Source organism: Acinetobacter sp. MYb191 (genome assembly GCF_037572605.1).
GTDB lineage: Bacteria > Pseudomonadota > Gammaproteobacteria > Pseudomonadales > Moraxellaceae > Acinetobacter > Acinetobacter johnsonii.
In genome coordinates this window covers 230687-346029 of record NZ_JBBGZP010000008.1, presented here as the reverse complement: position 1 = coordinate 346029, position 115343 = coordinate 230687, and the positions used below count along the sequence as shown (strand labels likewise).

The 115343-nt window shown below is 40.9% G+C and carries 102 protein-coding genes, 5 tRNA genes and 3 pseudogenes (1 of these 110 cut by a window edge); 56 read left to right on the top strand and 54 right to left on the bottom strand.

What is annotated here, in order from left to right; genetic code table 11:
• Together WH214_RS04845 and WH214_RS04840 are read left to right on the top strand one after the other, a co-directional pair.
• On the top strand, positions 1 to 1639 hold the 3' portion of the coding sequence (locus WH214_RS04845; protein WP_339422899.1) for a TonB-dependent receptor. Its footprint begins 551 nt before the window's first position; the window shows 1639 of its 2190 coding nt (coding positions 552–2190); its start codon lies beyond the left edge, outside the window; the stop codon is at positions 1637 to 1639.
• Positions 1640 to 2069: 430 nt separating this feature from the next.
• Entirely contained in the window at positions 2070 to 4271 is a 2202-nt protein-coding gene (locus WH214_RS04840) for a TonB-dependent siderophore receptor (RefSeq protein ID WP_339422898.1), read from the top strand.
• A 122-nt stretch (positions 4272 to 4393) separates the two neighbouring features.
• Here the strand turns inward: WH214_RS04840 and WH214_RS04835 are convergent, their stop codons facing one another.
• Positions 4394 to 5656 (bottom strand): sensor domain-containing diguanylate cyclase, encoded by a 1263-nt coding sequence (locus WH214_RS04835; RefSeq protein ID WP_339422897.1) that lies wholly within the window; start codon positions 5654 to 5656, stop codon positions 4394 to 4396.
• A 518-nt stretch (positions 5657 to 6174) separates the two neighbouring features.
• On the opposite strand from WH214_RS04835, the gene WH214_RS04830 reads away from it, so the two are divergent.
• Positions 6175 to 6681: a cytochrome b gene (locus WH214_RS04830; protein WP_159128257.1), complete on the top strand. Its 507-nt coding sequence runs from the start codon at positions 6175 to 6177 to the stop codon at positions 6679 to 6681.
• Positions 6682 to 6829: 148 nt separating this feature from the next.
• Positions 6830 to 7855, top strand: coding sequence for a tRNA dihydrouridine synthase DusB (gene dusB, locus WH214_RS04825; protein WP_159128258.1), 1026 nt, complete (start codon positions 6830 to 6832; stop codon positions 7853 to 7855).
• 40 nt (positions 7856 to 7895) lie between these two features.
• On the opposite strand, the gene WH214_RS04820 is transcribed toward dusB, so the two are convergent.
• The gene (locus WH214_RS04820) at positions 7896 to 8948 is read right to left on the bottom strand and encodes an NAD(P)H-dependent flavin oxidoreductase (protein WP_159128259.1); all 1053 of its coding nucleotides are present in this window, start codon (positions 8946 to 8948) and stop codon (positions 7896 to 7898) included.
• Between the two features lie 206 nt (positions 8949 to 9154).
• Here WH214_RS04820 and WH214_RS04815 point away from each other — a divergent pair, with 206 nt between their 5' ends.
• A complete protein-coding gene (locus tag WH214_RS04815) occupies positions 9155 to 10414 on the top strand; it encodes a putative DNA modification/repair radical SAM protein (RefSeq protein WP_339992942.1) in 1260 nt (419 codons plus the stop codon).
• Between the two features lies 1 nt (position 10415).
• The gene (locus WH214_RS04810; RefSeq protein ID WP_159128261.1) at positions 10416 to 11192 is read left to right on the top strand and encodes a TIGR03915 family putative DNA repair protein; all 777 of its coding nucleotides are present in this window, start codon (positions 10416 to 10418) and stop codon (positions 11190 to 11192) included.
• A gap of 286 nt (positions 11193 to 11478) precedes the next feature.
• On the opposite strand, the gene WH214_RS04805 is transcribed toward WH214_RS04810, so the two are convergent.
• From WH214_RS04805 to WH214_RS04765, 9 genes and pseudogenes are all read right to left on the bottom strand, one after another.
• Complete coding sequence (locus WH214_RS04805) at positions 11479 to 12177, bottom strand: VIT1/CCC1 transporter family protein (RefSeq protein WP_004693487.1); 699 nt, start codon at positions 12175 to 12177, stop codon at positions 11479 to 11481.
• A 119-nt stretch (positions 12178 to 12296) separates the two neighbouring features.
• On the bottom strand, positions 12297 to 12638 hold the full coding sequence (locus WH214_RS04800) for a hypothetical protein (protein WP_058869489.1): 342 nt from the start codon (positions 12636 to 12638) through the stop codon (positions 12297 to 12299).
• 180 nt (positions 12639 to 12818) lie between these two features.
• Positions 12819 to 14384 carry an alkyl hydroperoxide reductase subunit F gene (gene ahpF / locus WH214_RS04795; RefSeq protein ID WP_339422896.1) on the bottom strand — a complete coding sequence of 522 codons (1566 nt, stop codon included), beginning with the start codon at positions 14382 to 14384 and terminating at the stop codon, positions 12819 to 12821.
• A 168-nt stretch (positions 14385 to 14552) separates the two neighbouring features.
• Complete coding sequence (locus WH214_RS04790; protein ID WP_339422418.1) at positions 14553 to 15479, bottom strand: hypothetical protein; 927 nt, start codon at positions 15477 to 15479, stop codon at positions 14553 to 14555.
• A 33-nt stretch (positions 15480 to 15512) separates the two neighbouring features.
• A pseudogene (locus WH214_RS04785) lies at positions 15513 to 16646 on the bottom strand (toxic anion resistance protein).
• A 19-nt stretch (positions 16647 to 16665) separates the two neighbouring features.
• Entirely contained in the window at positions 16666 to 17454 is a 789-nt protein-coding gene (locus WH214_RS04780) for a tellurium resistance protein (protein ID WP_339422416.1), read from the bottom strand.
• 312 nt (positions 17455 to 17766) lie between these two features.
• Positions 17767 to 18171 carry a nucleoside diphosphate kinase regulator gene (gene rnk / locus WH214_RS04775; RefSeq protein ID WP_004696044.1) on the bottom strand — a complete coding sequence of 135 codons (405 nt, stop codon included), beginning with the start codon at positions 18169 to 18171 and terminating at the stop codon, positions 17767 to 17769.
• Positions 18172 to 18341: 170 nt separating this feature from the next.
• Positions 18342 to 19595: a serine hydroxymethyltransferase gene (glyA, locus tag WH214_RS04770; protein ID WP_004982454.1), complete on the bottom strand. Its 1254-nt coding sequence runs from the start codon at positions 19593 to 19595 to the stop codon at positions 18342 to 18344.
• A gap of 156 nt (positions 19596 to 19751) precedes the next feature.
• Positions 19752 to 20987, bottom strand: coding sequence for an alpha/beta hydrolase (locus tag WH214_RS04765; protein ID WP_339422415.1), 1236 nt, complete (start codon positions 20985 to 20987; stop codon positions 19752 to 19754).
• Between the two features lie 492 nt (positions 20988 to 21479).
• On the opposite strand from WH214_RS04765, the gene WH214_RS04760 reads away from it, so the two are divergent.
• Complete coding sequence (locus WH214_RS04760; protein ID WP_339422414.1) at positions 21480 to 22178, top strand: exonuclease domain-containing protein; 699 nt, start codon at positions 21480 to 21482, stop codon at positions 22176 to 22178.
• A gap of 89 nt (positions 22179 to 22267) precedes the next feature.
• On the top strand, positions 22268 to 22864 hold the full coding sequence (locus tag WH214_RS04755) for a hypothetical protein (protein ID WP_339422413.1): 597 nt from the start codon (positions 22268 to 22270) through the stop codon (positions 22862 to 22864).
• Positions 22865 to 23207: 343 nt separating this feature from the next.
• Here the strand turns inward: WH214_RS04755 and WH214_RS04750 are convergent, their stop codons facing one another.
• Positions 23208 to 23426 (bottom strand): hypothetical protein, encoded by a 219-nt coding sequence (locus WH214_RS04750; RefSeq protein ID WP_004696033.1) that lies wholly within the window; start codon positions 23424 to 23426, stop codon positions 23208 to 23210.
• 528 nt (positions 23427 to 23954) lie between these two features.
• On the opposite strand from WH214_RS04750, the gene WH214_RS04745 reads away from it, so the two are divergent.
• Positions 23955 to 24482 carry a serine O-acetyltransferase gene (locus tag WH214_RS04745; RefSeq protein ID WP_339422980.1) on the top strand — a complete coding sequence of 176 codons (528 nt, stop codon included), beginning with the start codon at positions 23955 to 23957 and terminating at the stop codon, positions 24480 to 24482.
• A gap of 183 nt (positions 24483 to 24665) precedes the next feature.
• Entirely contained in the window at positions 24666 to 24896 is a 231-nt protein-coding gene (locus WH214_RS04740; RefSeq protein WP_010327186.1) for a DUF2171 domain-containing protein, read from the top strand.
• 159 nt (positions 24897 to 25055) lie between these two features.
• Here WH214_RS04740 and WH214_RS04735 read toward each other — a convergent pair whose 3' ends face one another.
• Positions 25056 to 25235 (bottom strand): hypothetical protein, encoded by a 180-nt coding sequence (locus WH214_RS04735; RefSeq protein ID WP_339422412.1) that lies wholly within the window; start codon positions 25233 to 25235, stop codon positions 25056 to 25058.
• Between the two features lie 323 nt (positions 25236 to 25558).
• Between WH214_RS04735 and WH214_RS04730 the strand changes: the two genes are divergently transcribed.
• Complete coding sequence (locus WH214_RS04730; RefSeq protein WP_339422411.1) at positions 25559 to 27136, top strand: sensor domain-containing diguanylate cyclase; 1578 nt, start codon at positions 25559 to 25561, stop codon at positions 27134 to 27136.
• Positions 27137 to 27254: 118 nt separating this feature from the next.
• Here WH214_RS04730 and WH214_RS04725 read toward each other — a convergent pair whose 3' ends face one another.
• Complete coding sequence (locus tag WH214_RS04725; protein WP_339422410.1) at positions 27255 to 29096, bottom strand: monovalent cation:proton antiporter-2 (CPA2) family protein; 1842 nt, start codon at positions 29094 to 29096, stop codon at positions 27255 to 27257.
• 413 nt (positions 29097 to 29509) lie between these two features.
• Positions 29510 to 30370 (bottom strand): DMT family transporter, encoded by an 861-nt coding sequence (locus WH214_RS04720; RefSeq protein WP_339422409.1) that lies wholly within the window; start codon positions 30368 to 30370, stop codon positions 29510 to 29512.
• A gap of 127 nt (positions 30371 to 30497) precedes the next feature.
• Between WH214_RS04720 and WH214_RS04715 the strand changes: the two genes are divergently transcribed.
• Entirely contained in the window at positions 30498 to 31892 is a 1395-nt protein-coding gene (locus WH214_RS04715; RefSeq protein ID WP_339992936.1) for an aminotransferase-like domain-containing protein, read from the top strand.
• A 50-nt stretch (positions 31893 to 31942) separates the two neighbouring features.
• Here the strand turns inward: WH214_RS04715 and WH214_RS04710 are convergent, their stop codons facing one another.
• Positions 31943 to 32719, bottom strand: coding sequence for a class II aldolase/adducin family protein (locus WH214_RS04710; protein ID WP_339422407.1), 777 nt, complete (start codon positions 32717 to 32719; stop codon positions 31943 to 31945).
• Positions 32720 to 32885: 166 nt separating this feature from the next.
• The gene (locus WH214_RS04705; RefSeq protein WP_339422406.1) at positions 32886 to 33710 is read right to left on the bottom strand and encodes a helix-turn-helix transcriptional regulator; all 825 of its coding nucleotides are present in this window, start codon (positions 33708 to 33710) and stop codon (positions 32886 to 32888) included.
• A 103-nt stretch (positions 33711 to 33813) separates the two neighbouring features.
• On the opposite strand from WH214_RS04705, the gene WH214_RS04700 reads away from it, so the two are divergent.
• Together WH214_RS04700 and WH214_RS04695 are read left to right on the top strand one after the other, a co-directional pair.
• On the top strand, positions 33814 to 34191 hold the full coding sequence (locus WH214_RS04700; protein ID WP_445206351.1) for an Mpo1-like protein: 378 nt from the start codon (positions 33814 to 33816) through the stop codon (positions 34189 to 34191).
• A 455-nt stretch (positions 34192 to 34646) separates the two neighbouring features.
• The gene (locus WH214_RS04695) at positions 34647 to 35888 is read left to right on the top strand and encodes a transporter (RefSeq protein WP_339422404.1); all 1242 of its coding nucleotides are present in this window, start codon (positions 34647 to 34649) and stop codon (positions 35886 to 35888) included.
• Positions 35889 to 35931: 43 nt separating this feature from the next.
• On the opposite strand, the gene WH214_RS04690 is transcribed toward WH214_RS04695, so the two are convergent.
• Both WH214_RS04690 and WH214_RS04685 read right to left on the bottom strand, forming a co-directional pair.
• A complete protein-coding gene (locus WH214_RS04690) occupies positions 35932 to 37095 on the bottom strand; it encodes an alanine racemase (RefSeq protein ID WP_339422403.1) in 1164 nt (387 codons plus the stop codon).
• A 184-nt stretch (positions 37096 to 37279) separates the two neighbouring features.
• The gene (locus tag WH214_RS04685) at positions 37280 to 38560 is read right to left on the bottom strand and encodes a D-arabinono-1,4-lactone oxidase (RefSeq protein ID WP_339422402.1); all 1281 of its coding nucleotides are present in this window, start codon (positions 38558 to 38560) and stop codon (positions 37280 to 37282) included.
• 156 nt (positions 38561 to 38716) lie between these two features.
• On the opposite strand from WH214_RS04685, the gene WH214_RS04680 reads away from it, so the two are divergent.
• Positions 38717 to 39805 carry an AraC family transcriptional regulator gene (locus WH214_RS04680; protein ID WP_339422401.1) on the top strand — a complete coding sequence of 363 codons (1089 nt, stop codon included), beginning with the start codon at positions 38717 to 38719 and terminating at the stop codon, positions 39803 to 39805.
• Positions 39806 to 39881: 76 nt separating this feature from the next.
• On the opposite strand, the gene WH214_RS04675 is transcribed toward WH214_RS04680, so the two are convergent.
• The 6 genes from WH214_RS04675 to WH214_RS04650 all read right to left on the bottom strand — a co-directional run bounded on the left by WH214_RS04675 (position 39882) and on the right by WH214_RS04650 (position 45953).
• A complete protein-coding gene (locus WH214_RS04675; RefSeq protein WP_339422400.1) occupies positions 39882 to 40499 on the bottom strand; it encodes an ATP-binding cassette domain-containing protein in 618 nt (205 codons plus the stop codon).
• Between the two features lie 4 nt (positions 40500 to 40503).
• The gene (gene modB, locus WH214_RS04670; protein ID WP_339422399.1) at positions 40504 to 41196 is read right to left on the bottom strand and encodes a molybdate ABC transporter permease subunit; all 693 of its coding nucleotides are present in this window, start codon (positions 41194 to 41196) and stop codon (positions 40504 to 40506) included.
• Entirely contained in the window at positions 41196 to 41948 is a 753-nt protein-coding gene (modA, locus tag WH214_RS04665) for a molybdate ABC transporter substrate-binding protein (protein ID WP_339422398.1), read from the bottom strand. The genes modB and modA overlap by 1 nt, the downstream gene beginning before the upstream one ends.
• 267 nt (positions 41949 to 42215) lie before the next feature.
• On the bottom strand, positions 42216 to 42566 hold the full coding sequence (locus tag WH214_RS04660; protein ID WP_078389621.1) for a winged helix-turn-helix domain-containing protein: 351 nt from the start codon (positions 42564 to 42566) through the stop codon (positions 42216 to 42218).
• Between the two features lie 84 nt (positions 42567 to 42650).
• Positions 42651 to 43451, bottom strand: coding sequence for a formate dehydrogenase accessory sulfurtransferase FdhD (gene fdhD / locus WH214_RS04655; RefSeq protein ID WP_339422397.1), 801 nt, complete (start codon positions 43449 to 43451; stop codon positions 42651 to 42653).
• A gap of 87 nt (positions 43452 to 43538) precedes the next feature.
• Positions 43539 to 45953, bottom strand: coding sequence for an FdhF/YdeP family oxidoreductase (locus tag WH214_RS04650; RefSeq protein ID WP_339422396.1), 2415 nt, complete (start codon positions 45951 to 45953; stop codon positions 43539 to 43541).
• Positions 45954 to 46331: 378 nt separating this feature from the next.
• On the opposite strand from WH214_RS04650, the gene moaA reads away from it, so the two are divergent.
• From moaA to WH214_RS04620, 6 genes are all read left to right on the top strand, one after another.
• Positions 46332 to 47339 carry a GTP 3',8-cyclase MoaA gene (moaA, locus tag WH214_RS04645; protein WP_339422395.1) on the top strand — a complete coding sequence of 336 codons (1008 nt, stop codon included), beginning with the start codon at positions 46332 to 46334 and terminating at the stop codon, positions 47337 to 47339.
• Between the two features lie 139 nt (positions 47340 to 47478).
• Entirely contained in the window at positions 47479 to 48402 is a 924-nt protein-coding gene (gene moaCB, locus WH214_RS04640; RefSeq protein ID WP_339422394.1) for a bifunctional molybdenum cofactor biosynthesis protein MoaC/MoaB, read from the top strand.
• Positions 48399 to 49616 (top strand): molybdopterin molybdotransferase MoeA, encoded by a 1218-nt coding sequence (locus WH214_RS04635; RefSeq protein ID WP_339422393.1) that lies wholly within the window; start codon positions 48399 to 48401, stop codon positions 49614 to 49616. Before moaCB ends, WH214_RS04635 begins: the two co-directional genes overlap by 4 nt.
• Before the next feature lie 139 nt (positions 49617 to 49755).
• Positions 49756 to 50361, top strand: a complete 606-nt coding sequence (locus WH214_RS04630) for a molybdenum cofactor guanylyltransferase (RefSeq protein WP_339422392.1) — start codon at positions 49756 to 49758, stop codon at positions 50359 to 50361.
• A 195-nt stretch (positions 50362 to 50556) separates the two neighbouring features.
• The gene (locus tag WH214_RS04625; RefSeq protein ID WP_004695981.1) at positions 50557 to 50808 is read left to right on the top strand and encodes a MoaD/ThiS family protein; all 252 of its coding nucleotides are present in this window, start codon (positions 50557 to 50559) and stop codon (positions 50806 to 50808) included.
• Between the two features lies 1 nt (position 50809).
• The gene (locus WH214_RS04620; RefSeq protein WP_339422391.1) at positions 50810 to 51277 is read left to right on the top strand and encodes a molybdenum cofactor biosynthesis protein MoaE; all 468 of its coding nucleotides are present in this window, start codon (positions 50810 to 50812) and stop codon (positions 51275 to 51277) included.
• Between the two features lie 159 nt (positions 51278 to 51436).
• Here WH214_RS04620 and WH214_RS04615 read toward each other — a convergent pair whose 3' ends face one another.
• Both WH214_RS04615 and WH214_RS04610 read right to left on the bottom strand, forming a co-directional pair.
• Complete coding sequence (locus WH214_RS04615; protein WP_339422390.1) at positions 51437 to 52426, bottom strand: tyrosine-protein phosphatase; 990 nt, start codon at positions 52424 to 52426, stop codon at positions 51437 to 51439.
• A gap of 668 nt (positions 52427 to 53094) precedes the next feature.
• Positions 53095 to 53170, bottom strand: a tRNA-Arg gene (locus WH214_RS04610).
• Between the two features lie 178 nt (positions 53171 to 53348).
• Between WH214_RS04610 and WH214_RS04605 the strand changes: the two genes are divergently transcribed.
• The 6 genes from WH214_RS04605 to WH214_RS04580 all read left to right on the top strand — a co-directional run bounded on the left by WH214_RS04605 (position 53349) and on the right by WH214_RS04580 (position 58901).
• Positions 53349 to 54284 (top strand): ABC transporter ATP-binding protein, encoded by a 936-nt coding sequence (locus tag WH214_RS04605; protein WP_004695849.1) that lies wholly within the window; start codon positions 53349 to 53351, stop codon positions 54282 to 54284.
• The gene (locus tag WH214_RS04600; protein WP_004982514.1) at positions 54281 to 55054 is read left to right on the top strand and encodes an ABC transporter permease; all 774 of its coding nucleotides are present in this window, start codon (positions 54281 to 54283) and stop codon (positions 55052 to 55054) included. Before WH214_RS04605 ends, WH214_RS04600 begins: the two co-directional genes overlap by 4 nt.
• Entirely contained in the window at positions 55054 to 55866 is an 813-nt protein-coding gene (queF, locus tag WH214_RS04595; RefSeq protein WP_339422389.1) for an NADPH-dependent 7-cyano-7-deazaguanine reductase QueF, read from the top strand. The genes WH214_RS04600 and queF overlap by 1 nt, the downstream gene beginning before the upstream one ends.
• Before the next feature lie 27 nt (positions 55867 to 55893).
• Positions 55894 to 56544: a hypothetical protein gene (locus WH214_RS04590; protein ID WP_234304686.1), complete on the top strand. Its 651-nt coding sequence runs from the start codon at positions 55894 to 55896 to the stop codon at positions 56542 to 56544.
• 459 nt (positions 56545 to 57003) lie between these two features.
• Entirely contained in the window at positions 57004 to 58005 is a 1002-nt protein-coding gene (gene mltB, locus WH214_RS04585; RefSeq protein ID WP_339422388.1) for a lytic murein transglycosylase B, read from the top strand.
• A 287-nt stretch (positions 58006 to 58292) separates the two neighbouring features.
• A complete protein-coding gene (locus WH214_RS04580) occupies positions 58293 to 58901 on the top strand; it encodes a septal ring lytic transglycosylase RlpA family protein (protein ID WP_004695839.1) in 609 nt (202 codons plus the stop codon).
• Positions 58902 to 59548: 647 nt separating this feature from the next.
• Here the strand turns inward: WH214_RS04580 and WH214_RS04575 are convergent.
• The 6 genes and pseudogenes from WH214_RS04575 to rpsB form a co-directional block, all read right to left on the bottom strand.
• On the bottom strand, positions 59549 to 59866 hold the full coding sequence (locus WH214_RS04575) for an AzlD domain-containing protein (protein WP_005400515.1): 318 nt from the start codon (positions 59864 to 59866) through the stop codon (positions 59549 to 59551).
• 3 nt (positions 59867 to 59869) lie between these two features.
• A complete protein-coding gene (locus WH214_RS04570; protein WP_339422387.1) occupies positions 59870 to 60571 on the bottom strand; it encodes an AzlC family ABC transporter permease in 702 nt (233 codons plus the stop codon).
• 68 nt (positions 60572 to 60639) lie between these two features.
• Complete coding sequence (locus tag WH214_RS04565; protein WP_078426468.1) at positions 60640 to 61473, bottom strand: AraC family transcriptional regulator; 834 nt, start codon at positions 61471 to 61473, stop codon at positions 60640 to 60642.
• A 67-nt stretch (positions 61474 to 61540) separates the two neighbouring features.
• A pseudogene (locus tag WH214_RS04560) lies at positions 61541 to 62035 on the bottom strand (DUF3465 domain-containing protein).
• 82 nt (positions 62036 to 62117) lie between these two features.
• On the bottom strand, positions 62118 to 62993 hold the full coding sequence (gene tsf / locus WH214_RS04555) for a translation elongation factor Ts (protein ID WP_004695824.1): 876 nt from the start codon (positions 62991 to 62993) through the stop codon (positions 62118 to 62120).
• A gap of 141 nt (positions 62994 to 63134) precedes the next feature.
• Positions 63135 to 63884, bottom strand: a complete 750-nt coding sequence (rpsB, locus tag WH214_RS04550; protein ID WP_004982536.1) for a 30S ribosomal protein S2 — start codon at positions 63882 to 63884, stop codon at positions 63135 to 63137.
• A 207-nt stretch (positions 63885 to 64091) separates the two neighbouring features.
• Here rpsB and map point away from each other — a divergent pair, with 207 nt between their 5' ends.
• The 5 genes from map to WH214_RS04525 all read left to right on the top strand — a co-directional run bounded on the left by map (position 64092) and on the right by WH214_RS04525 (position 68931).
• Entirely contained in the window at positions 64092 to 64919 is an 828-nt protein-coding gene (map, locus tag WH214_RS04545) for a type I methionyl aminopeptidase (RefSeq protein ID WP_004695821.1), read from the top strand.
• A 327-nt stretch (positions 64920 to 65246) separates the two neighbouring features.
• The gene (locus WH214_RS04540) at positions 65247 to 66317 is read left to right on the top strand and encodes an OmpW/AlkL family protein (RefSeq protein ID WP_159127340.1); all 1071 of its coding nucleotides are present in this window, start codon (positions 65247 to 65249) and stop codon (positions 66315 to 66317) included.
• Between the two features lie 154 nt (positions 66318 to 66471).
• Positions 66472 to 67680 (top strand): MFS transporter, encoded by a 1209-nt coding sequence (locus WH214_RS04535; protein ID WP_339992929.1) that lies wholly within the window; start codon positions 66472 to 66474, stop codon positions 67678 to 67680.
• On the top strand, positions 67673 to 67807 hold the full coding sequence (locus WH214_RS04530) for a hypothetical protein (protein ID WP_004982541.1): 135 nt from the start codon (positions 67673 to 67675) through the stop codon (positions 67805 to 67807). Before WH214_RS04535 ends, WH214_RS04530 begins: the two co-directional genes overlap by 8 nt.
• Before the next feature lie 167 nt (positions 67808 to 67974).
• Complete coding sequence (locus tag WH214_RS04525; RefSeq protein WP_339422385.1) at positions 67975 to 68931, top strand: TauD/TfdA dioxygenase family protein; 957 nt, start codon at positions 67975 to 67977, stop codon at positions 68929 to 68931.
• A 121-nt stretch (positions 68932 to 69052) separates the two neighbouring features.
• Here the strand turns inward: WH214_RS04525 and serC are convergent, their stop codons facing one another.
• Positions 69053 to 70132, bottom strand: coding sequence for a 3-phosphoserine/phosphohydroxythreonine transaminase (gene serC / locus WH214_RS04520; protein WP_339422384.1), 1080 nt, complete (start codon positions 70130 to 70132; stop codon positions 69053 to 69055).
• Between the two features lie 340 nt (positions 70133 to 70472).
• Here serC and WH214_RS04515 point away from each other — a divergent pair, with 340 nt between their 5' ends.
• Genes WH214_RS04515 through WH214_RS04500 form a run of 4 tightly spaced genes read left to right on the top strand, consistent with a single transcriptional unit; the run spans position 70473 to position 75375 of the window.
• Positions 70473 to 71990 carry a TolC family protein gene (locus WH214_RS04515; protein WP_445206349.1) on the top strand — a complete coding sequence of 506 codons (1518 nt, stop codon included), beginning with the start codon at positions 70473 to 70475 and terminating at the stop codon, positions 71988 to 71990.
• A 21-nt stretch (positions 71991 to 72011) separates the two neighbouring features.
• Positions 72012 to 73160 (top strand): HlyD family secretion protein, encoded by a 1149-nt coding sequence (locus WH214_RS04510; protein WP_339422383.1) that lies wholly within the window; start codon positions 72012 to 72014, stop codon positions 73158 to 73160.
• A complete protein-coding gene (locus WH214_RS04505; protein WP_339422382.1) occupies positions 73160 to 74290 on the top strand; it encodes an ABC transporter permease in 1131 nt (376 codons plus the stop codon). The genes WH214_RS04510 and WH214_RS04505 overlap by 1 nt, the downstream gene beginning before the upstream one ends.
• Complete coding sequence (locus WH214_RS04500) at positions 74287 to 75375, top strand: ABC transporter permease (RefSeq protein ID WP_339422381.1); 1089 nt, start codon at positions 74287 to 74289, stop codon at positions 75373 to 75375. Before WH214_RS04505 ends, WH214_RS04500 begins: the two co-directional genes overlap by 4 nt.
• Positions 75376 to 75408: 33 nt before the next feature.
• Here the strand turns inward: WH214_RS04500 and WH214_RS04495 are convergent, their stop codons facing one another.
• The 6 genes from WH214_RS04495 to WH214_RS04470 all read right to left on the bottom strand — a co-directional run bounded on the left by WH214_RS04495 (position 75409) and on the right by WH214_RS04470 (position 82912).
• Positions 75409 to 75852 carry a DUF3887 domain-containing protein gene (locus tag WH214_RS04495; protein WP_184118058.1) on the bottom strand — a complete coding sequence of 148 codons (444 nt, stop codon included), beginning with the start codon at positions 75850 to 75852 and terminating at the stop codon, positions 75409 to 75411.
• A 73-nt stretch (positions 75853 to 75925) separates the two neighbouring features.
• On the bottom strand, positions 75926 to 78907 hold the full coding sequence (gyrA, locus tag WH214_RS04490) for a DNA gyrase subunit A (RefSeq protein ID WP_339422380.1): 2982 nt from the start codon (positions 78905 to 78907) through the stop codon (positions 75926 to 75928).
• Between the two features lie 306 nt (positions 78908 to 79213).
• Entirely contained in the window at positions 79214 to 79822 is a 609-nt protein-coding gene (locus WH214_RS04485; RefSeq protein ID WP_339992927.1) for a hypothetical protein, read from the bottom strand.
• A gap of 297 nt (positions 79823 to 80119) precedes the next feature.
• The gene (locus WH214_RS04480; protein ID WP_259233051.1) at positions 80120 to 81055 is read right to left on the bottom strand and encodes an FAD-binding protein; all 936 of its coding nucleotides are present in this window, start codon (positions 81053 to 81055) and stop codon (positions 80120 to 80122) included.
• A 17-nt stretch (positions 81056 to 81072) separates the two neighbouring features.
• Positions 81073 to 81825 (bottom strand): electron transfer flavoprotein subunit beta/FixA family protein, encoded by a 753-nt coding sequence (locus WH214_RS04475; protein WP_005400499.1) that lies wholly within the window; start codon positions 81823 to 81825, stop codon positions 81073 to 81075.
• Between the two features lie 481 nt (positions 81826 to 82306).
• Positions 82307 to 82912 carry a LysE family translocator gene (locus WH214_RS04470; RefSeq protein ID WP_125273272.1) on the bottom strand — a complete coding sequence of 202 codons (606 nt, stop codon included), beginning with the start codon at positions 82910 to 82912 and terminating at the stop codon, positions 82307 to 82309.
• Between the two features lie 114 nt (positions 82913 to 83026).
• Here WH214_RS04470 and WH214_RS04465 point away from each other — a divergent pair, with 114 nt between their 5' ends.
• Together WH214_RS04465 and WH214_RS04460 are read left to right on the top strand one after the other, a co-directional pair.
• The gene (locus WH214_RS04465) at positions 83027 to 83521 is read left to right on the top strand and encodes an Lrp/AsnC family transcriptional regulator (RefSeq protein ID WP_004695793.1); all 495 of its coding nucleotides are present in this window, start codon (positions 83027 to 83029) and stop codon (positions 83519 to 83521) included.
• Positions 83521 to 84126, top strand: a pseudogene (locus WH214_RS04460) (GNAT family N-acetyltransferase). The gene WH214_RS04465 and the pseudogene WH214_RS04460 overlap by 1 nt, the downstream one beginning before the upstream one ends.
• On the opposite strand, the gene WH214_RS04455 reads toward WH214_RS04460, so the two are convergent.
• The 6 genes from WH214_RS04455 to WH214_RS04430 form a co-directional block, all read right to left on the bottom strand.
• Positions 84053 to 84451, bottom strand: coding sequence for a hypothetical protein (locus WH214_RS04455; RefSeq protein WP_339422378.1), 399 nt, complete (start codon positions 84449 to 84451; stop codon positions 84053 to 84055). The pseudogene WH214_RS04460 and the gene WH214_RS04455 overlap by 74 nt on opposite strands.
• 345 nt (positions 84452 to 84796) lie before the next feature.
• A complete protein-coding gene (locus WH214_RS04450; RefSeq protein WP_339422377.1) occupies positions 84797 to 85708 on the bottom strand; it encodes a tyrosine recombinase XerC in 912 nt (303 codons plus the stop codon).
• Positions 85709 to 85861: 153 nt separating this feature from the next.
• Positions 85862 to 86707 (bottom strand): diaminopimelate epimerase, encoded by an 846-nt coding sequence (gene dapF, locus WH214_RS04445; RefSeq protein WP_004695783.1) that lies wholly within the window; start codon positions 86705 to 86707, stop codon positions 85862 to 85864.
• Positions 86708 to 86713: 6 nt separating this feature from the next.
• Positions 86714 to 87964: a diaminopimelate decarboxylase gene (gene lysA, locus WH214_RS04440; RefSeq protein ID WP_339422376.1), complete on the bottom strand. Its 1251-nt coding sequence runs from the start codon at positions 87962 to 87964 to the stop codon at positions 86714 to 86716.
• 32 nt (positions 87965 to 87996) lie between these two features.
• On the bottom strand, positions 87997 to 88221 hold the full coding sequence (locus WH214_RS04435; RefSeq protein WP_125273268.1) for a hypothetical protein: 225 nt from the start codon (positions 88219 to 88221) through the stop codon (positions 87997 to 87999).
• A gap of 133 nt (positions 88222 to 88354) precedes the next feature.
• Entirely contained in the window at positions 88355 to 89758 is a 1404-nt protein-coding gene (locus WH214_RS04430; RefSeq protein WP_004695775.1) for an amino acid permease, read from the bottom strand.
• Between the two features lie 331 nt (positions 89759 to 90089).
• Here WH214_RS04430 and WH214_RS04425 point away from each other — a divergent pair, with 331 nt between their 5' ends.
• The 3 genes from WH214_RS04425 to WH214_RS04415 all read left to right on the top strand — a co-directional run bounded on the left by WH214_RS04425 (position 90090) and on the right by WH214_RS04415 (position 94067).
• Positions 90090 to 91451 (top strand): alanine/glycine:cation symporter family protein, encoded by a 1362-nt coding sequence (locus tag WH214_RS04425; RefSeq protein ID WP_336955809.1) that lies wholly within the window; start codon positions 90090 to 90092, stop codon positions 91449 to 91451.
• Positions 91452 to 91594: 143 nt separating this feature from the next.
• Entirely contained in the window at positions 91595 to 92986 is a 1392-nt protein-coding gene (gene radA / locus WH214_RS04420) for a DNA repair protein RadA (RefSeq protein ID WP_339422375.1), read from the top strand.
• A gap of 118 nt (positions 92987 to 93104) precedes the next feature.
• Positions 93105 to 94067, top strand: coding sequence for a Tim44 domain-containing protein (locus tag WH214_RS04415; protein ID WP_339422374.1), 963 nt, complete (start codon positions 93105 to 93107; stop codon positions 94065 to 94067).
• A gap of 490 nt (positions 94068 to 94557) precedes the next feature.
• Here the strand turns inward: WH214_RS04415 and WH214_RS04410 are convergent, their stop codons facing one another.
• Positions 94558 to 95736 (bottom strand): S1C family serine protease, encoded by a 1179-nt coding sequence (locus WH214_RS04410; RefSeq protein ID WP_004982593.1) that lies wholly within the window; start codon positions 95734 to 95736, stop codon positions 94558 to 94560.
• A gap of 168 nt (positions 95737 to 95904) precedes the next feature.
• Here WH214_RS04410 and WH214_RS04405 point away from each other — a divergent pair, with 168 nt between their 5' ends.
• The 8 genes from WH214_RS04405 (at position 95905) to WH214_RS04370 (ending at position 99920) form a co-directional block, all read left to right on the top strand.
• Positions 95905 to 96663 carry a Nif3-like dinuclear metal center hexameric protein gene (locus WH214_RS04405; protein ID WP_336955813.1) on the top strand — a complete coding sequence of 253 codons (759 nt, stop codon included), beginning with the start codon at positions 95905 to 95907 and terminating at the stop codon, positions 96661 to 96663.
• A gap of 343 nt (positions 96664 to 97006) precedes the next feature.
• Complete coding sequence (locus WH214_RS04400; protein ID WP_339422373.1) at positions 97007 to 97627, top strand: superoxide dismutase; 621 nt, start codon at positions 97007 to 97009, stop codon at positions 97625 to 97627.
• A gap of 209 nt (positions 97628 to 97836) precedes the next feature.
• Positions 97837 to 98463, top strand: a complete 627-nt coding sequence (locus WH214_RS04395; protein WP_010327236.1) for a superoxide dismutase — start codon at positions 97837 to 97839, stop codon at positions 98461 to 98463.
• A gap of 144 nt (positions 98464 to 98607) precedes the next feature.
• Positions 98608 to 98683 (top strand) — tRNA-Asn (locus WH214_RS04390).
• A gap of 4 nt (positions 98684 to 98687) precedes the next feature.
• Positions 98688 to 98763, top strand: a tRNA-Asn gene (locus tag WH214_RS04385).
• Between the two features lie 195 nt (positions 98764 to 98958).
• Positions 98959 to 99034 (top strand) — tRNA-Asn (locus WH214_RS04380).
• Between the two features lie 289 nt (positions 99035 to 99323).
• Positions 99324 to 99399: transfer RNA gene (locus tag WH214_RS04375), tRNA-Asn, on the top strand.
• A gap of 122 nt (positions 99400 to 99521) precedes the next feature.
• Positions 99522 to 99920: a DUF2726 domain-containing protein gene (locus WH214_RS04370; protein WP_339992922.1), complete on the top strand. Its 399-nt coding sequence runs from the start codon at positions 99522 to 99524 to the stop codon at positions 99918 to 99920.
• Between the two features lies 1 nt (position 99921).
• Here the strand turns inward: WH214_RS04370 and WH214_RS04365 are convergent, their stop codons facing one another.
• The 6 genes from WH214_RS04365 to glnA all read right to left on the bottom strand — a co-directional run bounded on the left by WH214_RS04365 (position 99922) and on the right by glnA (position 104924).
• Positions 99922 to 100152, bottom strand: coding sequence for a hypothetical protein (locus tag WH214_RS04365; protein ID WP_039890041.1), 231 nt, complete (start codon positions 100150 to 100152; stop codon positions 99922 to 99924).
• 98 nt (positions 100153 to 100250) lie between these two features.
• The gene (locus WH214_RS04360; RefSeq protein ID WP_339422371.1) at positions 100251 to 101591 is read right to left on the bottom strand and encodes an alpha/beta hydrolase family protein; all 1341 of its coding nucleotides are present in this window, start codon (positions 101589 to 101591) and stop codon (positions 100251 to 100253) included.
• Positions 101592 to 101698: 107 nt separating this feature from the next.
• Positions 101699 to 102580 carry a 4-hydroxybenzoate octaprenyltransferase gene (ubiA, locus tag WH214_RS04355; protein WP_339422370.1) on the bottom strand — a complete coding sequence of 294 codons (882 nt, stop codon included), beginning with the start codon at positions 102578 to 102580 and terminating at the stop codon, positions 101699 to 101701.
• The gene (locus WH214_RS04350) at positions 102577 to 103062 is read right to left on the bottom strand and encodes a chorismate--pyruvate lyase family protein (protein WP_010327240.1); all 486 of its coding nucleotides are present in this window, start codon (positions 103060 to 103062) and stop codon (positions 102577 to 102579) included. The genes ubiA and WH214_RS04350 overlap by 4 nt, the downstream gene beginning before the upstream one ends.
• A gap of 82 nt (positions 103063 to 103144) precedes the next feature.
• Entirely contained in the window at positions 103145 to 103420 is a 276-nt protein-coding gene (locus WH214_RS04345) for a hypothetical protein (protein WP_339422369.1), read from the bottom strand.
• 88 nt (positions 103421 to 103508) lie between these two features.
• Complete coding sequence (gene glnA, locus WH214_RS04340) at positions 103509 to 104924, bottom strand: type I glutamate--ammonia ligase (RefSeq protein ID WP_005400480.1); 1416 nt, start codon at positions 104922 to 104924, stop codon at positions 103509 to 103511.
• 842 nt (positions 104925 to 105766) lie between these two features.
• Between glnA and WH214_RS04335 the strand changes: the two genes are divergently transcribed.
• Genes WH214_RS04335 through trpC form a run of 3 tightly spaced genes read left to right on the top strand, consistent with a single transcriptional unit; the run spans position 105767 to position 108237 of the window.
• Positions 105767 to 106351 (top strand): anthranilate synthase component II, encoded by a 585-nt coding sequence (locus WH214_RS04335; protein ID WP_005400479.1) that lies wholly within the window; start codon positions 105767 to 105769, stop codon positions 106349 to 106351.
• A gap of 16 nt (positions 106352 to 106367) precedes the next feature.
• Positions 106368 to 107414 carry an anthranilate phosphoribosyltransferase gene (trpD, locus tag WH214_RS04330; RefSeq protein WP_339422368.1) on the top strand — a complete coding sequence of 349 codons (1047 nt, stop codon included), beginning with the start codon at positions 106368 to 106370 and terminating at the stop codon, positions 107412 to 107414.
• Positions 107415 to 107430: 16 nt separating this feature from the next.
• Positions 107431 to 108237, top strand: coding sequence for an indole-3-glycerol phosphate synthase TrpC (gene trpC / locus WH214_RS04325; RefSeq protein WP_339422367.1), 807 nt, complete (start codon positions 107431 to 107433; stop codon positions 108235 to 108237).
• 115 nt (positions 108238 to 108352) lie between these two features.
• Here trpC and WH214_RS04320 read toward each other — a convergent pair whose 3' ends face one another.
• Positions 108353 to 111007: a LuxR C-terminal-related transcriptional regulator gene (locus tag WH214_RS04320; RefSeq protein WP_339422366.1), complete on the bottom strand. Its 2655-nt coding sequence runs from the start codon at positions 111005 to 111007 to the stop codon at positions 108353 to 108355.
• 346 nt (positions 111008 to 111353) lie between these two features.
• Between WH214_RS04320 and WH214_RS04315 the strand changes: the two genes are divergently transcribed.
• From WH214_RS04315 to WH214_RS04300, 4 genes are all read left to right on the top strand, one after another.
• Positions 111354 to 111848: a 2,4'-dihydroxyacetophenone dioxygenase family protein gene (locus WH214_RS04315; RefSeq protein WP_339422365.1), complete on the top strand. Its 495-nt coding sequence runs from the start codon at positions 111354 to 111356 to the stop codon at positions 111846 to 111848.
• 60 nt (positions 111849 to 111908) lie between these two features.
• On the top strand, positions 111909 to 113543 hold the full coding sequence (locus WH214_RS04310) for a long-chain fatty acid--CoA ligase (RefSeq protein ID WP_339422364.1): 1635 nt from the start codon (positions 111909 to 111911) through the stop codon (positions 113541 to 113543).
• Between the two features lie 41 nt (positions 113544 to 113584).
• Positions 113585 to 114394 carry an SDR family NAD(P)-dependent oxidoreductase gene (locus WH214_RS04305; protein ID WP_339422978.1) on the top strand — a complete coding sequence of 270 codons (810 nt, stop codon included), beginning with the start codon at positions 113585 to 113587 and terminating at the stop codon, positions 114392 to 114394.
• 251 nt (positions 114395 to 114645) lie between these two features.
• The gene (locus WH214_RS04300) at positions 114646 to 115332 is read left to right on the top strand and encodes a Smr/MutS family protein (RefSeq protein WP_004695682.1); all 687 of its coding nucleotides are present in this window, start codon (positions 114646 to 114648) and stop codon (positions 115330 to 115332) included.
• Positions 115333 to 115343: the final 11 nt, after the last annotated feature.

Genomic DNA, 115343 nt, shown 5'->3' with positions numbered 1-115343 from the left:
CGGTGACAGCCTAGCTTATCAAGTGGGCCAAACGGCTTCATTTGCAAATGATAAAGTCGATGGTTTTCTTGGCTTAGACTATACCAATCGTGGCTCACAATTTGATGGTAATGGGGATCGTATTTCATTAAGTCCTTGGCAGGGCAGCACCATGGATACCGATACTATTGATATGAATGGTCGTTTAAACTTTAATTTAACTGACAACCAAAGTTTAAGTTTTGGTGCTCAGTACTATAAAGATGAACAAGATACAGAATATGGGCCTGATTATTCTTATTTACTCACAAAAACAGATCCATCTTACAAAGCGGTCAAAGGTTGGAGCTTAGATAATCAGCCTTTTACTGAACGTTATGCTTTTAATACGCAGTACCAAAATCAGGATTTTTTAGGTCAAGTTCTGAATGTTGAGGCATACTATCGAAATGAGAAGTCACGCTTCGTACCTTATGGTTATTCAGCTGACGGTATTAGTGTAAAGCAAAGTCAATCCAATGTGGATTACGCAGGTATTCGTTCAACTTTACAGTCTGATCTTGTAGTTGCTGACCGTGATTTAAAACTAACTTATGGCTTAGACTATGATTGGGAAAAAGACCATCAGTGGGCAGACTACTACATGCCAAGCAATAATGGTTTAGTTTATACCCCAACTGGAGAAAAACAAGGCTCAGGACCAGATACTGAAATTCAGAATATTGGTACCTTTATACAAGGGGACTATGCCGTAACTGATCAGCTTAATATTCAAGCCGGTGTACGTTACCAATATGTTCAGGCAGACACAGACAGCTATTTAACTGCACGTAAGCCATATACATTAATGGCGGCAGACTCTACAGATTCAGACAAATTTCTGTTTAATCTAGGCACTGTCTATAAACTCACTGATACTCAACAAGTCTATGCCAATTTTTCTCAAGGCTATAGCTATCCAGATGTACAACGTGTATTGCGTGATGTTGCAGCATATACTTTAACCACGTCTGGTATCGCTCCAATCACTGTGAATAGCTATGAACTAGGCTGGCGCTTAAATCAAGACACAGGCTTAAATTTGGGCTTAACAGGTTTCTATAATAACTCTGATAAAGTCGTTCAATTTAACTCAGATCGATCTGTAAATGTTGTCGACACAGATCAGCGAGTTTATGGTGCGGAGGCAACAGTAAGTTACCCATTTATGGAAAATTATAAGGTGGGTGGCACTTTAGGTTACACAAGAGGCCAGTATAAGGATGGAGCCAATAATTGGCATGAGTTAAATGCTTTTGCAGTTTCACCAATGAAAGGCACATTGTTTGCAGAATGGAATAATGAAGATGGCTATGGTGTGCGTGCTCAAATGCTTGCAATCAAAGGAACTGACAAAGCCTATAAAGATGACCTAGAGTTAAAAGCAGCTGGACTGAGTGATAGTAACAGTGCAGCAAAGATTAAAGGTTATACGACTATGGATGTATTAGCACATTTTCCAGTAGCGAAAGGCCGTATGGACTTTGGTGTTTATAATCTATGGGGTAATCAATATAAAACTGTATTCGCCCAACAAGCAGCAGTGACCAATGCCAACTCATTGTTAGCGATCCCAGCGGAAGGTCGTACTTTTGCACTAAGTTATACCATTAATTACTAATGGTGCCTGAAGCATGTTATGTAGAACTTTTTAATTCTATCTAAAATAATCGGGATAACATTTTTAGTTAAATTCCTAAGATTTAACATATAGCATCATTATTTTATGCAAGGCCATTCTAGAGCTCATGGAACTAGAATGGCTTTCATGTAATTTTACTCATCTGAATTATTTTTATGATTAATACCTCAAACTAACTTCTCGTCGAATTACACGCGACGAGAAGGCAACTTACAAGACCTGATTGTAAACTTCGAATCTACACATTTTTAGGGGACTTGAGAGGATACGTATGATCTGTCCTCATAATCTATAAATACAGAATATACGCATAAACACTCAATCATTTTGAGTAAATATTCTATTTGTGTAGAAATGTAAATGATAATTAATATACAATGATTCTCATTTGCAAATGGTAGCTTGTCGTATGCAGTATTTCCCACCTAATAAAATTTGGCTTGTCGTTCTTTCAACTCCTTTATTTAGTTCATCTCTTTATGCAGCAGCATTTGAGCCAGTAGCAAGTTTAGCTCCTATTGTGGTACAGGCTGAAGACGAGGAGGATGCTACGGAAAACAGTAAAAAATATAAAAAGAGTAAGTCTTCTCAAGCAACCAAAATGAATATTGCATTGAAAGAAACACCTCAGACAGTGACTGTTGTGACACAGCAAAGAATGCAGGATCAAGGCTTAGCGACTGTTGCAGACGTGATGCAACAAGTAGCTGGTGTAAGTATTGGATATAACGATAGCGAACGCCCAAATTACAACGTTCGTGGGTTTGCGGTCGATAATATTCAAATCGATGGTATTGCATCATCTTATTCAGGTGTTAGTGGTTCCGTAATTGCTATGCCTGTGTTTGATACGGCAATTTATGATCACATTGAAGTTTTAAAGGGGGTAAACGGCCTAAACACTGGGTTAGGTGAGCCTTCTGCATCAATTAATATGGTCCATAAAAAACCAATACAAGAGCTTAATGCACAGCTTGGAGCAAGTTACGATACTTTCGATGGGCGAAGATTTACTGGAGATATTAGTGGCGGGCTGTTAGCTGATGATAAACTTAACGCACGTTTAATTGTTGCGACATCAGACGGTGGAACAGGGAAACATTATTATGAAAAGAATACAACAACGATTTCAGGATCATTAACGTCTAAACTCACTGATCAAACTCAACTTACTTTGGGTATTGATTACCAAGATGATGACCCTCACGGTCTTGGTGGAGGTGTACCAATTTTCTATAGCGATGGGAGTCAAACTAACTTTTCATCAGAAGATAACTTTGGTTCGATGAACTGGGTGAGATGGCAACGTGAATTACAAAATAGTTATGTGTATTTAGACCATAATTTTAATGACAGATGGAAGGCTAAACTTTCATTCAGTCGACAGGATCTGGATGCATTTGCTAAAACATCATATGCATACAATGGAAATTTAAACAAAGATGGCACGGGTTTAAGTTATTCACATTGGGCATCTGAAGGGGATTTGAATCAAAATACATATGATTTAACAGTTAATGGACTATTCGACTTATTTAACCGAGAACATCAAGTGGTCTTTGGTTTTAATGGTTGGGATAGAGAAGCTAATGAATATGGACTCACTTACCCTACTTACTCAGCAGGAAATACAATTAATGATATTGAATATTTCTACGGAAATGCATCTCCTGATTTCAAACCAGAAAGAACGGGTGTAGACAAAACAACAGACACCAAAATGTTTGGAACTTTTATTAATACACGATGGAACCTCGCAGACCAGTTCAAGATTTTCACCGGTGGACGTATGTCTGACTGGGAGACTAAAACCCATAACTTCAATCAAGGCCAACTCATCAGTACGACTTCAAAGCAAAAGCAATCTAGTATTTTTGTGCCTTATTTAGCTGCTACGTATAACATTTTTCCAACTAGCACTATTTATGCAAGTTATACCGAAATCTTTAAACCACAGTCGAGTTTAGATGCTAATGATAATTTCTTGGATCCTGTTACGGGCAGTAATACAGAGCTAGGTTTAAAAAACAGTTTCTTTGATGATCGGCTAGACGTCAATGCGGCAGTTTTCTATGCTCAAAAAGACAATGTCGCTGAACAAATCGCTGGGACTGGGTTAAATGGCATTGAAGCGCGTTATAGAGCTGTGAAAGGTGCTAAAACGAAAGGCTTTGAAGTTGAAGCATTAGGTCAACTTACGGATGCATGGACGCTTACATTTGGATATGCATACAATGACACAGAGGATGCGAAAGGCGAACAAATTAATACCGCAAATCCAAAGCAGACAGCTAAATTCAATACAAACTACCAGTTTAGTGGTGATCTTTCTGGATTGAGAGTTGGCGGGAGTTTAAATTGGTATGGTTCAAGCTATGATTATATCAATATGGGAACACGAGCTCAGCCTAACCTAATAAAAGCGGAACAAAAAGATTATGTTGTAGCAAGCTTGTATGGTGCTTATGATCTTAATGAGAAAACCCGCGTGTCGCTAAATATTAATAATTTATTTGATGAGCAGTACTACACCCGCATCATTGCAAACTACAAAACTGGCTATATGGGAGACGGCAGGTCTGCTGTAGTTGCGTTAAATTATAAATTTTAAAATGTATGAAGTCGCATTTTTTAATGAAAGTTAGAAAATGCGACTTTTTAGTATCTAGATTTCTAATATCGAGCTTAGAAAATTTTAACTGGGGTAACTTATCGCTTTAAATGGATTTTAGCTTAAGGTACTGAGTGTGGAAATATACAGTTACGTCCATTTGCTTTAGCAAGATATAATTGCTCGTCTGCTCTTCGTAGAACACTTGTTTTAAGCTCTTTCCTTTTCCAAGTCACTACTCCAAAGGACATAGTTACTTCTTCAATCATCGGAAACTTACAAGATTCAATGACTGTTCGTAGCCGATCAGCCATTTTCAAAGCTGAATCTAGTTTGATACTTGGTAATACGATTAATATTTCGTCTCCTCCCCAACGAATAAGAGTGTCCTTGCTACGCAAATTTTTGGAGAGCTCATGCATGACTTGTTGTAAGACCTTATCTCCTAATGCATGACCATGAGTATCATTAATGGTTTTAAAGTAATCGATATCAGCCAATAACACGCAGCAAGAGTTATCTTCATTGCACATGTCTTTTTGAATGGTATCTAGAAGATGTTCACCATAGCGACGATTAAAAATGCTCGTCAAACTGTCGTAATTGGCCCACTCTTCAAGTTGACTCTTGATCTCGATATGATGATTAATATTTCTACCGATACTCACATTGTGTGTAATTGTGCCATTACGGTCTTTTAGAGGGGATGAAACGAGCTCTAAGAAATGCTTTTCATATACGTGGTCTTTATTTTCAATATCCTGATTTTTTATTCTTTGTAGTTCTATCAGCTTTTGATCATGTGGATATAATTTTGTGATAGGTTCATCTTTTAAATCTGCTAGGGTGTAGCCCGAGAGTTCCTCTGCGGCATGATTCATAAATTTAATTCTAGCTTGATCATCCGTGATCACTATCGTATCAGGTGTTGTATTTATCGCTGCAACCAACATCGCTTGATATTTAAGACTTTCGTTTTTTTCCGTGATATCTCGTTGAACGGATACAAAATGGGTGATTTTACCTGTTTCAGTTTTAATCGGGGAGATGTTCCATTCTACAGCGTACGGTGTTTTATCTTTGCGATAATTAATCGTATTGTTATGGAAAAATAGTCCATTAGATATGCAATCTTTTAACTCCTGAATCACGGTTAGATCTGTCTCAGGCCCCTGCAAGATACGAGGCGATTGTCCAATTAACTCTTCTTCGCTATAACCTGTCATTTCACAAAATGCTGGATTGCAGAAAAGGATGTGTGGGCCATTATTCTCAAAGCAGGCATTTGTAATGACGATCGCATTAAATGATTGTTGAATAGCCATAGTCATTAAACTATTGAATTCAGTCGCTGTTAATTTTTTGTGTTCAGAATATTGAGGCATATTGGAGTGAATCACTATGTTTCTTTATTGTTTTCCCTGTTCTTATTAATATCATAAATTAGACTTTAAATTAATGAATAATGCTGATTTATAATTTATACAATATAATCAATAACCTAAATATTATTTATATGGTTACCCTTGTCATGTACTGAAAGATGCAATTATCGATGAATTTATAGAACCTTTTAAAGGGTATTACGTCTATTGTTATGGACGACATAATAAAGTCAAGATACCAGAATATTGTGATCAGAAAGTTGATGTAGCACAAATGTTCAACCAGAAGTTTTACAAAGGATGTAAGGAATACTTGAAGGGATGAAGGATGTTGTACTTAAAAGTACTTTAATCTACAAGATGTTGGAAATAGTGGGTAGGCAGGTAATTGATTTTTAATGTTTAAGTAAAGCCTAGCCTGAATGAAAAGCTGAGCATTCTATTTTTCTTTACATTTTTCGTTTAAGCTTTTTTTTAACAGCTCCGTTTTATAAAATATTTAAAACTTAGGAAAAGCGATGAAGGATAACTATCCAAAACCTATAATAATCATGCATTGGATTACCTTTGCTTTAGTTGCAATGGTGTATCTGACTGCAGGTGATCCCACAATAACAGACTGGAAAGGCCAGATTCATGTTGCAGGTGGGATTTTAATATTTATTTTATTTTTCTTGAGATTGAGTTTTGTTTTTCTGTATAGAAAAAGTATTCCTAAAACTGAAATAATTAATTCTTACCAGATAATGTTATTTAAAATGGTCAGATTTTTCCTTTACTTAAGCCTATGTATTGTTCCAATTGCGGGTTGGATGACATTATCGAGTTTTACTGATAATTTCCAAGTTTTATCGTTAAATTTACCGCTTTTGAGCACTGTTTGGGGGAGTGACTATATTGCAGATGCGCATCAATTTTTAGGGAATCTCTTTATCGCGCTCGTGGGTTTACATGCCTGTGCGGCATTGGTTCACCACTTCATTTTCAAAGATAACGTCTTAAAAAGTATGCTTTTTAAAAAATGATGTGATTTAGAGGCTATCTGATGGCTGCCTTTTAGATTCGTCTGGCTTTTTTATTATGAGTATTTCATAGTCACATAACACATGATAAAAGATGAGCCGAAAGTGTAGATGCAGTATACTGTGCCGGTCGAAAAAGTGATGAATTCATATGTATATTGGTCCGTATCAACTGTCAAATAATTTGATTGTGGCTCCGATGGCAGGCGTAACTGACCGTCCATTTAGGTCTCTGTGCAAATACTTTGGTGCAGGGCATGCTGTCAGTGAAATGATGACATCAGACCAAACGTTACGGATGAGTAAAAAAAGCTTATATCGTGCTAATTTTGATGGTGAATTGGCGCCTATTTCAGCGCAAATTGCAGGATCAGATCCCAAAGAGTTGGCGGAAGCTGCACGATATCAGGTCTCAAATGGTGCTCAAATTGTGGACATTAATATGGGGTGTCCAGCCAAGAAAGTCTGTAACAAACTGGCAGGTTCTGCACTTTTAAAAGATGAAGACTTGGTGGCTCGAATTTTGGATGAAGTTGTGGCTGCAGTTGATGTACCTGTAACACTTAAAACGCGTTTGGGTTTTTTGAATGGTCATGAAAATATCTTACGTGTAGCGAAACGTTCTGAAGAGGCGGGTATTGCGGCGTTGGCATTGCATGGGCGCACCCGTGAAGACATGTATTTGAACACGGCTCGTTATGATTTAATTAAAGAAGTAAAACAGCTCATTCGTATACCAGTGGTTGCCAATGGGGATATTGATAGTCCAGAAAAAGCCAAATATGTACTCGATTATACCGGTGCAGATGCAATTATGATTGGTCGCGCTGCGCAAGGGCGTCCGTGGATTTTTCGTGAAATCGCGCATTATCTGGAGACGGGTGAACATTTGGCAGCGCCAAGCATTCAAGAAGTAAAAGAAGTTCTACTTGGACATCTTGCCGAACTGTATGCATTTTATGGGGAATATTCTGGCTGCCGAATTGCACGTAAACATATTGCTTGGTACACCAAAGGTTTACGTTCAAGTAATGAGTTTCGTCAGAACATGTACAAAGTGGAAAGTACAACTGAACAATTTAAAGTGGTCGCTGACTACTTTGACCAGTTACTCATACATGGTGCAACCATGAATGACGTACAGGTTGAACAGGTCAATTTGTTAGAAACCAAATAAACAAAGCTCCACGTATGGAGCTTTGAGTGAATAATGAGACTTAATAACTGACTTGCTGCATTTCAACCAACAGTTGGTTAATTAAGTCAGGTGCTTCCATGGCACGAATTTGCGAAACATTCGTACCTGCCCAAAATGCACCAAAGCCTTGATCGCCTTGTTTACTTGCTACAGCATGTAATTGTTTTCCAAGATCATAACAGTACGGATAAGCAGCAACCGCAGGGCGGTTCGGTAGATCAATCTGGGTATGCCAGTGACCCAGTAAGCCGCGAGCAGGGCGACCTGAAATACTGGCACTTATTTGTGTGATGTGCTCATGGAAAAGTGCATGACGGTAGGCATCATTGGCATTCGACGTTTTACATTGTACGAAAGCTGTTCCCAACTGTACCGCACTCGCGCCGAGGCTTAACATCTGCTGAGCCTGTGTACCATTCATAATGCCACCCGCAGCAATAATAGGGCACCGACAGTGCTGCGTCAGAAGTTGTACGAGGTCGATCGTACGTATTGCACTATCAAAATGTTCATTAAAAATCCCGCGGTGTCCACCTGCTTCTATGCCTTGAGCAATAATAAAATCAATCCCTGCTGCTTCAATGGCCCGTGCTTCCGCTAAGTTGGTTGCAGAAACCATGGTTAAAATGCCAGCGTCTTTTAGCGCCTGTATTTGGTGCGGATGCGGAATACCGAAGTGAAAACTGACGGCTTTAGGGCGAGTTTCAAGTACGACATTTAAAAAGTCATCATTGTCCAAAAAGCTAGGATAAATACAGTGCAGTTGAGTAGGTGGTTCTGCATCGTATTGTTCAAAATGAGGTCTTACAAAATCAATCCATGTTTGTGCGATAGTTGGATCAAGTTCGACACTTTGATGACAGAAGAAATTAACTTGAAAAGGTTGTTCGGTCAGTGCTTGGGTTTTTAAAATTTGGCTACGTGCGGCTTCCGCGGTGTTTGCGCCTAATCCAAGTGAGCCTAGCCCGCCTTGATTTGAAACCTCCGCTGCAAGCTCTGGTGTAGAAACACCGGCCATTGGTGCAAGGAAGATAGGATGTTTAATTTCAAGACGTTCTAATAATAAAGACATGTACTTGCTCCTTTTACATATAGACACTTTGCCCAAGCGCTGCAAAATTGGCAAATAATATTCAGTATTTTCTCGAAAAATATCTAAAGCAATCACGTTTATTTCTCGGTTTTTGGCGACAAGCCATGTCGTTGGGTATGTGTATTGGCAATGCTTTTAGTCTGAAATTTTTTATACTTTTATTTTAGATTTTACCGAGGATCGTCATGACCGATCGTATCCGTGAAAAGCTACAGATTCTAGCTGATGCAGCTAAATATGACGTGTCCTGTTCGTCCAGTGGTAGCAATCGTAAAAACAACAATCAAGGTTTGGGAAATACAGGAAACGGTATCTGTCATAGTTATACAGAAGATGGTCGTTGTGTTTCATTGCTTAAAATTATATTTTCAAATGTCTGTATTTTTGATTGTTCGTACTGTGTTTCTAGACGCTCTAACGATGTCAAGCGAGCCGCTTTTACTGTACAAGAAGTGGTGGATTTAACCATCAACTTTTACCGACGCAATTATATTGAAGGGTTATTTTTAAGTTCAGGTATTTTTAAATCAGCTGATTTCACTATGGAGCGAATGCTACAAGTGGTGAAAAAGCTTCGCCTTGAAGAAAACTTTAATGGTTATATTCACCTAAAAACGATACCTGGTGCTTCCCAAGAAATTATTACTGAGGCCGGCTTATATGTAGACCGCATGAGTATTAACTTGGAAATGCCAACGGAAGTTGGTTTAAAACAGTTTGCACCTGAGAAATCACATGCAGAAGTACAAAAGGACTTAGGCATTGTACGCGATCGCTTAATTCAGTTGACGGATGAGCGGCGTGTGATTCAGCATGTACCGAAGTTTGTACCAGCGGGACAAACCACTCAGATGGTGGTGGGCGCACATCAAGAAACAGACAAAGATATTATTTTAATGGCAGATCATCATTACAAAGTGTATCAGCTCAAACGGGTGTATTTTTCAGGCTATATCCCGATCAATGAACAGGAAAAAATGCTTCCTGTCGTGGGTTCTGCACCGCCATTATTAAGAGAAAATCGGCTGTACCAGTCAGATTGGCTCATGCGTTTCTATGGTTTTGATGCGCAGGAAATTGTGAATGATCAGCATCCGAATTTAGATTTGGACATTGACCCGAAGCTAAGTTGGGCATTACGTAACCCTGAGCATTTTCCTGTTGATATTCAACATGCAGACTATCGTATGATTTTACGTGTTCCGGGTATAGGTGTTCAATCGGCTAAAAAAATTGTGCAAGCTCGTCGTTTTGGGCAGATTCATATCGATCAACTAAAGCGTATGGGCATTGCTTACAATCGGGCACAGTATTTTATTCGCTGTGCAGATACGCCAAAGTTTAAAAAAGAACAACCAGCGAACCAGATTCGGCAGCACATTTTGCAATCGGGGCAATCCAAATATCAAAAACAGCTTTCGCCTCAACTGGGCTTCGGTTTTTAGTATGTCGATATATCGCTTTGATCAAAGCATGACTGGACTACTGAGTTGTGTATATAGAAGCTTTCAGTTTAAAGATTTTGACGTCAAGCTTGCATCTAACAATTCCCAAGCCAGCTTGTTTGATGAGTGTATTGAGGTTGCTTCAAATGACGAACACGCAGAGCGAGTTTGGCGAGGGTTAAAGCAAAAAATTACGGCTGAAAGTCTACGATTTTTTTATTATTGCTTTCTGTCTGAGCAGGAGCAGGCACATCAACATCTTTTTAATTTCTGTATCTATGTATTTAGAAATACACATGCGGTAGATCATAACTATGCGCATACGGATGTGTTGGCTGTTTCGCAGTGGGCCAAACAAGTGGGCAGGGAAAAGCATCGTATGGAAGCTTTTGTCCGCTTTAAAAAATGTCAGGATGGATTGTTTCTAAGTTTGGTACAGCCGGATTTTAATGTTTTACCACTGATAGAACGGCATTTTAGAAACCGATATCAAGATCAAAGATGGTTGATTTATGATGAAAAAAGAAATTTTGGCATTTATTATGATTTGACAGCTGTGCATCAGGTGGAAATGGATATAGATCAAATTGATCATGCACACAAAGCCGGACACAGTCAGTTCTTTAGTGTTGAATTAGATGATGATGAGCTGCTGTATGACCAGTTATGGAAAGATTATTTTAAAAGTATCAACATCGAGGCAAGAAAAAATATCAAACTACATGTGCAATATGTTCCTAAACGCTACTGGCGTTATATGAATGAAAAAACAATCTAGCGAGAGCAAGTAAGGCGTTGACTCATCATTTTCTATAATGTTTTAGGCTGTTATGGGAATGAGAACAGACGTTAAGCAATTCATGCTAATTAAAAAATAAGCTGTTGCACCTGTAGAATGGAACTTCAGTCATCAGTAATAGTGCATCTGAGTAGTGGCTCAGAGAAAAATGTGCAAGCTTAAAGTTGATGATGAATGATGCTTTCAATAGTAAAAAGCCCATTCAATCCATGGGCTTTTTACATTTTTAATAGGTAGATTGTTAACGCTTATCCTGTTGTTAACGTTAAACATGCACATTAAATAGGGAACCAATCCAACTGGCAAACAGCATCGCAAAAATTCCCCATAGCGTCACACGAAATGCGCCTGTCCACATAGAAGTCCCAGAAAAGTAACTTGATAAAGCGCCTAAACCGAACAATGATAGTACCCCTGTAAGAGCAACTGACTGAGTCAGATAACCTTGAGGGCTTAATAGAATGGCTAGCATAGGAAACAGAGCACCTAGTGAAAAGGCGAGGGCAGAAGAACCCGCGGCTTCAAGTGGCTTGGCACTGGTATTTTCATGGATGCCTATTTCATCACGAGCATGTGCAGACAGTGCATCATGTGCGCTGAGTTGTACTGCGACTTCATGTGCCAGTTTGGGTTCTAGTCCACGTTGTATATAAATTTGAGTCAGTTCTTTAAGTTCTAAGTGAGGGTTTTTATCTAATTCTCTGGCTTCATGTTTTAAGTCGGCTTCTTCAATATCCGATTGAGACTTCACCGAAATATACTCGCCCGCAGCCATAGAGCTCGCACCTGAAATGAGCCCTGCAATACACGTGATGAGTAAGGTATGGCTGGTTGCGCCACTGGCCGCCATCCCCATAATTAAACTGGTCACTGAAATGATGCCGTCATTGGCACCCAATACCGCTGCACGTAGCCAACCAGTACGATGAATTAAATGAGGTTCAACATGGTGAGAATAGGACATGACGATAGATCATCCTCAAATTTTAAAGTTATGATTTATTTAATAATGCACGTTTCATCTACTATAGCACAGCCCATAAAAAAGCCTCCGAGTGGGAGGCTTTTTTGAGTTTAGAAATATTATTGCGCTTTTTCTTTCACATCAGCAGCACCTTGTTCTACTGCACCAGCAACATGAGCTGTTGCTTCTTTAGAGGCATTTTTAACATCTTCAGCAGCAGCTTCAGTTTTCGCAGCAGCTTCGTCAGCGGCAGCACCAATTTTTGCAGATGCTTCATCTGCAGCTTTTTGAGTGTCAGATACGGCTTCACTTGCAGCTTTATTAATATCATGACCTGCTTGTTCAGCAGCATTTTCAAGGTGTTCACCTGTCGTTGCACCTGTTTCAGGTGCTTTTTCTTTTGAACAACCCACTAAAACAACAGCAGCAGCAAGACCTAAAGCAATAAGTAATTTATTCATTTTCATATCCTTTTCGTTTTATACCCAAAAGTAGGGGTTGGGCAAAATATAATCTACTTTGAGTGTAAAGCAGACTGCATTATTGTTAAAAAAATGTAATTTTTTATAAAAAACAGCATGATAAAAAGGCTTATAAGCTGAGTTGCCTATAAGCCTTTAGCAGGGAAGCGTCTGAGAGGATTACACGCCAGAACGAATAATATAATCAAAAGCAGACAGAGATGCTTTTGCACCTTCACCTGTGGCAATGATGATTTGCTTGTAAGGCACTGTCGTACAGTCACCTGCGGCAAATACACCTTTGACATTGGTTTCGTTGCGATCATTAATCACAATCTCACCACGGTTTGAAAGCTCAACCGCTGTTTCTTTGAGGAAATCGGTGTTTGGCAATAAACCAATTTGCACAAAGATTCCTGCAAGCTCAACCGAATGTTCTACATCAGTTGCGCGATCTTTATATTTCAATGCTGTCACTTGCTTACCATCACCCACAACTTCGGTTGATAGGGCGTTCAGGATTACTGTGGTATTAGGCAAGCTATGCAATTTGTCTTGCAACACTTGGTCCGCACGTAGTTTGGTATCAAACTCAACCAAAGTCACATGTTCTACAATCCCAGCAAGATCAATCGCAGCTTCGACACCTGAGTTCCCTCCACCAATCACAGCAACACGTTTGCCTTTAAACAGTGGACCATCACAGTGTGGGCAGTAGGCAACACCACGAGTACGGTATTCTGCTTCACCAGGCACATTCATTTCTCTCCAACGTGCACCTGTTGAAAGGATTACCGTTTTAGATTCAAGCTTCGCACCATTTTCTAAAGTGACTTCAACTAAGCCATTCGCGGTCTCATCTGCACCTTTGATGTTAGAAACACGTTGTAAGTTCATGATGTCCACACCGTACTCACGGACATGTGCTTCCATTTCAGCAGCAAACTTCGGCCCTTGGGTCTTTTGAATCGAGGTATAGTTTTCAATGTCCATGGTATCCATGACTTGACCACCCATACGTTCAGCCACAATCCCCGTTTTAATGCCTTTACGTGCGGCATAAATGGCAGAGGTATTTCCTGCAGGGCCACCACCAATCACTAAAACATCAAAAGCATCTTTGGCATTGAGTTTTTCAGCTTCTTTGGCAGCAGAATTGGTATCCAGTTTGGCAATAATCTCTTCCAAAGTCATACGACCTTGACCGATATGGTTATTGTCTTGGAACACCATCGGTACAGCCATGATTTTGCGTTCTTCAACTTCGTCTTGGAAGAATGCACCATCAATCATAGTTGCTGTCGTGCCTGGATTGTAAATGGCAATCAGGTTCAACGCTTGCACCACGTCTGGACAGTTATGACAGCTTAAAGAGACAAATACGTCAAAGTCAGACTGGATGCCCAAAGCTTTGATTGAAGCCAAAACTTCATCAGATACTTTAGGTGCATAACCTGAGGTTTGTAACAATGCCAAAATCAAAGAGGTAAACTCATGTCCCATCGGTAACCCGGCAAAGAACACACGCGGCTGTTCGCCCGCCTTTGTCACACCAAAGCTGGGTGCACGTGAGTTTTGGCCATCAAAACGTGCAGTCACCAGTGGAGACAGTGCTGCAACCTCTTCAACCAATTCTTTGATTTTGTCTGATTTTTCAGAACCGTTCAAAGTCGCAACCAATTCAATCGGACCTTCTAGGCGTTCAAGAAGTGTTTTTAATTGAGCTGAAGTATTTTGATCTAACATTGTTAAGCTCTCCAAAGCAATCTATAAAATTATTTGATAGAAGAATCATAGAGTAAATCTAAAAATAGATAAAACAGTTTGTTTTTATTTTAATAATCGGTTTTATAGATTTAAAGATATTCATCATAAAAAGTCCCACTAAACGCAGGACTTTAAATGAAGTAAAACTTAGGATTCACTCTGCATCCGCTGTTCAATTCTTAAAGTTCTGGCTTTTAACTGACGTGTCAGACCAAACAACACAAGACTTAGCACTGCCATCAGTAGCATCAAGATAAGCGAAAAGAATTGCATGATCTTCGTGAACTGCGCTGCTTGCTGAACTTGCTTTTCTACACTTGCAGCCATCGGCGTGAGTGTTTTGCCATAGAGTTGATGCTGCATCGTCCATAACTGTTCAGGCTTAAATCCATATTCAATAAAATGTGAATCGTTTTTTTCTGCTTGGACCAGAGCAAGCACATGCGGAATTGCTGCATTTTTATCGACAGGTTGATGTAACAATGCCGTCTGCGCAAGCAAATAATGTTTTACGGGGAGCTGAATGTCTGATTCCTGCAAATACTGCGCTATTTCACTTTGCTGAATATTTTTATCGTAGTGTACGATTTGCTGAAAAGCCTCGCTTTCATCATCTTTTAAATCATATTGCACATAGGTCAGACCTGACCAAAGCAGAATAAAGGCAATCAACCATGCCACAAACTTCAGTATAAAAGACTGAAAACGTACATAGAAAAAATGAATTTTCCGTGCATAGTGCACCAGTATGAATGCCCCAATAAAAGACACCATGATCTTGAGTACAAGCCAACCAAACCACAACAGCAAATTCAGAAAATAATCTGGCTGATGTCCAAGTGATGCGAGATTTTCATCGACACTCATGGGCATATGTAGTTGCTGTATTTCAGTGCTCAGCCCAAAAAAGCTATAGACAAAATCAGGTTGTAGAAAATAACTAATGCTGGAGGCAATAAACAAGGCTGCACTCAACATACACCATAAACTCAGTTTACGTTGACGTTGTTTGAGTGCAACCACGCCTTGTTCAATGTGCTGAGGCTGAACAACATACTCATCTAAGGAAGGCAAGCGCTTCTCCTCTATTGACCATCCACCTCGGCATTAAGATGGTGTCGTACGATTAGAACTCGAGTCTAAAACCAATTGATTCAAACTGTCCTGCAAACTACGCAAACGTGTGGTTGCTTCCGCACGTTTCTGCATACCTTCTTTTTGTATTTGAATCACATCATTTACTGTTTTAATGAGGGTGTTTTGTACATGTTCAAGCGTCTCAATATCAATCACTGAACGTTGATTGGCTTTTGCTGTATCTACTGAGTTTTGATGTAACAAATCGGCATTGCGCTTCAATAAGTCATTGGTCGCATCGTCAATGGTATTGGCCAACTGCACACTATTCTTCTGCTCATTTAAAGAAATCGCCAGACTAATTTGGTTTTTCCATGCAGGCAATGTGATGTTTTTAATCGCATAAAACTTATCGACCAACATCAAATTATTAGACTGAATAATACGAATCATCGGTAGTGTTTGCATGGCTGATTGTTGTAAAACCTGCAAATCACTCACGCGTTTTTCCAAATTATTGGCTAAATGATTGAGGTCGTAAACTCTCTGCGTCGTGGTTTGATCTTGTGCCTGTGAAGTCAGCGTTGAGATTTACTGCTGAATTTCATCCTGTTTCAACTTACCTGCTGCGATATACACACCGAGCTGTTTATATTCACTTTGTACACCATTAAACATCCGATCTAAAGTATCAACACGTGCTTTTAAACCAGACTGTGATTTTTCAATTTCTTTCACCAAAGTATCAATCTGTTCTTTGGTGGTATTAAAGTGCATATCAATATTATTCTTTGCGCCTTTAATTTTGCTCATCAAGCCACCGAAGAAACCTGAATTTTTCTTTTTATTTAAGATACTTGAGGTATTCAGTTGTTGTGCAACTTGTACCACCTGATTTAGCTTTTGCCCAGTTTCATCAAGGTCCTTGTTTTGCACTAAATTTAACAACTCATCAGTATATCCTGAGGTTTGTGTCGCAATATTTTTACCATACTCCGCCACGGCGTTATGGTTGATTTCTGCCAACTCTTTCCGAGCTGCCAAGACCGCATTGAAGTCATCTTGTTGCAAGCCAATTTCTTGCAAATTTAACTGTTGAAACTTATGTTCAATCACTTCAGTGGTTGGCTCCACCACAAGACTGTTTTGTTCTGAGTTGGTCATAATTCACCTAATCTATTTCTTAAAGTGTTGGTTTCTGTAGTGATTTTTTTAAGGTATGAATCAATTTTTCACGGCTATTATCGAGCTTTTCTAGTTCAATTGTCGAGCTTGATTGCTGCGATTGTTTGACATGATATTGCCATGCTGGAATCAAGACCTGTTGTGCCTCTTTATATCGGTCCAACAAACTCAATGAAAGCTGCTGAGACAATTGCATTTGAGTGATCGCAATATCATTACTGCTTTGCAAAGTCTGCAAGCTGTTTATTTTCTTGGATAAACGTTCTGCAAAATTATCTAAAGGATGTGCATTCTTCACAAATTTAGGGTATTCCATTAAAAATGCTTCAGCCGCAGATATATATTTAGCCATTTGCTCACGTAAACCAGTAAGCTGCTGATAACGTGCTTGTGACTTTTGAATTTCAATTTGTAATTTTTGGCTGAGATGATTGGCTCGATCCAGCAGCTGATCCAGTTTTTTATAGTATTCAACTTGGGTTGAACCATATTCAATATCAATTCCCAGCCACTTTTGTAGCCCATTAAATTTACGCTTCTTCAGGTATTTTTTTGAGTCAGCCAATGACTGGATCAGTTGCTCAATGGTTTGGCTCAACTGTAAAGTGAGCTGCGGGTCTATTCCATTTAACAGCGCAGACTGCGCTTGAATGACACTATCTGCATAATGATTGAGACGATATTGATCGTTCAGCAACGGAACCAAATCATTACGCTGGATACTTAAAAGTTCATCTGAATTGACTGGTATATCCCTTAAAGGAACAAGAACGTCAATTTGTGCCATAGTGCTTTAACCCAATAAAGAAATTGAATAAAATCATTTTTATAGTACAGCTTTTATGTCAAATAACATGTAGATTTTTGCAAAAATGCTGTGACATCTTTTGTGCCGTAGAAATTATCACGAAGGTTATATCTGTTATTAAGTACTCTATTCGTACTAGACCCAAACCTATTGAGTAGAAATAAAAGATCCAATCAATACATACTCTGTTTTTATCTTCTATGGAGTTACAATCCTTTATGAAACAAAACGCATATTTGAAGTCATAAAAAAGCCATGATCAACATGGCTTTAAAATGGGGTGTTTCGATATTATAAATAATCGCCTTCACGCTCAGGTTGATAAACCACTTTTTCAATTTTGACTTTCATCATTTGACCATCTGGCTGCGGCCATTCAATTTCTTGACCTTCAGCTAAGCCAAGAATTGCTGCACCAATTGGAGCTACAACATTGACCTGTCCCTTCTCGCCTTTAAAATCATGCGGATAAACCAAGGTAATTTCAGATGCTTCTGTAGATGGCGCAATGGTCAGTAAAACTTTTGCATTCATCGTTACCACATTGGCAGGCATATCTTGTGGAGCAACAACATCGGCGCGTGCCAATTCTTCTTCAAGCAACTGCATAGTCGGTGTAAGTTTAGGCTGATGTTCTAACATCGTTTCTAAACGATGAAGATCCTGCTCAGAAATGATAATTGCTGGGTTTGCCATATGCTGCATTCCTATTTGAATACGGTATGAATAAAATTCTTATTAAAAATAATTTATTAGCCTATAACTTCTGTTATATCAGAAATGCAGTCTAAATTACATTTCAACTGATTTTGATTTTTTAATGCTATAAAAAAAGCCCCCTTGAGGGGGCTTTCTCAAGTCAGAACTTAGTTTGCGTAAACAGGAAATTTCGCACAAACAGCTTCAACTTTCGCTTTAACAGCGTTAATCACAGCTTCATCACCTTTGCTGTCTAGGATATCAGCGATCCAGCCAGCAAGTTCACGTACTTCAGCTTCGCCGAAACCACGAGTCGTCACAGCCGGTGTACCAATACGTATACCAGAAGTCACAAATGGTGAGCGTGGGTCATTTGGTACAGCATTTTTGTTCACAGTAATGTGAGCTGCACCTAACCATGCATCTGCTTCTTTACCTGTTACATCTTGCTTGATAAGAGATAACAAGAACAAGTGATTTTCTGTACCACCAGAAACGATGTCATAACCACGAGCAATAAGAACTTCAGCCATTGCTTGAGCGTTCTTCACCACCTGTTGTTGGTAAACTTTGTATTCAGGAGCCATTGCTTCTTTAAAGCAAATTGCTTTAGCCGCTACCGCATGAACCAATGGACCGCCTTGGTTACCAGGGAATACAGCTGATTGTAATTTTTTCTCAATTTCTTCGTTTGCTTTTGCAAGGATTAGACCTGAACGTGGGCCACGAAGTGTTTTGTGTGTAGTGGTTGTTGTTACGTCAGCAATCTGAACTGGGCTTGGGTAAACACCAGCAGCAACTAGACCAGCAACGTGAGCCATATCTACAAATAAGTAAGCGCCAACTTTATCCGCGATGTCACGGAAACGCTGCCAATCTACAATTTGGCTATAAGCAGAGAAACCAGCTACGATCATACGTGGCTTGTGCTCAACTGCTAAACGCTCAACTTCTTCGTAATCAATTTCGCCAGTTTCAGGGTTTAAACCGTACTGAATTGCGTTATATGTTTTACCAGAAAAACTTACTTTAGCACCGTGAGTCAAGTGACCACCGTGAGCCAAACTCATACCCAAAACAGTGTCGCCTGGGTTAAGAAGAGCTAAGTAAACAGCAGAGTTTGCTTGTGAACCTGCATGTGGTTGAACATTTGCGTAATCTGCACCGAAAAGCTCTTTAGCACGGTCAATCGCTAATTGTTCAATCACGTCTACATATTCACAACCGCCGTAGTAGCGTTTGCCTGGGTAGCCTTCAGCATATTTGTTTGTAAGTTTTGAACCTTGCGCTTCCATTACTGCTGGAGAGCAATAGTTTTCAGAAGCAATCAGTTCGATGTGCGCTTCTTGGCGAGCATCTTCATTTGTGATTGCTTGCGCGATTTCTGGATCAAATTCAGCAATTGAGATATTGGCAAACATTAGCGAGGTCCTATGAAATTAGGGCTTTTAAGCCGTGCTAAGATTGGCGCGTATTGTAGCATGAAGTTTATAAATTTCGAGAACGAACTTTACGCAGTTTTAAATAAAAAATCGCTCATAAAGTAGAACTTAATGAGCGATTTGGGTCAAAGCAAATTACTGAATTGGCATGAGAGTTTTGACATCGGTCAGAATATTAGGAATATTTAACGCATAAGCTGAACCATGATCCCATGTTGCCTCTGTTCTATATGAAATTGATGAGTTTTTTGCAGCCTCAGTACTCAGCAAAAGATCTGTTGCCTGAATTGGAACTGTAGCATCTGCAGCACCTTGATAAATAATGATAGGCGTGCTGATTTTAGTTTTTAAAGGTTGTGAACCATTGGCTAGAAAATCTTTGACTGTAGGAATACTGATCATAAAATCAGGTTGGGTACGAGGATAACCATTAATAGAATTATTATTTAAAAATGCATATTGACCCATTGCCAAGCCAAATTTATTCCCTAAAACAGTATAACAATCTGATTCAGCGTTTTCGGCAATTTGATTCGTAGGCGTTTTAAAAACTTGGAAATACTGTAAATTTGGATTCTGATTACGTAAACCTGCTGTAATCAGTGCGGTAAAGGTATCTAAAGAAGCAAGCGTTTCTATCTTATCATTTACGTCAGGCTGTGCTGCTGCTTTCAGTTCTCCTGCAGTTAAAATAAAAGATAAATTCGAAGCAGGTGCAACAGCGACTGTACCTTTATAGTCCAATTGAGCTCTAGACTGATATTGCGCAGCGCCCAGTGCCGCATGACCACCTTGTGAGTGACCAACCGTCATCCATTGATTAGAAGCCTTAGCGCCTAAATAGTTACGCGTAGCAACCACCGCATCCGTAATTGAAAAGGCCTCACTTTTGACATTTAAGAATGGATGTAATTGATCGGCTGTTGGTTCACCCAAGCCTTCATAATCAGGAGCAACAACCACATACCCAGACGCTAAGAAGCCATCTATCATCCCTTTAACATACGTATTCAATGGAATACGGCTTGGCGCACAGGCATCTGCAACACCCGTTGTACCATGTGCCCACACCACAATCGGCCAACCTTTGGCAGGTACTGCAGTTTTAGGAGTAAAAACCAAAGCTGTCGTTTGTACTTCCCGATTATGGACACCTAACATCTTATAAGTCATGACTACACTTTCACCAGCGGTAGCTGACATATCTGTAGCTGTATATGCTGTTGGCGTAGTTACGACTGGATTAACAATATTGTTTTTAGGAATCCCATCATCCACACCAACAGAAGTTGAATCGCCATCCCCTCCCCCGCAGGCTGTTAAAACAAGCACAGAACTACTGACGAACACGGCCAATATATATTTTTTCATCTTAAAATTCCTTAATGACATTTTTTCTTGTTGTAACGATTCAAATCACTTGAATACCTTAATGATTTACGCCTCAAAATGACGCATGGCAAGACCAGTTACGAGAATGATACAAAGTGAACATTGTCTGCAAATGCACACTCACCATTGTTATAAAAACTGGTAATTTCGAGTTCAAAATAAATCCTGCTCCTACAACTGAATTCAGGCAGTGAGCTCTTCTCTAGTCTTGGTTTGAACCGAATCCCAAAGAATTATTTTAATTTTAAGCAATCATTTTGCTTTTCAAGCTGCCTAAATAAATCGACAAGTAGCTTCCAACTTTTCCCTTGCTTAATAAATTCTGATCTCTAATCACCTAGGTTCACCAGATTATTTAAACAACATCACCGCACAAAATCAGCGAATAAACCACAAATCTGGCAGTCATAGGCTGTCTTGATAGTCTTGGAAATGATAAATTTATTCAGCTTTTAATTTTCGGATATGCACATGCAAGCCATTATTCTCGACACAGAAACCCATACCCTAAATGGTCAACCCATTGAGATTGCATATGCACCGATTGAAATTGCAAATGGCAAATTAAGCCTAGACAAAAGCCAAGTATTTGATCAGCTCTATACCGTCGATGAACCGATCTCATTCGCAGCGATGGCTGTGCATCATATTTTAGAGTCAGACCTCGTTGGGAAGCCTCACTATACGACCTTTAAACTCCCTGCCGAAACGCAGTACATCATTGGTCATAATATTGATTATGATATTCGTGCTATCGAAAAATGTGGTGTCGATACTTCTCATATTAAAGCGATTTGTACACTCGCACTTGCACGTTTGGTCTGGTCTGATGCTGAAGCCCACAATATTTCGGCACTCATTTATATGATTTCAAAAGGCAGTGAAAAAGCCCGTGAAATGATTAAAAAAGCCCATCGTGCCGATATGGATATTATTTTAACGGCCAATATTTTAATGCATGTGGTTCATCAATTAAAAATAAACAGCATGGAGCAATTATTTGCTGTCTCTGAAGATGCTCGTATTCCGCGAGTCATTAATTTTGGCAAACATCGCGGCACAGCGATTGCTGAACTCCCTGCTGACTATATTCAGTGGTTAATGCGTCAAGATGAACTCGATCCTTACTTACGCAAAGCTTTAGAAAATACGAGCATTAAAACGCTCTAAAATGTATTGTCATAAATTCTTAATATTGTTGTAATTTTCAGCCTGTATGTTCAGCCTTAATTTATTTGTTCGGGGGAGTAAATTAAGGTATGAATCATTATCAAAAAACAGCATTGGGTTTAGATGCTTTACAACAACGTCATATCCCACTCAATGCGCGTCAAAGACGACTATTGGTTTTAATTGGTACAGAAGATTTTGAACAATTGGCTGACCAGTTCAAACAACGCATCGCAACGCCTGAAATCCTCGGACAATTAATTGAATTAGGTTTAATTCATTCCACACAAACAGCTCACGTCTCTAGCCCAATAGAGCCTCTATCCGAATCTCAACCACCTGCCACACTACTAGAAAATAGTCAAAATAGCGTCAATCCAATAGATTTAGACAGTATAGCGCAAACTCCTACACCACCCGCTCCTACACAAAGCCCGGCCCCACCACTTAAAGCTTATAGCTTTGAAGAAACACGCGATTTGATGATGAACTTATTACAACGTTATTGTGGCTTAATGGCAAAACAACTCATTCTTCAAATTCAATCGGCGACAGACTTACACAGTCTCAAACGCTGCCAAATGCAATGGATTACGACGTTACAGGAAAGTCGAATAGAACCCACAGTACTCAACCAACACTTACAACAGATCAATCACTCACTGTTGCGTTTTCAGGCAGGTTAAATAAATAGATTCAAAGGATAATAATTGAGTCTTTTCGGTCTTAGTTAAGATTTAAAAGCTACAAGTTTTATTAAAAAACTCTTGTTTTACATTTTATTCAGGTAATGAATCTTAATGTCTTTAATCGATTTTTAAGACTTTGGCACAATGGTTACTCGAACCATTTATCAAACAGCTTGATAAATAGAAAATATGTGTGAAGTGATATCCTAATTTCACTTTATGACCCTCAATATAATCGCTCAAAAAAATTTATCTCTTATATACTGCAATGGGATCACGTAACTCGACGTAGATCGCCCATAAAAAAAGCCCATGTAAACATGGGCTTTCTTCAATAGGGTTAATCAACAACTCGGTATATATTTTCCGTTTGTCGACTTTCAAATAACAGTTCAATACTAGGCAGAATCACTTCACCATCAACAACGATATGTTCAATTCGTTTAAACAAATCCAAACGTTCTGCTTCGGAGTTTTCAGGTACTTGTCTTAACTGGGCCTTCACATTATAAGTTTGGCTGTATTGGTCCTTTACCTTTACATCTACAAGCTGAGTCATGGTCATTTTCCTTTTCTTTTTTTAGCTCTGCTTAATCTTATAGCACAAGTTTTTTCCAACACCGCCCTTAGAGTTGTTAGAATTTATCGCAATGTTAATTTATATAAATATTTTCAAAATCATAACTATAAATCATAAACTTAAATCAAATATGTTTAACAACCGAGATACATAGTCATATTTTTTCACATAAAAAAAGCTCGCATTGCTGCGAGCTTTTCTATGTTGGAAGGCTAGTGCTGATTTATTGTTTGAACATTTCGTTTCAAACTCAACGAGCTGTCATTGATCCGTCCAACTACATCGTAGCGTCTTAGTTATCGACCTACTGTAAGTACAATATAAAAGCATTTTTCACTATCGACAAGAGCCTATGACATTTCGAAACAACTGTACAAATAAAAGCCAATTGATATTTTTTAAAAATAAGAGACCATACTGAAAGCCAAAATCTAGTAACATCTCAGCGTCAAATCAAGTAAAATCGCGCATTCAACCTATAAGTTCTTTTCCATCTTAGTTCAATAGATTTTGAGTGATTTATATCGGTATTGTGGTTATACAAAACTAAGTTCATTTCTCAAAACTTATTTGTTTAATCGTGGTTTTAACTTTAGCGTTTGGTTACGTCTTTCGGCTTCAAAATCGTGGATCGGCAAACTGGCCTACCCTATTTGTTATTATAAGAAGAAGAAATACGGGATCGATATCCACTGCACCACAAAAATTGGCTATGGCTTGTTCATCGGTCATGGGGGACCTTTGATTGTCAACCCAACTACTGTGATTGGAAACAATGTCAACCTTTCTCAGTTTACAACGATTGGTGCCAATGGCGGTCGTCAGGCCGCTGTAATTGGCGACAATGTATATATTGGCCCAAATGTCTGTATTATCGATAATGTTAAAATTGGCGATAGTGCCACCATCGGTGCAGGTAGTGTGGTCACCAAAGATATTCCTGATAATGCAACAGCTGTAGGTAATTATGCAAAAGTCATTCACTATAATAATGCTGGAAATTCAGTAAATAAACGCTGGATGAATTGCAACTAAAACAACATCAGCATAATTTAACCAACTTAGCACTCTATAAATATAACACAGACTGACAATTTTTATACTCCGTAAATTTTAAGACATAATATGTTGCTGTTGTATTTCAAAAGCTCATGAATAGGAGAAATTAGGTTAGGGTAAATCTTCGTTTTTGTTCGATGAATAAGATAGAGGTACATTATGACCACGATTAATATTTCAGACATTAAAGAACATTCTAGTGTAATTGCCGTATGTGGAACGAAGATTGGAGATGTTGACCACATAGAAGGTAAAGAGATCAAACTCACCAAACATGGCGATGGGAAACACCATATTATCCCAAGTGCATGGGTAAGAGAAATTCGAGAGGATCAGGTCATGTTAAGCAAAGATGCCCAAGAAATTAAAGATAATTGGATTGAAGCATAGACTCAAAAAACTGCAAAGCTACCAGCCTTTGGGCTGGTACTGCATATGATATAGACATTAATTAGATGCAAAGTACCTAATCTACATCCATCTATCTAAGCTTGATCAATATTGATCTATAGATAGTAAAAGTATAAAAATTACTCAACCACAGCATTCTTAATCTTTAAAAGGGTTTGAAAGTTTATCTTTAATACTTAACCAAACCAAAAAAGCCATAATAAATAAAAGTAATCCAATCACGATAAAGAATGTTTCACCCACAACGAAACCGGTAATGAGCGCCCCTAACCCGATGAATGATAATAAAGTGATCAATGCGATGCCAAAGACATTCATGTTTGTTCTCCAATGATCGAAATAATAAAGAGCTCATTATTACGTTTAGGCATGTCAATTTAATGTTGTTTTCATTAAACTTTAATAGTGCTTTTGATTGATTATGCGCTATTGTGTACTATTCATATTATCTTAATGAAAACTAATGTAATTTTTATATAAAAATTACATATATATTAATATGAAGTTTCTCTATACTTAGAAAAATACCAGCAATCAAATTCGAGCAATTTTCACCCAGATTGATTTCAGTCATGAGAATTGAGCTTCTACAGGCGTCACAACAAAACTTTAAAAAATCTGTTCTTGTCTTGGGGGCATGAGTGATCAAGAAATCTGTTTTTCATAGTTTAGATTTACAAAAACTTATTTTGATTTTAATTATTGGCTGTGTCTCAAGCTTGTTTCTAATTTCAATTTTTGTTCTGAACTATGTCATCAAAGAGCAGTTAACCGAAAACTCTTTAGCTGCCAATCAACGCTATGCCTCAAAAATTGCATTTAGTACCGACAAATATTTTGAAAGTATGTTGAGTGAGCTGCGCTATAGTGCTCAAATTGTTGGTCAAGATTTCTCAAATCAACAGGTTTTAAAAGCTGAAGTTACGCGTCTTAAAGGTCAATCACAAAAATTTAACTCAATCACGATTATCGATAAAAATGCTTTTATTTTGGAATACTCACCCGAGACCTTACATGTTAATCAAAAAAAACAATATAAAACTCCAGGTATTACCGAAGCATTAAAGCTCAAGAAAACCTATATTTCCTCTCCATACAAAGGCTTGTCAAACAATTTAATTGTGCTGATTGCTCAGCCTATTTTTAATCGTAAAAATGAGTTCCTCGGTATCGTCACGGGCTCGATTTATTTGAATAAAGAAAACTTGGTGAGTGAGCTGTTAGCTACCACTTATTCTTATAAGAAAAGTTATACTTATGTTGTTGATAATAAAAATAAGATCATCTTCCATCCAGATAAAGCTCGCATTGGCGACTCATTAAAAAATAATACCGGAATGCAATATATTACCTCCCACCCCACTGGAAAGATTGCACTGGTCAATAGTAAAGGGATCGAAAACCTTGCGGGGTTTGCGGCAATTCCAAGTGTGAATTGGGTTGTGGTGTCACAACAACCGACGTTAGAGTTATTAAGCCAAGCCAACTCGATCATCGTTAAAGTAACACTGGCTATGCTCGGTTTCTATTTACTCTTGTTCATTTTTGTGTGGAAACTTTCTTACTGGATTTCGTCACCACTCAATAAGCTTGCACAAATGGCCAGCATGTTGACGCGCCCAAATATTGATCAAGACATTAAAAACATCGATCCTTGGTATTTTGAGGCTTTACGCTTTCGCACCGCTCTTTTGCTTAGCTCCAAACATTTTAAAGATGAAATTGCAGAGCTTAAACAACACGTGAATACCGATCCGCTGACGGGACTTTATAACCGCCGTGGTATGAAACTGTTTTTAAATGAATTAGAAGCAACCAATACACCTTTTTCGGTACTGACATTGGACATCGATCACTTTAAAGCAGTGAATGATAGCTACGGGCATGATCAAGGTGATCACGTATTGAAAAAGTTAGCGTCTCATATGAAAAGTAACTTTCGTCAACATGATGTGTGCTGCCGTGTCGGTGGAGAAGAATTTATTGTCTTTGTAGTACACGAAGATCCAAAGATTGCCTATATAGCAGCTGAACGACTTCGTAAAACAGTAGCACAAAGCTATATTGACCCAATTGGCACGATCACGGTTTCAATTGGTATCGCCTCGTGGCCTCAAGACTCAGACAATATTCAAGATGTAATTAAATTGGCAGATCAAAAACTCTATCAAGCCAAGAATGATGGTCGAAATTGTATCCGTTCGACATCATCGGACTGACATAGATTTCGTTCAATATAAAATTAGGCCAAATCATGCAGTGCTTTCAGATCCATCTGTTCAAAAATGAAAAGGCCTAAAATGGCCCTTTTCATGCAAGATGATTCAACTCATATTTTTAAGTTCTATCATCTAGTTCACTCTGTTTTTCTAGTTCTGCATCATTTAACAACTGCCCCGTATGTTGTGGCTTAATCAAGGGTGCAGTAGGTCGTGGGTTGCGCTGCGTATATTGTATACCTATGCCCGCTTTGACATCATCAGCTGCAACTTCGGTTTCAAAACGTTGATTATCTAAAGCTCGGATATCATCACTCACTTGCTGAATTTCATCCTGACTTGCACCCAGTTCCTGCAAGGCCATTTGACCTAGAGCTAATGCAGACTCAAAGGTTTCTCGAACCATCAAACTGACATTTTTCTTGGACAAATACAGCGCGTGTTCACGGTCATAGGAACGGACAATCAACTTAGCCAAAGGAAATTCAGCATTCACCAATTCTACAATTTTATTAATCGTTTCTTTGTGGTCGACACAGACTAAAATTGCTTCTGCGGTATCTGCCCCTGAGGCATGTAAAATATCTAAACGACATCCATCGCCATAATAGACATCAAAACCAAACTTTTCCGCGTTTTGGATCATGTTGACGTCATTATCAATAATGGTCACATCCACACTACGTGCCAATAACAGTTGACTGGCCACTTGACCAAAACGACCAAACCCAATCATTAATACTTTACCCGTTAAGCCATCGGCAACCCTGACCTGATCAAGAGAACTTTCATCCTGTTCAAGAGTAAAGCGTTTAAATAACACGCCGATGATTGGCGTCAAAACCATAGATAATACGACAATCGCGGTTAAATTGGACTTGATGGTGTTATCGATAATTTGGGCTGTCGTCGCAGCACTAAACAATACAAAGGCAAATTCTCCCCCCTGCGCCATCAGTAATGCACGATCTAAAGCTTCGGGATGATTACTCTTGGTGAAGCGCGCGACCACATAAATCATCAACGCTTTGGTAAACATCAACGCAATCACACCACTGACAATCAGCGGCCAATTTTGCCTGACCACTGCCAAGTCCAAAGACATCCCGACGCCTAAAAAGAATAATCCCAGTAATAGGCTGCGGAAGGGTTCAATATCGGCTTCAATTTGGTGGCGGAAAGTTGATTCGGACAGTAACACTCCCGCTAAAAATGCGCCCAGTGCCATGGATAAACCACTGAGTTGCATCAGCAATGCCGCACCCAATACCACCAACAACGCCGCCGCAGTCATCACTTCACGTGCTTTAGCAGCAGCTAAAATTTTAAATAATGGATTGAGTAACCAATGCCCTGCAACAATTAATCCAGCGATGGCCAACAGTCCGATGCCAATCCCTTGTAAATTGATAGATGAGCTTTCCGCCGCTTGATTGGGTGCCATAAATGCAACCAATGCCAATAAGGGAACGATCAATAAGTCTTCAAACAATAAGATCGCAACGATCTTTTGACCACGTCGTTGATGCAGCCCTCCGCGATCATTTAGCAATTGCATCACTATCGCAGTCGACGTCAGTACAAAACCCGCAGCACCAATGAACGCTATTTTCCAGCTAAAGCCAAACAATATGCCCATACCCGTTAAGGCAATGACCGAAATAAGGATTTGCAAACTGCCCAAGCCAAAAATCTCTTTCCGCAAACTCCATAAGTGCGAAGGCTGCATCTCCAATCCGATGATAAAGAGATACATCACGATACCGAGTTCAGCAATATGTAAGATGGCTGTAGGATTGTTAAAAAAGGCAAAACCAAATGGCCCAATAATCAATCCAGCAATTAAGTAGCCTAATATCGAACCTAGACCAATACGTTTAAAAATAGGGACAGCAATGACCGCTGCACTCAACAGTACAACAGGCCCAACCAGTCCTAGTGAATCTACTTCTGCACTCATCTTGTTCCCATCTTGGTTGTTGGCAATCCATGCCAATTTCACGCTATTTTAATTTTATTCACTAAGGTCTACGCCTGTACGGAGAGGACGTCTCATCGGTAATCTTTTCGTTCTCGATTTCTCAAGACTTATCATCAACGCTCAACATGCTGCGAATTAAGCATGGCTTGACCTGTCTATGTTTAAAACTATATACAGCATTGTTGCTATACAGCAAGATTTTATTCGAGGAATAAAAAAACACATCACTACTTATGAACAGAAGATAATCAAGAGCAGATTTTTATAACAGATAGATACTTAACAATAGTGTTTAGTAGAATTCTATCGTCAAAGATCAATTGTATCTTTGACGATATAGAGATGACATTCAGAATTTTTACTCCATCCAGATAAAATTGGACGCCGTATGTTCAAGCATATTTTCTCGCCCCAGCCACACAAACAATGGCTGCCAAAGTGACGACCAACATCGTCCAACTCACGCTTTCATGTAGTAATAGAGCGGCAAGTGCAAGTCCCATAAAGGGTTGGAATAATTGCAGTTGACCAACGGATGCAATACCACCTTGTGCTAATCCTCGATACCAGAACACGAAACCCAGTAACATGCTAAAGACAGAAACATAAGCCAGTCCTATCCATGCGACTGTACTGACATTCTGAAATGAAACAGGCATGCTCCATAATGCTATTGGCAACATCACTGGTAACGAGAGCAGTAAAGCCCAACTAATGACTTGCCAACCGCCCAATGTTCGCGAAAGTTTTGCTCCCTCTGCATAGCCTAGCCCACATAGAATAATTGCTGCCAGCATGTATAGATCGCCTTTCCATACGGTATTCGTCTCTCCAAGTGCAGCATAGCCTGCTACAAAAATAGCTCCTAGCACTGAAAACAACCAAAAAAGTGGCTTGGGCCGTTCACCTCCGCGTAGAACTGCAAAAATCGCAGTACTGATAGGTAATAATCCTAAGAACACGATGGAATGTGCAGAACTTACATGCTGTAGGGCCAAAGCAGTTAAGAGTGGAAATCCAATGACCACGCCCAATGCACTGACTGCAAGTGCAGGTATGTTTGAAGCGGTCGGGCGTGCTTGGCGAAGTAACACCAGAAAAAACAATCCTAATAGCGCTGCAATTGTGGCCCGTGCACTGGTTAAAAAGATGGGCGTAAAATCGGCAACGGCGACCCGTGTTGCAGGTAAAGAACCCGCAAAAATAGCGACACCGATTAATCCGTTTACCCAGCCGCTGTTTGCCTGTTTCATGGCGTGATTCTCTTATCGTTAATCGCTTAAGTTGAACATAGACCGCATGTTTGAATCGAGATACAATCCAGTACAATAAATAAAAACTGTTATGTATAAAAAGCCCATACAGTTGAGGAGAAATGGAATGCGCAGCCAAACTCGAATTGATGCAGTTATGGATGAAATTAAACTCAAAATTAGTTCACGCACCTATCTCCCCAGTCATCGCCTTCCCTCTGTGCGCCAACAAGCACGGACATTGCAGGTCTCTGTTTCAACCGTTGTCGAAGCCTATGAACGTTTAATGGCTGAAGGCATCATTCTGTCTAAACCCGGATCAGGCTTTTATGTGTCTGGCCCCGTCGCACCACTGGCTTTAGCCCAAATGGGGCCTAAGCTAGATCGAGAGGTCGATCCTTTATGGGTCTCTAGACAAGCCTTGGATACAGATCACAGCACACTCAAACCGGGTTGCGGCTGGTTACCACCCGAATGGTTATATGAGACTGGTGTTCGACGTGCTCTACGTAGCATGGCAAAGGCAGATAGCTTAGAACTGGTGGAATATGCAACAGCAGCAGGACATCCTGAACTGCGACAATTAATTTCTCGTCGTTTAACTCATATTGGCATTGAAGCTTCGCCTGAACACATCATGCTCACCGAATCTGGCACGCAAGCAATTGATTTGATCTGTCGTTTTTTATTGGAAGCTGGGGATACTGTTATTGTCGATGACCCTTGTTATTTTAATTTTCATGCTCTCCTCAAAGCTCATCGCATAAATATTGTGAGTGTGCCGTATACTCCCCATGGCCCAGATTTGGAGATCTTTCAGTCTGTTTTAGCTCAACACTCACCACGACTGTATATCACCAACTCAGGCATACACAACCCAACAGGTGCAGTACTTTCTCCCGTCACGGCGCATCGCTTACTTAAATTGGTCGATCAAACCAATTTAGTCATTGTGGAAGATGATATTTTTGCCGACTTTGAACATACCCCTGCCCCACGACTGGCTGCTTTTGATGGACTCAATCGTGTCATTCAAGTTAGTAGTTTTTCAAAAACGATTTCAGCCTCTTTGCGCTGTGGATATATTGTGGCCAAAAATGAGTGGATTGAAAATCTAACCGATTTAAAGATCGCCACCTCTTTTGGTGGTGGCCGACTTGCCGCCGATATGGTGCTGATTGCCTTAAAAGACAGTGGCTATCGTAAGCATATGGAAACAGTGCGCTTACGCCTAGCTCATGAAATGCAAAAAGTCATCGCTCAGCTCGAAGCTTTGAATATTCACCCGTGGCTAGTCCCGCAGGCGGGTATATTCCTCTGGTGTAAACTTCCCGACGGCTTCGATGCTGCGCTCATTGCGCGAGAGTGTTTAAAACACGGCGTTGTTTTAGCACCAGGAAATGCGTTTAGCCAATCCTTAAATGCACAGAATTTCTTACGCTTCAATGTCGCACAATCGGTAGATCCGCGTATTTTCGAAACGCTCAAAAATGTGTTAGCTCAACAGCAAAACTCAACATAATAAAAGCCTCTACTTAGAAATAGAGGCTTTTATTAAAATGGTTGAATGGCTTATGAACAATACTCGTCACGTTGATGCTCAATTAAAGACAGTGCGGCATTCCATGCTTTCAGCATCACCATTTCAATCAATTCACTTTCAAACTGTTGAGCTGTGTGTTGACGTACAGCTTCAGACGGAAGATGAAGCTCTGCTCCACCTGCCATCGCTTTAATCTGCGCTTGGCATGCGCGTTCAAGGAAATAAATCTCGTGGAAAGCACGTTGAATTGAATCCCCTGTCGATAGCAAACCATGATTACGTAAAATCATGACTCGGTTTTGCCCCAAGTCTTTCACAAGACGCTCACGTTCTTCGGTCAATAACGCCACCCCTTCATACTCGTGATAGCTAACTTTGTTATAAAACTTCAAAGCATGTTGAGACAAAGGCAATAAACCATGATTTTGTGCAGACACTGCAATGCCATCTGCGGTATGCGTATGAATCACGCAGTGCACATCTTTACGTGCATCATGGATCGCGGAGTGAATCACAAAACCTGCGGTATTGACCAATTTCCCCTGATCATAATCCGCAATAATATTGCCTGCATAATCAATTTTAACCAAATGCGAAGCCGTCATTTTTTCAAAGGGAATGCCATATTGATTAATCAGAAAATGACCGTCTTCGTCGGGGACACGTAGACTAATATGCGTATCAATTAAATCGGTCATGCGGAAATGCGCAATTAGACGGTACAACCCCGCAAGCTGACAACGCGCATCCCATTCTTTTTCTGACACGACATCTTTTAGACTTTTCATCGCATGTAAACTGGTCATTTGTTATCCCTATTATCTCTATCCATTAAAGTTGACATTGAGCTTGAAGGAAAAAGCTCAACCCTGCTTAAGTCCTTCTCTCAACATAAACTGATTCTTCGTAAAATAGCGAAACCTGTCTTGAATGATTCTGCTATTTCCGTGTGCTATCAAGCAACTTAACACGCTATGACGTCGATGATGTTTTAATGGAGTCATTCACGAAGATGGTTTTTCCTTTCAGCATAGAGGGGGCAAAATCAGCCATACTGCGTAGAGTCCGAGTAAAATGCGCCTGATCGGCAAAACCCGCTTCCAAGGCAATATCAATCAAACTCTGACCTGCTGCCCAGAGTTTGATGGCATAGCGAATACGCAACCAAAGAATATAGCGCCGCATTGAAATCCCCAGTTGCTGACTAAACAAATGCATCAACCTCGACTCAGACAGTCCCGTATGTGCCGCGACTTGAGCTACTGTGGGAATCTGTTGAGGTACAAGTTGTTGAATATAACGACAGGCTTGTAAAACGCGGGCATCCCATGGCAATACCTGCAACGGATTTGGGTTTAACGTTGACAGCAGTACTAAGACCAATTGTTTAGCTTCATCAGGACTGAATTGCCCAGCGATCAATTTTTGAAACTGTGAATGAAACGCAGCGAGACAAGAGGCAGGTAGAGAACGAATCTGTTCGCCATTCAGCAATGGATACAAGTATCCATAAAGTGCATGATCAGGATCAATCATGAGTGCAAGATAAGGCTGATTCTCTGAATCGGTACTGTGCATCACATTGGGTGCCATCACCACAATATCGTGATAACGACGTAGTTGGTCGTCTAAAGTGATTGCAAAAGGTGTGCCCAAGCCAATTTGTAAAAGTGCTGGAAAATGGGCATGGGCATTATTCAACTGCTCATGAGTCACATACAAAATGACGCCATCCCAAGTGTAAATTTTACTTTGATGCGCTAACCCTAAACTCGCGTCCTTGCTTTGCGATAGCATATTCGTTCAAGACCATCTTTGGTTTGCTGTTTAAAACTACGCCTTGTAAACACTAAAGGAGTAGGACATGTTACAGAATACCCAAACCCAAATTAAAAACAATATGCAAGATTTGGTGAATAACGCCCATCTTTCTGCTGCATTGGTTGCAAGCCCGACTGTGCAAATTAAGGGAAGTGATGGCCATTATAAAACCTTAAAAGAATTCTATCCCTTCTATCTTTCTCAGCATGAAGATCCCACTTGCCGACGTTTACACTTTGTGGGAACCACCTGTGTGATCGGGATTACCGCGGCTGCGGCGATGACCAAAAATGCAAAACTACTCTGGGCTTTGCCTGTAGTGGGTTATGGATTTGCTTGGATCGGTCATTTCTTTTTTGAACATAATAAACCAGCCACATTTACCTATCCGTTTTACAGTTTCGTTTGTGACTTTAAAATGTATAAAGACATTTTATTCAAACGCGTCGATTGGTAAATAAAAATGCGACTGTCTTATATATTTGTAGGGCAGTCATTTGATCAAAATCTGACGATTATTGCTAAGGTTACGCGCCAGAAATGTCCTATAAAAGTGATGCTCCTTAATCACATCCAATCAAGCCATCTACTTAGGCTGCATCAACGTCCACTATACACGGCGTCATCATCTGCTCTAATGAAGAGTGATCAATACTTACCAACAGCTCAATCAAGTCACTCATTTCTCACAGGCTCAATTTATACAATAAGTCCTTTCTTTTGACCGAAAATCCCCCCTTGATTGCTCATTTACAACCCTACTCTCCAATTCTTTTCAGTGATTAACTTGAGCTTGGACACCATGGTTTTCAATGTTGAGTGACCTTCATCAAGTCACCCAAAACTAAAACATAGTGCCAAGAAGACAAACAATAGCTATTACAAGTCAAAAAATTCTCAAGGACGATTTACATGAAACTCAGCCCATTGGTGATTGGAATATTTGGAATATCCTCTTGTAGCTTGATCCATGCATCTGCTCTGGATCAATCCGGCCAGTCGATTCTGCCCTTTTTAGAAACAGGACATTATGCTGAAGTCAGCATTGCCAGCGTAGATCCAGATATTTCGGGAAAAATTCGCAACCGACCAGATTTAGTCAGTGATGTGACGAATCTCAATACTGGTAATATGGGAAATAGCTTTCAATATTACAATGCTGCTTTAAAACTGCAGCTAACCGAAGACGTCAGTTTTGGCCTTTTGTACGATCAACCATTCGGTGCCGACATTCACTATCCGCTGCAATCCAATAATACATTTTCAGATAATGAGTTCAGCCAACAAGGCACTTCTGTAAACGTGGATACCCACAACATCAGTATGCTTCTCGGTATTAGTCCATTCACAAACTTTCAACTCTACGGCGGTGCCGTCTATCAATCGGTAGAGGGTGATGTCTCACTCCGAGGAAATGCCTATGGTCCCCTTTTTAATGGATATGATGCGAAATTTAAACAGGACCATGCAGTGGGTTGGTTAACAGGTTTAAGTTATCAAAGGCCAGAGATTGCCTTAAAAGCAGCCATCACCTATCGTTCTAAAATAGATCATAAACTGCAAGTCACGGAAACGGTCTTTGATGAACCTTTAGAAGCCACACTTCCACAGAAAACAAAAATTTCTACGCCTCAATCCGTCAATCTTGATATTCAAACAGGGATCGCTTCGAATACCCTCGCCTATGCCAATTTGCGCTGGGTCAACTGGAAGGAGTTTAAAATTCGCCCGACCCAGTTTGGTGCTTTGACCGAATACATCTCTTCAATCATCAGTGATGGTACTTATGTCGATGGCTTTGATTTAGACAGCTACCAGCACGATCAGTGGGCAACAACACTGGGAATTGGACATCAATTCACCCCAAAATGGAGTGCATCAACAGAAATCAGCTGGGACTCTGGCACAGGTGATCCTGCATCTAATTTAAACCCTACAAAAGGTTCATGGGGCCTTGGTTTCGGTGCACAATTTAACCCAGCACCCCATTACTTTATTGCAGGTGGAATCAAATATTTTTGGCTCGGTGATGTTGTTGCAGAAGATGGAACTTACCACCTACCGATATCTGGTATTCAATCCACAGCTGAGCAAGCAGATTTTAAGAATAACAGCGCCATCGCTTATGGTTTTAAAATGGGTTATCGCTTCTAAATTAAGTCCATAAAATAAAAGCCACTCGATTGAGTGGCTTTTATTATTCTCGAAAAGTTTGCCATGTTTCAAAAGCATGCTGTTGATACAGTTTTAATTCTGAAAACTGAGGAAGAATCGCTTCACTTTGTTTGGGTCTTAAAAACACAAAATCGTCCACTTGAATATCGCAATTTCTAGGAACATTGACCAACTCTTGATTACTACTCCGTCCATATAATAAATGCGGACGACACTGATTAGGATAAACATAATCCGCCAGCCAATAGCCACCATAAATAAACAATGCCTTCGATTTATGCGGTAATTTATTCAATAAAGACATTGCAGGTAATTGCGCAAAAGGCAGAACTTTCAGCACAGGAGTCGCAATCCATAACGCAGGCTGTAAAGGCTTCAATGATTCACTTTCAAAATCGCTGGGTTTGAGCAGCATCGAACCAAAAGACAGATCATTACAAACGCTCTCTGAGACATGAAAGTCAAAGGTCGGACTACCTCCACCATTAAAACAAAGATCACAGTTCCAAAGGGCTGGAAACTGCATTTGAATGACCTTTTGATAATTTAAATAAATCTGCTGCGACTCTTGATAGGCCTGATCTGGTTTTTTGATGATAGATGGTATTTTAGTGACATGCGCATCGTAGCCCATCAAGCCTGACAGTTTTAAATATTGTGGATATTGCTGGATCACGCTTAACATTTCAGCGAATTGCGTTTCAGACTTTACCCCACCACGATGTAAGCCCACATCAATTTCAATATTCACTTGCAGACTTATGGCATAGTCTTTGGCTATCTCTAAATATTGCAACAATCGTTCTTTGGTATCGATTAGCCATTGGATATTGGCCTTTGTCCAAGCTGAGTTTTGTGCATAAAAAGCACGAGCTGCTTGGGCAGGCATGGGCTTCCCCAACAAAAGATCAGCCTCTGAGAAATTTTCTAATATCAACTGGATATGAGGCAGGTGAAAGACCATAAAACGCTGTGTATTCAATTTCTCCGACAGCAGCTGGAGTAAATTTAAGCTGGCTAAAGATTTAACCACTAAACGTGGTCTTAGCTGTTCCGCCTGAACGAGTTTCGTTTGAATATATTGGAGGTTCTGTTGTAATGCAGCGTCATCTACAATCAGTTGGGGTGTCGCAATCCCTTGTGTTTTTAAGTCTGAATTGAGTGTTTTAAAATAATGATCCAACATTCTTTTTGTCCTGTTCTGAATAAAAGCGGCCAACTTAAACCAGCTTACTAAACATATGACCTATCGGCTAAAAGCCAAAGCCATCAACTTGAGCTTTAGTGTAGAGCTCATCGTCAGGTTTGTGCTTAGCTAACCATCCTTCACATACAGCCATACACTTTAGCCATATCCTGCTCACCACCAATCATCCCAAAAACAATTGCTCTAAATAAGGATTCAAAAATTTTCGCTCAGGGTCCAGCTGCTGACGTAACGTAAGAAAATCATCCCACTTCGGATATAAACTTCGAAGCTGCGTTGCCGTCATACTGTGCATTTTTCCCCAATGGGGTCGTCCCTTATATTTCTGAAAAATAGGCTCCACAATATCAAAAATTAACCGTGGGTCTTGCTTATGATATTGATGCACCGATATCGAAATGGAGTCTTGCTGATAAAATGGGCTGATCCAAATATCATCCCCTTTGACAAAACGAAACTCTAGCGGAAAAAAGGTCGCAACCTTATGTTGTTGCAATGCCGCTAATACCTCTTCTAAGCAATCCAAACCGTCATCAACAGGAATCTGATACTCCATTTCATTAAATTTGGTATTACGTACTGTTGGAAATATTTTACTCGACCAATCCACTGCTGTTGTTGGTTTAACAAAAGTGCCTAACAGTTTTTGCACATAAGGATTCAAGGACGGAAAGTTTTTAATTAATTCAGAGCAGACCGTTAACAACGTATCCTCAGACGGATAGCTTTCTTTACGAGGTTGTAGCTCTTCATCTGTCTCATCTAAGGTTTTCAGCATCAGTTTTTCAGCATGGCAAAAAACAAAACATTCAATATGTCGATGCTGATGTTTCCATTGCTGAATAAACTGCATCATGTCTGCTACTGTACAAAGCTGAATATGTTCCTTCAGTTTAAAGCGCGGACGATTTTGCATGGTAATTTTGGTCAAAATACCCAGACTACCTAATGAAACACGTCCTGCCGCAAAGATTTCTGGATTTTCGGTGCGACTACAGTTGAGAATTTCACCTGAAGCAGTTAATAACTCAAAATCTTCCACATAAGCTGAAATACAGTGCAAGTCTGCACCCGTACCATGCGTTCCAGTTGAAACGGCCCCCGCAAGGCTCTGTTGATCAATATCGCCTTGGTTCATCAAAGCTTGATTGATGGGTTCTAGATATTGATCCAAATTGTACAATCGAGTCCCTGCATAAAGACTGCACCGACTGTGGGCTGTATCTGATGAGGCCACACCAGAAATTTGGTTCAATGACACCAAAGTCGCATCGGTGCATACTAGGGGGGTAAACGAATGTCCTGCCCCCACAACCCGTATTTTCGGGTGACTTTGTACAATATGCTGTAACTCCAATACATTGTCAGGGTGCAAAATGTGTTGTGGATGAGCCTGTTGAAACCCTGACCAGTTCGACCACGTATATGTCTCTTGAATTTTCATGGACGACTCACTCCACATTCGCCCAGTACATACACTTTACTCAGCCGACTCATTTGATTTTCTTGCTTTGTCCAATCCTTTGGCTTCATTTGATTTCCCTTTCATCACTACGTTGAATTGATCTGCGCTTTGGCATATTGAAAGTTAAACAAAATTATGAGATACCAAAAAGGGTTGAATGATCGCTATTCAGGGGGGCAAAACGGACTTATGCCTAAACAGTCAAATTATACCGTTCATACACGGCAATATATCCCACCCACAATATTGGCGGGGCTGCTGCATTATGCAGAACAACAACATTGGGATTACAGCGCGTGGTTCCAGCATTCAGGCGTGAATATCAATCAAATCCAGCAAGCGCATGGCTATGTGAGTTTTACTCAGTTATGTCATGTGATTCAGAATGCCTTGGCTTCAAGCCAGCAACCTAGCTTAGGCTTAAAAATTGGCAGTAGTGAAGGCCTGATTTCCATGGGTATTTTAGGTTTTGCCATGCAATCCTGTAAAACTGTAGCGGATGCCTTAGAGATTGCCCTACGTTACCATCAAGTTTCGGGTAGTGTTTTAAACTTAAACGTTACAATTGCTGAGGAAAGCGTTGAATTAGAGTTCATCGAAAATATTACACCGACAAACCTCAAAATATTTTTCTGTGATGAACTGCTGAGCAGCAGCATGGCTTGTTTCAACGCTATGCTAGGCGATCATCAAGATATTATTCAGTTAGAGCTGAGTTATTCTCCGACCACGCATCTTGCCGAATATCAAAAAATTGTCTCCTGCCCGATTCGCTTTAATGCAGACAGAAATGTCATTCGCTTTAAACGAAGTATGTTAGAGCGTCCACTCAAGACTTATAGCCCTGCCAACTATTCAACTGCCATCCAGATTTGTGAACGTGCACAACAAGAAATTGATCAGCTCAATAATGCACAATATGCATATTTATTAGACCAGCTCATCGATCAGCACCTTCCTGTACGCTTTGATATGCAACTCGCATCAGACTATTTACAAATGAGCGAGCGTCATCTTCGACGTTCCTTATTGCTAGAAGGCATTAGTTTTCAGCAAATTCGACAAACCGTGCTAGAGCGAAAAGCGAAACAGATGCTTGAAAACAATCTCTCCATTGGGGACATTAGCCAAGCTTTAGGTTTTAGTGAAGTACGTGAATTTCGTCGGGCATTTAAACGTTGGACAGGTCAAGCCCCATCTGTTTATAAAAATAGCACCGAATGATCCTAAGCTGATACAGAGGCCTTTTTTCTGTTTTTATTCGTTCCCTCTTTAAAAGTTGAAGCTGAAATGTGTTCAATTAAAGCAACCAAACTGCTTCGGTCAGCTGCTTAATTTCATCCATATCATGGCTGACATATAGCATCGGGATATGGGTTTCATGTTGGACGGTTTGAAAAAAAGGAAGGATTTCCTGCTTATGTGCAGCGTCTAACGCAGACAATGGTTCATCTAATAATAATAAATTTGGCGAATACAACAGTGCCCGACCCAATGCAACACGCTGCTTTTCACCACCTGAAAGCTTCGTCGGCATACGACTGAGTAAATGGTCGAGTTTAAGCAGTTCAATAATATAATCGGGATCAAAACGTCGGCTTTCAGGCCGAATGCGCTTATAGCCAAACAATAAATTTTGCATCACCGTCATATGTGGAAACAGTTGTGCATCCTGAAAAACCAAACCTACATGACGTTGCTGTACGTTTAAATTGATCTTATTTTCAGCATCGAACCATGTCTGATGGTTGATTTTAATCCAGCCATTTGCTGGGGTATTAAGTCCTGCAATAGCATGCAAAATACTGGTTTTTCCTGATCCTGATGCTCCAAATAAACCAACGACAGGATGTTCAGATGAAAATGTCTGATCGAGTTTAAATCTGCCTAAATTTAACTGAATATAACAGTCAATCATCGTCTTAATGCCCTCGTTTGTTTTTCTGATAGCGATGGAACCATTGGGCAAACCATAACGCCAAAAATGCCACAGTTAATGACAGAATAATCAGTCGCCAAACCGCTTGTTCTGTGTCGGGTTGCTGCATCAAGCTATACATGGCCAAGGGCAAGGTTCTGGTCTCGCCTGCAATGTTACCGACAAAGGTAATGGTTGCACCAAACTCACCCAGACTGCGACAAAAACATAAAATCGCCCCTACCAATATGCCACTGCTGGCTAAAGGCAAAGTGACATAAAAAAAAGTACCCAAAGAGGAAGCACCGAGCGTTTTCGCTGCCATTTCTAGCCGTTGATCCACCAACTCTATGGCCAAACGAATCGATTGAACCAAGAGTGGAAAGCCCATCACGGCTGAAGCCAAAACTGCGCCTTTCCAATTAAATGCAAAATTGAGTCCCAAGGGATCAAGATACTTACCCAGTATTCCATTTCCTCCAAAAACCTGTAATAGCAAATATCCTGGCACCACAGGCGGCAGCACCAGAGGTAGAAAAATAAACGTTTCAAATAAGGATTTTCCAAAAAACTCTTTACGTGCCAAAACCCAACCCACTGCCAACGCAGGGATCAGGCTAAAGGCCAAACAGGTTGCAGCCACTTGGCAGGATAACTTGAGTACCTCTATTTCTTCAGCCGATAAAGAAAACATCATCACTTGGCAGCAGATAAAATGGTAAAGCCATATTTTTTAAAGACTGCATGTGCTTGTTTACTTTGTACAAACTGATAAAACGCTAGCGCATCGGGATTATTTTTGACAAGACCTAGGGGATAAACAATCGGGGTATGGGTATTGATAGGGAAAACGCCAACGACGGTGACATCTTTACTGATAGCAGCGTCGGTTGCATAGACAATGCCAAGCTGACATTCACCACGTGCTACAAAGTTGAGCGCAGCTCTGACATCTTCAGTTTCAACCAATCTTGGTTCAAGTTTTGACCACCACCCCAGTGCGGTCAGCGCCTGTTTCCCATATTTTCCTACAGGAACACTTTTGGTGTCACCTGTACAAAGCTTGCCCTGAAAGGCAGTAGAAGGATCAAAAATTTTATCCATTTTTATTTTGACGGGCTTAGCTTTTGGCGAAATTAGAACAAGACGATTGCCCAATAAATTCACATGTTTATTCGGCACAATTAACTTTTTATTTTGTAGATAATTCATCCACTGTTCATCTGCCGAAATAAAAACATCCGCAGGTGCACCCGCTTCAATTTGCTTGGCCAAGGTCGACGATCCTGCGTAAGAGGTTTTCACGCGTACTCTTTTTTGTTGTTCAAACATTGCATCGACATCTGCTATAGCATTGGTCAAGCTGGCCGCTGCATAAACGGTAATGGCTTGCTCTGCATGTACCTGTGCCCCAAGAGTCAAACCACAACACAACATCGCATATTGCATGCACTTATTCTTAAAATTAAGCAGCACCATATTCCCCTTAAGCGTTATAAATTGATCGATATGTTTTCAAAAATATATGGATACTCAAGCAACGTCAATTCCAGAAACAGATTATTTATCGCTCAAGTTAAAGTGTTTGTATCTTAATCACGTGACTGATACTGCTCTTGCTATCGAGTGAGTAGATAAGAGGTTTTATCAAATAGAGGAAGCTTATTCGTGTATGCAATGACTGACTACGAGAAGCATCTAGTTGAACTGAATAGATTATTGTTTCAGGTGTTGAGCTATTTCTTCAAAATCCTGCTCAATCGCAACGCGTGCTTTTATTTCCATCTGTCTAAATTGACTTAAAATACTTTCGCCCAAGTCTGTGAGTTTTGCCCCACCCCCATGCGTTCCACCTTTTTGAGTTTCGACCAATCCTGACTGAAAGCTATGATTCATGGTTTCAACCAACTGCCATGCACGGCGGTAGCTCATATTCATACTTTTTGCAGCTTGAGAAATTGAACCTGTACGGCGAATTTCTTCCAATAACTCGGCCTTACCTGGCCCAAAGGCAATGTCTTGATTGAGAAGTATTCTGAGCTGTAATTTTAATTTGACGTCCTGCATACATTCACTCAAATAAAGACCAGTCATCGACACAGATGACCTAAAGAAAAACCGTTTACTTTTTATACAGCAAAATTTTAAATATCAAGTATATAAAACAAAACCATCACCGCGGCAAAAACTCGCTAAGGTCAAACCTGACTGCTTTGCCATATTAATCGCCATACTGGTTGGAGCTGAAATACACGCCAGCAAGGCGATATTCAGTTGAGCACACTTACGAATTAACTCATAACTGGCGCGGCTGGTCATCACCACAAAACCTTGATTTACATCATAATGATGTTCTGCAATATAACCCAATAGTTTATCTAAAGCATTGTGTCGGCCTACATCCTCAAACAAAGCCACAATTTCCCCGGCTTCAACCCATGCAGCAGCATGTGCACCGCCCGTCATTTGGGTAATTTTCTGTCGAGTATTGAGTTGAGCAATGGCTTGCGGAATTTGAGCCAACCATCCCTCACAGACGGCTGTGGTAATTTGAGGTAAATCCAAATGAAGCTGCTGTAAACTTTCAATCCCACAGAGACCACAACCCGTGCGTCCAACCATCATCCGTCGATGTTGTTTGAGCGCCATAAAGGCTCTGGCAGAAATCGTCATTTCAACTTGAATCCCAAATTCAGTTTCGTATATGTCCAAAGAGTAAAGCTCTTTCAAACTCGTCAAAATACCTTCAGACAAGCTAAAACCTTTGGCAAAGACGTCAATATCGGCTGGCGTCGCCATCATTACAGCATGCGAAATCCCATTATAAACCAAGGCAATAGGGTATTCTTGCACCACAAAATCAGATTGTTCAACAGCTCTATTTTCACTTAAACGCTGAATATTAACAGTTTCATAGCCCAGAGAATTAAACGTCGACGCCCGAATATCCATAATAATTTTCCAATATTCCCTAAACACCAAACCCTTCAATCATGAAAAAAATGACACCTGCAAATCAGGCGTCATTTCAGCATTGAATCAACTAACCTCTCGATTCACGATCTGATTGGCATCTTCAGGATCAACCGCTTGTGCCAAGTTGAAATGTTCAGGCGCTTGGCCTGCATGCAAAATCACAGGCACGCTTTTCGAAGCTGGTATTTTGGCGTATTTATCATGGCTACTGAGTGCAACCAATGGATTGGTCTCCGGATAATAGGCTGCAAGGCTACCCCGTGGAATGTTATACGGGACGATACGGAAGCTTTGAACCACACGTTTAACACCATCCGAATAAATACTTTCGATATCCACCCATTGATCTGCAACAAAACCAGCCGCAGCGATATCTTCTGCATTCATAAACAAAACACGGCGCTGACCAAATACCCCACGATAACGGTCATCCAGTCCATACAAGGTTGTGTTGTATTGGTCATGAGAGCGTGTGGTCATTAGGGTATAAACTTTGGCCTCTGTATATTGTTCAGCGTATTTATTCTCTTTATCTGCATACACTTCAGCCAACGGCGTAATTAAAAACTGTGCCTTGCCTGCAGGCGTATTCCATACATGCTGATTGGCTGGATGCTCTAAGTGAAAACCACCCGGCTGATAGACACGTGTATTAAAATCATGGAATTCATCAAACACGTCTTCAATCGAATCTCGAATACGGTCATAACTTTCTACATACCATTTCCACTTGATATCACTGTCTGGTAAGACGGCTGCCGCCATACGCGCCACAATGTCAGGCTCTGAAAGTAGATTCTTAGAAGCAGGCTCATTACGCCCTGCTGAAAGATGCACATTACTCATAGAATCTTCAACACTCACTGCCTGTGGCCCATGCTGTTGCATATCAATTTCGGTACGCCCCAAACAGGGTAAAAGTAATGCCTCTTTACCACAAACTAAATGGCTACGATTCAACTTCGTTGCAATCTGTACTGTTAAATCACAACGACGTAAGCCTTCTTGTGTATACGGTGTATCTGGAGTGGCAACAGCAAAGTTACCACCTAAACCAATAAAAACTTTTACATCACCTTCATACATCGCCTGAATGGTATCCACCACGCCAAAACCATGTTCACGTGGCGACTTAATGCCGAATACTCGGTCCAGACTATCCAGCAATTTTGGGCTTGGTCGTTCATTGATCCCCATGGTTCGATCGCCCTGCACATTACTGTGCCCACGAATCGGTGCTAAGCCTGCCCCTGGACGACCAATATGCCCTCTTGCCAACATTAAGTTCGCGAGCATATGTACATTCGCAGTCCCGTGTCGATGCTGTGTAATCCCCATGCCCCAACAGAAAATGGCCGTTTTGGCATCCAAATACATTTTAGCTAAAGATTCTAAATGCTCAGGGCTAAGTCCCGTATGTACATGAATATCTGACCATGCAGTACGATCTATTTCTTCCATCATGGCATCGAAACCGACTGTATTCATTTCGATAAAAGATCGGTCAAAAACGCTCTTTTTCCCAGCTGCCAGTGCTTGAATGTCCCATTCACGTAAATGTTTCAGCATCCCAAACATGAGCGCATAGTCACCGCCTACGTTGGGTTGGAAATAATAACGACTAATAGGTGTACTGCCATTGGTCATCATCTCAACAGGTGCTTGCGGATCTTGGAAACGTTCTAAACCACGTTCTTTTAAGGGGTTAATGGCAACAATATTGCCTCCACGGCGCGACACTTCACGTAAAGTCCCCAACATCCGCGGATGGTTGGTGCCCGGATTATGCCCAAAACTGAAAATCGCATCGGCGATATCAAAATCTTCTAAAGTCACCGTTCCCTTACCCAAACCAATTGAGTCACGTAAGCCAACACTGGTGGTCTCATGGCACATATTTGAACAGTCTGGGAAATTATTGGTACCATAAGCACGGACAAAGAGTTGATATAGAAATGCCGCTTCATTACTTGCACGACCAGAAGTATAAAATGCCGCTTGATCTGGATGATCCAAGGCATGTAAATGTTTTGCAATTAAGGCAAAAGCATCATCCCATGAGATGGGCACATATTTATCGGTTGCGCTGTCATAGCGCATTGGGTCGGTTAAACGGCCTGAATCTTCAAGCAAGAAATCACTTTGCTCAGACAGCCAACTGACCGTATGGGTTGCAAAAAAATCAGGCGTAACACGTTTTGAAGTGGCTTCAAAGGCAACGGCTTTCGCACCGTTTTCACAAAAGTTAAAGGCATGTGCATCTTTTTTTTCAGGCCATGCACATCCTGGACAGTCGAAACCTGTGGGTTGGTTAATATTGAGGAGCGTAATCGCACCTTTTTTGAAAACTTCCTGTCTCTTTAAGTTTCTTGCAACACTTAACAACGCGCCCCATCCACCCGCAGGATTGGTATAAGGTTCTATTCGTGCATAGCTGGTTTCTTCATCGTCATGCTTTTTCTCTTCAGTGTTTTCCATCTCACCGCCCTCAATATTTATCTTCAGTAAAAAGTTCTGCAATGATCAATTCACTGTTCGCTTTGCTCATAGCATTTGCAAACGATTTGGATTGCTCATCCCTTTTTATTGCTCTTTTCTTATTCATCATGCCTACGTTTTTTGGCACAATTCCAAAATACTTCTGATCAAAAATATCACCCTTTTGGTATGCAATTTCAATAGATGAATTATTACAAAAGGCAAAGACTTGATGGATCGTGTTCAGGGAAAACCCTCTCAATTTTTGAAAATAAACGAACTAAACAGCTTCAAGACTCCGTTTGATCTTTGAAATAAAACATTTCATACTCTCGTTTATAAAAACTAAATCGTATGTAAATACGAAGTGGAGCGACTATGGACGGTTCGACTACTACAGGCTTAGAACATACGTCAGCGCAACTGATCGATCAATTTGGCCGTCATAAACATAAACTCCGAATCTCACTGACAGATCGTTGTAACTTTCGTTGTAGTTATTGCATGCCCGATACACCTGAATGGTTGGCCAAAAAAGACATCTTAAGCTTTGAAGAGCTGTTAACGTTTTGTGAAATGATGGTGGGGCTAGGCATTCGGCACATTCGCTTAACAGGTGGAGAGCCTTTGATGCGTCAAGGCGTGGTCAATTTTATTGATGCTTTGAATCGACTCAAGCCACACGGTTTAGAACGTATTTCCATGACCAGTAATGCTTTCTATTTAAAGAAGTATGCACTAGCGCTAAAAGAAGCGGGACTAGATGATCTCAATATCAGCCTCGATAGCATTCATGCAGACACGTTTATGAACATGACTAAACGTCCGATAGCACCAGTCCTCGAAGGCATTGCTGCAGCACAACAAGCCAATCTACCGATAAAATTGAACTGTGTTTTAGTCGCAGGACAAAATGATCATGAAGTGCTTGAACTGACCGAATGGGCTTATCAACAGAATATCGCATTACGTTTTATTGAATATATGCCTTTAGATCAACCTGAGCACTGGCAGCCTCAAAAAGTCATCACTGAAGATAACATTATCCGAATACTTGAACCCCATTTTCAGATTCAGAAACAAGCTAGACAACATGACCCTGCAACCATTTATCTGCTCAATGATCAGTACACATTAGGCATTATTTCCACCATCAGCAAACCTTTTTGTCAAAGCTGTGACCGTTTACGTATCACTGCAACGGGAGAGCTTTTTACCTGTTTATTTGCCAACAAGGGAACACCGCTACGTCATTTACTTCAACAAAAAGATCCCGCTTTATTACAAGCCCAGATTCTGAACGCGGTATGGCATAAAAAAGCAGGGTTTATTGAACATCAACATGCCCCAACACGCAAAATCAGTATGCATGCCATAGGGGGTTAATTCGCAGGTAAATTTTGAGTTTGTCAGTCATTCGACTGTATCCGCATTTATTTTTGTGTTATCTAAATACGTCATAAACTTTTTCTCTTGATCGAACAGTTTCATGTTAGATCAACACTTCAATGTTTCGGAATACTTTATGAAAAACGTTGGCATGAAGCCAGAAAGCTATCGCGTTGCAACTGCAAGCTCTGAACTGCTTGCCCCTGCACATTGTTTACAACTTCTTGCCGACGGCAATACCGAAAAAGGTGATGCTCTCAAAACAGCCCGCATTGCTGGGATTTTAGCCGCAAAACGTACCGATGAACTGATTCCGCTGTGCCATCCGCTACCTATTTATCGTGCCGATGTTGATTTTGAACTGCTTGTCGACCGTGTGATTATTCGTGCAACCGTTGAAACGATTGGGCCGACAGGTGTAGAAATGGAAGCGTTGACCGCTGCCAGTATTGCGGCCCTCACCATTTACGACATGCTCAAACCCCATTGCGAACCGCATGAGCTGATCATTCAGCAATGTAAACTCGATCTGAAAAAAGGCGGAAAATCACACTTTAAACGTCATTTGCGTCAGCCTGTTTCTGCGGCAGTATTGGTTCTGTCGGATACCGTTGCCACAGGTCGAAAACCCGATACTGCTGGCCGCTCCGTCGTCGAGACCTTAACCGAAGCTGGTTTTGATCCAATTCACTATCAAATTTTACCTGACGAAGCCGATCAGTTAAAAGCATTGGTCTTAGAGCTCACTCAATCTTATGCTTGCATTATTACTGTAGGCGGAACAGGCATCGGCAAACGTGACATTACAGTAGACACACTTGAGCCTTTACTTGAACGTGAGCTCAATGGCCTGATGGAAGCCGCACGTGCTTTCGGACAAAAACGTACCCCTTATGCTGCGATGTCACGTGGCGTTGCAGGTTTTATCGACCGTTCATTGGTGATTACCCTTCCGGGCAGCCGTGGTGGTGCAAGTGAATCTATGGCAGCCATTTTACCGGCTTTGGTTCATATTTTTGATGTCTGCCGTGATCTACCGCATCCAGGAGGTTATGAATGAGTTGCTCTGGCGTTGGTTTAATTACACTCGATCAAGCTCTTAGACACTATAGCGCCGTCCAAACATTGCCTGTCGTTACTTTGCCTTTAGTACAGGCGCATAGACATGTTTTAGCGGCAGATGTTTTATCAACAGTTGCTTTGCCTCTATTTACCCAAAGTGCGGTTGACGGCTATGCGCTGCGCTCTGAAGACTTGCAAGCTGGAATTACTAGCTTTGAATTAGTTGGTGAAATTCGTGCAGGTATTGAAGAACATATTGAGATTCAAGCAGGACAAACCGTTCGTATTTTTACTGGGGGTAAACTGCCAAACTCAGCAGATACTGTGGCTCGACAGGAAATTATCACGCGTAGCCATAAGCAAGCGACTCTAACTCAAGCTTTGGACAAAGGCGCAGACATTCGTTATCAAGGTGAGGAGTTATCCATCGGGACAACACTTGCACAGCAAGGCCAGCGTTTAGGCAGCGGTTTAATTGCAGCACTCAGTATGGCGGGGGTTCAGCATGTCGAGGTTTATCACCAACCTAAAATTGCAGTGCTTATTACAGGTGATGAAGTCAGTACGCAACTGGACAATCAATCTAAAGTGTTCGATGCCAATGCGCCAATGATCCGTACTTGGCTCAAAGAACAGGGTTTTGCTGAAGTGCATTTAGAGCATGTAATTGATGATGAGAAGATACTCACACAAGCGCTCTCGAATGCCATGAATCATTATGATGTAGTTATTACTACAGGCGGTGTTTCGGTTGGAGATTATGACTTGATTCGACCTGTTTCAATGGCTTTAGGTGCAACAGAGATTTTCTGGCAAGTTGCACAAAAACCGGGTAAACCACTGTATTTTGCTGAATATCAAACAGACCATCATCATTCTTATTTGATTGGTTTGCCTGGGAACCCTGCTGCTGTGCTCACCTGTCTTGCTGTACATGTATCGACATTATTGGCGGCTTTACAGGGGGTTACGTGTCCTGCACCCGCGTGGAAAAAAGCTCGCTTCAACGACAGCATTAAACAAGACAGCCGTGAGCAACTGGTTCGCATGGTATTAGATGTCAACGAATTTGGACAATTAACCGTTTCCAAACTCGGCAAACAACAATCCCACATGCTCAGTAATTTAAATCGGGCCAATAGTATAGTTCGAATCCCTGCTCGATCTGATGCCCCTGTAACATTGGACTATGTCGATTTCATCTCGATCTAAGGACATCGATTGGATAGTGATACAAACCAAATGCTTTTTGCACACGGTCTAAGGCTTGGACAGCTTTGTCGTAGACCGTACATCTCAATATTGAACGATCGTTATTGCTCCCCCTATACACGGATGTTAGGTCAAAATCATGCAAAACTACCCAGCAACAGCACTGGTGATTTTAGCGGGTGGGAAAGCCACACGAATGAATGGGGTCAATAAGCTTTTGCAAAGATTTGACAATGAAATCCAGTTGTTAAAAATATATTCAGCTTTTGATGGAAAAGTTCAGGACATATGGATCAATAGTCATCGCGATTATGCGCAATATAGTGAGTTGATTCCTGATATTCGCAGTTTCAAAGATAATAGTGCCAGTTTTTTAGGGCCTTTAATCGGTATGCAAACGGCATGGTCATATGTGCAGGCTGATTATATTTTATTTATCCCGTGTGATATTACCAACATTCCACAAGATATATTGCCGCGCCTGCATCACACATTAGAACAACATCCGCACTCTTCTGTTGTCTACCTGAATATCAATGGACAAGCGCTCTACCCTTTTTGTTTGTTAAAACGCAATAGTCTAGAAACCTTAAATAAGCATTTACACCAACAACAATTCAGCTTAAAACACTGTTTCAACAATCTGTCGCCACAAACTTTAGATATTCAAAATGCGCATTTGACTTACCACAGCCTCAATTCATTTGAAGAAGTGCACGATTACCAAAAGTCATTAGACTCTTAGTCGAGTCATATCATTCAAACAGTACTGTCATAGATAGATATAGCGAAATAATAAGAAAAATGGCGTTTTATTTGTCTGTACAAACTGACTTTTCCATTTTGATGATCAAATTAAATAATGCTAGAGTGAATTAATAAGTATTCAATAAACTGAAGTCAGCAACCTATTTTTTAAATCCGTTTTGACAGAGGCAACATGCAGGACATTCATATCAAAATCGAGGCTTATGGTGCAATTGAAAAGTATCTTCCTGCTGAACTTAGCCTGAGCTGTGTGCCGAACAGTTTAATTACTGATGTACTCGATCAAATAAAAATGCGTTATCCATCTGCTTCTGATTTGCTGGAACGCTGTGCTTGTGCGATTGGTGAAGATATTGTGGCGCGTCAAAGTCGATTAGCACAAGATAGCACCTTGGTGTTACTTTCACCCGTTGCTGGAGGCTAAGATGTTAGAGTTTGCTCGTATTCAAGATACTGCTCTCAATTTAGAGGATTTTGACAGCATTCAAGCATTTCCTGAGTGCGGTGGAACAGGTATTTTTATTGGTACGGTTCGAAACCATCATGAAGGACGCGCGGTTCAGGCACTGAAATATACATCTTATGCACCTGTTGCCGAAAAGATGATAAGAACGATTGAACAAGAGATACAAGAAAAATATGCGCTTCGCTATGTTCGGGTTGTACATCGGATTGGTACATTAGACATTGGCGATAAAGCTATTATTGCCATTGCATATGCTCCACATCGCCGAGAAGCATTTCAGGCCTGTGAAGAAGCGGTTGAACGTGTTAAACATGAAGTTCCCGTTTGGAAAGAAGAGTTTTATACCGATGGAAGCAGCCAATATGTTGCAGGCTGCTGTATTCGCCAAGACTATGATGAAAAGCATGAACAACACCATCATCACTAAAAATACTTGCATCCATTGATGCTAAAAACCAATGAAACCCTTTAAACGAAAATAACGGGAAGTCATTTACCAACATCATCAAGTTTAGTTTTTCCAATCAGCCCAAAGCCCTCTTCTACTTTGAGCTTTGGACTCGAATGGCGTTATTACGGCTTGATATTATGAAGCACTTTTTGACTTATAACCGACGAGCATCTTTTCTTTCAATTTTTCAATATCTTCATCCGATAAGCCCAAACCTTCTGTCGCATAACTATCAATACTGCCATACACTTTGATGACTTCATCGAATTGTGCTTTAAAGAACTCTTCACGCACATCAAGAACTGGTCGATATATATTTGCGGCTGCTTCACCTTGGGTACTGACCATATATTGATACGTCGCATTGACACGGTCTGCGGTATACGCATTTGTTAAAAGATAATCTTGTAAGACATCATCATACTTCATGCCGACCAATAACTGAATCACAGCGGTAACCCATCCCGTACGATCCTTGCCTGCTGTGCAATGATAAAGCTGAACACCATCAGTATAAATTAAACTATTAATCACTACTCCGAAACGTAATTGAGTGCCTTTATCATGCGCAGCCATATTCGCCATTGAGCTATTAAAAAAATTGATCATATCTTCAGCTGTCGCAATCCCTTTCGGTAGATCACTTTCTTTTGAACCAGCAATATTCACCATCATAATATTGGTATCGGGACTCAAAATGTCTGGGCTTTTTTCTCTTTCAGAATTGGTTCTCAAATCATAAACGGTCTTAATTTCCAATGTTTTAAAGGTTTCTAAGTCTGTTTCATTTAATGGTAAATAATTCGAGCGATAAATCACACCTCGTCTTAATTTCAAACCATCAATATTGACATAATTGCTTGAAATGCTATTTCCTGCAATATCACGAAAGTTATCTGCTGTTTCAATTTTAGGCGTATCTGCCAAATATAAACTCGGATCATCCGTAGTATTTGCCGGATTATCAACGACGGTGTTATTAGAGTTATTCGCATTGCTTGATGAGTTCGAATAACTACTTTCCTCACCACATCCTGTAAGGATAATCGTTCCTACAAGGAATGGGACGAATAAACTTTTTTTAAGACAAGAAACTAAAAGGCTTTGTTTGGTACTGACGTCCATGGTCTTTTACACATCTGATTTACGGAAGTCGTATTATTGTTAGAGCACATTACATTTACATGAATAATCAAGAATAAAACAAAAGCCAATATATTAATTTTTATAGTATTTATCTCAGAATAAGATCACATTCGCGACATAAATCACAATTTAAAACACATCAACCCGCGTAAGTGACCAGATAGAATACTTTAATCATTTTGTCATTTTTTTATGATAATCAAATGCTGCGCAGAACACGATTTGTTATCGCTAGACCAGTACTAAGCACATTAGCAGTTCATGTGATTGCATCAATTGATACTAAAATTTTCCCCATATCTAAAAATACACGAGCTTCCATATGCTAACGCATGCACTAAATTTTTAATATTTTGCCTTGGAAAATAAACTTTTCTAAGCTTTAAGCGTACAAAAACTGATTCAAACCAATTACTTCTTCTATATAAATTCGATCAATTTACTTCATATAAGATAACAGAGTCGTGGTTATTATTTTAAAAAACTTATATATATTTCAAATATCTAGTCTTTTTATAAATGAAAAATAAACATTTAAATTGTTGCAAGAAATATAACGAAGGTAGCTTTGAGTGAAATGAAAATAGAGCTTGAAACTGTATTTTTAATATATTTTAGATAACTTCGGAAGGAATACAATAAGAAAATGGTGCGCTCAGCGGGACTCGAACCCACGCCACAGGCTTCGGAGACCTGTACTCTATCCAGTTGAGCTATGAGCGCGCGAGCACATCATATCAAAAAAAATCACAAGGTAAAGCATCTATATAGCTTAGAGTGATTTTCCTGCTTATGCTTTATACAATGTTCCCTATCTGCAACACAGAATTGCGAGTAGATTACTTGGTTTATTAGGCATAATCGCTCACAATAGTGCCACTATTAATCATTCGAGAATTTCATGACTGATGCATTGACGTTAAGAGATTTGTCCAAAACCTATAAAAATGGGTTTCAGGCTTTAAAAGGCATCGATTTAACTGTTCCTGAAGGCGAGTTCTATGCCCTTCTTGGACCAAATGGTGCAGGCAAATCTACAACGATTGGTATTATCAGCTCATTGACCAAGAAAACCTCAGGCACTGTCGAAATTTTTGGACATAATCTCGACACACACCCCTCTCAAGCTAAACAATGCTTAGGAGTTGTACCTCAAGAGTTTAACTTCGGTCAGTTTGAAAAAACCTTCGATATTTTAGTCACACAAGCGGGCTATTATGGTATTCCTAAAAAAATTGCGGAAGTTCGTGCCGAAGAATATTTAGAAAAACTCGGCTTATGGGAAAAACGCGGTGTTCAAGCCCGTATGCTTTCAGGCGGTATGAAACGTCGCCTGATGATTGCCCGTGCCATGATGCATGAACCGAAACTCCTTATTTTAGATGAACCCACTGCTGGGGTTGATATTGAGCTGCGTCGTTCGATGTGGGACTTCCTCACAGAAATGAACAATAAAGGCACATCGATCATTTTAACCACACATTATTTAGAAGAAGCAGAAATGCTGTGTCGTCGAATTGCCATTATTGACCGTGGTGTCATTAAAGAAGACACCAGCATGAAAAATTTCCTCAATCAACTCAATGAAGAAACCTTTATTTTTGATTTGGCAGCACCGATTGAACCGATTCATATCGACATCATTGGCGTTCGTTTCCATTTAGTCGATGCCGTGACTTTAGAAGTGACTATGGATAGAGCACATACTCTCAATGACTTATTTCAATTGCTCGAATCGCAAGGAATCCAAGTCCGCAGTATGCGGAACAAATCCAACCGTTTAGAAGAACTGTTTGTGAAGATGGTCGAAAAAAATCTCGAAGGAACTACGCCATGAACTTAAATCAACTTAGCGTAGCTTTATATACTCTGGTACATAAAGAAATTCGCCGCTTTATGCGCATCTGGCCGCAAACCTTGCTTCCACCTGCCATTACCATGAGTTTGTACTTTGTGATATTTGGCAATTTGGTCGGTTCTCGTATTGGTGAGATGGGCGGATTTAGCTATATGCAGTTCATTGTGCCTGGACTGATTATGATGGCGGTGATTACCAACAGTTATGCTAACGTTTCTTCGAGCTTTTTTAGTGCCAAATTTCAAAAAAGCATTGAAGAGCTGATCATGAGTCCTGTACCTTTGCATGCCATTTTATGGGGCTTTGTCTTAGGCGGAGTCTGTCGTGGGGTCTTGGTTGGTATCATTGTGACGGCCATGAGTTTATTTTTTACTGACCTTTATATTACCAATTGGTTTGTTACGATTTACACCGTCTTGGTCACCTCGTTCTTATTTTCACTGGGTGGTTTTATCAATGCGGTGTATGCGAAATCTTTTGATGATATCTCCATCATCCCAACCTTTGTGCTGACGCCTTTAACTTATTTAGGTGGCGTATTTTATGCCATTTCAGCACTCAGCCCTTTTTGGCAAAATTTATCGTTGATCAATCCGATTGTGTATATGGTCAATGCTTTTCGTTTCGGTATCTTAGGTCATAGCGATGTTAACGTCGTCGTCTCCCTATCTGTTATGACCATATGCTGTGCAGTGCTTTATGGCATTGCTTACTATTTACTTTCTCGTGGTTCAGGAATGCGTGAATAATGAGTGTAGAACATTCTCTTTTGGGTAAAGACACCAATTACCCTACAACTTATCAACCCGATATTCTTTTTCCTATTGCCCGTGCCACAGCACGTGAGCACTATGCACATGTTGAAGGTATTCAACAAGGTAAAGACTGGTGGCATGTTTTTGAAATTTCTTGGTTAAATCACCATGGCGTTCCGCAAGTTGCCATTGGTCGCATCAGTCTGCCTGCCACCTCGCCCAACCTCATTGAGTCAAAGTCATTAAAGCTTTACTTTAATAGCATGAACTTTACTCAGTTTGAGTCTAAAGCGGCATTTAAAGCAACGGTTGAGCAGGATTTATCTATAGCCGCTGGCGCAGATGTGAATATTGATCTTTTCCATGTCGATGACGTGGAAATTAATCAACCTGAAGGTATCTGTATAGATGAACTGATTCCGACCCAATTGGAAAATCATCCCAATGCTAATCTGTTGGCATTAGATGATGCTGCGGAAGATGTTGAAGTACAGATTTACTCGCATTTACTCAGAAGTAACTGTCCAGTCACTGGACAACCTGATTGGGGCACGGTATTTATCCGATATAAAGGTAAAAAGCCTTGTTATAACAGTATACTGGCTTATATTATCTCTTATCGTCAGCACAACGGTTTTCACGAACAATGTGTGGAACAAATATTTGCCGATATTTGGCAAAATTTGAAACCTGAAAAGCTGATGGTGTACGCAGCTTATACACGTCGTGGTGGTTTAGACATTAACCCTTGTCGTGTGTCAGATGTGTCATGGATGCCCCGCCCAATTCGATTGGCGCGACAATAAAATAAAGAACATTGAGGTTAATACACGATGCCATTTTTTGGTTTTATTCCATCGACTGAACTTTTACAGACTATTCAAACTGCTCAGCAGAAGAAAGACTCAAGTGAACCTTTATATCCACTTCGAGATAAAACAGCACTACTCATCAATGATGAAATTATTGATGCCATTTTGACTGAGTTAGTTCGTCGTTTCCCACCGAGTGATAAACGAGACACAGCCGAGAAACTAGCTGGCTATATTAAGTCAACAGTTGCGGTTCTGTTGAAGCAGCTTTTAGGCAAATCATCGAATGATGTGGTTCAAGCATCGATTCAGTTTTCTGAAAAAAGCTTGTTTAAAGATGCTGAAGGTCAGTTCCGTGTGGGTGAAGCGTTAGATGCAAGCTTAGTGACCAACCTCAAATATAACTATGCTGAAATTAAAGCAGGCAATGAAGTAGATAAAGCCGCGTTAACTGAACTGTATAAACAGTTTGCTGAAGCGACTGTACGCCACTTCATGAATGACTTTAATAAAACCCTCGATTTGGGCATGATTAAGCGTAAAGCGGCCGATATCGGTTCTGCAGCTGTCATTAAAGCAGTGCATATTGCTGCCAATAAAATCATCCCCAATCTAACCAAAGATGAACTTTTAGCTTTAGCTGAATATCACGACACCTTATTTCATGCTTAAGTGCTAAAAGTCTTTCGAGGCTTTTCAGATCAAAATGACTCTACTTGTGTAGGGTCATTTTGGTTTCTAAGCTGTGATTTCTTGCTCTTTATATAAAGTCCATATATAAGCTGAGACCAGATCTTTTGGTCATTGTCACTAGACTCTAAACACTACAATTTTAATTGCTTCTATATATGGAATACTTTTTATATCAGTCAGTAAAACTTGACTTATATAGTCACGCAAATAATCTGCCTGAAAATCAGCACCATTTTGAATAATCTGTCCTTTATATAGGCTGAGTTTGTCTTTTTTTGTATACCTATTTGCCCGCTTCAGTACAGACAATGTTATCTTAAAGCCTATTCACGCTAGACTCCGTTCACAAGAATTTCGACATAACAGAAATGCGAACTATGGGCTTTACCCTATTCGCTTTACTCCACTGCCAATCACGACTCTGGAAATTAGACTTCTATGTTAAATTTAAACTTTTATAACAAAGTTAAACGTTTACCTTTATTGATTGGCGCTTTGTCGATCACCAGTTTTTGCCAAGCCAACGATTTCGCTTCTCATCCTGACTATTACAGCTTTAAACAAAAAACCATGCAAAATTATGGTCTGTCTGCTGAACAAGTTGATTGGGCGATGAATGGTTCTAAAAATGTACCCAACATCATCAACATTATGAACCGCCCTGGTGAAAGTAAACCGTGGTACGAATATAAAACCAACTTTATGGCAGAAAGCACTATTCAACGTGGTGTCCGTTTTAAAGCACAATATGCAGATACTTTAAACCGCGCCGAACAACAATTTGGTGTACCGCAATCAGTCATTCTCGGCATTTTAGGGGTAGAAACAGGTTTTGGGACGAACAAAGGTAATTTTGTCACCCGTGATGCTTTAGCAACTTTAGGTTTTGGTTACGAACGTCGTAAACAATATTTCCAAGATGAACTCAGTGCTTTAATTGCATGGAGCTATAAAGATGGCGTGCCAACCAACTCGGTTGTAGGTTCGTATGCAGGTGCAGTTGGCTATCCACAATTTATGCCAAGCAACATTCCAAAGTTTGGCGTGGATTATGATGGCAATGGTCATGTCGATTTACGCAATTCAGCTGTCGATGCCATCGGCTCGATTGCCAACTATTTAGCAAATCATGGCTGGCAACGTAATCAGCCGATTGGATTTGCAGCACGCTATAGTGGCTCAAATCCTGAATCAGTCATTGCTAAAGATTTAACTTTACCGACGCCTTATGGGGTATTAAAAAATCAGGGCATTCAACCGACCAATCCGATTGTCAAAATCGATGATTTAGATATGGTGAATGTGATCCAACTACAGGAAAATTATGGGCAAAGTTATTACATCACTTACCCTAACTTTCAGGTGATTACGACCTATAACAAGAGTCGTATGTATGCGACTGCGGTGTGGCAATTAGGGGCTGAAATTGCTAGCCGATAAGGCTAGTTTTTTACTCAATTTCTAGATGTCAATAAAAAAATGTTTAAAAATGATGTAAATTTCGGCATTTTTCATACCTTGTTACAATATTGATTATTTTTTAATCAAAAAATGTTCGGTTTATGTAGTTTTTATCATTATTTTAATTAAACACTAGACATGCTTATGACTGCATGAATATTATCCATTTCGTCAAATGTTGTTGCAAAAGTGAATTAACAGGCAAGTTTTTTTATCTTTCAACCACTTAGTTTAAAGAAAAAAGTATTGTCTTTTGGAGTTTATAAATGCAGTCTTCACTTAAATATATACTGGCCATTGCCTCGACCATCGCGCTGAGCCAATCGCAAGCAGAGATGGTTCAGTCATCATTTACCAATGATAATGATAACTCTCGCCTAGCTGCGCGTGTCTTGAATAAAGATGCTCAAGGCTTCAACTCACACTTCTCAAATTTAAATAGCCTTTCAATCACTGAACGTTCAGGCGATAAAATTCGTCGCGAAACAATCGCTGCAAAAATTGAGATCCCTGAAGAAGAGCCTTCAGTGATTGAAAAGTTAAATACTGTTGCATCAAATACAGTCCGTAAGTTTAGTCAAACGGGCATGGCGTCTTGGTATGGTCGTCAATTCCACGGTCGTAAAACAGCAAGCGGTGAAACATTCGATATGAATGCATTAACTGCAGCTCACCGTAGCTTGCCGCTAAACTGTTTTATTCGTGTAACGAATAAAACCAATGGTAAAAGTGTTGTGGTTAAAGTAAATGACCGCGGCCCATTCCACGGTAACCGCGTGCTTGATCTTTCTTATGGCGCTGCTAAGCAACTGGGTATTACCAATGCCGGTACTGCGAAAGTCAGCATTGAACGTATTGATGGACCAAACTCTTAAGACTCGTCCTTACAACACGCATTTGACAGTAAAGCCACAGTAATGTGGCTTTTTTATTGCCCTATCTTTGCCTAATGTTTTACACAATCGTAAACAGCTCGATCTCCATCATTTGATCCCTCCCAGATGCTTAGTTTGAATAAGATGCAAAATCTAATCGATCCGATTTTTTGAAGTGAATGCGCTCACAATTTTTTTGCAGTGTTGGAAGACTATATTGAAATAAGTGTTTTCTTGGCTCATTCCTATCTGATCAAAGCCAATTTTCTACCTACCCTGAACTCTAGTTTTATCCATTCTTCAAATTAAAATGATTTTATGAATTACCTAGTAAATTAAGCGCCATTTTTACGATATTGGACTCACTATTACCCTGCTTGTTTTTGTATAATTGAGCCAATTGTATGGACCAAAACTCAAAAGAAAAACATCTTCTTTCTTCAAAGTTCTCAAACCCCGCCTCATTTGCTCTATTTTCAACTTTTTTAGTTCCCCAATCAAAGCTACGCCAATTTGATAGACATAGAAAAAATCGCAAATGGTGAGCATTTAGAGCAACACAAATTTAAAAGCAATGAAAAAGATCGGGCTCGCACACTTTTTTATCCTTTTTTCGGTATTTTATGGGCCTATTTGCTGATGAAATGCTAGAAATCGAATAATAGATTCAGACCATAAAAAAATCCTAAACTCAGCAAAATACTGAGCAATAATTTTCTCGTCAAAAGAGTGATGAACAGCGTAAAAATTGCCCCATAAAAATAACTATTTTGAAGTATCCCTTTCCAGTGCCCGCCTTCGAAAAAAACCAGTGGCAAACAAATCGAAACCATCAGACAAGGCGCGGCATATTTCAGCATGCGTGTCGCAAATTTAGGCAGTCGAATTTGAGTTTTAGGCTCTAAAAATAAATACCGATTAAAAAAGGTCACACAGGTCAGACTCAAAACAAATAACCAGGTCATGTTTTAGTCCTCCGCTCGATCAAAGCGCGCAGCAACCCACATCCCACTAAATCCAGCCAGCAAAATAGCTGATCCGAGTTCTAACCAACTTAAAATCAGCACCATGATCGATGAACTCACCACGCCATAAATTGCGGCCTTATTTTGAATCAGCATCATCGCCATAACCAAGAACACCACCACAATTGAAAACTCTAAGTGGAGATTTGAAAGATCAGGCACAATATTCGCAAGTAAAATACCCATTAAACTAAACAGCACCCAACTGACATAAAAGCTAAATCCTGCACCCAACATATAGGCATAAGATGGTTTTTCCTTCAGCATCGCGGTGGCGTAGAGTTCATCGGTCAGTAAAAAACCGATGCTCAATCTTCTTTTGAGTGACCACGGCTTCACCTCTTCTCTTAAACTCAGTGCATAAATAAAGTGCTGACTGGTGAGGAAAAACACGGTGATCAGAATACTCAGTAAAGATGCACCCGTCATGAGCATGCTCAAACTGACTAATTGTGCCGCACCTGCAAATACTAACGCTGACATGCCTATAGCTTGCATAACACTTAGACCCGCATTAATCGCTGCTGAGCCTGCCAATATTCCCCATGGAATAACCGCGACTGAAAGTGGCAACATATCTTGCACGCCACGGAAAAAACCTAAACTTTTCTGTTGGATCAATTGCGACTGCACAGCAGACTCCATTTTTCAATTCGCTAGAGTCAATATGCTGCATACCTTAGATGGCTTTCTTGTATGAAATTGCTGTTATTTTAAATTTTATGTGCCAGATATTGCGCAGGCGTACAACCCAAAGACTTTTTAAAATGACGAGTGTAATGGCTTTGATCAGAGAAACCACAGAGTTGTGCGACTGTCGCAATCTCGCAGCCTTGTTTAAGTAAATATAAAGATTTACGTAATCGAAACTGTACCAACCATGCATGAGGTGGAAGTCCAGTAAACTTTTTAAATTGACGTAATAAATGCCATGGGCTCATCCCGACGACAGCGGCGAGCTCGGCCAGTTGATGCTCTCTTTCAGGTTCCGCAGCAAGTAGTTCTTGTACCAAGACCACTTTACGCTGTGCTTCGGGTAAGTCTTTTAATATTTTCTTAGATTGATTATAACGGCTTAATAAATAAGCCAAAGTTGAAATATATAAACTCTGCTTAAACAGTGTATTTTTCGGCTGTAATAACAAATCGAATAGCAAATTCAATTGTTCGGCTAGTCCTTCATCATGAACCACAGCTTGCGGAAACCACGGCATAGTGCCTGCTTCATGAAAAAAATCTTGACTCACCTCTTGGATCATTTCAGGAGTCGGATAAATTGCCCGATAACACCAACCAGTTTCAACAGCAGAAGAACCCGTATGTACCTCATCAGCATTCACTAAAATAATATCGCCTTGCGGCGCAATATGCTGATTTCCTGTGCGTAAAAAAGACTGCGCACCTTCATCAATTAAACCAATACAGTAGCCTTCATGGGTATGTTTTGAAAACTGCGTATGTTGATAGGAGGCTTTTAACATTTCAAGACCATCAAGTTCTTGAACATGATGGTAATTTACAAATTCACTGGGTCTGATTTCGTGCATGAGTTGGCCTCTCCTGAACACTCAGCATACTGCGATTCAGCAAAACGTATAGAACAAAATTGCTCTACTACTGATAGGTTTTTCCTTGGTGTTTTAACCAACCACCTTCATGGCGCTGTTGTGGATCGTGATGTGTCCAGTGGATCACCCCGCCTTTTTCACTATATTCGTATTAACCATTGAAGCCAACGGTATCCCCTTTTTGTAAGCGTTCAATACGTGGCGCCAAATCAATATTATGTGCAATCAAAACCGTCATTGCATTAGGAAGTTCTACAATAAATTTTTGATGACGAGAACCGTCATTATCATCTTTAAGCACAGCCACAACACGCCCTTGTGATTGAACCTGAATATTACTTTTACGGCTTTGAAATGCTTGGGCAATTTTTGCTGCGCCATCAAGTACCTGATTTTGCGGTTGACTGGTCTGTGTAGTGGGTTCTACCGCGGCTGATGGTGTCGATGTTTGTAATTGATTTTCTTGAAGATCGATTCCGAAATACGCAGCAATCAAAAGTACGATCACCGCACCAATACTCAGGTTGGTTTTGTTGGCCACTTATCTACTTCCCCGTTTTATTTTTATTAATTGTATAAAAAAAGCCCCAAAGGGGCTTTTTTTACTCAAAATAATTTTTCAATTATTTTGCAGCAGCTTGAGCAGCAGCAACTTCTTCAGCGAAAGAAAGTTCAGCTTTTTTCTCAATACCTTCACCCACTTCAAAGCGAGCAAATTGAACAACTGTAGTACCAGTTGCTTTAAGAACGTCAGCAACTTTCTTGTCGTTGTCGATTACGTACATTTGACGATCAAGAGCAACTTCGTTCAAGTATTTCTCAACTGAACCAGTGACCATTTTCTCAACGATGTTTGCAGGCTTACCAGATTCGATTGCTTTAGCTTCAGCAATTTCTTTCTCTTTAGCGATAAGTTCAGCAGATACACCTTCAGCAGAGATAGCAACTGGGTTGAATGCAGCAACGTGCATTGCAATACCTTTACCAGTCGCAGCATCGCCTGTGTAAGATACAACAACACCGATTTTCAAACCGTGTTTGTAAACTGCAAGGTTTTCGCCTTCAATGATTTGAGCACGACGAACTTGGATGTTTTCACCGATTTTTTGAACAAGAGCAATACGCGCTTCTTCTACAGTTGCACCATCTTCAAGTTTCAATTCAGCAATTTTAGCAGCATCAGTTTCGCCAGCAGCTAACGCAGCAGCAGCAACTTGAGCAGAGAAACCAGCAAAGTTTTCGTCTTTAGCAACGAAGTCAGTTTGGCAGTTTACTTCTAAAAGAAGCGCTTTGTTACCGTCTTGAGCGATAGTAATCGCACCGTCAGCTGCAATGTTACCCGCTTTTTTAGCCGCTTTAGCTTGACCAGATTTACGAAGGTTATCAATCGCTAATTCGATGTCACCATTCGCTTCTGTTAATGCTTTTTTACATTCCATCATTGCAAGACCAGTACGATCGCGCAATTCTTTAACCATGCTTGCTGTAACTGCAGTCATGTCAATCTCCTAAATACGGTATAAAATGAATTCTTTTTAGAACAGAAACGGCCCAGAGCTGTCTCTTGGGCCGTCTGCATACATGACGCTTACTTTGCCACCATCACATGTCGCAAAAATGACAAGCTTACGTCAAACGCATTAAGCCTCAGGAGCTTCTTTAGCTTCTTCAACTTTAGCTTGTGCATTTGCTTGTGATTGAGCATATTCTTTACCAGCAAGAATCGCATCAGCCATAGCAGAAGCATACAAAGTAACTGCACGGATCGCATCGTCATTACCCGGAATAACGTAGTCTACGTTGTCTGGGTTAGAGTTTGTATCAACGATACCGATTACAGGAATACCAAGGTTTTTAGCTTCTTTAATTGCAATTGCTTCGTGATCAACGTCGATTACGAATAATGCGTCAGGTAAACCACCCATGTTCTTAACGCCGCCTAAAGCGCGTTCAAGTTTTTCCATCTCACGAGTACGCTCTAAAGCTTCACGTTTAGTAAGCTTAGCGAAAGTACCATCTTGAGATTGAGTTTGAAGGTCTTTAAGACGGTTGATAGATTGGCGAAGTGTTTTCCAGTTCGTCAACATACCACCTAACCAACGGTGATCAACATATGGTTGACCAGCACGTTGTGCTTGTTCACGGATGATGTTAGAAGCAGCACGTTTCGTACCAACAAACAATACTTTATTCTTTTTGCTAGCAAGGTTGTTAACAAAGTTCAAAGCATCATTTAACGCAGGAACAGTGTGCTCAAGGTTGATGATGTGAATTTTGTTACGCGCACCAAAGATGTATTGACGCATCTTTGGGTTCCAGAAACGTGTTTGGTGACCGAAGTGTGCGCCTGCTTGAAGAAGGTCGCGCATGCTTACGTTGTAATCTGCCATTTTCTTTACCTTAAAGTTTGGGTTAGGCCTCCATATATCCGCATCCTCCACCCTAACGGGCACCCAGAGAAATGTGTCGATATATGTGCGGATTTTATTGCCCCATCGCACAAAGCCCGTGAAATTTATTCACGAAAAAGCATTTGATAAAATGGGCGGCTATTTATACCATAGTCACACACAAATTTCCAAAAGTTTTTAGAGATCATGAACAGTACTTACGAAGCACCCCGTCGACTCATCAAAAGCGCTGAAGACATCGAAAAGATGCGTGTGGCTGGACGACTGGCGGCTGAAGTCTTGGATATGATCAAGCCACATATTAAACCAGGTGTGACTACACTTGAGTTAGATACGATTTGTCACGATTATATTGTCAATAAACAAGACGCGATTCCAGCATGTTTAGGTTACGGTGCAGCACCAGGTCGCCCTGCTTTCCAACATGTGATTTGTACTTCTGTAAACCATGTGGTCTGTCACGGCATTCCTTCAGATGCAAAAGTGTTGAAAAAAGGCGATATTTTAAATATTGATGTGACGGTCATTAAAGATGGTTTCCACGGCGATACCAACATGATGTACATCGTGGGTGGCGAAACTTCTATTCTCGCGAATCGTTTATGTAAAGTGGCACAAGAAGCAATGTACCGTGGAATAGCAACAGTGAAGCCGGGTTCAACCATTGGCGACATTGGTCACGCCATTCAACAATATGTCGAATCGGAACGTTTTGGTGTCGTGCGTGAATACTGTGGTCACGGTATTGGGACTGTGTTCCATGACGAACCTCAAGTCTTACACTATGGTCAACCAAACTCAGGCATGATTTTAGAAGAAGGCATGACCTTTACCATTGAACCAATGGTCAATGGTGGTGATTGGAAAACTAAATTACTGGGGGATAAATGGACGGTAGTGACCAAAGACCATAGTTTGTCTGCACAGTATGAACATACATTGTTGGTCACTAAAAACGGGGTTGAAGTGTTAACTGCACGTCCTGAAGAAGATTTATCACGCTTTCAGTCTTAATTGCTGTCATTGGCATGAAATATGATGCCATCTGTCAAAAAGACCACCTTCAGGTGGTCTTTTTTATGACTAAGCAAATATTGAATTTTAAATTTATTTTTATTTTACATATACATAGAATCAAAAAACACTCAACAGTAGCTTTCTATTACATTCATTCACCTGTAACAAAGATTGCAAGCTAGTAACACGATCACACAAAACGGGTTTTGACATTCACAAATGTCAAAAACACATGTCCTTCAAAAACAACAGCTTTATCGTAGCAGCAACCTTAATAATACGCTCTATAAAAACGAATAGCTAATTTGGACATGGAGTCCCAGAATGAAAAAAATATTGCTTTGTGTAGCAACGTCTATTGCTGCTTTACCTATGCTTGCACATGCAGATTCACCTTATTTTAGTCTACAAGATGGTGATGGCTTTAAACGCTTCTCTGTATCGGTCGGTGCTTTGCACGTTATGCCACAAGGTAAAGCTCAACCTTTCCGAGTTAACACATCGGTTAAAGAAAGCGAAACTGCAAAAGTTGGAGATATCAAAGCACAAACGGTGCTCGACAATATCAAGCCAGGAAGTAGCGTCAATCCTCTCTTAAAGGCTACTCTTGATGGGCTAGCTTTAATTAATGCTGATGTCCCCTCAGCACTAAGTGGGACTGCTGAAATACGTGGCCTCAGTCAATGGGACAACCCAGGCACAGGTTTAGAAGCCGATGATGTCACCACATTGGGCATCATGACCAATTACTTTTTTACCGACAATATTTCTTTTGAAATGAAAGCAGGGATTCCACCTAAAGTCGATTTACAAGGCAAAGGAAAAATTTATGCGCCTTTTTCAGCAACTGCAACACCTATGGGCGGAGCTTTAGGAAATTTAGAACTTGAAAATGATATTTTCATTACCGATTTGGAAGCACACGGCCCTGCGGCATCTGCACGTGCGTGGACACCTGCTTTCGAGTTCCAATATCACTTTGGTAAAACAGGTGTGAATAAATTCCGCCCCTATGTCGGTGTGGGAATGATGTATGCCTACTTCAATGAGCTAGAAATTAACCCACAAACTGAAAAAGACTTGATTGCAGCAGGTCATATGATTGCCAATATTAAAGAAGGAAATGCTGGCGCATCACTTGAAGGGAAAAAAAGTTCAGCCAATCCCAAAGTTAAGCTAGAAGCAACTGATGCCTTCGCGCCTATTGCAACCGTCGGTTTCACCTATGACTTTAATGATAAATGGTTTGCTGTCGGTTCCGTGTCCTATGCTCATCTTAAAAATGAAACCACGATCACCGTCAAAGATGCTACGCACGGTGAACTGATTAAATCCACAGCCGATATTGAAATTAACCCTATTCTAGCGTATGCAGGTGTCGGCTACCGGTTCTAAGCCTTAAAAGAACTACAAAAAAGACGACACCAAGTCGTGGTTTTTTCATGAATATTCATTGTTTTTATTGATCAAATAGTAAATTTTTTATCATCGCTTTCAGCAAATAATTCACTTAATATAGCGAACTCTAAGCTCATTTTTTGGTTGAAATATGTCAGAAACTCGTTTTTCCAAACCGCTGATTTATATGCTCATTGGAAGTGCAATAATTCTGGCATTATCACTAGGTGTCCGACATGGCTTTGGACTCTACCTTGTGCCTATGAGTGATGAGTTTAGCTGGGGACATAATGTTTTTAGTCTAGCGATTGCGATGCAAAACCTGATTTGGGGCGCTGCGCAGCCCTTTACAGGCGCATTAGCAGATAAATATGGCTCTAAGATCGTGGTTGCAGTCGGTGGTGTGTTGTATACCATCGGTTTGCTGCTCATGGCAGTCAGCTCAACGGGTTGGTTACTCAACTTAAGTGTGGGTCTTATTTTGGGCCTAGCATTATCTGCGACCTCTTTTTCTGTATTGTTATCCGCGGTGGGTCGTGCTGCACCGCCTGAAAAACGTAGCCTTGCTATGGGTATTGCCAGTGCAGCGGGTTCTTTTGGGCAGTTCATTATGCTGCCGTCAACCTTACTGCTGTTACAAAACTTTGGCTGGTCTGCGGCGTTGGTCGTTTGTGCACTTTTAATTGCGATGATTGTTCCACTGGCCTGGATGCTCAAAGCCCCGGCCTTTGTTGTACCGAATGCGTCAACCAATCAAGTTCAGCTCAGTTTTAAAGATATTTTAGTCATTGCGAAAAACCATAAACCATTTTGGTTCCTATCACTTGGTTTTTTGGTCTGTGGCTTCCAAGTAGTCTTTATAGGTATCCATTTACCTGGCTATTTGATTGACCATGGTTTTAATGCAACCACAGGAACTGTTTTCTTAGCGCTGGTCGGTTTATTTAATATCGTTGGCACCTACACTGCTGGTTGGCTAGGTGGGAAATATTCTAAACCAAAGTTACTGATGGGCTTATATGGGCTCAGAGGCATTGCAATTATTGCCTTTTTAATGCTCCCGCTCAGCACATTCACCATCTATAGCTTTGGTGTGGTGATGGGTTTATTATGGTTATCTACAGTGCCTTTGACCAACGGTATTGTGGCCAATATGTTTGGTATTAAATATCTGAGCATGCTGAGCGGCATCGTGTTCTTTACTCATCAAGTCGGTTCATTTTTCGGTGGATGGCTGGGTGGTGTGAACCATGACGTGACAGGTAATTATGACTTGATTTGGCTGTTCTCTATTATTCTGAGTGTTTTTGGCGTACTGGTACATTTCTTTGTCGATGAAAAGGCGGTTGTCCATGACTAATTCATTTTTATGGCTCAAATGCGGTATCGGCATTAGTATTATTGCTTTGTTTGCTCTGGCGATTAGCCTTTGGCTGAATACGCCTGACCTGTTTGAGTATTTTAATCAGGCATTTTGCGCACATTAAATCTGCATATTTTGAGCTATATATTTCATTATAAAAGAAAAGCAATATAATCATCAGCTTAGTATTTTTTAAATTTTTTCATAAGTTTAGAACTTCTTTTAATTTTAAGATTACACATATTTTGATTACATTTTCTCTAGACCCCATATCTAGAGAAAATAATCAAAATGACCGCATTAACCCAACTTTCACAAGCGATTCATGATGCTCCACGTTGGCATCAACCTGAACAATTTCAAAATCCAGAAGAAATACAAATTATCCCACTGGCGGAAGAAGCCTTAGGTGCTGTGGTTTTTGGTTTAGATGCCCGTAAAGCCCAAGCAGGAGAAACCATTTATCGCTTAAAACAAGCTTTGGCTGAACATCTAATTTTAATTTTTAAAAACCAAACTTTGGATGATCTGCAATATTTAGCCTTTGCCAGCTATTTTGGTTCTATTTTCCGTCCAAGTGCAGACAATCCTGTGCTGGCTAGTCAGTCTGACACTGGTGTTCCACCCGATGTGGTTCCTGTTTCCAATGCAGTCGGTCAAGGCGACTATACTGGTCATGGCGAACTCACCCCACATGCCGATCACCAGTGGACACCTCTTCCCTCTTTTGGCTCTCTGCTCTATGCCCTTGAGCTTCCTCAAGACGGCGGACAAACCTCTTGGTTCAATACCATCAAAGCCTATGATGCACTTCCCGATGACGTCAAAAAGCAGATCGACCAGCTACAGCTGATTACTTATAACCCATTCGTCCGTGCGCAAAGTAATACAGGCAATACGGGTTATGGAGACAGCCCTTATTATCGCTTTAAAGATCAACCCATTTTAGGTCATGCCTATCCTCATCCCTTAGTCCGCACACATCCAAAATCTGGGCGTAAAGCGCTTTGGCTCAATACCCGTTCGGAAGTTGAATTACTCAATGTCGATGATACCGAAGGCAGTGAACTGATTGCTGCACTTCGTACGCATATCCTCAAACCTGAGTTTCGCTATGAACATCACTGGGAAACTGGAGATATTGTCTTTTGGGATAATCAGGTGACACTACATTCACGTCGCCCCTTTCCGGTCGATCAACGTCGCTTACTCAAACGTATTAGTCTTGCAGGTGGGCGTCCTTACTAAGCGATAAATAAAATGAATGATTTATTGGTATGACACCAAAATGTCACGATTGTTTTAGATAATCTGTTAAAAAACCAATAAAAAAGCCCATCGTTTGATGGGCTTTTTTTATTTCTATGACTTAAGCATTGCGTTTCGCAAAGTCATCCATAAAATTCACTAGGGCTTGAACGCCTTCTAGTGGAACTGCGTTATAAATACTTGCGCGCATCCCACCAACTGATCGGTGACCCGCAAGATTCAACAAATGGTTTTCTTCAGCTTCTTTCAGGAAAAGTTTTTCTAAATCTGGATTCGCCAAAGTAAACGGCACATTCATAATTGAACGGTTTTGAACAGCAATTGGGTTTGCATAAAAATCGCTTGCATCGATATAACCATAAAGCAGTTTTGCCTTTTCAAGGTTCACTTTATGAATCGCCTCAACACCACCTTGTTCAAGCAACCATTCAAACACCAGACCTGACAAGTACCATGCATAGGTCGATGGTGTATTGACCATCGAATCATTCTTCGCTTGTGAAGCGTATTTCAAGATGCTTGGAATTTCAGGTTTGGCTTGATCTAGCAGATCTTCACGAACAATAACCAAGGTTAAACCCGCTGGGCCAATGTTCTTTTGTGCACCTGCATAAATGATACCAAATTTACTCACATCAACAGGTGCAGACAAAATACTTGAAGACAGATCCGCAACCAATGGCGCATTGGTTTCTGGAATAGCCGAAAACTGAAGACCACCAATCGTTTCATTGTCTACATAATGCACATAAGCCGCATCTTTAGATAAGTTCCAAGTGCTTGAGTCTGCAATGGCAAGTTTTCCATCAATTTGCGTACCCGCTTCAATGACGTTGATATCGCCATAGCGCTGCGCTTCTTTCAGTGCTTTCTCAGACCAAATTCCAGTATGGATATAGTCCGCTTTGCTGTTTTTACCCAACAAATTTAAAGGAATCGCGGAGAACTGAAGTGAAGCACCACCTTGAAGGAACAAGACTTTATAGTTCTCTGGAATGTTCATGAGTTTACGTAAATCTGCTTCTGCTTTTTCAGCCACAGCAACATAGTCTTTACTACGGTGACTCATTTCCATGATGGAAAGACCTTTGCCTTGCCAATCAAGCATTTCAGCTTGTGCTTTTTCTAAAACGGCAGTAGGTAATGCAGCAGGACCAGCACAGAAGTTGTACGCGCGCATGATTTTTCCTTTCAAAGTGAAACACAATAAAATGATGGCATTTAACCACAGATAGCCAGTGCTTGCAGTAAATTCAACTGAAAATATTTCAATGTAATCTCACCTTTACAGTCAAAAACTCAATCAAGATCAACGATCCAGTTTGAACTCAGCACTGCTCAATCAATTACAGCAGCGCTTTCCCATTCACCTAAGCTCAAACGAAAGCATTTCCTTTGCTTAAAAATGTCGCTAATCTATTGATATACATTTGCAAATTAAACAATTCAGTAACTGAGTCAGCATTCAGAACAGTTAGATTATGCGTATACTGTGCAAAACATAGAAAAGAGTCGTGCTCATGCCACAAAGACTATTCAACATGCTTAATACACCAGCCAACAAATTCTTATTGCGTACATCACTGCCATCAATCTTGTCATTAAGCATGTTCGGTCTCAGTCTCGGAATCAGCTCGACGACTTTTGCTGCATCTATCAGCTATCAACAAGCTGAGCAAAGTGTGTTACAAGACTCGTATAGCACACAGGCCACTCAAGCCTTACAACAAGCCTCAAAACTAGAAGCTGAAGCGGTCAAAGGTTTGGGGCTACCCCGTATCGATCTAAACGTACGTGCTTATGCTTTTCATAATGAGCTCGATGTGCCTCTTGGTGCACTCAAAAATAATTTAGAACACACACTGACTGACGGTGTAGCCACAAAAATTGATGAGTGGCAAAACACCTATCCAAATTTGGGCGATTTAAGTGGTTTAGAGCAAGGAATTGATCAAACCATCCACAATGGTGTGGGACTTATTCCGAATAGCTCGCAAATTACCTTAGAAGATCAAGTCATACGCCCGACCATTTCTGCAATGATGCCGCTTTATACAGGTGGGTTAACCTCAAGTGTGAAACAAGTCGCCAATATCAAAGCAAAACGTAGCGAACTCAATACAAAACAACAGCAAGACCTACAACGCTTTGAACTGATTCAAGCCTATTTCAATGTTCAACTGCAAAAACAGTTGCTCGCGTCTAGCCAATATAATTGGCATGCAATGCAAAAACACTATGACAATGCTCTTAAACTCGAACAACAGGGCTTCATCAGTAAAGGCCAGCGCATGCAATTTGAAGTGGCAAAAAACAATGCACAACGCAGTGAGCAAGCCAGTCAGGCCAATTTAAAAGCCAGTTTATTTCAGCTGAATAACCTTTTACAAAGCAGCCAAATTACTGAGCTCACCACACCACTCTTTATTAACAGTACCCAAAACCAAGATCTGAATACCCTACTCAGGTCATATGCAGATCAATCGGCTTTAGTACAAAAACTGCAAATGGACACTCAACTGGCACAAGCCAATGTCACCGCACAAAACGCCGCCAAGAAACCACATATTTTTGCCTTTGGTGAATACAGTCTGGACGATAAAAATAACTGGATCATTGGCTTAGCCGCACAGTACAATCTGTTCTCAGGCATTGATAAAAACAAAAATGTCCAAGCAGCAGAATTACAACGCTACGCTTCTGAACTGATGACAGCACGGACTAAACAAGAAATTGAAAATGTGATTTATAAATCGTATAGCGAAGCCACCACAGCGCAGCAAAGTGATCAGTTATTACAGCAAAATATAAAAGCAGCGCAAGAAAATTTACGTATACAAGAACTGTCCTTTAAAGAAGATATGGGAACAGCGACACAAGTGATTGATGCACAAAATATGCTCAGCGCTTTAAAAGCAGAAACCGCACTGAATGCCTATAAATATGTCATGTCACTGGCGACGCTTCTACAAAGTCATGGTTCGATCCATCAGTTCCAAACCTATCTTCTGCAACCCAATACGCGATTTATTCGTTAATTCTTTGATGAGAGCCATTTAATGAATCAAGATCAAAACCAATCTGATCCGCAAAAACCTGAAAAACAAGAAGATCAAGCGGTGCCATCAACAGAGGAATTAACCACAAATAATACTCAAGAACAGGCACAGACTGAGAGCGAACAGACTGAGCCAGCATCAACCAATACAAACCCCGAGCAAAAGTCCAAAGCGATCAAGCTGATTGGGGGGCTTGCTCTTATTATTCTATTCATCGTAATTGCTTTTGGACTGTGGAAGGCCTATCAACTGAAAACGGTTGAAATCCAAGGTCGGGTTGAGGCAGAAACGATCCATGTTAGCACCAAAGTGCCAAGTCGAATTGATGAAATTTATGTACATGACGGACAGAAGATCAGTAAAAACCAAGAACTCGTTCGACTGTATAGCCCAGAAGTCGATGCCAAAAAACAGCAAGCATTGGCCAGCTTACAGGCTGCTTTAGCACTCCAGTCCACCGCTGACCGTGGCTCTCAGGAAGAAAATATTGCAAGTTTATACGCCAACTGGCAAGCACTGAAAGCACAGCAAACTTTGGCACAAACCACCTATCAACGTGGTGCAAACTTGTACCAACAAGGTGTCATCTCGCGACAACGTCGTGATGAAATGCATGCTGCGGCGCAATCAGCTGCTCAAATGACAGAAGCGGCATATCAACAATATGCTCGGGCTGAACGTGGCAGCACTCCACAGCAAAAAAGTTCAGCAGATGCGCAAGTGCAAATTGCAAAAGCAGCTGTTGCTGAAGTCAATGCACTTGAAGCTGAAACCAAACTACTTTCACCCATTGACGGTACCGTGTCTAAAACCTATGGCAAACCCTCCGAATTGGTAGCGATGGGTGTGCCGATTGTGAGTATTATTCAAGATCGCGAGCTTTGGGTATCACTGAATATTCGTGAAGACCAATACGCCAACATCTATCAAGCAAAACAAATTGAAGGCTTTATTCCAGCCTTAAATCTACATACCAACTTTAATATTAAGAATATTGATGCCGAAGGCGAATTTGCCACCATTAAGACCACACGCCAAACAGGAGGCTATGACATTCGTAGCTTTAAAGTTCATTTGACGCCTGCGCAAGCCATTCCAGACCTAAAAGTTGGCATGAGTGTGTTGTTTAAAGTCAAAGAGAGCAAATAATGCTAAGCGGGCTACTGCGGGAACTGAACTATTTACTGAAGCATAAGTGGGATCTATGTTTAGTCACGCTTGCCCCACTGTTTATTATCGTGCTTTTTTCCAGTATGTTTGCCCAAGGTAAACCTGAACATTTGCCTATTGCGATTATTGATCAGGACCAAAGCGAGCTAAGCCAAAACATACAGCGCTACTTGAGACTCAACCATACTTTAGATGTCGCCATCGTCAGTGATCAAAATACCGAAGTTGAAAAGCTGCTGAACCAAACCAAAGTTTGGGGTTACGTCAGTATTCCCAATGGCGCCGAACAACGTTTTGTTCAAGCTAAAGATGCTGAAATCAGCATTGCCTATAACCAAAGTTACTTTAGTGTGGGGAACACCATTTCATCAGCTATGTTAATCAGCACAGTTGAAGCCATGGCAAACTATGCTGGTGAAAGCTATTTAGAAAATACTATTCCTTATTTAGATGTACCTACACCACACGTTAAAATTTCGACCTTATACAACCCAAATTTGAGTTATGAGTTCTATTTAGAACCCTTTATGATTCCTGCGATTTTGCATTTACTACTCTGCTGCTGTGTCGCATTTTCAGTCGGTCAAGAATTTAAGTTTCATACAGCGCAAAATTGGCTAAACAACCAATCTGCTTTTAAAGCCATTCTCACGAAAAACCTGACCTATGTACTTATTTTTAGCTTATGGACATGGGCGTGGATGTTTTGGCTAGTCGAAATTCGCGGCTGGTTTGTTGCAGGTCAACTTTGGTTGATCATGTTGGCACAGCTTTTATTTTATAGTGCCTATGCCTTGATCAGTAGCACCATTGTTTTAGCCACCAACAACTTATCTAAAACCTTTGGTTTAATTGCTGTGTATGGCGGCTCATCGCTCAGTTTTGCAGGAGTGACGCTCCCCTTAAATAACGCACCACTGTTTACCAAATTTTGGGCCAATATTATCCCTTACACACCTTATGCCAAACTACAAACCGAACAATGGGTCATTGGTAGCCCAATCAGTTCATCGCTGTTACCTTTACTCATACTTATCCTCTATGTGGTCTTTTACGCTTTGACCTCTATCCTGCTCCTCAAAAAACGAATCAAAGGAGCAGTGTCATGAAGTCATTTTTGCACTATTACCTCAAGACGTTTAAAGACATTATCGCCAATCAGTCGATTTTAACCACGCTCATCCTCTCGGTGATTTTCTATAGTGTTTTCTATCCGACTGCCTACAAAGCACAGCAAGCAGAAGCTTTACCGATTGTGATTGTGGATGAAGAACAAAGTATCGTGACCAATAACATCATTCAGCACGTTGCGCTCAGTCCAAATGTTGAAGTGAAAGCTGTGACAGGCAATTTCCTTGATGCTGAAAATATGATTAAACAACAGCAAGCCGATGGTATTTTGCTCTTACCCGAAAATCTTTCCAATAGTCTTCGGCATGGCGAAGTCGGTGGGATTGGGCTCTATCTCAGCGCGGCAAACTTCTTAATAACCAAGCAAATTGGGCTAGGTCTCGCTACCTCAATTGAAAATGCTGTACGCGAGCATGTGGAAAAATTTGGCAATATCTCGCATTTTTCCCCAGCCATTTCCATTCATCAAACGCCGCTTTTTAACACCATGTCGGGTTATGGCAGTTATATCTTCCCCGCCATTGCTCCGCTGATTATTCATCAAACCATTGTGCTCGGTTTAGGGATGTTATTGGGCGGATACCGCGAACAGAAATGGCGACCAACGACGACGGAATTTTTTGCGATTTTTTGCGCCATTCTGACCATTGGTATGCTCGGTTGTTTATATTTATTTGGCTTTATTTATTGGTTAAATGACTATCCACATGGGGGGAATTTTAATGGCATGTTACTGGCCGTGCCGATTTTTATAGGCTGTATCGTGGCTTTAGGCATGTTGATTTCAACATTTTTCGATATGCCTGAACGTGCAGGACATGTCATTGTATTTACCTCTATTCCGCTATTTCTACTTTCAGGAACAGCATGGCCACACGCCGCAATGCCCGCTTGGATGCAATACTTGGGCAATGTTTTGCCATCGACCCAAGGGATTCAAATGTTTATTCAACTGAACCAAATGGGTGTACCAACTGCACTTATTCTGTCGAAACTACTCTATCTCTTTGTGTTTGGTATAGCGTGCGCAGCATTTGCTTATTGGCGTCTCAAGCATCGCTAAATTTTAGAACGTATTGATAGCAATCCTACCCATTTAATCCGTTGAAGCCCCATAAAGTTTGACATCAAAGCTGCGAATTTTTGTGCTTCCGCCGGCTTTGTCAAAACCAACATCGTATTGAACTAGGTTTTTATTGCTATAAGCATACTCATAGGTAACTGCGTACAAACTTGGCTTTTCTGTCGATTTTTCAATGTGTTTCGATACAATTTTTTGAGTCGTAATGGCTTGTTTAGGAATCGATTTTGCGAATTTGCGCATGTCTTTTTCATGAGTTTTAAATTCACGCTGTAACTCTGGCTCAAAATAAGTATAGAGCTGCGGAAAATCACCCTGAGTAAAGGCTTGATAAGCTTGCTGAGCCACTTGCTCTTGAGCAGGACTCGGATTTGGGATCGAATCCAATGCCTGTTGTCCCAATTTATCACACGCTGTTAAAGCCAACGCACAACTCAAAACCAGTAATTTTGCTTTCATAAAATCTTATCCACCACCAAGTCATCGCCAATATGAAAAAGGACGCCGAAGCGCCCTTTTCTTGTTCATTCAGTTAGTCTTCGTTCGATGTATTGGTATCTGTTGTATTTTCAGATGCATCTACATTTACTTCGTCAACCACAGTTTCTTCAGTTGTTTCAATAGAAGCATCTAAAATATCATCTTCGACTTCAACTGCTTCAACAGCAACGACACCGACCAAGATTTCTTCATTACCTAAACGAATCAGACGTACACCTTGTGCATTACGACCCGTTCTAGCAACTTCAGAGGCACGAGTACGAACTAAAGTACCGCCATCAGAAATCAACATCAACTCTTTAGATTCATCAATGGCAACCGCACCGACCAACTCACCGTTACGTTCAGATGTTTTGATGGCAATAACACCTTTACCACCACGTTTCTTGGTTGGGAAGTCATCAACAGGCGTACGTTTCCCATAACCATTTGCAGAAGCACACAGTACTTCGCCAGTTTCAGGTACAACAACTAATGAAACAATACGGCTCGCCACATTTAAATCAGAAGATTCTTCATCATCTGAATCCGTGTCAGTTTCAACATCATCTTCGGCCTGGGCTGCAGCTAAAGTGACACGCATACCACGCACCCCTTTTGCAGTACGTCCCATCACACGTGCATCAGTTTCAGAGAAGCGAATTGCTTTACCTTCATTTGAGAACAACATGATTTGCTGTTCGCCATCGGTGATTGCAACACCAATCAAGGTATCTTCTTCTTTCAGCTCAATTGCACGTAAACCATTTGAACGAACATTACTAAATTGCTCTAATTCAACACGCTTGACTGTACCAGACGCTGTTGCCATAAATACAAAGAAGTTCTTACGCATTTTCTCTGCAAGATCAGCAAATTCAACAACGGTTTCATTGTCCAAATCTGTTGTTGAAAGCTCAACACCCAACTCTTTCAATTGCTTACGTAATGCATCAGAGAGTTCATCAGCATCTTCAGCCAACTCATCGAATGAAGCTTTTAACGCTTCATAATGTGCGTCGATAATACTATTTTCACGTAATATCGCGACATTGCTACGCACAAAGTTTTTGAACTCAGCTAAGCGTTCTTTAAATTTCTTCGGCGCATCAATCACAGGAAGAATTGCTGTGATCGTCTCATCGGCATCCAGTGGCAATAAGTTCACCATTGGGCGACCTTTCGAACCACGCGATGCTTGAGGCACTTCAAACACTCTCAGGCGATAGACTTTACCAACATTGGTAAAGCACAACACTGTGGCATGGTTAGATGTCACAATCAGATGCTGGATGTAGTCATCTTCTTTCATCGAGGTCGCAGATTTACCACGTCCACCACGACGCTGCGCAGCATAGTCTGAAAGTGGTTGAGTTTTCGCATAACCTGTTTTTGAAACAGTCAGTACCACTTGCTCTTCAGGAATTAAATCTTCACGCGAGAAGTCAATACGAGACTCAACAATTGCGGTACGACGAGCATCGCCGTATTGTTGCAAAATTAAAGCTAATTCTTCTTTAATCACTGCCATCAATAAATTGAAGTCATTTAAAATAGCTGTAAGTTCAGCAATTTGACCTAAAATTTCAGTATATTCAGCTTGTAACTTGTCTTGTTCAAGACCCGTTAAACGGTGCAAACGAAGTTCAAGAATCGCACCAACTTGCGCAGGCGATAAACGATATATCTGACCATCTAAACCAAACGGACGACTTGGATCTTCACCTTCAATTTCGTCTGGACGTACAGAAACAGAACCTGCTTTTTCAAGCAGTGCAATTACATTCCCAGCTGCCCACTCACCTGCTTGTAAACGCTCACGCGCCTCAGCTGGGTTTGCAGAAGTTTTAATGGTTTCAATGATCGCATCAATATTTGCTAATGCTACCGTCAAACCCTCTAAAATATGGCCACGTTCACGTGCTTTGCGCAATTCAAACATGGTACGACGCGTCACTACTTCTTGGCGGTGACGAATAAATGCCGCAACAATGTCTTTCAAGTTCATTAACTTTGGCTGGCCGTTGTCTAAGCACACCATGTTAATGCTGAAAGAGTTTTCCAACTGCGTGTTTTGGAATAAGTTATTTACCACAACTTCAGCGTTTTCACCACGCTTTAAATCGATGGCAATACGCATCCCGTCTTTGTCAGATTCATCACGTAGCTCAGAAATACCTTCCAGTTTTTTCTCTTTCACCAACTCAGCAATACGTTCAATCGTTCTTGCTTTGTTGACTTGATATGGAATTTCTGTGAAAACGATCGTGGTACGACCTGTTTTTTGGTCTTCTTCAAAGTGGTATTTACCACGAATATGCAAACGACCTTTACCCGTACGGTAAGCATCAACAATGCCCGCTTTACCGTAAATAATGCCACCTGTAGGAAAGTCTGGACCCGAAATATATTCCATCAATCCTTCAATTGAAATATTTGGGTTTTCAGCATAGGCCAAACAAGCGTTCACTACTTCAGTCATATTGTGCGGCGCCATATTGGTCGCCATACCCACAGCAATACCTGTAGTACCGTTAATCAGTAAGTTAGGAATACGCGTTGGCATCACTTGCGGAATACGTTCAGAGCCGTCGTAGTTGTCTTCCCAATCCACCGTATCTTTTTCAAGATCGGCAAGGATTTCATGAGTCAACTTACGCATACGAACTTCGGTATAACGCATCGCAGCTGCGCTATCGCCATCGACCGAACCAAAGTTCCCCTGACCATCAACCAATTGATAACGCAAGCTAAAGTCTTGAGCCATACGAACAATGGTTTCATAAACAGCAGAATCACCGTGTGGGTGATATTTACCGATCACATCACCAACCACGCGGGCAGACTTTTTATAAGCTTTGTTGTAGTCATTACCCAATTCGTGCATTGCATAAAGCACACGACGATGAACAGGTTTTAGACCATCTCGAACATCTGGCAAAGCACGAGAAACAATCACGCTCATTGCATAGTCAAGATACGAGTTCTTGAGTTCATCCTCAATCGCAATCGGTCTGATTTCCGATACGCTCATGCATACTCCTTATTCTACAAACGTAAAACCGCTTGCATTTATATGTCGTAAAACTTGCAAAATTATTAGTTCAAAATACTGAACTAAAAACTGAAATATAGCCGTAAATTATAGCATAAACACTCTGATTTTTGTGTCACGTCACCACAGTTAATCTCGTTAATTTTCTTTAATTTAGGGGTTATTTTTTACACATGTATAGGATGTACATTTACAGCTCCATCACATTCCCTATCAGCGTTGCATAAAATGCAAAAAAGCCCTCATTTTTGAGAGCTTTAAGCCATGTCTTGCCTATCTTTGGACTTACTGATCGATCCCTTGCTTATCGCGCTGCATAATATGAAATGCCACCATAAACAAGCCCAGTATTAAAGGAAACTCATATAGCTCCTCCATCAGGTCTTTATAAGCAATCTGATGTAAGAAAATTCCACCATAAATGCGGCTGTGCTCAATGCCGTCAGAAATAATCAAACCCAACACCGTGAGCAGCATTGCCCAAGCAGGAATCGTCATGCTCTTCATTTTTATCGCAATCTCATCGCGCAATGGTTTCACCAATAACATAAATACGACTGAACCAATCAAAACCACCGAGATGCCACTAAAATATACTTTTGGGACTTCGGAAAAATAGTCTCTACCCCAACTGGTGCTACGCCCAAATAGAAGCAACCACCACAGTACAGCCCAGATCCAAAAATACTTTTTACCCTTAGGAAGACGCATCGGCTGCATGTAAAAATAGCTAAATACAGCAAATATCAATAAAAGTAACGCTTGAATATTTTCCACGCCACGTACAACAGCACCACCTAAAAGTGGAAACTGTAGATCAGCTAAAAATGGAAATATTAAACACAGAACAGCAAGGATCAGAACAGACCAAGATACTCGAGTATCAATCAGCAAGATTACAACTCCCAACTTAACAAAAAAAGTTTTGTGTAAGTTAAGCTTAAAAATGGATGGCAAATAGTATCATAAATCTGAATATTCAGATGCACACTCATCTTAAGAAATGCTTAAATTTTCATTATTATTTGCAGAATACAATGATTTAAAATAACAAAATAAATATCAAGTGATTTTGATTTTTTATGATACTGAAAAATGATTTACGCGCATAAAAAAACGCTCTTGCACATGGCAGTTAAGGATTGCTTAAACTGCTTGCACAAAAGCGTTTTTTTGAAACGTTGTCAGGAGTTAGATTTTAGCTACCAACTCTGGAACAACGGTATTCAAATCACCTACTAACCAGTAATCTGCTACTGCATTGATAGGTGCTTCTTCGTCTTTGTTGATCGCAACGATCACTTTAGAGTCTTTCATACCTGCCAAGTGCTGGATCGCACCAGAGATACCTACAGCGATATACAGATCAGGAGCAACAATTTTACCTGTTTGACCTACTTGCATGTCGTTTGGAACGAAGCCAGCGTCAACCGCAGCACGTGATGCACCTTGAGCAGCGCCCAATTTGTCAGCCAATGGATCAAGAACAGTATGGTAGTTCTCACCTGAACCCACACCACGACCACCTGAAACCACGATACGCGCAGCAGTTAATTCTGGGCGTTCAGATTTTACGATCTCTTCAGCAACAAACTTAGAGATACCAGCATCTTTTGCTTCGCTTACAGCTTCAACCGCAGCAGAACCACCTTCAGCAGCGACAGGGTCAAATGCTGTACCACGTACCGTACCAACAATGATTGCTTCATCAGACTGAACTGTTGCAATCGCGTTACCTGCATAGATTGGACGCTTGAACGTATTTGCAGATTCAACAGCAATGATGTCTGTAATCATGCTGACATCAAGAAGTGCAGCCACACGTGGAAGAATATTCTTACCCGTTGTAGTTGATGCAGCCAATACGTGTTTGAAACCACCTTTAGCAATATCTGCAACCAAAGCAGCAACGTTTTCAGCCAATTGGTTTGCATAAACTGCGTTGTCAGCAAGTAATACTTTGCTTACACCCGCAACTTTTGCAGCAGCATCAGCAACAGCTTGAGCGCCAGAACCAGCAACTAATACAGTGATATCACCACCGATTTTTTGAGCTGCAGCAACAACGTTTAAAGTTGCACCGTTTAGTGCTTTGTTGTCGTGCTCAGCGATAACTAAAATACTCATGATTTTATCCTTCTGTATTAGATCACTTTCGCTTCATTTTTTAGTTTTTCTACAAGTTCGTCTACAGACTTCACTTGTACGCCAGCTTTACGTTCAGCAGGCGCTTCAACTTTAACTGTTTTAAGTTTAGTTGTTGTGGAAACACCAAAATCAGCAGGAGACTTCGTATCCAGCGGTTTTTTACGCGCTTTCATGATGTTTGGAAGAGCAGCATAACGTGGCTCGTTCAAACGTAAGTCAGTGGTGATGATCGCTGGAAGTGCAAGTTCAACAGTTTGTAAACCACCGTCGATTTCACGAGTTACTTGTACTTTGTCACCATCAACTTTAACTTCAGAAGCAAAAGTACCTTGACCTGCACCTAGAAGCGCACCAAGCATTTGGCCGACTTGGTTAGAGTCATCATCAATTGCTTGCTTACCAAGAAGAATCAACTGAGGTTGTTCAGCGTCAACAACGCCTTTCAACACTTTCGCAATTTCTAAAGCACCCAGTTGGCTGTCATCAGCTTCAACCAAGATACCACGGTCAGCACCAAGCGCCATAGCAGAACGGATTTGCTCTTGCGCTTCTTTAGGGCCAATAGAAACTACGATGATTTCTGAAACAGTTCCTTTTTCTTTTAAGCGAACCGCTTCTTCCACTGCGATTTCACAGAATGGGTTAATTGACATTTTAACGTTGGTTAAGTCAACACCACTGTTGTCCGGCTTAACGCGAACTTTAACGTTGGCATCAACCACACGTTTTACAGCAACAAGAGCCTTCATGTAATCCTCGGCTGTTTTAGCAAATGTAAATGTTGAGAAAAGTTAGTTTAACTCTTCACTTAAATTTTTTTAGGTGCCCTATCTTGCAATGTGTACGGCATTTCGGTCAAGTCACAATTCACCAAAGAGCTGTAAAAATGCGTAAATTTAGCTGAACGACGCGTTCATACTTTTTTGTACGCACTATATTTGCACAAAATCGCACTCAGATTAAGTTATGATTTTTATTATATTTTTATTTGATTTACATTATTCAAAGATTTGATTTCTTTTCTCTAATATTCACCATTAAATAGATTATTGACTGTCTGTTCACATCTTTATCAGGCTTCACAAATCTGTCATTTAAGATAGATCACGCAGCCTTAGATTCAAATACTCATTATTCTAGACATACGATGACACAATATTGCTGTTTTATTAACCAATCTAAAAAACTTCCTCAAAAAAAAGCATGCCATTCTGACATGCTTCTCTGAGTTTAATTGGCAATCAGCCATGTCGCGGCCAATGCCAACAGACCACCTGAAGTACCATCAATCCATTTTTGCTTACGTTCATCTATTGGAGCCTTCTGAGTCAGTTTTGCAAAAACCAGACTCAAACTACAGTAGACCACAAAAATCATCGCGATAAAGAGTAAAGATAAAATCAAACCTTGACTGACAGTGTTGGCAGATTTATCGATAAATTGCGGCAAGATTGCAAAATAGATGAGCATACCTTTGGGATTTAACAGTGCGGTAAAAAAGCCTTTTTTGATCGGGTTATTTTCCGTTTTTCGGTCTAGTTGCAATTTTTTAGTGCTAAAAACTGACTTTAATAAACCAAAGGCCAAATACAACAAATATGCAATGCCCAACCAGCGGATGGTTTCAAATAAAAGTGGGAAAGACACAATAATGGCAGCAATACCCAAAGCCACTAAAATTGAATGTAGTAAATAGCCTGTACATACGCCGACAGTCGCCATCATGCCTGCTTTTGCATCTTTGCCCATAACTTGAGACAGAATAAATAACATATCTGGCCCAGGTGTAAAAATCAGCGGCAGCACGGTCAGTGCAAAGAGTACATATACAGACATTTCCTTTCCCCTTTCATCCATTAGAAAGTGAAAATTAGTATGTGCGAAATAATACAAAATTGGCTTTCAATTTATTCTATAATAAAACGTATTTTTCAAATTATATTCTAAGATATGAAACAATCACCAAAGTCTGTGCGCATAAAACTTGACCGTATTGATAAAAATATCATTCGCCACTTACAAGACAATGGCCGCATTCAAAATAATGACTTAGCACGAGAAATCGGTCTATCACCGTCTTCATGCCTAAGACGCGTCAAACTATTAGAAGAAGCAGGTGTTATTCAAAATTATACTACAGTGGTTGATCCACAAAAAATTGGCCTTCAACTGATTCTGTTCTCGCGTATTTGGCTGGTCGGTCAAGATGCCGAAACCATCGACACCTTTATTGAAGCCATGAAAGAGCTCCCTCAAGTCATGGAATGCTACATTATTTTAGGGGAATGCGATGCAATGCTGAAAGTTGTAGTACCTGATTTAGAAAGCTATCGTGAGTTCCAATCCACACATTTGACCAAAAAGAATGGCATTACCAGTGTCAAAACAGACTTGCCAAGTCAAATCATTAAACAAAGTTTCCAACTCCCGCTTGATGAAATCTAATGTCAGCGCATTTAAATTTTGCGATAGAAACGGCGCGTTTACGTCTAAAAGCTTGGCGCACAGATGACTTTCCGGCATTTGCGCAGCTAAATGCCGATACTCAAGTGATGCGTTATTTTCCTAGTCCACTCACGCAAACAGAAAGCGATGCCCTTGCGCAAACGTTTTAGCAATTCATCAATCAAAATGGTTGGGGCTTTTGGGCAGTCGAACTGAAGCATAGTCAAGAGTTCATTGGATTTACAGGCTTACATGCTCAACCTGAGTGCTTTGATTTTTCACCCTGTGTCGAAATTGGTTGGCGATTGGACTCGAAGTTTTGGCATCAGGGTTATGCCACAGAAGCTGCACAGGCTTGTCTATATTTTGCTTTTTCGGTTTTAAAACTGGATGAAGTTGTTGCTTTTACCGCAGTTCAAAATAGGGCTTCTGAAGCGGTAATGAAACGTCTCGGCATGCAACATCGTGGCTATTTTAATCATCCTAAACTCGATCAAAATAGCCCACTGCTTCGACATACACTCTATGCTATTAAGCCAACTGACTTTCTAAAAAATCACGATGAATATGACTTAAATCAATCAATTCATATTGTCCAAGATTAAAAATTTTCCAGACTTCAAGAAAGTCATCTTTCAAATCAATGCTATTTGAGGGCTGTGCAGTCGCTTGCCACTGTAAATCGGAAATCCATAAATAGTATTGCCCAGTCTCTGCATTCAAAGCCTGAACTTTACCTGCTGCATTGACGCCTTGAACAAATGCATTTTCAGGCAGTGCAGATTCAATATTGGCTAAACTAATTTCAACAAAGTGTTTGACCTGACGCAAACCATAGCCCGCAAAAATTTCTTTTTGCGCGGAGCTGAGTTGATCATACTTTGCTTGTATATCTGAAATCATATACTGACCTATTTTCACATTTGTCATCTTCAATATAAGCTTAAATCTACCGTTTCATTAAACTGGAACATTAAGCCCATCCTCTTTTAAGTTTATACTCTATTTTTTGCCGATTTATTATTCTACAAAAGTTCATAATCACACTTTTTCTAACAAAAGTGAGCGATGATTGCTACTTATTGATCTCGCTGATTCAAGTAAGAGTAATTAAAACAATAATAATGCCGAATTTCACAGACCTCCCTGTGCTTAGCGCTTACATGGGTATCTAATTATCTGTTTACACTGTTTGCTCTGGATTTTGGCATTCAACCGAAAACACAGCGATATAGTGCATGCATTATATGACACTATTTTTAAAGTATGAATGAACTAAGTTTTCACCTTTTGTTGTGCTCGAGGATGCGTCTGATCATACACTTGAGCCAGTCTGTCAAAATCGACATGGGTATAAATTTGGGTGGTACTTAAGTTACTGTGTCCTAACATTTCCTGAACTGCACGCAAGTCACCACTGTTTGACAGCATATGACTAGCAAAACAATGGCGCAGTAAATGCGGATGCAAATCGATATTTACCCCTGCACGCTGTGCTTGAAACTTGACCCGATTTTCAATCTGGCGCATCCCCAAAGGATTGCCCTTTTGAGTAATAAAAACTTGTGCATCTGGAACAAAATCACCATTCCATAGCGGATAAATGCTCAGCCATTTCATTACCGCATCTTTGGCTTTTGAACCAAAAGGTACAACCCGAGTTTTATTGCCCTTACCTGTAATACGTAGTAACTGTCGGTTAAAGTCGATGTCTTTAATTCTTAAGCCCTGCACTTCCGCTAAGCGTAATCCACTGGCATAAAGCAGCTCAAGCAAAGCTTTGTCTCGATACCACATTTGCTGTTCGATTTCTTTCTCAGGCAAGGCCTGATCCAAAATTTGATTGATAGTTTCAATATCCACTAGCCCTGGTAAAGGACGAGGTTTACGTTTGAGTTGAAAGTCATCGGCGGGGTTAAAAGCCAAATGTTGCCCCTGCTCAGCCCATTTCATAAACTGACGAATAGAAGACAACATCCGCTGTAAACTACTAGAACTCAACTGTTGATATTCAACTTTTTGCGCAATAAATTCACGTAAATCTGTGGCTTCAACATCGCCCAATTCAAGCTTTTTCTGTGCGCAAAATAATAAAAAATCAGACACATCTCGTTCATAAGCCTGCAAAGTATGGGCAGACTGATTTTGTATTTCTCGTTGTTTTAACCACATCTCGAGCAGTTGCATCGGCTCAAAAGTCACAAGTCAGCCTCTATAGTTCTATTCGGTGAAAGGTTGATTTTCTTTTGCATAGTAGCACTGTCTCAGCCCTTTATATGCCTATTTCATTTTTCATAAAAAAAGCACTGACGAATCAGTGCTTCTTATGTAAGGCTAAACTTAGTTTTGATAGTAACTCAGATCAATGCGTCCTTCGTAGACATTTGAGGTTGGACCCGTCATCCAAACGACATCACCTTCACGCCATTCAATATGTAACTTACCACCTGCCAGTTCAATCTCAACAGATGAATCGAGTAAACCACGGCGCATACCTGAAATCGCAGCAGCACAAGCCCCTGTCCCACAGGCCAAGGTTTCGCCTACTCCACGTTCAAATACACGTAAACGCGCATGCTTTTCATCAATGATTTGCATAAACCCTGCATTCACACGCTGTGGAAAACGCTCATGCGATTCAACCTGAGGGCCTAAACGCGCAACATCAGCTGTAATCACGTCGGGAACGATAGTAACTGCATGGGGGTTGCCCATATTGACCACATCAATGGTCAATTGCTCATTGTTCGCCAAAGCAATGTCATACAAAGCTTCTGGTGCATCCGCAATAAATGGAATTTCCTGCGGTAAGAATTTTGGATAGCCCATATTTACACGTACCCAGCCATTTTGACCGAGTTCGGGTTCCACAATCCCAGCCTTGGTTTGCACTTTAATCTTGGTCTTTGTAGTGAGCTGACGCTCATGTACAAAACGCGCAAAGCAACGCACGCCATTACCACATTGTTCAACTTCAGAACCATCGGCATTGAAAATACGGTATTTGAAGTCGACATTGGGTAAATCAGGTGGCTCAACAATCAACAACTGATCAAAACCAATGCCGAAATGGCGATCCGCCAAGCGCTGAATCGTGACAGTATCAAGGAATGCTCTTTGACTGATTAAATCAACCACCATAAAGTCATTGCCTAGACCATGCATTTTGGTAAATTCTAATAACATCTTGAATTATCCTTCAGGCAATAAACGTTCTTTGTCCCAAAGCGACTCAATGGTTTCACGCTCACGAATCAAATGTGCGTTTTCACCATCCACCATCACTTCAGCGGCACGACCGCGACTGTTGTAATTTGAACTCATGACAAAACCATAAGCGCCAGCACCCAATACAGCCAGTACGTCATTTTCTTTGAGTGCAAGCACACGCTCTTTACCTAAGAAATCACCTGTTTCACAAATCGCACCAACCACATCCCACTCTTTTGCCTCGACATCTGAACTCGGTGTAACGGGCTGAATATCCATCCATGCTTCATACAGTGCAGGACGAATCAAGTCGTTCATGGCTGCGTCAATAATCGCAAAGTTACGGTGAATAGTCGGTTTGAGTAAATCAACTTTGGTCAGGAGTACCCCTGCATTTGCCGAAATACTACGTCCCGGTTCCATATACACTTTCAAACCCAATTTTTCTAAAGCGGGCTTCATTGCATTGGCATATTCAAAAACGGTAGGCGGCACTTCATCTTTATAAGTCACGCCTAAACCACCACCAATATCGATGTGTTTCAACTGAATACCCATGGTTTTCAGCTGATCGATCATCACAATCACACGATCTAGAGCATCCACAAAAGGCTGTGTTTCGGTCAACTGGGAACCAATATGGCAGTCGATACCAATAATGTCTAAATTCGGCAGCGTTGCAGCATATTGATAGGTTTCAAACACTGTATCTGACGGAATCCCAAATTTATTTTCTTTCAAACCTGTTGAAATGTAAGGATGCGTTTTCGCATCTACATCTGGATTGACGCGCAATGAAATGGGTGCTTTTTTGCCGAGCTTCGCTGCAACTTTTTGAATACGATCCAGCTCTGCATGAGACTCGACATTGAAGCATGCAATACCCACTTCTAATGCTTTTTGAACATCAATCTCAGTTTTACCTAAACCCGAAAAGACAATTTTAGAAGCATCGCCACCCGCTTTTAGTACACGAGCTAATTCTCCGCCCGTCACAATATCAAAACCCGCACCGAGCTTCGCAAGGACATTCAATACCGCAATGTTTGAGTTTGACTTGACCGCAAAACAAATTTGATGATCGATAAAGTCAAAAGCACGATCCATCTCTGTAAAGTGTTTTTCAAAAGTCGCTTTTGAATAAACATACAGTGGTGTACCAAATTGCTGCGCAAGCTGTTGCAGTGAGCATTGCTCAGCATGCAAAACCCCATGATTGCGGGTAAAACTCATGAATGTATCCTTTCTATGAAGCGTTTAAGGTATTAAGGCTGATTGGTTTCAACTGAAGGTGCAGCAAACTCTTGCTTCACGGGCACGGTATCTTCCTTTTGTGCAGACGGCTTAGATGCTGCATCTTTATAAAGCAAATATTTCGCTCGTTTGTCGTAGTTTGGATCATTTGGCATATGTAATGTACCAGACTGACCACAACCGACGAATGCAGTACTCATCACCAAGACACTGATGCAGCAAATGACAGAACGCATCTGATCACCTATTTGATATTTTGAAGAAGTATAACCTGATCAACATACATGACCAAACCACTAAGCGCTAAAGATTATAGTGAGTTAAAAAAAAACGCCAGTTAAAGACTGGCGTTTTTTTGAATGGTTTCGATTATTTATGTTTCGGTTTGTAGAAACCAAAATAACCAATAATCAAAATGATGAACCAAATCGGACTCACCATTAAAGCTTTCATTGTATCAGCTTCAAGTGATAACACATAGATCACACCAATGAAGAAAACGATCACAAACCAACAGGTAAATAGACCACCTGGTAGTTTAAAAGTCGATTTTGCATGTAACTCTGGACGTGTTTTGTAATACACAATGTAGCTCCAGATAATCATAATCCAGACACAGATAAACAAAATCGTCGACAGTGTAGTTGCCAAAGTAAAGGCTTCAACAGTATTTGGTACAAAGTACTGTAGTGCAGCACCTAACAGTAAACAAATTGCTGAAAAGTACAATGCATTTGCAGGAACAGCACGCTTGTTTAAGTGGCCAAATGCTTTTGGCCCTTGATCTTCACGAGACAAACCAAACAACATACGCGACGTTGAAAACACACCACTATTCATTGATGACATCACAGAAGACAATACCACCAAGTTCATGATGATTGCTGCTGCTGCAATACCCGCTTGACTAAACAAGTTCACAAAAGGCGAAACCGCCGGATCAATCACGTTCCATGGTGTCACAGACATTACAATCACTAAAGACAGCACATAGAAAACAATGATACGAATTGGAATCGAGTTCACCGCTTTAGGCAAATTCTTTTCTGGGTCTTTAGTTTCAGCAGCCGTGGTACCGACCAGCTCTACACCTACAAAGGCAAAGATCGCAATTTGGAAACCCGCAAGGAAGCCTGTCACGCCTGTTGGGAACATTCCTCCATGTGACCAAAGATGACTAAATGATGCAATTTCACCCGTCGTTGAAGTGAAACCTGTAAAGATCATCCATAAACCAACGGCAATCAACACCACAATGGCAATAATCTTAATCAGTGCAAACCAGAACTCCAGCTCACCAAACAGTTTCACCGTGACCAAGTTCAAGCCCATGATGAACACAATGGCCGCAACACTGATCATCACCCCTTCCCCAGGTGTGAACGGCATCCCTCCATTAAAGAACTGAAGGTAATAAATAATGGCTGATAAGTCCGCGATACCAATCGTGATCCAACATAACCAATAGGTCCAACCAACGAAATAGCCTGCCCACGGCCCAATCAAATCGGTAGAGAAATCGATAAACGATTTGTACTTCAAGTTAGACAGCAGTAATTCGCCAAGCGCGCGCATGACCAAAAACACCATAAAACCAATAATCATGTAAATGATTAAAATAGATGGTCCAGCGAGACTAATCGTCTTTCCCGACCCCATAAATAAACCTGTACCAATCGCACCGCCAATCGCAATGAGTTGTAAATGGCGGTTGGATAAACTCCGTTTTAAATCACCTTGTTCAGAGGTCGATTCTGTATTTTCTAAACTCATTCTTGATGTCATCTTTTATTTCCAGTCGCCAAAATTACCCGAAAAGAACAAAAAAATAAAAATAAAATTGTATTAATCTATATTTTCAACATCTTTTGAAAAGTTAATTAATTTTTCTTATATTTAATGCGACAAAGGACACGTAAAAGTTCCTGCTGAAAAAAACAGCAAAATACTTGTCAAAAAATAAATTCCATGTAACAAATACAACAAGACTAAAAATCAATAAAAAATCGTGCAGGAAGCATGACTGTGGCATATCAATTGCTTAATAAAACTCAAAATTTTTCTAGAAATTTCAAGTTTTAAAACATAGAGGACTAAAACAAGAATGAATACACAAAATTTACAAACGTTTATGGAAACCATCAGTGGTTGGGTCTGGGGACCCTATATGTTGGTCCTCATTGTCGGAACAGGGATATTCCTCACACTACGCTTATTTTTCTGGCAAATCCGCATGTTGCCTTTGGCCTTTAAACAAGTCTTTGGCAAACATGACCAAGCACATTCCCATACCGGAGATATCTCCCACTTCGCATCCCTTATGACAGCACTCTCTGCCACCATTGGTACGGGTAATATCGCAGGCGTTGCCACCGCTTGTGTCCTAGGGGGTCCAGGTGCAGTGTTTTGGATGTGGATGACCGCCCTGTTTGGTATGGCAACCAAATATGGGGAAGGCGTACTGGCGGTTAAATACCGAATCAAAAATGAAAAAGGTGAAATGTCTGGCGGTCCAATGTACTACATTGAACGCGGCCTAAAATGGAAATGGTTAGCACTGATTTTTGCGCTGTTTGGCACCTTGGCGTCTTTTGGGATTGGCAGTTCAGTGCAATCCAACACGGTTGCGCTCGCTGTTGAAAACAGTACAGGAGTTGCAACATGGATCACAGGTATCGTCATTACTGTATTCTCTGCTTTGGTTATTCTAGGCGGAATTAAGTCTATTTCTAAAGCAGCATCTTTGATTGTTCCCGTAATGGCGATTGGCTATGTCCTCGGTGGTCTCATTATTATCTTCAACCACCTTGAACTCGTCATGCCTGCACTTGAACTGATCTTCCGTGATGCCTTTACTGGTGAAGCAGTAGCAGGTGGTGCAATTGGTGCCGTCATTCGTTACGGTGTCGCTCGTGGCGTCTTCTCAAATGAAGCGGGGATGGGTTCAGCACCCATTGCCGCCGCTGCTGCAAAAACCGACCACCCTGCGCGTCAAGGCTTAGTCTCAATGACAGGTACATTTATCGATACCATTATCGTCTGTAGTATCACAGGTATCGTTTTGGTCATGGGCTTTATCATGGCGGGCAATAGTTTTGGTGGCGAAACAGGCGCGGTATTAACCACCCATATTTTTGACCAATTACTACCGGGTGTCGGAGGCTGGATCGTGACTTTTGGTATTGTGTTCTTCGCTTACTCCACCATTTTAGGTTGGTGCTATTACGGCGAAAAATGCTGTACGTATTTACTCGGTGAAAAGTATGTCCTGCTGTACCGTCTCATTTACATCGCTTCAGTCTTTATTGGTTGCGTGGCATCTCTTGATTTAGTCTGGCTATTTGCCGATACCTTTAATGGCTTAATGGCGGTTCCAAACTTAATCGCCTTGTTATTGCTGTCGACGGTGATTGTGAAAGAGTCACGTGATTTTGTCGAAAAACGTAAATCAGGTGAGTTGTACTAAGGCTATTTTCAACGCACATTTTTAAAATCTGCAATAGTTAAGCCACCTTTGGGTGGCTTTTTGATTTAGAGCATTCATTTCAAATCCAATCCTCTGTATGCTGTTGAACCATCGAATACTCCAAATAGTGCATCAAATAAAGCATGGCAAAAGCAAAAAGTGTTTACCGCTGTGAACAATGTGGCGCTGACCATTCAAAATGGGCGGGTCAATGTTCTGAATGTGGGGAATGGAATAGTCTGGTTGAAGTCAATATTGCACCTGCAGTCACACATCGTGCGCAGCCCAAAATGGGTGGCGGCTATGCAGGTCAAGCTGCTGCTATTAGCACCTTAAATCAAATTTCAGTTTCACATGAGACTCGACTGGCTACAGGGATTGGTGAGTTTGATCGCGTGCTTGGCGGTGGTTTGGTCACAGGCTCCGTGGTGCTGATTGGTGGTGATCCAGGTATCGGTAAATCGACCATTTTATTGCAAACAGCAACGCACATGGCTGCGGCCAACAGTGCGGCATTGTATGTCACAGGTGAGGAATCACTCTCTCAAGTGGCTTTGCGTGCAAATCGTCTTGATCTGCCTACAGATAAACTCAAAGTCATGGCAGAAACCTGTGTCGAGCGGATATGTGAAATGCTTGCTCACGAACGTCCAGCCGTGGCAATTTTAGATTCCATTCAAACCCTTTATACCGAAACACTCCAGTCAGCGCCGGGCGGTGTTTCTCAAATTCGCGAGTCCGCAGCTTTACTGACGCGTTTTGCTAAAAATAGTGGCACAGCCTTGTTCATCGTCGGACACGTCACCAAAGAAGGTGCACTGGCTGGCCCGCGTGTGCTTGAACATATGGTCGACTGTGTTCTGTACTTTGAAGGTCAGTCCGACTCACGTTATCGGATGATTCGTGCCGTTAAAAACCGTTTTGGTGCAGTCAATGAACTCGGGGTTTTTGGCATGACCGATAAAGGCTTAAGAGAAGTGGCGAATCCTTCAGCCATTTTTTTAAGCCGTTATGATGAAGCCATTGCAGGCTCAATCGTGATGATCAGCCGTGAAGGCACACGTCCTCTGTTGGTTGAGGTTCAAGCTTTGGTTGATGATGCACATGGTCAACCGCGCCGAGTCGCCTTGGGTTTAGAACAAAACCGTTTAAATATGCTCTTGGCGGTGATGCATCGCCATGGTGGCGTGCAAACATCTGGACAAGATGTCTACGTCAACGTTGTCGGTGGTTTAAAAATCACGGAAACAGGCTCTGACTTGGCTGTTTTATTGGCCTGTGCCTCGAGTCTGCGGGGTAAAGCGCTGCCACAACAACTGGCTGTTTTTGGTGAAGTAGGACTCTCTGGGGAAATTCGCCCAGTCCCCAATGGGCAGGAACGCTTAAAAGAAGCCATTAAACATGGTTTTAAATACATTATTCTACCGCGAGGCAACGCACCGCAAAAAGATATTGCTGGGGTGAAGGTAATCTCTGTGGCGCGCTTACATGAGGCGCTCACTGAAGCCATGAGCTTAAGTGACGAACTCAACTAAGCTAAATTCCATTCATTTGAATTTCTCATAAAATAAACACGTTTTTTATTGAAATTTAGGATGAAAGGCTGCATAAAGGTAGAGTTAAAATTTATTTTTTATAGAGTAGGAAAATTTGATGGAAGTTCGACAGCGTGGTTTGATTGCTGGTTTTTTAACAGCGGCTCTTTTAGTTGCACCCTTAGCCGCAGAAGCTAAACGTGCAGGTGGTGGTAAAAGCCACGGCATGAGCCGTCAAGCTGCACCAACTCAGTCTTATCAACAACCTCGTCAAGCAACTCCAGCTCAACAACCTACCGCGCCCGCTACAGCTCCAGCTAAATCTGGTCCAGGCGTCGGTGGTATGGTTGCGGCGGGTGTAGCAGGTGCTGCAATTGGTGCTGTAGCTGCAAATGCATTGGCAGATGACAACTCTGCTTCTCAAGCGCAAACACAGGAAGAAAAAGGTGGTATTCCAAGCTGGATCTGGATTCTTCTTGCTGCTGCTGTTGCCTTCTTCATTTTCCGTAAAATGGGCGCAAAAAAAAAAGTAGCACCTAATCCATACGCGCCAAATAACGGTTCAACTCAAGCACCGTTTGGCCAACAAGCTGCACCACGTACATCAAATGACAACAGCAATATTTTTGGTCAGTCTGTAGGTGGTTCAGCTGCTACACCACAAAACAACGCACCTTTTGGCGCTGCCTATACCAATAGTGGTAGTCAGTTGCCAGACGGTACAGAACCCGCTGCTTTCTTACGTATTGCTCGTCAACGTTTCAATCATATTCAGTCAATGAACACTGCAAGTAACATCTCTGAAATTCAACGTTACTTAACACCTGATCTTTACCAGTCTATGTATCAAGACATTATGGCGAATCAAGATCAAGATGTAGCTGAGTTTTCAAACCTTAATGCGATGGTTTCAGACTCTGCGACAGAAAATGGCCAATACGTGGTTAGCGTACGTTTTACTGGTACAGTAAGTGAAGACCTCAACAGCTTACCGCAACCTTTTGCTGAAGTTTGGCACTTTGTAAAACCTGCGGGTTCTACCCAAGACTGGCTCGTTGCGGGTATCCAACAAGAAGCGTAATTTCCAGATATATAAAAACAGCGACTTCGGTTGCTGTTTTTTTGTGCCCTATAAATCCGCCTGTCGATTCAACCTAGTCATCAGCGCCTCGCTTAAACAAAAACACCATTCAAAACGATAACAGCCAATGGTTTTCCTAAAAGTTAGGCTCAACATTTCCTAATAAGTAAAACCTATCATGTATGTTAAATAAGAATCACACAAAGAGACTGCACAAGGCATCCTCAGTCATACACCTTCTTTTAGCTTCGACCTACACTTCTCCCTAATAAGTTAACCGCGTTATTCATGTTTGATACAAATGGGCAATATCTAAAAATAAGTGAGCTTTAATTTTCGTCTAAAACTGAGATCATCATTTACCACTCTCAAGCTTTAAAATGCACAGGGTTTCTATTGATCATGCTCTGCATCTAATATTCACGCTGTAAATCATCTACTCATAAAAAATGCCTCTATATAAGAGGCATTTTTATTTACGTTTTTAGTCTTATTCAGGTAATGGGATAAATTGAGAGTCCTGATTTTGCTCTTTTCTTTCCCCAACAACCACAGCCACATCTAAAGGTTTGCCATCGCGCTCAAGTGAAATCTGAATGGTGCTATTTGGCGGTTGTAGAGCCACAAAATTAATCAAATGTGAGGTTGAAGTAATCACTTCATCATTCACTTTCACAATCTTGTCGCCTTTCTTTAAACCAGCTTTTGCAGCAGGTCCCGTTTTTAATACGTCCGCGACAACCACACCGGGCCCTTTAGGCTCTAAGATATTGACTTGTTCAACAGGCAATAAACTAATACCTAGCCAACCACGTACCACACGGCCGTCTTTAAGAATAGAGTTCAGTACTTGTTGGCAAATTCTTGCAGGAATGGCGAAACCAATACCTAAAGACCCACCTGACTGAGAGAAAATCGCAGTATTAACCCCAATCAAATTACCCGCGACATCAATCAAAGCACCACCAGAATTACCTGGATTAATCGCAGCATCGGTTTGAATGAAGTCTTCATAGGTGTTAATACCTAAGTCAGAGCGTCCTGTAGCAGAGACAATCCCCTGTGTAACGGTTTGACCTACACCAAATGGGTTGCCAATGGCCAAGACTACATCACCCACTTCGTTACCACTGAGCTTAAAAGGTAAAACAGGCAGATTCGCCAGCTCAATTTTAATCACAGCCAAATCGGTATCGGGGTCGGTACCAATCACTTTTGCCACTGCACGACGGCCATCTTGTAATGCCACAACAATTTGATCAGCTTGAGCAATCACATGATTATTCGTCAAAATATAACCATCAGGACGAACAATCACACCTGAGCCTAAACTGTTTTCATTTTTATTTTGGCTAAACTGATCTGGAATTTGATTGCCAAAAAATTCACGGAACGCAGGATCATTGAGTAATGGATGGTCAAGTTGTTTGACTTTTTGCGTGGTAAAAATATTCACTACTGCTGGCGCAGCCACTTTCACGGCGGCACTATAAGAAACCACCCCACCCGTACGCGTGGTGTTAATTAAAGGCTCCACCTTTTCAGCAGGCATCTTAATACCATCCGACGCCACAGGCGCTTTTGGTTTTTGATACTGCTGCCAAGCAAAAAATCCAGCAATGACTAAAATGAGTAATACCCAAGGTAACCAGGAAAAGGTCCTGCGCACGATTTCACCCTCTAAAATGTTTTAATTCATTGATGACTAAGTAATTTATGCCTATTGTAAAGCGAAATTCAAGCCGAAGCACAAAAATAAGCAAGAGTTTTGTCATGCTTTAGTTACAATAAACAATAGGTTCCGATGTAATCAATTTAAAAGAGTTTTTAAGTCGATATGGCAAAATTACAAGACATTATCCAATGGTGTGATCAAACCCTCAAATCACCTGAGTTTAAGGACTATGCACCGAATGGCCTTCAAATTGAAGGTAAAACCGAAGTGCGTAAAATTTTAGCTGCTGTGACTGCATCGCAAGATGCCATAGATGCCGCGATCCGAGAAAATGCGGATCTTTTACTGGTGCATCATGGTTATTTTTGGAAAGGTGAAGCCTACCCCATCACAGGTATGCGCGGTAAACGGATCAAGAGTCTGATTCAACATGACATTTCTTTGTTGGCATATCACCTCCCCCTCGACAGCCATCCGAGTCTTGGAAATAATGCAGCGATTGCAGATTTGCTCAAACTGGAACGTATTGAGGCACTTGATCCATCTGAGCGTCATCCTATTGGTAATATTGGTTATTTAAACCAGCCTATGCCTGTGGAAGACTTTAAAAAGTTTGTATCTGAGACATTAAAGTTTGATGTCACCCATCTTCCTGCGGACAAGACCATGATTGAAAAAGTCGGTTTTTGTACCGGTGGTGCACAAGATTTTATTGTAAAAGCCGCTGAACAAGGCTGTGATGCCTATATTTCAGGCGAAGTCAGTGAACGTACCTTCTATGAAGCCAAAGAATTAGGCATACATTATTTTGCTTGCGGACATCATGCGACTGAACGCTATGGCGTGCAACGATTAGGTCAAGCCATTTCAGAACAATTTGATATTGAATATGTTTATTTCGAGTTAAACAACCCGATCTAAGCAATCGCTGGGATGAAACTCCTTTCATCCCAGTCCTCTCAATGCGCTTACATCACATAGCATCCAACATCACCTCCATTTAAGCAAATGACTAATTTTTAAAATATTATCCCTAGTCTTTCGTATTTTTAATTCAAAACATAGCATCAGTTCAAAAACGCTTTGCATCTCATCCTTGTTATACCTGCTGAACGTTCAACCAATATGAACAATAAAACTTCCGACGCTCCATTCTAAATTGTAAATAATAAACATATTGATTCTCATTAACCTTTAAGTGGATAATAAAACTGCTTTGAAAAATCCCAATAAAACAATTTTGATGATTAAAGGAATCAAACACATGGCTTATTCTTTACCCGCTCTTCCTTATGCCTATGATGCACTCGAACCCAATATTGATACGAAAACGATGGAAATTCACCACAGTAAACACCATCAAACCTACATCAATAACATTAATGGCGCGATTGCAGGCACAGAATGGGAGAAACTGTCTGTGGAAGATTTGGTTGCCAAAGTCAATGAAGTCCCTACTGATCTTAAAAATATGGTGATCAATAATGCAGGTGGTCATGCCAACCACTCACTGTTTTGGACGGTCATGAGTCCACAAGGTGGTGGCCAACCGACTGGAGCTGTGGGAAAGGCTATTGATGAGCAACTCGGTGGTTTTGATGCTTTTAAAGATGCATTTACCAAAGCCGCGATTAGCCGTTTTGGCAGTGGTTGGGCATGGCTGAGCGTGACACCTGAACACCAGCTAATTGTTGAAAGCAGTGCAAATCAGGATTCCCCACTTATGCACGGTCATACCCCTATTCTCGGTTTAGATGTATGGGAACATGCGTATTATCTAAAATACCAAAACCGCCGTCCTGAATATATCAATGCCTTTTATAATGTGGTCGATTGGGATGAAGTAAATCGCCGTTACCACGCTGCGTTACAGACTAAAAATTAATCACCCATCTCAATCCATCTAGAGCTTAGAGTCTTTTAAAATGAATATATTCTGTACGAAAGACTCTAACGATATCCTGTGTATCGTATATGTCTCCTTGCGAAGTTTTTTGCATATTTTGTGTATTAAAAGACTGCCCTATTGTCTATAGAATCATTTACAATAAATGCACTTAAAGTAAAACCCAGCAAATCTGCAAGGAATGAAACATGACAACCATTACTTTACCTGCACTTCCATATGGCTACGAAGATCTTGCTCCGCACATCAGCAAAGAAACTTTAGAATTCCACCACGACAAACACCACAATACTTATGTTGTTAACCTAAACAACCTAATCAAGGGTACTGACCTTGAAGGTAAAACTTTAGAAGAAATCATCACAGCTTCTGCTGGTGATGCATCTAAAGCAGGTATCTTCAATAATGCAGCACAAGTTTGGAACCACACATTCTACTGGAACTGTATGGCTAAAAACGGTGGTGGTAAAGCAACAGGTGCTTTAGCTGCTAAAATTGATGAAGCGTTCGGTTCTTACGAAAAATTCGCTGAAGAATTTGCTGCTGCTGCAACAACTCAATTCGGTTCAGGTTGGGCTTGGTTAGTTGCTGACGAAGTAAATGGTAACCTTTCTATCCTTAAAACTTCAAATGCAGACACTCCACTTGCACACGGTAAAGTTGCAGTGTTAACTATTGACGTTTGGGAACATGCTTACTACATCGACTTCCGTAATGCACGTCCTGTTTACATCAAAACTTTCCTTGAAAGCCTTGTAAACTGGGATTATGCAAACGCGAAATATGCAGGTCAAGCTGCTGGCGTTGAAAAATAAGATTCGTCTTGTTTAAAAAACCGCTCTTTTTGAGCGGTTTTTTTGTTTTTGCTACCTAAACGCATATTTATAAAGCAAACAATTCATTTCTCAATATTTTTTGCTTGACCCATTTTCCTTTCCTCCCTAAAATGCGCATCAGATTCTCCAATAGCTCAGTCGGTAGAGCGACGGACTGTTAATCCGCAGGTCCCTGGTTCGAGCCCAGGTTGGAGAGCCACTATTCTTCCATAGCTCAGTCGGTAGAGCGACGGACTGTTAATCCGCAGGTCCCTGGTTCGAGCCCAGGTGGAAGAGCCAAGATTCTAAAAAGCCCAAGCATCGTGACTTGGGCTTTTTTTATTGATCATTGTTTTGATCTACATCCTATACCATTCTGGTATACAGCTATGACATATCAAATTGTTTATAAAAAAAACATTTAATCTAAAATTCGACTTTTTTTAGAATTGTAACTTGACCGATGTGTAATTTTCTCTATACTGCATTTCAGATTCTCCAATAGCTCAGTCGGTAGAGCGACGGACTGTTAATCCGCAGGTCCCTGGTTCGAGCCCAGGTTGGAGAGCCAAATTTTAAAAAGCCCAAGCATCATGACTTGGGCTTTTTTCTATCTATAAAAACGACATTCACCCATAAGTAAAACCAATCTCTCAAAATCACTGCAAAGCAGCTTTCCATACAGGCCCTTCTCAGCTTGAATACCCATAATATCTTCATAGAAAATCAAAGATAGCTGAATCGAATCACATCAATAAAAGCTAAACCGTTTATTTTTAAATCATTTAAAACAGATTATATAAAAATATCAGGCCAAAGACTTGACCCTTTGAGCTTTGCCACATAGAATGCGTGCAGATTCTCCAATAGCTCAGTCGGTAGAGCGACGGACTGTTAATCCGCAGGTCCCTGGTTCGAGCCCAGGTTGGAGAGCCAAAATTCTAAAAACCCACTCCATGCGAGTGGGTTTTTTCTTTGTGCTAGAAAATATTGTGTTCGATCTGAGTCAAATCATCTTTTTTATCATCGGCTGCTTCGCCACTATTACGTTAGTGATCATGGTCTACCCTGACCTGTTTCGCCGTAAGCAAAAGGTTTATGCCAAACACGTCATTACGCCGTTTGAACGTAAAATGTTTATTCGCTTAAAAGAAGCCTTCCCACGCCATCATGTTCTAGCTCAGGTTTCATTTAGCTCGCTGATTACCAGTGACTACTATAAAATACGGGCCAAGTTTAACCGTAAAGTCACCGATTTCGTTTTATTAGATGAACAATTAGCGGTCGTGGTGATTATTGAACTCGATGATCCTTCCCATATCGGCAAAGAACAAGAAGATGCAGAACGTGATGCCATGCTCAATGAAGCAGGTTACATCGTTCTGCGTTTTACAGAAATTCCAAGCATTCGCCAACTGCACAAACACATTGGTGTCACACCTGCAATGCGTGCTTGAATTATTTTGAGACCGCGCTGCTCGCTTCCTGCTGTGTGAATTGCTTTTCGGCAGCCAACTTTTCTTGAATACGCTGCTGTTGTTCTTCCTTAATACGCTGATATTCCGCTTGGTTTTTTGCATCGCTTTTTACCGCTAAAAAAGCAATCCCTAAAATAAGCAATGGAATCACAATACCAAGACTCGCTAAAAACATCACTTTTGGCGTTAGTTTTTGAGTTGATTTCGTCATAGCCAGCCTATTTCCAATATCTAGATTTTGATGGGCAAATACTATAACAAAAAAGAGCCTCAATCATGAGGCTCTGTTTTCAGTTTAAATGGTTAATTTTATGTCGGTGCTATACCTGTACAATTTTCATTGGTGCTGGCATCCACTGTATTTGGATCAAGTATAATATTAGTATTTGCTGGCATCTTATCTTGAATAAAATTATAAACTTGTAAATTTTTACATACAATTGCTTGGGTATGAGTTGCTCCAACAACTGGATCTAATAAAACATTTGGTGAACCCAATCCTTGCAACTTCGTAACTAAACCCTGTGTGACTGGATATGGAACATTTGTATCCAATGTACCTTGTACTATATATACAGGTTTATCAATTCGTTTAGTCCCAGGCTGACTGCTTACTAAGAAGTTTTTTACGGTTTCATTGGTTGCAAACACACTAGTATCTAAACCAGGATAATCCATGACTTTTTTATCAGGATTTGCTGTCATAAACTGAATAATATCGTCTTTAAATTTATTAATTAAGCTTAAACTTGGGTCACTATCATTGTCTAAACACAGACCATTATCCCCTGTTGAACCTTCTGCAAACTCAGCCAAAGATTTGGCACGTGATTGGAAAATGTCCTGATAATTAAATCGCGGCTCATACGCTTTAATACCAACGCCCGTTAATGCTGCATAAGCCAATAAGGTTGCATAAGAATCGACCGAAGTACGTGCAGCCAAAGGTACACCAAGTTTAATTTCTTGCTCTTCAATGCCAGCTAAAGCTGCTGGCGCAACCTCAAGAATAATTTTGCCCAAACTCGAAGCTGGTGCACCTGCCACAGCACCTTTATAGGTTGCATCTGTATTTGCGTATTCTGCGGTCGCTAATGAGGCATGCCCCCCTTGAGATTGCCCCACAGACATCCACGCACCATTCAACTGCTTACCATAATGATCTTTTGCTGCTTGTACAGCAGAAAGCGCTGACTTCGCAGCACTAGATAAGTTTAAATATGGATGAATCCCTGGCGTGCCCAAACCTTCATAATCTGGCGCAACAACCACATAACCAGCAGCTAGTAGACTGTCTGCTAAAATTTTAAAACGTGGGTGAATCATATTATTACTTGGTGCACAACTATCACCTACCCCAACCGTGCCATGCTCCCAAACCACTACGCGATAACCATCTATAGGTGGTGCTACTTTAGGGAACATCACCAGCGCCGTTGCTTTAGCGGTCTGACCTTGAACATTTTCCATGTTATACGTCATTACCTTAATAGAAGCTGCAGTGTTTAATGTGTCTTCTGAATAAGCACTTTCAGAAACATAGGTCTGTTTTTGATTTGAAGCGGGCGAATCATCATCGTCATTACAAGCAGTTAAAGACAGCATTGAAACGGCAACTGTAAGGGCTAATGCTATTTTCGAGCGTTTCATAAAATATCCTTTTATTCGTTGTTTTTTTAAGCATGAAACTACATGCCGTTTTATTAAGACATAAAAAAAGCGCCCTGTATAGGACGCTTTTCAACCAAACAATCACTTTAAATAATTAATTCTAAAAAGATTCCAGTAAAGATAAGAAGTCCCACCCAACGATTGTGACGGAATGCCCAAAAACAACGCTGTGGATCTTTGTCTTTGGTTTTGGACCATTGATAAATAAAATCAGCCACGACTACAAGCAATGCGATTAAACCCAATGGCATCAATAAATTTTCAAGGTAAAGCGCCGTACCGATCAAAATGACACTCATCACCTGTAAAAGTGCAATGATTTGAATATCAAAACGACCAAACAAAATGGCTGTCGACTTCACCCCAATTTTTAAATCATATTCACGGTCGGTAATGGCATATTGAGTATCATACGCCACAGTCCAAGCCAGATTGCCAAAATACAGCAACCAACAGGTTAAATCTAATGGTTTACCCATAGCCGTAAAGGACATCGGAATTCCCCACGAAAAAGCCATGCCTAAAACAACCTGAGGCAAATGGGTATAGCGCTTCATGAAAGGATATATAAATGCGAGAAAAAGCCCGCCTAAAGCACAATAAAACGTTTCAATCGGTAGAAACAACAACATACAAGCACTAGCAAAGACTAAAGCTAGAAACACATAAATGGCTTCTTTGGCTGTGATAATCCCTGTTGCTAAGGGCCTCGTTTTAGTGCGCTCTACATGCGCATCGACCTTACGATCAGCAAAATCATTAATTGCACACCCAGCCGCACGCATAAATATCGTGCCAAGTACCATCGGAATCAGAATACCAATTGGCGGTATGCCCTCTGCTGCAATCCATAGTGCCCACATGGTAGGCCAGAACACCAATTCTGTGCCAACAGGCTTATCAAAACGACATAAATAATAATAGGCTTCTAAACGTTCACGCCAAGTAATTTGATGCGCAGTTGTCATGACTGTCCTTCAGATGCTGAATTCTGCTTTTGCAAAAATTGCTCAAAACTAGCCAAAAAGGTTTCTTGAACAATAAACTTGCAACCGTGCCAAGTATAACAGCTCTGTCTGGTCCAGCCATCTTCTAGCCAAATCACACGACGTTCACATGCTGGATTGGTGCGCTGAAACAAGAACCAACCAATCGGTTTTTTACCAATATGTTTAAAAAGCCGTGCGCGGCCTTGCAAACTTAAGATCGGGAAAATGCTTTTGGCTTTGACCCAAGGCTCTGCATCACTGCCATATAAAAAACTTTCTCGTACCCATGACGTATGCTGAAACGGCATGCCCATCCATTTTGCATCGATAAACTGAAGACGCTGAAAATGCTCTTTGGTTGGTTGAACCCTAAACGCCCCATCAGCCAAATCCGTCAGTTGCTGAGTAAGTGAACCTGAAGCATATAACCATGTTTTCAGTTCAGCTGGAATCTGCTGCATAAGCCTACCTGTACCATTGATTTACTGTGCGCTTAAACGCTTTTTGAGTTATGAAGAATGTATTTGATTGTAAGATCAATCTTTAGCAATTATCTGTTTTTGCAATGGTTTCAAATTTACCTTGCGGAGTTCTTATCAAAATAAAACCTTCAGTACTCAAGTAAAAACTTTGAGGATAATCATAATCCAGTGCCAACTCTGGGCTTTTCAATGCAACAAATTCTGCATGCTTATAACCTTCAGGGGTGCGACCAACTTCGATATAAGTCACCATCGAAAAATTTAGCTTAAAACCTTTGTCGTGATCTTTAGGATCAATCCAAGGATAAAAACTGGTGTGCTTTTTACGCTGTGCCATTACTTTCATCAATTTTTTCAAGTTAAACAGATGATACAAAAAAACCCGCGACTAGCGCGGGTTTTTTACAGTGAAATTCAGTTCAGAATTACAAGCTGTAGTACATATCAAATTCAACTGGGTGAGTTGTCGTGTTCAAACGACGCACTTCTTCAGTTTTAAGTTCGATATATGCATCAAGCATTTCTTTCGTAAATACACCACCTTTAAGAAGGAACTCATGATCTGCTTGAAGCGCTTCAAGAGCCATATCTAGGCTGTGCGCAACTGTAGGGATTTTCGCTTCTTCTTCAGGAGGAAGGTCGTATAAGTTTTTGTCAGCTGCTTCACCTGGGTGAATCTTGTTTTGGATACCATCAAGACCCGCCATTAACAATGCAGCGAAACCTAAGTACGGGTTCATCATTGGATCTGGGAAGCGAGCTTCGATACGTTTGCCTTTAGGGCTAGAAACGTAAGGAATACGGATAGAAGCAGAACGGTTACGTGCTGAGTAAGCCAACATAATCGGCGCTTCGAAGTGTGGAACTAAACGCTTGTACGAGTTTGTAGATGGGTTCGTAATTGCGTTCAATGCACGAGCGTGTTTAATTACACCACCGATGAAGTAAAGCGCCATTTCTGAAAGACCAGCATATTCATCACCAGCAAACAAGTTCTTGCCATCTTTAGAGATCGACATGTGAACGTGCATACCAGAACCGTTATCACCAACCATTGGCTTAGGCATGAAAGTCGCAGTTTTTGCATATTGGTGCGCAACGTTCCAAACAGCATATTTGAACTGTTGTACTTCGTCTGCTTTACGAACCATTGTGTTGAAGCTTACACCAATTTCTAATTGGCAAGATGCAACTTCGTGGTGATGTACTTCTACACGACCTGGGCCCATGATGTCTTCAATACGCGCACACATATCAGCACGCATGTCATGTGAAGAGTCAACTGGAGGAACTGGGAAGTAGCCACCTTTAACACGTGGACGGTGACCAGAGTTTCCGCCTTCGTAGTCTTTGTTTGTTGACCAAGCAGCTTCTTCAGCAATCAATGTATGGCGCGCGCCAGACATATCAATTTCCCATTTTACTTCGTCAAATACGAAGAATTCTGGTTCTGGACCAAAGAATGCAGTATCACCAATACCTGTAGATTTTAGGTATTCTTCAGCACGGCGAGCAATCGAACGCGGGTCACGGTCATAACCTTGACCTGTTGATGGCTCAATAACGTCACAAGTAACAACTACTGTCGGCTCAGCGAAGAACGGGTCGATAAAACCAGTTGCAGCATCTGGGCGTAAGATCATGTCAGATGCTTCAATGCCTTTCCAACCAGCGATAGAAGAACCATCAAACATTTTACCGTCTTCAAAAGTATCTTCGTCGATAGTATCTGCTGGGTAAGTTACGTGTTGTTCTTTACCCTTAGTATCCGTAAAACGGAAATCGACCCATTTTGCGCCACTTTCTTGGATGAGTTGTAGGACCTTGTTCGCCATGCTCATTTTGCTCCGATGAATTTTTGTTGCACTCTTTAGTGCGTGTTAGTAGTTGGTTGTTCTAAAGCAATTACCGTACCAACTTTAAAAAGCTTAGCTAAAATATTGAATTCATTATCAGAATAACAGTTTTAAGCTGTTTGCTTTGGCTCTATTATACTGAGCTAAAAAGTAAATGCACCATATTCAAGCACGCTTCTTCACATTTAATCTAAAAGATTTCGAGTGTGGATCATAATGGTGCATTTTTAAATTTCACTGGTCAATTTACACCCATTTCTTATAAATTAGAGTGATGTTTAAGCTGTTATTTTCGCCTTGATTTGACTTCCACACCTCATATCACGGCGAGCGATATACCTGAAATCAAATATAATCAGCGTAATTAACTGTTTTTATTTGATTTTTAAAAAATTAAAAACCTCTCCTTTCAAACCCAATATAAAGCCGAAATCTCAGATGTGACTAAGCAAAAAAATATGCTCTGTTTTGGTGACATTCGGGGAGTTTTTGGCTCACTGCATTAAGAGATATTCTTTTATATTCCTTGAATGTGCATGCTTCATGACATTTACACATAGTCCACGAGGTTTCTCGTTAGAATTTGAATCTGAGATATTCATAAACTCTATATCAGTTAGTAACAAAACCCATTGTAATTTTTAGGCCCGAAAAAAAATGTCGAGCCCTAGCTGTGTATTTTTTGCTATGATAATTTCGGTTTTGTGCCTCCATTCAAGTCATTGAATGAGAAAAATAATTTACTTATAGCTTTATAATGTAAACGCACGAATACCATAGGACTCTTCAAGCACATTTATGTGCATAAATTTCAATAGGTTAAGCTCATGCTTTTAATGATCGACAACTATGACTCTTTTACATACAACATCGTCCAGTATTTTGGCGAGTTAAATCAAGAAGTAAAAGTAGTACGTAATGATGCCGTGACATTGGAAGATATTGAGCGATGGCAACCTAAGTATCTTGTAATTGGCCCTGGTCCATGCTCACCTTCGGAAGCAGGAATTTCTATTCCAGCCATTCAGCATTTTGCTGGAAAAATTCCATTATTAGGGGTGTGCTTAGGACATCAGGCCATTGGTCAGGCTTTTGGCGGCGAAATCATTCGTGCCAAAAAAGTGATGCATGGTCGTTTGTCTGACATGCACCACTCGAATAAAGGCATTTTTAGCAACCTCCCTTCTCCATTTTCAGCAACGCGTTATCACTCACTGGTGATTGATCAAGAAAGCTTGCCTGAATGCTTAGAAGTGACTTGCTGGACCAATGAAGCCGATGGCTCAATTGAAGAAATCATGGGTGTAAAGCATAAGACGCTTGCCGTTGAAGGCGTGCAATTTCACCCTGAATCAATCTTGAGTCAGCATGGCCATCAAATCTTTAAGAACTTTTTAGAAATTTACGCATAAATGAGTGCAGTGAAAAATGAATATGCAACAAGCTTTAAATAACATCACTAAAAATATTGAGTTGACGCAGCCGCAAATGGAAGACGTCATGCGCACCATCATGAATGGTGAAGCAACAGATGCCCAAATTGGTGCACTAATGATGGGTCTTCGCTTAAAAGGCGAAAGTATTGATGAAATTACCGCAGCAGCTCGTGTCATGCGCGAGTTTGCCATTAAAATTGATGTCAGTGATGTGCCTTATTTAGTCGACATTGTCGGTACAGGTGGTGACGGTCAGAACTTATTTAACGTCTCGACAGCGTCTGCTTTTGTGATTGCAGCGGCAGGTGCAACCATTGCTAAACATGGTAACCGTGGTGTTTCAACCAAATCGGGTTCCTCGGACTTGTTAGAACAAGCAGGCATCCAACTTGACTTAAACATGCAACAAACTGAACGCTGTATTCGTGAAATGGGTGTCGGTTTCTTGTTTGCCCCGAATCATCACAAAGCGATGAAATATGCCGTTGGCCCACGTCGTGAATTAGGCATTCGCAGTATTTTCAATTTACTTGGCCCGCTTACGAATCCGGCTGGAGTAAAACGTCTAGTGATTGGGGTGTTTTCGACTGAATTATGCCGTCCCATTGCAGAAGTGATGAAACAACTGGGGGCAGAACATGTCATGGTGGTTCATTCGAAAGATGGTTTAGATGAAATTAGCCTTGCATCAAGCACCTATGTGGCTGAACTCAAAAATGGTGAAGTCACCGAATGGGAGATTCAACCTGAAGATGTTGGGATCGAATCGCAAACTTTAACAGGTTTAATCATTCAAGATTCTGCTGAAAGTTTAAGCCTAATCAAAGATGCCTTAGGCAAAAACAAATCGGATAAAGGCGAAAAAGCAGCCAACATGATTGCTTTAAATGCAGGTGCCGGTCTGTATGTCTCTGGACTTTGTACCAGCTATAAACAAGGCGTGGCTTTAGCACATGACATCATCTACGGCGGACAAGCCTTAGAAAAGATGAGCATCCTTGCTGAATTCACTAAAACTCTTAAACAATACGACGCTTGATAGACAGGATTTTGTCATGGTAGATATCGCAAATACGATTTTAGGCAAAATTGTGGATCGCAAGCAGGAAGAGTTTGCTGCACGCCTCAAACAACGTAGCTATAAAGATGTTGAAGAATGGGCACTTGAGGCAACTCCTGTGCGTGGTTTTGCAAAGTCTTTACTGAGCAAACAACCAGGTGTGATCGCTGAAATTAAGAAAGCATCACCATCTAAAGGCATCATTCGTGAAAACTTTGATCCTGCTGAAATCGCACAACAATACGAAGCTGCAGGTGCAGCATGTTTATCGGTTTTAACAGATGTCGATTTTTTCCAAGGAGCCGATGAGAACATTCAAATCGCACGTTCTCACTGTGCCCTGCCAGCATTGCGCAAAGACTTTCTGATTGACCCTTATGGGGTGATTGAAGCACGTGCTTTACATGCGGACTGTATTCTTCTGATTGTGGCCTGCTTGTCCAATCAACAACTCGAAGAAATGTCTAAAACGGCTTTTGAACACAATTTAGATGTCTTGGTTGAAGTACATGATGAAGCAGAACTTGAACGTGCTTTACGTCTATCTGAGCGTTGCATATTGGGTGTCAATAACCGCAATTTAAAAACCTTTGATGTGGATTTAAACACTTCGATTCGTTTGAAAAAACTGCTTGAACCATCTCGTCTACTGGTCACGGAAAGCGGCATTGCGACCCCAGCGGATGTGGCGATGATGCAAGAGCATGACATTCATACTTTCTTGGTCGGTGAAAGTTTTATGAAACAGCCGCGCCCAGACCACGCCTTTACAGAGCTGTTTGGAACACCTCAAGCACTTTAATGGCACATTCAGGGTAAGGCATGCTCTTGCCCTGAATACTTTGTAATTTGCACTTTCAAAAAACTGTTGAAGATCTCGTTAAACAGTAACATATAAAAAATTGTTCAATTTTAAATTACTCAATTAAACCCTGCTTCTTGGCCTCATTCACCGCTTCCATTCGAGAGCGAACCTGCAACTTGTTATAGATTTTACGCAAATGCCATTTCACCGTATTGATGGACAAAAAGATCGACTCGGATATTTCAGCATCGGTACAACCACGGCTTAATTTTTCTAAAATTTGGATTTCACGTTTTGATAAAGCCTCAAGGCCAGAACTTCCGATCAAAGCTTCAGCACTACTTTCAGCTTGATTGAGCTTTTGCAGTTGCTGGATATATTCTAATAACACAACTGTATGTTTTTGCTTCTGTCGACTTACGTGCTGACTTAAGCCACTTAACATATCCCAGATTAGAGGGTCTTCATCTAGAATCACCCGCACTGCCTGAGTCGGCATGAGGGTTTCAAGCGCTTGTTGTAGCGCCTCAAAAGCCTGTTCATGTTGTTTCAGCTGATACAGGGCCAGTGCAAACAAAATTTGAACACGCGCAAAACGTATTGGATAAATCCTAAAAAATGCTAACTGTTGACTTAAATATTCTTTGGCTTGCTCGGCTTTCCCCATGAAAATTTGCTGACGCACCAGCATTAAATCATCGCCACGCAGCAAATTCGTAAAATTTAAATATGGCTGAAATGCTGCCTGTTCAGTATCAGCTAATGCTGAAAGCGGGCTTGATTGTTGCGCATAGGCTTGTATGGTTTGTGCGAGTCGAGGTAATGACCATTGACTACTACGCGTATGTGCTTGGTGTAAGCACATTTGTATCGCGCTTTGATCTTGATGCAAGGTCGCTAGTCGCATTTGTAAAATATAACCGACTATCACCATATCAGGCATTGCCAAATTACCACCGCCCTTAAAGTCCATTAATGCAGCTTCGACTTGCAACATTTGGTTCATTTCATAATATAGGTCTGCTTTAAAGCTGCTCAGAATATTCATAATGGCCGCTTGATTGTCTTCATCTAAACCTAAGTTACGATATTCCTCGCTCTGCCCTACTTGAGTAAATTTCTCTGCCGCGAGCGTTAAATTTCCTAATAAATAATCACATAGGGCATCAATACAATCGACCATTGCCAAACCATATAGGTTATGACCTTGCAAATAGATAATGCGCGTTTGTAGTAATAGCTTTCGTGCTTCACTCATTTGCCCCAAACAAATGTGATGTAAAGCCCCAATCCCAATCAGTAGAGCACGGACAAAATAAACGGTACTTGGCAGTTGTGCTAAGTTTTGTTGCGCTAAGCGATAAGCCACATCTAACTTGTCTTCTAAAACAGCAATGAGAGGGGCTAAACCTAATTGGTCCTCATGTTGTAATAAGGTTTCATGTTGATCCACACTATGCCAGAGCTGTAGATAATGATTAGCTAGGGTCACTTGATGCGTCAGTACCAAGGTCCAAATAATGTCATAGAGCAAATTTGGATTTTGCACCAAGACAGAATCAGGGATCTGTTTGACCAACTCCAACAACGTATAGTGTCGGCCTTCTAAGATCAGTTCACGACATACCGTGTTGAGCAATGATAAAATCAACTGCTGATCTTCTGCCTGTTGGGCGTGATAAATCGCTTCCATCAGATAACGCTGTTGTTTGAACCATTCTGCCGCTTTACGATGCATTTGCTGATATGCATCGGGTTGTAAAAGCTTAAACTTCGATTGCAAAAAGTCTCGAAATAAATGATGCACGCGATACCACGTACGCTGTTCATCTATCGCTTGAATGAACAAACCTTTTTGGCTGATGACATCGAGAATCTGCTGTGCAGCCTGATTACCCGTTAAAGCGATAACCAAAGCGGGATTAATTTTCCTCAGTACACTAATTTGCAATAAAAATTGCTGAATTTCAGGGTCTTGTTGTAAAAAAACCTGCTCACTAAGGTAATTCACAATCTGATGATGCGCACCACTTAAATTTTGAATAAAGCCATGAATATCTTGATGTTCTTTCAAATATAAATTGGTGAACTGAATGCCTGTAAACCAGCCTTCAGTTTTATCAATCAGTTGTTCTGCAAGCTCCGTGCTTAAAGCAAGCTGGTCAAAGTTTTGTTGTTGTAAAAACTGAATGAGCGCACTGCTTTCTTGCTGTTTGATACTAAGCTGAGACTCAGTAACCCACTTTAAACGCCCCAATAGATATTCTTTCGCGAAACTCCAGTTGGGTTTGACCCTTGAAGCAATCACCAAATGACAATTTTCAGGTAAAGACTGGTACAACCACCAAAAGATATTTAAACATTCTGGGTTCGTTAATGCTTCAAACTCATCGATAAATAAAACAGTCTCAGCATCCACTTCTGCAACATTTTGCGTCAGCTCAATGATGTGTTGTTTATGGATCTGTCCATAAGAGAGGGACTGCGGCGGTTCTAAATCCAAAAGCGCCAAACGCAAGTATTGATAGAGTCGAATCGGATCATTGTCATCGTCATCCAAAGTCAACCAACAGACTTTCTTTCCCTTTGCTAAAAGAGACTCCGAGAGTTGATGCATCAGCGTGGTTTTTCCATAACCCGCCGCGGCGTGAATAAAAACCAAAGAAGACTGACAATAGTCCACCATCTGACTTAACAGTTGGGGACGTTGCATGGCCCTGCCATTTTGCATGCTCGGACGACTGAGTTTAGTCTTCAACACTTGCATGTATATTCATCCAATCGTTTTTTATTCAACTTCATCTGCAATGTTCATTTCCCTGAATTTTGCATTGAGCACAACATCATCCTCAACCAATCATGTTATGCCATTCATCAGTCTAAAACACTTATAAATTAGTAGGGGCACCGCAGTTAAGCAATATGAAATAGCATCAAAAACCATTCCAATCCCTATTTTAAACTGTTCATTCGCGCATTTATCAAACAATGTCAATTCCATTCTTTCGAGTGGTTTGCATTTTCTGAAACATTGTTATGCTCAGGCTTAAGTAAATCTTAGATATTGATATCTCATATCATATTCTGATTCCAAGACATACAAGGAGTTTGTCATGAGCATCGCACAATCAGTTAAACATCAGGATCGATTATTAACGATTAACATCAAAGATGGCGAAATCAAAAATGCACTACCGGGTGTGCATGTCACACCTTGCTTTTTAGACCCCGATAATGGCGTCTGGGTCATTCATGCCCGTTTTGATGCAGGCACAATATTACCACGACATTTCCATACAGGCGTTGTGCATTTTTATACAACAGCAGGTTCATGGAATTATGTCGAATATCCTGAAGATGTTCAAACGGCTGGCAGCTATTTATTTGAACCAGCTGGTTCTATCCACACCTTTTCAAGTAAAGAAGGCACCGAAGGTTTCATGGTCATTAATGGTGCGAACATCAACTTAAACGATGACGACTCACTGATGTTCATTATGGACTCAGGTTGGATCGAGCGCACCCTTCACGTCGTGGCTGAACACACAGGTCAAAAAATGCCACGTTATATCAAACCTGGCGCAGTGGTTGACTTCAGCCAAAAATAATTCTTAAAGACTTTTAGCTAAAAGTCCTTTTTCTACAAATAGCCACCAAGGATGAATGAAATGTTTGGCAAAATGATGCACCAATCTTTGTTGATTAGTAACTTAATCGAACATGCAGCAAAGTACCACGCAGATACTTCTATTTTTTCACGCGAAGTAAATGGTCAAATGACCACCACCAATTGGTTACAAGTCCAACAAAACAGCAAACGTTTAGCCAATGCTTTTACGTCATTTAATCTAACGCAAGGTGATCGTCTTGCAACGATCGCGTGGAACAACCATCGTCATTTAGAATCTTGGTATGCTATTTCAGGGAGTGGTTATGTTTGCCACACCATCAACCCCCGCTTGTTCCCAGAACAACTGGTGTTCATTATTAATGATGCACAAGACAAAGCAATTTTCTTTGATTCGACTTTCCTACCGTTAATTGTCGCAATCCAAGGCAAAGTACCAACCGTTGAAAAATTTATCTGTTACGGTGCACATGATGAAAAAATCTTAGCTGCACTTCCAGATGTTATTTTCTATGATGATTTGATTCAAAACCAATCTGCTGAATTTAGCTGGCCACAATTCAGCGAAGAAACCCCTAGTTCTTTATGTTACACCTCTGGCACTACAGGTAACCCGAAAGGCGTACTGTATAGCCACCGTTCTACCCTACTCCACACCATGGCGATTAGCTTGCCAGACGCATTAAACCTGTCTGCAAATGATGTGGTCATGCCTGTCGTTCCTATGTTCCATGTCAATGCATGGGGTGTGCCATATGCAGCAGCGATGGTCGGTACCAGTGTGGTTTTACCAGGACCAAACCTAGATGGTGACAGTCTCGTTGATCTGATCGACAGCTATAAAGTTACTGTGGCTTTAGGTGTACCCACCATCTGGCAAGGCTTACTTGCAGCTGCAAAAAAACGCGGGACAAGCTTAGAGAGCATGACGCGTAACATCGTGGGTGGTGCTGCGTGCCCACCTTCAATTATTCGTGATTTCAAAAACAACTATGCTTGTGACACCATTCATGCATGGGGAATGTCGGAAACTAGCCCACTCGGGACAGCAAACCAACCGAAAGCCAAACATGCCACTTTAAGTGCTGAAGACTTTGAAAAGTTACGCTTAACCCAAGGTCGTCCACCTTTTGGTGTTGAATTACGTATCGTTGATGAAAGCACCAATCAAGTCTTAGCCAACGATGGCCATACCCAAGGAAATCTACAAATTCGTGGCCCTTGGATTGTTGATCATTATTTCAACCAAGAGCAAAGTGCTACCACAGCAGATGGCTGGTTCGACACAGGTGATATCGCGACCCTAGATGCAGACGGTTATATGACCATCTGTGACCGTGCCAAAGATTTGATCAAATCGGGCGGTGAATGGATTTCTTCGGTTGAACTTGAAAATATTGCTGTGGGTCACCCGGAGATTCGTATGGCAGCAGCCATTGCGGCACGTCATCCAAAATGGGATGAACGCCCAATTTTGATTGCCGTGAAACAAGAGAACTCAACACTCACTGAAGAAGAGGCCTTGGCTTACTTTGACAATAAAATTGCCCGTTGGCAGATTCCTGACGTGGTGATTTTTGTTGATGCCCTGCCAATCAATGGCACAGGTAAAATTGTGAAAGCGGAACTGCGTAAACAATTTGGTCATGTTTTACTTCAAGACGAAGTCGTTTAAGACTCATTCGAAACATTCAAAAGGATATTGATGTGAAGAAGATGAAAACAGCTTGGGTGACAGGCGGCAGTAGCGGTATCGGCCTTGAGTTGACTAAACGTTTACTCAAAGACAACTTCCAAGTGTGTATTTTTGCCCATGCTGGGATTGAACAAGCGGTTGCTGATTTGCAAAAGCGTTCTCCTGCTGTCTGTGGTTTTGAAGTCAATGTACAAAATGAAAGTACAATGGAGGCAAAATTTGCTGAAGCGACTGCTCAATTTGGTGCACCAGATTTATTGATTAATTCCGCAGGAATCAGCATTGCTAAGAATTTCGATGAAATGACTTCTCAAGAATTCGAAAGACAAATCAATATTAATCTTATCGGTAGCCGTAATGTCGCCCATGCTGCCTTACCGCATCTCAAGCAAGCTGTTCAACAGGGTAAACATCCGAAACTGGTGTTTATTGCCTCTGCTGCGGGCTTGGTGGGTTGTTATGGTTATACAGGTTACTGCTCATCTAAATTTGGTGTCGTCGGTTTGGCTGAAGTACTGCGTATGGAACTTCGTAGTCAAAAAATTGATGTTGCTGTGGTTTGCCCACCCGAAGTGGACACACCGCTTGTGACGGAAGAACGTAAACACGGTTCGCCAGTCACAGCAGCATTAAAGCAATTGGGTGGTAGTATGCCAGTTGAGAAAGCCTGCCAAGAAATTTACAACGGCATTTTCTCCTCTCAATTTATGATCATTCCAGGGACTCAAGCACGTATTCTTGCCAAGCTTTCACGTGTCTTGCCTGACCTTTATCGTAACCAAATCGATAAAAAGCTGGATAAGATCATCCGTACTTTACGTGCAAGTTAAGTCACGACTGAATTAGCACGCCAAACCTGAACCCGAGTGGATCATTTTCTATCTAGGTAGCATGGTTACTCGGGTTCAATCATTTTAGGTTCTTCCAGACCAACAGTTCTCTTGAGCACCCCACAAAATACTATTAGTCATTTGATATGCAATTTTTTGCAATTCGCTATAAATGCAATTCAGTTCAAATATAGGAAAAATCAGACTATAATTATCGCCTAATTCCTTATTTTGCGTATTTTTCTGACACTATGAGCAAACATGATTCATCGCTTTCTAAAGAACAGTTTAATTTACTGAAAGACTTTAAAAAGCAAATCACCAATCCGCATTCGACTGCCATCAAACAGTCTGAGGCCCAAGCTCAAGTTGCTCCACCCGAGCCAGAAGATGATTTCGCGTTGTTTCAAAAACAAATGCAAGGTGTCCAAAAAATGGAGACCGCGAACATTGCCAAAATAGAAAAAAATCCAAAGAAAAAAATCGATGCACAAACTTTAGCAAAACGTGCAGCGGCTGAAGGCCCAATGCATACCGATGCAACTGAGCTGTCCGATACTCAAGCGATGCTCAACCCTGTGGCGAGCCAAGCCGCGCTCAGTTATCGCATTGCTACGCTGCAACACAAAGTATTTGAAGATTTAAAAGCGGGTAACATCCGTTGGTTTGAAGCAGTCGACTTGCATGGTTGCACCGTTGAAGAAGCCCGTGTCGCAGTTTTACAAGTCATTCAAATGGCCAAAGATGAAAATCAAAATGTCATTAAAATTGTGCACGGCAAAGGTCCAGAAGCCATTTTAAAAACATATGTGAATGGTTGGCTACGTCAACACCGAGATGTATTGGCTTTTGTAAGTGCGCCAGAAAAGCAAGGTGGTACAGGTGCAGTTTTAGTGTTGCTAAAACGTGCTGAAAAGAACCCAAAGTTTAAACAGTAATCGGATTTTTG

What these genes read in the sequence shown, in the direction of transcription:
- WH214_RS04495 (WP_184118058.1), bottom strand. Translation starts at nt 75,852, where the DNA reads ATGAAAGCAAAATTACTGGTTTTGAGTTGTGCGTTGGCTTTAACAGCG.
- WH214_RS04515 (WP_445206349.1), top strand. Translation starts at nt 70,473, where the DNA reads ATGCCACAAAGACTATTCAACATGCTTAATACACCAGCCAACAAATTC.
- queF (WP_339422389.1), top strand. Translation starts at nt 55,054, where the DNA reads ATGAGTGTAGAACATTCTCTTTTGGGTAAAGACACCAATTACCCTACA.
- WH214_RS04465 (WP_004695793.1), top strand. Translation starts at nt 83,027, where the DNA reads ATGAAACAATCACCAAAGTCTGTGCGCATAAAACTTGACCGTATTGAT.
- WH214_RS04695 (WP_339422404.1), top strand. Translation starts at nt 34,647, where the DNA reads ATGAAACTCAGCCCATTGGTGATTGGAATATTTGGAATATCCTCTTGT.
- WH214_RS04720 (WP_339422409.1), bottom strand. Translation starts at nt 30,370, where the DNA reads ATGAAACAGGCAAACAGCGGCTGGGTAAACGGATTAATCGGTGTCGCT.
- WH214_RS04540 (WP_159127340.1), top strand. Translation starts at nt 65,247, where the DNA reads ATGAAAAAAATATTGCTTTGTGTAGCAACGTCTATTGCTGCTTTACCT.
- glnA (WP_005400480.1), bottom strand. Translation starts at nt 104,924, where the DNA reads ATGAGCATGGCGAACAAGGTCCTACAACTCATCCAAGAAAGTGGCGCA.
- lysA (WP_339422376.1), bottom strand. Translation starts at nt 87,964, where the DNA reads ATGAGTTTTACCCGCAATCATGGGGTTTTGCATGCTGAGCAATGCTCA.
- modA (WP_339422398.1), bottom strand. Translation starts at nt 41,948, where the DNA reads ATGCAATATGCGATGTTGTGTTGTGGTTTGACTCTTGGGGCACAGGTA.
- WH214_RS04715 (WP_339992936.1), top strand. Translation starts at nt 30,498, where the DNA reads ATGCGCAGCCAAACTCGAATTGATGCAGTTATGGATGAAATTAAACTC.
- glyA (WP_004982454.1), bottom strand. Translation starts at nt 19,595, where the DNA reads ATGTTTGCCAATATCTCAATTGCTGAATTTGATCCAGAAATCGCGCAA.
- mltB (WP_339422388.1), top strand. Translation starts at nt 57,004, where the DNA reads ATGTTAAATTTAAACTTTTATAACAAAGTTAAACGTTTACCTTTATTG.
- WH214_RS04535 (WP_339992929.1), top strand. Translation starts at nt 66,472, where the DNA reads ATGTCAGAAACTCGTTTTTCCAAACCGCTGATTTATATGCTCATTGGA.
- WH214_RS04680 (WP_339422401.1), top strand. Translation starts at nt 38,717, where the DNA reads ATGAGATACCAAAAAGGGTTGAATGATCGCTATTCAGGGGGGCAAAAC.
- WH214_RS04700 (WP_445206351.1), top strand. Translation starts at nt 33,814, where the DNA reads ATGCAAGATTTGGTGAATAACGCCCATCTTTCTGCTGCATTGGTTGCA.
- trpD (WP_339422368.1), top strand. Translation starts at nt 106,368, where the DNA reads ATGAATATGCAACAAGCTTTAAATAACATCACTAAAAATATTGAGTTG.
- WH214_RS04430 (WP_004695775.1), bottom strand. Translation starts at nt 89,758, where the DNA reads ATGAGTTTAGAAAATACAGAATCGACCTCTGAACAAGGTGATTTAAAA.
- WH214_RS04660 (WP_078389621.1), bottom strand. Translation starts at nt 42,566, where the DNA reads ATGCAGGACGTCAAATTAAAATTACAGCTCAGAATACTTCTCAATCAA.
- WH214_RS04840 (WP_339422898.1), top strand. Translation starts at nt 2,070, where the DNA reads ATGCAGTATTTCCCACCTAATAAAATTTGGCTTGTCGTTCTTTCAACT.
- WH214_RS04690 (WP_339422403.1), bottom strand. Translation starts at nt 37,095, where the DNA reads ATGTTGGATCATTATTTTAAAACACTCAATTCAGACTTAAAAACACAA.
- WH214_RS04425 (WP_336955809.1), top strand. Translation starts at nt 90,090, where the DNA reads ATGAATACACAAAATTTACAAACGTTTATGGAAACCATCAGTGGTTGG.
- WH214_RS04675 (WP_339422400.1), bottom strand. Translation starts at nt 40,499, where the DNA reads ATGATTGACTGTTATATTCAGTTAAATTTAGGCAGATTTAAACTCGAT.
- WH214_RS04320 (WP_339422366.1), bottom strand. Translation starts at nt 111,007, where the DNA reads ATGCAAGTGTTGAAGACTAAACTCAGTCGTCCGAGCATGCAAAATGGC.
- WH214_RS04470 (WP_125273272.1), bottom strand. Translation starts at nt 82,912, where the DNA reads ATGTCTGTATATGTACTCTTTGCACTGACCGTGCTGCCGCTGATTTTT.
- WH214_RS04780 (WP_339422416.1), bottom strand. Translation starts at nt 17,454, where the DNA reads ATGGCACAAATTGACGTTCTTGTTCCTTTAAGGGATATACCAGTCAAT.
- WH214_RS04350 (WP_010327240.1), bottom strand. Translation starts at nt 103,062, where the DNA reads ATGCAGCAGATTCCAGCTGAACTGAAAACATGGTTATATGCTTCAGGT.
- WH214_RS04570 (WP_339422387.1), bottom strand. Translation starts at nt 60,571, where the DNA reads ATGGAGTCTGCTGTGCAGTCGCAATTGATCCAACAGAAAAGTTTAGGT.
- trpC (WP_339422367.1), top strand. Translation starts at nt 107,431, where the DNA reads ATGGTAGATATCGCAAATACGATTTTAGGCAAAATTGTGGATCGCAAG.
- WH214_RS04525 (WP_339422385.1), top strand. Translation starts at nt 67,975, where the DNA reads ATGACCGCATTAACCCAACTTTCACAAGCGATTCATGATGCTCCACGT.
- WH214_RS04365 (WP_039890041.1), bottom strand. Translation starts at nt 100,152, where the DNA reads ATGACGAAATCAACTCAAAAACTAACGCCAAAAGTGATGTTTTTAGCG.
- WH214_RS04435 (WP_125273268.1), bottom strand. Translation starts at nt 88,221, where the DNA reads ATGCGTTCTGTCATTTGCTGCATCAGTGTCTTGGTGATGAGTACTGCA.
- WH214_RS04820 (WP_159128259.1), bottom strand. Translation starts at nt 8,948, where the DNA reads ATGTCTTTATTATTAGAACGTCTTGAAATTAAACATCCTATCTTCCTT.
- serC (WP_339422384.1), bottom strand. Translation starts at nt 70,132, where the DNA reads ATGCGCGCGTACAACTTCTGTGCTGGTCCTGCTGCATTACCTACTGCC.
- WH214_RS04500 (WP_339422381.1), top strand. Translation starts at nt 74,287, where the DNA reads ATGAAGTCATTTTTGCACTATTACCTCAAGACGTTTAAAGACATTATC.
- WH214_RS04765 (WP_339422415.1), bottom strand. Translation starts at nt 20,987, where the DNA reads ATGAAAAAATATATATTGGCCGTGTTCGTCAGTAGTTCTGTGCTTGTT.
- WH214_RS04395 (WP_010327236.1), top strand. Translation starts at nt 97,837, where the DNA reads ATGACAACCATTACTTTACCTGCACTTCCATATGGCTACGAAGATCTT.
- WH214_RS04575 (WP_005400515.1), bottom strand. Translation starts at nt 59,866, where the DNA reads ATGACCTGGTTATTTGTTTTGAGTCTGACCTGTGTGACCTTTTTTAAT.
- WH214_RS04830 (WP_159128257.1), top strand. Translation starts at nt 6,175, where the DNA reads ATGAAGGATAACTATCCAAAACCTATAATAATCATGCATTGGATTACC.
- WH214_RS04360 (WP_339422371.1), bottom strand. Translation starts at nt 101,591, where the DNA reads ATGAAACGCTCGAAAATAGCATTAGCCCTTACAGTTGCCGTTTCAATG.
- rpsB (WP_004982536.1), bottom strand. Translation starts at nt 63,884, where the DNA reads ATGGCAGATTACAACGTAAGCATGCGCGACCTTCTTCAAGCAGGCGCA.
- WH214_RS04315 (WP_339422365.1), top strand. Translation starts at nt 111,354, where the DNA reads ATGAGCATCGCACAATCAGTTAAACATCAGGATCGATTATTAACGATT.
- WH214_RS04630 (WP_339422392.1), top strand. Translation starts at nt 49,756, where the DNA reads ATGCAAAACTACCCAGCAACAGCACTGGTGATTTTAGCGGGTGGGAAA.
- ubiA (WP_339422370.1), bottom strand. Translation starts at nt 102,580, where the DNA reads ATGACAACTGCGCATCAAATTACTTGGCGTGAACGTTTAGAAGCCTAT.
- WH214_RS04650 (WP_339422396.1), bottom strand. Translation starts at nt 45,953, where the DNA reads ATGGAAAACACTGAAGAGAAAAAGCATGACGATGAAGAAACCAGCTAT.
- radA (WP_339422375.1), top strand. Translation starts at nt 91,595, where the DNA reads ATGGCAAAAGCAAAAAGTGTTTACCGCTGTGAACAATGTGGCGCTGAC.
- WH214_RS04600 (WP_004982514.1), top strand. Translation starts at nt 54,281, where the DNA reads ATGAACTTAAATCAACTTAGCGTAGCTTTATATACTCTGGTACATAAA.
- WH214_RS04725 (WP_339422410.1), bottom strand. Translation starts at nt 29,096, where the DNA reads ATGAGTGCAGAAGTAGATTCACTAGGACTGGTTGGGCCTGTTGTACTG.
- tsf (WP_004695824.1), bottom strand. Translation starts at nt 62,993, where the DNA reads ATGACTGCAGTTACAGCAAGCATGGTTAAAGAATTGCGCGATCGTACT.
- WH214_RS04345 (WP_339422369.1), bottom strand. Translation starts at nt 103,420, where the DNA reads ATGGCACAGCGTAAAAAGCACACCAGTTTTTATCCTTGGATTGATCCT.
- map (WP_004695821.1), top strand. Translation starts at nt 64,092, where the DNA reads ATGAACAGTACTTACGAAGCACCCCGTCGACTCATCAAAAGCGCTGAA.
- WH214_RS04805 (WP_004693487.1), bottom strand. Translation starts at nt 12,177, where the DNA reads ATGTCCTATTCTCACCATGTTGAACCTCATTTAATTCATCGTACTGGT.
- modB (WP_339422399.1), bottom strand. Translation starts at nt 41,196, where the DNA reads ATGATGTTTTCTTTATCGGCTGAAGAAATAGAGGTACTCAAGTTATCC.
- WH214_RS04335 (WP_005400479.1), top strand. Translation starts at nt 105,767, where the DNA reads ATGCTTTTAATGATCGACAACTATGACTCTTTTACATACAACATCGTC.
- WH214_RS04455 (WP_339422378.1), bottom strand. Translation starts at nt 84,451, where the DNA reads ATGACAAATGTGAAAATAGGTCAGTATATGATTTCAGATATACAAGCA.
- WH214_RS04450 (WP_339422377.1), bottom strand. Translation starts at nt 85,708, where the DNA reads ATGCAACTGCTCGAGATGTGGTTAAAACAACGAGAAATACAAAATCAG.
- WH214_RS04565 (WP_078426468.1), bottom strand. Translation starts at nt 61,473, where the DNA reads ATGCACGAAATCAGACCCAGTGAATTTGTAAATTACCATCATGTTCAA.
- WH214_RS04740 (WP_010327186.1), top strand. Translation starts at nt 24,666, where the DNA reads ATGACCACGATTAATATTTCAGACATTAAAGAACATTCTAGTGTAATT.
- WH214_RS04815 (WP_339992942.1), top strand. Translation starts at nt 9,155, where the DNA reads ATGACCGATCGTATCCGTGAAAAGCTACAGATTCTAGCTGATGCAGCT.
- dapF (WP_004695783.1), bottom strand. Translation starts at nt 86,707, where the DNA reads ATGTTATTAGAATTTACCAAAATGCATGGTCTAGGCAATGACTTTATG.
- WH214_RS04475 (WP_005400499.1), bottom strand. Translation starts at nt 81,825, where the DNA reads ATGAAGGCTCTTGTTGCTGTAAAACGTGTGGTTGATGCCAACGTTAAA.
- WH214_RS04705 (WP_339422406.1), bottom strand. Translation starts at nt 33,710, where the DNA reads ATGCTATCGCAAAGCAAGGACGCGAGTTTAGGGTTAGCGCATCAAAGT.
- WH214_RS04415 (WP_339422374.1), top strand. Translation starts at nt 93,105, where the DNA reads ATGGAAGTTCGACAGCGTGGTTTGATTGCTGGTTTTTTAACAGCGGCT.
- WH214_RS04580 (WP_004695839.1), top strand. Translation starts at nt 58,293, where the DNA reads ATGCAGTCTTCACTTAAATATATACTGGCCATTGCCTCGACCATCGCG.
- moaCB (WP_339422394.1), top strand. Translation starts at nt 47,479, where the DNA reads ATGAAAAACGTTGGCATGAAGCCAGAAAGCTATCGCGTTGCAACTGCA.
- fdhD (WP_339422397.1), bottom strand. Translation starts at nt 43,451, where the DNA reads ATGGATATTCGGGCGTCGACGTTTAATTCTCTGGGCTATGAAACTGTT.
- WH214_RS04750 (WP_004696033.1), bottom strand. Translation starts at nt 23,426, where the DNA reads ATGACTCAGCTTGTAGATGTAAAGGTAAAGGACCAATACAGCCAAACT.
- WH214_RS04810 (WP_159128261.1), top strand. Translation starts at nt 10,416, where the DNA reads ATGTCGATATATCGCTTTGATCAAAGCATGACTGGACTACTGAGTTGT.
- ahpF (WP_339422896.1), bottom strand. Translation starts at nt 14,384, where the DNA reads ATGTTAGATCAAAATACTTCAGCTCAATTAAAAACACTTCTTGAACGC.
- WH214_RS04800 (WP_058869489.1), bottom strand. Translation starts at nt 12,638, where the DNA reads ATGAATAAATTACTTATTGCTTTAGGTCTTGCTGCTGCTGTTGTTTTA.
- WH214_RS04625 (WP_004695981.1), top strand. Translation starts at nt 50,557, where the DNA reads ATGCAGGACATTCATATCAAAATCGAGGCTTATGGTGCAATTGAAAAG.
- WH214_RS04400 (WP_339422373.1), top strand. Translation starts at nt 97,007, where the DNA reads ATGGCTTATTCTTTACCCGCTCTTCCTTATGCCTATGATGCACTCGAA.
- WH214_RS04755 (WP_339422413.1), top strand. Translation starts at nt 22,268, where the DNA reads ATGAATCATTATCAAAAAACAGCATTGGGTTTAGATGCTTTACAACAA.
- WH214_RS04835 (WP_339422897.1), bottom strand. Translation starts at nt 5,656, where the DNA reads ATGCCTCAATATTCTGAACACAAAAAATTAACAGCGACTGAATTCAAT.
- WH214_RS04605 (WP_004695849.1), top strand. Translation starts at nt 53,349, where the DNA reads ATGACTGATGCATTGACGTTAAGAGATTTGTCCAAAACCTATAAAAAT.
- WH214_RS04530 (WP_004982541.1), top strand. Translation starts at nt 67,673, where the DNA reads ATGACTAATTCATTTTTATGGCTCAAATGCGGTATCGGCATTAGTATT.
- WH214_RS04300 (WP_004695682.1), top strand. Translation starts at nt 114,646, where the DNA reads ATGAGCAAACATGATTCATCGCTTTCTAAAGAACAGTTTAATTTACTG.
- rnk (WP_004696044.1), bottom strand. Translation starts at nt 18,171, where the DNA reads ATGGCAAACCCAGCAATTATCATTTCTGAGCAGGATCTTCATCGTTTA.
- WH214_RS04710 (WP_339422407.1), bottom strand. Translation starts at nt 32,719, where the DNA reads ATGACCAGTTTACATGCGATGAAAAGTCTAAAAGATGTCGTGTCAGAA.
- moaA (WP_339422395.1), top strand. Translation starts at nt 46,332, where the DNA reads ATGGACGGTTCGACTACTACAGGCTTAGAACATACGTCAGCGCAACTG.
- WH214_RS04590 (WP_234304686.1), top strand. Translation starts at nt 55,894, where the DNA reads ATGCCATTTTTTGGTTTTATTCCATCGACTGAACTTTTACAGACTATT.
- WH214_RS04635 (WP_339422393.1), top strand. Translation starts at nt 48,399, where the DNA reads ATGAGTTGCTCTGGCGTTGGTTTAATTACACTCGATCAAGCTCTTAGA.
- WH214_RS04310 (WP_339422364.1), top strand. Translation starts at nt 111,909, where the DNA reads ATGTTTGGCAAAATGATGCACCAATCTTTGTTGATTAGTAACTTAATC.
- WH214_RS04760 (WP_339422414.1), top strand. Translation starts at nt 21,480, where the DNA reads ATGCAAGCCATTATTCTCGACACAGAAACCCATACCCTAAATGGTCAA.
- WH214_RS04735 (WP_339422412.1), bottom strand. Translation starts at nt 25,235, where the DNA reads ATGAATGTCTTTGGCATCGCATTGATCACTTTATTATCATTCATCGGG.
- WH214_RS04510 (WP_339422383.1), top strand. Translation starts at nt 72,012, where the DNA reads ATGAATCAAGATCAAAACCAATCTGATCCGCAAAAACCTGAAAAACAA.
- gyrA (WP_339422380.1), bottom strand. Translation starts at nt 78,907, where the DNA reads ATGAGCGTATCGGAAATCAGACCGATTGCGATTGAGGATGAACTCAAG.
- WH214_RS04615 (WP_339422390.1), bottom strand. Translation starts at nt 52,426, where the DNA reads ATGGACGTCAGTACCAAACAAAGCCTTTTAGTTTCTTGTCTTAAAAAA.
- WH214_RS04405 (WP_336955813.1), top strand. Translation starts at nt 95,905, where the DNA reads ATGGCAAAATTACAAGACATTATCCAATGGTGTGATCAAACCCTCAAA.
- WH214_RS04685 (WP_339422402.1), bottom strand. Translation starts at nt 38,560, where the DNA reads ATGAAAATTCAAGAGACATATACGTGGTCGAACTGGTCAGGGTTTCAA.
- dusB (WP_159128258.1), top strand. Translation starts at nt 6,830, where the DNA reads ATGTATATTGGTCCGTATCAACTGTCAAATAATTTGATTGTGGCTCCG.
- WH214_RS04370 (WP_339992922.1), top strand. Translation starts at nt 99,522, where the DNA reads ATGGTCTACCCTGACCTGTTTCGCCGTAAGCAAAAGGTTTATGCCAAA.
- WH214_RS04620 (WP_339422391.1), top strand. Translation starts at nt 50,810, where the DNA reads ATGTTAGAGTTTGCTCGTATTCAAGATACTGCTCTCAATTTAGAGGAT.
- WH214_RS04480 (WP_259233051.1), bottom strand. Translation starts at nt 81,055, where the DNA reads ATGAGTATTTTAGTTATCGCTGAGCACGACAACAAAGCACTAAACGGT.
- WH214_RS04505 (WP_339422382.1), top strand. Translation starts at nt 73,160, where the DNA reads ATGCTAAGCGGGCTACTGCGGGAACTGAACTATTTACTGAAGCATAAG.
- WH214_RS04305 (WP_339422978.1), top strand. Translation starts at nt 113,585, where the DNA reads ATGAAAACAGCTTGGGTGACAGGCGGCAGTAGCGGTATCGGCCTTGAG.